This window comes from Inquilinus sp. Marseille-Q2685 (assembly GCF_916619195.1).
Taxonomy (GTDB): Bacteria; Pseudomonadota; Alphaproteobacteria; order DSM-16000; family Inquilinaceae; genus Inquilinus.
The window spans coordinates 113,007-221,842 of the sequence record NZ_CAKAKL010000002.1 but is presented as its reverse complement, the minus strand read 5'-3'; the positions used below and the strand labels follow the sequence as shown (position 1 = coordinate 221,842).

Genomic DNA, 108,836 nt, shown 5'->3' with positions numbered 1-108,836 from the left:
CGATGCGCGCGGCCTGTCGGACGGCGAGATGCAGTCTCTGGCCGCCGAGTTCAACCTGAGCGAGACGACCTTCGTGCTGCCGCCGGAGGACCCGGCGCACACGGCGCGGGTGCGGATCTTCAACCGGACCTACGAGATGCCCTTCGCGGGCCATCCCAATGTCGGCACCGGCTGCGTCCTGGCCCGGCACGGGCTGGACCGCGACGGCGTGCTGCTGTTCGAGGAGCTGTCCGGACTGGTCGAGGTGCGGGTCGAGCGCGACGCGGCCGGGGCCGTGACCGGCGCGGTGATCGCCGCGCCGCAGCCGCTGTCGACGCTGATGGAGCTGCCGGCCGAGGCGATCGCCGCCTGTGCCGGCCTGGCGCCGTCCGACGTGATCACCAGGGCGCACCAGCCGGTGCTGGCCTCGGTCGGCATCCCCTTCGTGCTGGTGGAGGTGAACGGCGAGGCGCTGACCCGCGCCACCCCGGACGTCGCCGCCTTCCGCCGCACCCAGGAGCAGTTCCCGAAGGTGGAGCGGCGCCTGTCGCTGCATCTCTACGCCCGCGACCCGGCCGCGCCGGACATCGCCGCGCCGGGCGGGGCCAGGATCCGCGCCCGGATGTTCGCGCCCTTGTCCGGCACCTATGAGGACCCGGCGACCGGCAGCGCCAACGCCACGCTGGGTGCCCTGCTGCTGTCGCTGTCCGGTGCCGAGGCCGGGCAGGCCGAGATCGTCCAGGGCGTCGAGATGGGCCGCCCGAGCCTGCTGCGCGTCGCCGCCCGCCGCGCCACGGACGGCATTCGCTCCACCGTCGGCGGCGGCTGCATCCCTGTGTTGAAGGGCGAGGCGGAGGTTTAGGGGCGTTAACCTTTCCCCTCCTTCGTCATTCCCGCGAAAGCGGGAATGACGACGAAAAGTGAAGGCTCCGCCGCCCCCTACCGCCGCGCCCGGAAGAACGCTCGCAGCAGCTCGCCTGCTTCCTCCGCACCCGGCGCCTGCTCCACCTGGGGGCGGTGGTGGCAGGTCTTCTGCTCGAAGAAGCGCGGGCCGTGCAGCACCGCGCCGCCCTTCGGGTCGAGGGCGGCGAACACCACCCGGCGGATGCGGGCGAAGGAGATGGCGCCGGCGCAGAGCGCGCAGGGCTCGAGCGTGACGTAGAGGTCGCAATCCGGCAGCCGCGGCCGGCCGCGCCGCCGCCCGGCCTCGCGGATCGCCAGCACCTCCGCGTGGGCGGTCGGGTCCGCCAGCTCCTCCACCCTATTGCCGGCCTTCGCCAGCACCGCGCCGGTCGCGGCCTCGACCAGCACCGCGCCGACCGGCACCTCGCCCCGCGCGGCCGCAGCTGCCGCCTCGTCCAGCGCCAGGCGCATATACGCCTCGGCCGGGTCGGCGGCGGGGTCGAGGGGGGACAGAATTGGCGGGTCGACGGGCACGGGTCAGATCCTCGAGTTTCGCGCTAACCCTGGCCGGGCGCTTCGCGCTAGACAAGGGCGATGAGCAAGAGTGACCCCAAGACCACCGTCGGGAAGACGGCGGGCGCCCCGGCCGCGACAGGCGCCGCGATGCCCGCCGGGAAACCGAAAGCCACCTTCAAGGACGGCGGCGAGAAGGACGGCGAGCGCGTCGCCAAGGTGCTGGCCCGGGCCGGGATGTGCTCCCGCCGCGAGGCCGAGCGCTGGATCGCCGAGGGCCGCGTGGCGCTGGACGGCAAGGTGCTGGAGACGCCGGCTGTGGTGGTGCCGCCCGGATCCGTCCTGACCGTCGACGGCCAGCCGGTGCCGGAGCCCGAGCGCACCCGGCTGTGGCGCTACCACAAGCCGGCCGGGCTGGTGACCACCCGGTCCGACCCGCAGGGCCGGCAGACCGTGTTCGACAACCTGCCGGAGGGGCTGCCGCGCGTGGTCTCGATCGGCCGGCTGGACCTGAACAGCGAAGGCCTGCTGCTGCTGACCAATGACGGCGAGCTGTCGCGCCGGCTGGAGCTGCCGTCGACCGGCTGGCCGCGCCGTTACCGCGTGCGGGTGCACGGCACCCCCGATCCCGTGAAGCTGGCGGGCCTCGCCAAGGGCATCACCGTCTCCGGCGTCCATTACGGCCCGATCGAGGCGGCGCTGGACAAGGTGCAGGGCGCCAATGCCTGGCTGACCGTCACCCTGCGCGAGGGCAAGAACCGCGAGGTGCGCAAGGTGATGGAGGCGATCGGCCTCAACGTGAACCGGCTGATCCGCGTCGCCTACGGCCCGTTCCAGCTGGGCACGCTGGAGAAGGGTGAGGCCGAGGAGATCAAGGCGTCGGTGCTGCGCGACCAGCTGGGCCGCTGGCTGGAGACCCATGAGGAGGAGCGGCCGACCCGCAAGCCGGCGCCCGCCAAACCGTCCCCGACCAAGCCGACAGGCTCCAGGCCCGCGACGGGCCCCGCCCCCCGCCATGCCCCTGCGCCTCGTCGCCGGCCGTCATAGGGGCCGTGCCCTCGCCGCCCCGCCGGACCGCGCCACCCGGCCAACGAGCGACCGGGTGCGCGAGGCGGTGTTCAACATCCTGGCCCATGCCGGCTACGGCCCCGACGGCGGCGACGCGGTGGCCGGCGCCGTGGTGCTGGACGCCTTCGCCGGCACCGGGGCGCTGGCCTTCGAGGCGCTGTCGCGCGGCGCCGCCGAGGCCTGGCTGTTCGACAGCTCGGCCGCGGCGCTGGGCTTCGCCCGCAAGAACGCCGAAGCACTGGGTGAGACGACCCGCGCGCATCTGCTGCGCGCCGACGCGTTGAAGCCACCGCCGGCGCGGGCGCAGGCGACGCTGCTGTTCCTCGACCCGCCCTACCGCCAGGCGCTGGTCGGCCCGGCGATCAAGGCGCTGTCCGCCGCCGGCTGGCTGGCGCCCGGCTGCCTGGTGGTGGCCGAGACCGCCGCCGACGAGCCGCCGGTGGAGGGCCTCACCCTGCTGGACGAACGCCGCTACGGCATCGCCCGCATCGGCTTCGGCCGGGTGGCGGGGTAGCGGACGGCTGCACAGATCGGGTCGCAACAAGCGAGCCCGATCTGTGCAGCGTGTCGCTCAGGCCGCCGCCCGCAGCCCCTGTCCGCGCAGCTTCGCCACCGCGGCGATGGTCTTGAGCGCGGCCTCCGCCGCCTCCTTGCCCTTGACCAGGAAATGCTCGCGGAAGAAGGCGGCGTGGGCCTCGTGCTCGTGGAAGCGCTGCGGCGTCAGCACCGCGGAGAGCACCGGCACCTCGGTGTCGAGCTGCACCCGCATCAGCGCGTCGATCACTGCGGTCGACACGAATTCGTGCCGGTAGATGCCGCCGTCGACGATGAAGCCGGTGGCGACGATGGCGTCGTAGCGGCCGGACTTGGCCAGCAGCTGGGCGTGCAGCGGGATCTCGAACACGCCCGGCACTTCGAACAGGTCGACCTCCGGCGCCGAGGCGCCCGCCTGGGCGATCTCCGCCAGGAAGGCGGTCTTGCACTGGTCGACGATGTCGCGGTGCCAGCACGCCTGGATGAAGGCGATGCGGGGCGCGTCGGTGCGGGAAGAAGACTGGGGCTGATTCATGGTCATCCTCATGCAACGGACCAGAATCAGGGCATACGGGACCGACCACCGGGATTCGCGCCCGGCCTGCCGTCCCCGTTCTCTTTCATCCGGACTGTGACCGTCGGCTTCGGAATCGCACCGAATCTGCTGACCCTGCCGGTCGCCCGGCAGGCGCTCGCGGGCTCGTGCACGGCCCTTGGGCCATGCCATCACCGCCGGTGGGGACTTCCACCCCGCCCTGAGAACGTCCGCCGCCCGGGGGATCCGGACGGCTGCGTCGAATATCGGAAGGCCGCGGAGGCTTGGCAAGGCCGGACGCGACATGGCGGTGGCGCGCCTGCGACATCGCCGGACGGGTCCGGCACAGTCGCTCCGCCCCGTCCGCCGCATCCTGGCGGCCTGGCGATCGGGGGAGGCAAGCGATGACGGACCGGACCGGCGGCTGCCTGTGCGGCGGGGTGCGCTATCGGGTGACGGGGCCGCTGCGCCAAGTGGTGGCCTGCCATTGCGGCCAGTGCCGCCGCACTTCCGGCCATTTCGCCGCCTTCACCGCCTGCGCCGCCGGCGACCTGGTGCTGGAGAGCGACCGTACGCTGCGCTGGTACCGCTCCTCGCCCGAGGCCGAGCGCGGCTTCTGCGGCGACTGCGGCAGCAGCCTGTTCTGGCGGCGGCTGGCGGCCCGCACCAGCCGGATCAGCATCTGCGCCGGCACGCTGGACGGCGCCACCGGGCTGTCGCTGATGGCGCATGCGTTTACGGCCGACAAGGGCGCCTACTACCGGATCGCCGATGACCTGCCGCGCTGGCCGGAGTCGATTCCAGGCTTGTCCGCCGGCCCGACCGACTGACCGGTGACGCCGCGCCGGGAACATCGCGGGGCGGGGTTAGGACAGAGGGCCCATCAGGCGCCCGGTATCGTCCGTCAGGTTGACCCGGGGCCCGCATAGATAAGCGCAGCGATACAGCATCCGGGACGCCTCATTTCAGGCGCAAGACAACACAGCCCGCGCAACAAGCGGGCCACGGAGGCATACGATGCACGATCACGCGGAGGTGACTGCCGTGACCAGCCGGGCTGCAGGCCTGGGGCGGCACGTATTGGCCGAATTCTGGGGTTGCAGCCGGATCGACGATCCGGGCGAGGTCGAAACCGCGCTGATCGATGCCGCCCGCGCGGCCGGGGCGACGGTCCTCAAAGCCAACCTGCATCATTTCGGCGAAGGCATGGGAGTCACCGGGATCCTGATGCTGGCCGAATCCCATATCAGCATCCATTCCTGGCCGGAGCTGAGCTACGCCGCCGTCGACGTCTTCGTCTGCGGCAAGGCGGACCCGCATCGCGCCATCGCGTCGCTGAAGCAGTCCTTCCTGCCGACCGACACGCATGTCACCGAACATGCCAGGGGAGTGCGCAGCCATGGCTGAGCGGTCGGTCTCCATCCTCAAGGAGCGGCGGAGCGGCGAGAAGCGCGTGATCCTGCTGCCGGATGCGGTGGGCGAGTTCACGCGGCGCGGCTACCGCGTCCTGGTCGAGGCCGAGGCCGGCGTCGCCGCCGGCTTCCCCGACCAGGCCTATGCGGCGGCTGGCGCGAGCATCGTCGACGGCGCCACGGCCTGGTCGGGCTCGGACGTCGTGTTCAAGTACAAGCCCCCGGGGCCGGAGGAATACCGTCATTTCCGGCCGGGCCTGCACCTGGCCAGCTTCATGCACGCCGAGGGCAACCTGGCGCTGGTCGAGGCGATGCGCGGCAGCGGCATGTCGGGCTATGCGCTGGAATTCTTCCGGACCGAACGCGGCGACTTTCCCGTGCCGGTGTCCGACAACGAGATCTCCGGCAAGCTGGCGATCCTGCTGGCCGCCTATCATCTGCAGGCGCATATGGGCGGCAGCGGCGTGCTGCTGTCGGATGTGCCGGGGGCGCCGCGGCCCAAGGTCGTGGTCATAGGCTACGGCAATGCCGGCGGCGGCGCGGCGCGGCTGGCGGCGTCGATGGGGGCGGAGGTGACGGTCTTCGGCACCCGCTGGGAGGGGCTGCGCCGGTTCACGGCGGGGATGCCGGCCAGTGTCCGTTGCCTCCTCAACGAACGCGAGGCCTTCGAGCGTGCGGTGCTGGAGGCGGATGTCGTGGTCGGCGCCATCCTGATCTCGACTTACGACACCCCGCCGATGCTGGACGAGGAGCTGGTGCGGCGGATGAAGCCGGGATCGGTGATCGTCGACGTCACCTGCGGCTACGGCAGCGGCTACATGCCCAGCTTCAGCCACCTGACCACCTATGACGCCCCGTTCTACGTCCGGCACGGCGTCCTGCACTGCAAGATCGACGCGATGCCGGCCTCGGTGCCGCTGACCGCCGCCCGGGCCACCAGCGCCAATGTCTGGCGCTACCTGATGGACCTGGCGCGGGACGTCCATGACGGCGTGGCCGACCCGGTGTCGCGCAACGGCTGCGTCGTCGCCGGCGGCGTGGTCGTCCATCCGGAGGTGCGGCGGCACATCGAGATGGTCGAAGGCGGGCTGGCGGATGCCGTATAGCCGGCGCGCGGCGGTCTACGACGTCGAATACACGGAGGAGCGCGACGTCGGCTTCATCCTCGGCCTGGTCGGCCAAGCGGCCCCGAGCGTGCTCGAGGTGCCCTGCGGCGCCGGCCGCCTGTCGCTGCGGATCGCCCCATATGCCGGGCGGCTGACCGTGGTCGACCTCGAGCCGGAGATGGTGGCGCGGACCGTTGCGGCGCTGGAGCGCGAGGGCCATGGCGGCCGGATCCGTGGCCGGGTCGCCGACATGCGGGAGCTGCGGCTGGAGGAGCGCTTCGACCTGGCGCTGATCCCGCGCGAGGCGCTGCAACTGCTGCCGCCGGAGGAAGGCCGCCAAGCCCTGGCCGCGGCCGCGGCGCATGTCGCGCCCGGCGGCCGGCTGGCCGTCGACCTCGCCACCTTCCTACCGGTGCCAGGCGGGGCGCCGGACCCGGACTATTACGACCCGGCCCGGACCGACGGGGTCTGGGCCACCGACTGGATCCGGACGCTGTCGGACGGGTCGCAGCTGGTCCGGCAATCGGCGCAGCACCATGACGGGATGTCGATCCGGTTCGACCTGCAGTACCGGGTGTTGCAGGGCGGCCGCGTCGCCGAGGACTGGGCGGCCGGCATGCGCCTGCATCGCTATAGCCGCGGCTGGATCGACGACGCCCGGCCCGACGGCATGGCGGTCGAGGCCGTCCATGGCGACTACGACGGATCGGATTTCACCGGCGATTCGCCCCGGCTGATCGCCCTCTATCGACGCGGTCCGGCCGCCGGCCGGTAGGAGGAAGGCCATGTCTTCCGCGGGGCGGAAACGAAGCATCGAGGCGGTCGTCCTGTTCACCGCCTTCATCGCCTCGACCTACGGTTTCGGGATGTACTTGTTCCCGGCCATCGTCGAGGCCATCCGGCGCGACCTGCCGTTCACCTATGACGCGATGGGCGTGATCTCGGGCTTCGTCCAGGCCGGCTTCATGCTGTGCGCGCTGCTCAGCGGTCTGCTGACCGTCCGCTTCGGTGCCCTGCCGATGATCCTGGGGTCGATCGCCGTGTGCGCCGCCTGCCTGTGCGGGCTGGCCCTGGTGACGGATGTCGTCGCCATGGGTGTGCTGCTGGCGGTGCTGGGCGGATGCGCCGCAGCGATCTGGGTGCCGATGGTCGAGGTGTCGAGCGAGATCGTGCCCCGGTCGCACCAGGGCAAGGCCCTGGGGTTGATGTCGTCCGGCACCAGCTACGGCGTCTTCGTCAACGGCCTGCTGATCACCGGCTTCCTGGCGACCGAAGGCTGGCGCTTCCTGTGGGCCACCACCGGCGCGATCGTCGCTGCGCTGGCGCTGGCCGGGTTCCTGCGCCTGCGCCGGCCGGCCGGTGAGAGACCGGTGGCGGAGGCGGCCGTGCCCCGGGCCTCGATCGGCGGGCGGCTGCGGACGCTGCCGCCCGGCCTGACCGCGGCTGTGCTGCTGATGATGTTCCTGAACGGCCTGTCCTGCATGCCCTACCAGACCTATCTGTCGACCTTCCTGCAGGGCGAGGTCGGGCTGTCGCAGGGCGCGGCGGCGATGGCCTGGAGCGTGATCGGCGTCGTCGGCATGGTCGGCGGCTTTGCCATCGGCGCCCTGGCCGACCGCATCACCGTGCGCTGGGCGATGGTGCTGACCTATCTGATCCTGGCCGGATCCTGCCTGCTGCTGCTGCAGGCCGCTCTGGCGGGCGGGAACCTGCCGGTCCTGTACCTGGCGGTGGTCGCCTTCGGCCTCGCCTTCTATGCCATCTTCGGCCTGGTCCCGGCCTATATCGGCCATGTCTTCGGCACCGGCAAATCGGCCCTGGTCTTCGCCTTCGGCAACATCGCCCTGGGCTTCGGCGGCATCGTCGGCAACATGGCCGGCGGCTGGCTGAAGGTCTCGACCGGATCGTTCCAGGCGATCTATCTGGCGATGCTGGCGGCGGCGCTGTGCTCCGCCCTGCTGGCCGCGGTGATGCCGAGCGAGCGGCGCTTCGCCATGGCGGCCGGAGGCGCCAGTGCCTGAGATCGAAGCGATCGGCGGGTGGGTCAAGGATGCCGATGCAAGCCTGGACCGGTCGTATCGGCGGCTGGAGCAGATCGGCCGCCTGGACCCGGAGCGGCTGCGCTATTTCGAGGACTACCGCAGCCGCTACTTCAACGACCGGCTGATGCCCGGCCAGGGGGCGGAGGAGATCCTGTCCGCCTTGCGCGACCATGGCGGCCGGCCGGCGCATTGGATCGACCTGGGCGCCGGCGTGACCACGCTGTTCTGGTCGATCGGCCTGGCGGCAGCGCCGGACGAGGTGTCGGTCTGCGACCTGGTGCCGGAAGCCCTGCATGTCCTGGAGGCGTTCAAGGACGGCGATGAGACACCCCCCTGCTATCGCGAGGCGATGGCCCTGGCCGGCCGGTCCGAGGCCGATTTCGAGGCCCTCCGCCGCCGGCCTTGGACCTATCATGTGTTCGACTGCCTGCGGCCCTGGCCCGCCGGGCCGGAACAGCCCGGCGGCTACGGCCTGATCAGCGCGATCGGCTGCTTCGGCCTGTCGCCGGATGCCGAGCGCTACGCCGAGGCGTTCGCGGCCGCGGCCGCGAATCTGGCACCGGGCGGGCGCTTCATCGGCGCCGACTGGGTGCGCAGCGACCTGCTGATCGACCGCGAGGGCCACGACAACCGCTACGTGTCGCCGGCGCTGACCGCGGCCTGCGCCGAACAGGCGGGGCTGCCGACCTTGGCCCTGGCCCGGATTCCGATCGCCGGCGACCCCTATTACGACTCCGTCATGGTCTGGGCGTTCGGCCATGCCGGTTGAGCCGCTGGATGCCCTGCCGGGCCGCTTCACCGTGTTCGACGACGCCGCGCTGGACCGGATCGAGGCCGGCGCCGACCGCGTTCTGGCCGAGACCGGCCTGCGCTTCGAGGACGATCCCGAGACCCTGGCGCTGTGGCGGCAGGCCGGGGCGGCGGTCGACGGCGACCGGGTGCGCCTGGACGGCCCGCGGCTGCGCGAGATCATCCGGGCGACGGCGCCCGCGCATTTTGTGCTGCACGGCCGCAACCCGGCCCGCAGCACCCGGATCGGGGCCGGGGAGCCCCCGGTCCTCGCGCCGGTCTACGGGCCGCCGAACGTCCTGCGGGAGGACGGCAGCGGCGGCTTCGGCACCCGCGCCGACTATCACCGCCTGGTGGCCATGGCCCATGCCGCGCCGGGCCTGGCCAACACCGGCCACATGCTCTGCGTCATCGCCGACGTGCCGGATGCCGCCCGGCCGCTGGAAATGGCGATCGCCCATCTGACCCTGTCGGACAAGCCGTTCATGGGCACGATCGCCTCCCCCGCGGCGATGCGGCAGGTGATCGACGCCGCGGCGACCGCGATCGGCCCGCTCGACGGCAAGCCGGCCGGCTGCCATCTGCTGCACCTGATCAACGCGACCCCGCCCCTGTCCTACAAGGGCAATCCGCTGAAATGCCTGCGTCTGGCCGCCGAGAGCCGGCAGGGCTGCCTGATCACCTCCTACATGATGATGGGCGCGACCGGGCCGGTCACGGTCGCCGGCGCCCTGATCCAGGGCTATGCAGAGGTTCTGGCCGGGCTGGCGCTGGCCCAGCTGTGGCGCCCCGGCACGCCGATGATCATGGGCATCTTCGCCATGCCGTTTTCGATGCGCGGCATGGTGCCGGTGTTCGGCGACCCGGCCTTGCACCTGGTGCAGTACGGCGCCATGGCGCTGGCCCGCCGGCTCGGCATTCCCGGCCGCGGCGACGGCGGCGTCACCTCCTCCCGGCTGGACGACGCCCAGGCCGGATCCGACGGCGGCCGCGCCACCGCCGCCGCCCTGGCCTGCGGCGCCGATTTCATTCTCCACGCCGCCGGCTGGCTGGGCAGCGGCCGCTGCACCGGCATCGCCAAGTTCCGGCGCGAGGCGGAAGCCTTGACAGTGGCCACCGGCGCCGCATTGGCCGGCCTGGAGCCGCCCTTGCCGCTGGACCCAGCACTGGCGGCGGAGCTGCGCCGCCAGGCCGACCTCGCCGCGAAGTGACCGGGCGCCGCGATCAGAACGGCGAATCGGCCGGCGCCTGCTCGCGCCGCCCGACCATGTCGTAGTCGCGCAGCACCGCGGCGATGCGCAGGCGGTAGCCGCTGAAGATGCCGGCGCGACCGGCGGCCTGAGCGGCGCGGTGCTCGGCCCGGTTGCGCCAGCGTGCCACCGCGTCTTCGTCCTCCCAGAAGGACAGCGACAGCAGCTTCTCCGGGTTCGTCAGGCTGCGGAAACGCTCGACCGAGATGAAGCCGGGCATCTGCTCCAGCACCGGGCGCAGCCGGGCGGCGTGGTCGAGATAGTCGTCGAGCCGGCCTTCCGCCGGCTCGACCTCGAAGATCACGGCGATCATGCGCGGGTGCCGCCGACGGTCAGCCCGTCGATCCGGAGGGTCGGCTGGCCGACGCCGACCGGCACGCCCTGGCCCTCCTTGCCGCAGGTGCCGATGCCGGGGTCGAGCGCCATGTCGTCGCCGACCATCGACACCTTGGTCAGCGCGTCCGGCCCGTTGCCGATCAGGGTCGCACCCTTCACCGCCGGTCCGATCTTGCCGTCCTCGATCAGATAGGCCTCGGAGGCGGAGAACACGAACTTGCCGTTGGTGATGTCGACCTGGCCGCCGGCGAAGTTGACGGCGTAGAGGCCGTGCTTGACCGAAGCCAGGATCTCGGCCGGCGAGGTGCCGCCGCCGAGCATGATGGTGTTGGTCATCCGCGGCATCGGGTGGTGGGCGTGGCTCTGCCGCCGGCCGTTGCCGGTGGGCGCCATGCCCATCAGCCGGGCGTTCATCCGGTCCTGCATGTAGCCGACCAGGATGCCGTCCTCGATCAGCGTGGTGCTGCGGGTCGGCGTGCCCTCGTCGTCCACCGTCAGGCTGCCGCGCCGGTCCGGCAGGGTGCCGTCGTCGATCACGGTGACGCCCGGCGCCGCCACGCGCTGGCCCATCAGGCCGGAGAAGGCGGAGGTCTTCTTGCGGTTGAAGTCGCCCTCGAGGCCGTGCCCGATCGCCTCGTGCAGCAGGATGCCGGGCCAGCCGGGGCCGAGCACCACGGTCATCTCGCCGGCCGGCGCCTCGACCGCGTCCAGCCGCACCAGGGCCTGGCGCAGCGCCTCGTCCACCGCCGCCTGCCACTGCCCCGGCTCGAGATGGAAATCATAGCCGGTGCGCCCGCCGGCGCCGTGGCTGCCGCTCTCCATCCGGTCGCCGTCGCCGACCACGACCGAGACGTTGACCCGCACCAGCGGTCGGATGTCGGCGGCGTGGCGGCCGTCGGCACGAATGATCCGCACCGCCTGCCAGTTGCCGCTGATCGAGGCGCTGACCTGGCGCACCCGCGGATCGCGCGATCGGGCATAGGCGTCGATCTCGGCCAGCACCTTGACCTTGGCCTCGAACGGTACGGCCGAGAGCGGGTTGGCGTCGGTGTAGAGCTGGCGGTTGGTGCCCTGCGGCGGCTCGGCCAGGCTGCCGCCATGGCCGGCGCGGACCGCGCGCACCGTCTCCGCCGCCCGCTTCACTGCGTCCTCGCTCAGGGTCGAGGCATGGCTGTAGCCGGTGGTCTCGCCCGCCACCGCGCGCAGGCCGAAGCCCTGCGAGGTGTCGAAGCTGGCGCTCTTCAGCTTGCCGTCGTCCCAGCTCAGCCCTTCAGACTGGACGTATTCCAGGAACAGCTCGCCGTCGTCGGCACCCTGCAGGGCCTCGCCGACCAGCCGCTCGAGCCGGCCGCGGTCGAGCCCGGCCTGGGTGAAGAACAGGTCGTCGGTCTGGTCGAGGACACTCATGGCGGGAGTCCGGTCAGCGGAGTCTGGACTCCAGAGATAGTGCCACCCGCCGGCCGGGGCCAGCCCCGATCGCCGGCATCGGCCGAATCGGGCTGCCAAGGGGATGCGACCATTTGCGTGATGGGCGCGGCAGTACGGGCTGTTGTTGCCCCCCGGAACGCCCTGTATTTTCGCCCTTGCCAGGATTGGCCCGGCTTCGTGCGGCGCCCGATGTCGTGGGGGCTTCAACCCTCGCGGTTCCGTCGGTATAAGGCCGAATGGAGTCCGGTGCCGGCGAAGGCCGGCACGGGCCATGGGTGGGAACGACAACGATAACGAAAGAGCGGCACCGCATGCGATCGGGCAGACTGCGTGAACTCTTGGCAGGCGCATCGGTCCTGCTTCTCCTCGGCACGGGCGCGGCCTTCGCCGACGGCCCGCCGCACAACTGGCAGCTCGGGTTCCAGGAAGCGGCCTCGCCGATCAAGGAGCAGATGGAGAGCTTCCACAACCTGCTCCTGGTCATCATCGTCGCGCTCAGCGTGTTCGTGCTGGGGCTTCTGGTCTATGTGATGTGGCGCTTCAGCGCCAACCGCAACCCGGTGCCGTCGAAGACCGCGCACAACACCCTGATCGAGGTGATCTGGACGGTCGCGCCGGTCCTGATCCTGCTGGTCATCGTGGTGCCGTCCTTCCGCCTGCTCTATGCCGGCGACCGGACGCCGAATCCCGAGATGACCCTGATCGCGCATGGCTACCAGTGGTACTGGGGCTACGAGTATCCGGACCAGAAGATCGCCGAATACACCAGCTACATGGTGAAGGACGAGGATCTGAAGCCGGACCAGGTGCGGATGCTGTCGGTCGACAACCCGGTGGTGCTGCCGGTCGACACCGACATCCAGATCCTGACCACGGCCGGCGACGTCATCCACTCCTGGGCGGTGCCCGCCTTCGGCCTGAAGAAGGACGCGATCCCGGGCCGGACCAATGAGACCTGGGTCCGGATCGACAAGCCGGGCGTCTATTACGGCCAGTGCTCGCAGCTCTGCGGCACCGACCACGCCTACATGCCGATCGAGGTGCACGCGGTCAGCCGCGCGGATTTCGACAAGTGGGTCATCGAGAAGGTCGGGCCCAACCCGGCCGAGAAGCCGAAGCTTCTGACCATGACCTGGGACGAGGCGCAGGCGCGCACCAAGCTGGCCCAGGCCGGCCAATAACCCCTAAGACACGAATCCCCAGCGGGGAGTGATCCCACTCGGGGCCGGCGGCCCCGACAGGCAACCCCGGACGGGGAAGAGGTTGACAACGATGGCTCACGCCGCAGCGCACGCACACGGTCACGACGACCACCACCACGACCACAAGCCGGGCTTCTTCAAGCGCTGGCTGTTCTCGACCAACCACAAGGACATCGGCACGCTGTACCTGGTCTTCGCGATCTGCGCGGGCCTGATCGGCGGCGTGTTCTCGCTGATCATGCGGCTCGAACTGCAGAATCCGGGGATGCAGTTCCTGGCCGGCGGGCAGGAGTGGAACGTCGTGGTCACCGCCCACGGCCTGATCATGATCTTCTTCACGGTCATGCCCGCGATGATCGGCGGCTTCGGCAACTGGTTCGTGCCGATCATGATCGGCGCGCCGGACATGGCCTTCCCGCGGCTGAACAACATCTCGTTCTGGCTGCTGGTCCCGTCCTTCGCGCTCCTGATCGGCTCGGCCTTCGTCGGCCAGGGCGCCGGCACCGGCTGGACCATCTACCCGCCGCTGTCCGAGGCCGGGCAGCCGGGCATGTCGGTCGACATGGCGATCTTCTCGCTGCACCTGGCCGGCGCGTCCTCGATCCTCGGCGCGGTGAACTTCATCACCACGATCTTCAACATGCGCGCCCCGGGCATGACGCTGCACAAGATGCCGCTGTTCGTCTGGGCGATGCTGGTGACCGCCTTCCTGCTGCTGCTGGCCGTGCCGGTGCTGGGCGGCGCCATCACCATGCTGCTGACCGACCGCAACTTCGGCACCAGCTTCTTCAAGCCCGAGGGCGGCGGCGACCCGCTGCTGTTCCAGCACCTGTTCTGGTTCTTCGGGCACCCCGAGGTGTACATCATGATCCTGCCGGGCTTCGGCATGATCAGCCACATCGTGTCGACCTTCTCGAAGAAGCCGGTGTTCGGCTATCTCGGCATGGCCTACGCCATGGTCGCGATCGGCGTCGTCGGCTTCGTCGTGTGGGCGCACCACATGTTCACCACCGGCATCGATGTCGACACCCGCGCCTACTTCACCGCCGCCACCCTGATCATCGCGGTGCCGACCGGCATCAAGATCTTCTCCTGGATCGCGACGATGTGGGGCGGGTCGATCGAGTTCAAGACGCCGATGCTGTGGGCGATCGGCTTCATCTTCCTGTTCACCATCGGCGGCGTCACCGGCGTGGTGCTGGCCAATGCCGGCATCGACACCGCCCTGCACGACACCTACTACGTGATCGCGCACTTCCACTACGTGCTGTCGCTGGGCGCGGTGTTCTCGATCTTCGGCGGCTTCTACTACTGGATCGGCAAGATGTCCGGCCGGCAGTACCCGGAAACCTGGGGCAAGATCCACTTCTGGATGACCTTTATCGGCGTCAACCTGACCTTCTTCCCCCAGCACTTCCTGGGCCTGGCCGGCATGCCGCGGCGCCAGCCGGACTATCCGGACGCGTTCCACGGCTGGAACATGGTGTCGTCCTTCGGCGCCTACATCTCGGTCGCGGCGGCCTTCCTGTTCGTCGGCATCGCCTTCTACACGGTCAGATATGGCCGCCGGGTGGAGAGCAACTACTGGGGCGAAGGCGCCACCACGCTGGAGTGGACGCTGCCGTCGCCCCCGCCCTTCCACCAGTTCGAGCAGCTGCCCCGGGTCAAGTGACCCGAGGCTGAGAAAAAAGAGGAGACCGGGCCGGGCCGCGCGGATCCCCCGTGCGGCCCGGTCCGCTTGAGGTTTATGATGTCGGACGTGACCCTGGACCGGACAGCCCGAACCGCCGCGGCCGAGGCCGAAGGCGGCGCCACCTGGCAGGACTATCTCGCGCTTCTGAAGCCGCGGGTGATGACGCTCGTCGTCTTCACCGGCATCGCCGGGCTGATCGCGGCGCCGGGCCATCTGCATCCGGTCCTGGCCGCCACCGCCGTGCTGTGCATCGCCGTCGGCGCCGGCGCGGCCGGGGCCATCAACATGTGGTACGACCGCGACATCGACGCGGTGATGAGCCGGACCTGCGGCCGGCCGATCGTGCGCGGCCGCATCGCGCCGTCCGAGGCGCTGGCCTTCGGCGTGTTCCTGTCGGTCGCCTCCGTTCTGGTGATGGGGCTGGCGGTCAACTGGGTCGCCGCCCTGGTCCTGGCTGCCGCCTCGGCCTTCTACGTCTTCGTCTACACCATGTGGCTGAAGCGGCGGACGCCGCAGAACATCGTGATCGGCGGCGCTGCGGGGTCGTTCCCGCCGATGATCGGCTGGGCCGCCGTGACCGGCGATGTCAGCGTGCCGTCGATGCTGCTGTTCGCCCTGATCTTCATGTGGACCCCGCCGCATTTCTGGGCGCTGGCGCTGTTCCGCAGCGAGGAATACGCCAAGGCCGGGGTGCCGATGCTGCCGGTGGTGTCCGGCGCGCGCGAGACCAAGCGCCAGATGCTGGCCTACACGCTCGCCCTGTTCCCGCTCGGCCTCGGCCCCTGGCTGGTGGGCACCGCCGGGCTGACCTACGGCATCGGCGCCGGCGTGCTCGGCGCGCTGTTCATCCTCTGCGCCGTGCGGGTGCTGCGCGAGGACGGTGCGACCACGAACCACCGCGCCGCCAAGCAGATGTTCGGCTATTCCATCTTCTACCTGTTCGCGATCTTCGGCCTGCTGATCGTCGACCACACCGCGGTGCATTTCTGAGATGGCTGTCCGCTCGACCGCCAGACCGACGGAGACCCCGGCGCCCGACGCGCGGCGCCGGCTGCGCGGCCGCAACAAGGCCCTGGCGTTCGGCCTGATCGCCTGGGTCGTGCTGATCTTCGTGATCACCATCGTCAAGATGAAGGGGGGCTAGATGGCCGAGCTCGACCCGAAGGTCCGGCGCCGCAACCGCCTCATCATGACCTCGCTGTGCGGCGTCGCCTTCTCGATGGGCGTCCTGGCCTTCGCCTCGGCGCCGCTGTACCGGCTGTTCTGCCAGGTCACCGGCTATGGCGGCACCACCCAGGTCGCCGATTCGGTCTCCGACAGGGTGCTGGACCGCAAGGTGCGGGTCCGCTTCGTCGCCAACACCGATGCCGGCCTGCCCTGGACCTTCAAGGCCGAGCAGACCGAGGTCGAGGTCCGGCTCGGCGAGCCGGCGCTGATCTATTTCCAGGCCACCAACAACGCCACGGAACCGACCGCCGGCCAGGCGGTCTACAACGTGACGCCGGACAAGGTCGGCCTCTACTTCTCGAAGGTGCAGTGCTTCTGCTTCACCGAGCAGATCATCCAGCCGGGCGAGACGGTGGAGTTCCCGGTCTACTTCTATGTCGACGCGGCGATGGATGCGCAGCCGAACCTGAGCGACGTGCGCACCGTCACCCTGTCCTACACCTTCTACAGCCAGCGGTCGAAGGCGCTGGAGAATGCAGTCGCCGCCTACTATCGTGCGGCCAAGAACGACGGCTGACGGCCTGCCGGCAGCCGGACCGATTAGGGCGGAACACCGAAGCGAAGATCGGACGAGAGACCGAGAGGGGCACGAGGATGAGCACGACCGACGTCCATGCCGACAGGCACGAGACGAGCTACGAACTGAATGCGGTTCCGCATCCCTATCATCTGGTCGACCCCAGCCCGTGGCCTCTGCTCGGCTCGCTCGCGGCCGGCGTGATGGCGATCGGCGGCGTCCTGTTCATGCATGACGAGGGGCCGGTCCTGCTGATCGCGGGCTTCCTCGGCGTCCTGGCCGTGATGTTCGGCTGGTGGCGCGACGTGATCAAGGAAGCAACCTTCCGCAAGCTGCACACCCCGGTGGTGAAGCTGGGCCTGCGCTACGGCATGATGCTGTTCATCGCCTCGGAGGTGATGTTCTTCGTCGCCTTCTTCTGGGCCTATTTCGACTCCAGCCTGTTCGTCAACGAGGCGGCGCAATACGCGCGGGTCGAGGCGACCGGCGGCATCTGGCCGCCCAAGGGCATCACCCCGGTCGACGCCTTCCACTTCCCGCTGCTGATGACGCTGGTGCTGCTGCTGTCGGGCTGCACCGTCACCTGGGCGCATCACGAGATCGTCGAAGGCAACATGAAGGAGGCCTCGAAGGCGCTCGGCATCACCGTGCTCCTCGGCGCCATCTTCACCTGCATCCAGCTCTACGAATACACGCATGCGGAGTTCGGCTTCCGCGACGGCGTCTTCGCCTCGACCTTCTACATGGCCACCGGCTTCCACGGCTTCCATGTGCTGGTCGGCACCATCTTCCTGGCGGTGTGCTGGTTCCGCACCGCGCGCGGCGACTTCACCAAGGACAGCCATTTCGGCTTCGAGGCGGCGGCCTGGTACTGGCACTTCGTCGACGCGGTCTGGCTGTTCCTGTTCGTCGCGATCTACTGGTGGGGCGGCCACGGCGGCGCTGTCGCGGCGCACTAGCCTGTGCCTGCCGGAGCGGTCTCTCCCCTGGCCGCGGCGCTGGGCTGCAAATGCCCGCGCTGCGGCCGGGGCGCCCTGTTCAAAGGCTTCCTGACGGTCGCGGAGCGCTGCGCGGTCTGCGACCTCGACCTCTCTGAGGTCGATTCCGGCGACGGCCCGGCCGTCTTCCTGATCTTCATCCTGGGCTTCACCGTGGTGCCGCTGACGCTCTGGCTCGGCTTCGCCTTCGATCTGCCCGACTGGGCGCCGATCGCCATCGGCGCCGTCCTGCTGGTCGTCCTCACCGGCATCCTGATCCGCCCCGCCAAGGCCTATGTCGTGGCGCTGCAGTACCGGCACCGCCGCACCGGCGGGTGAGAGCCCCGCCATGGCTTCCCGTTTCCGGCCGGACTTCTGGCCGACCGTCTTCCTGGTTCCCGCCCTCGCCCTGATGATCGGGCTCGGCGTCTGGCAGCTCGAGCGCCTGGCCTGGAAGACCGACCTGATCGAGCGGATCGAACACGGCCTGGCCGCCCCGCCGGTGCCGCTGCCCGCCGATCTCGGCGACGACCCCGGCTTCGACTACCGTCACGTCACCGTCACCGGCCGCTTCGACGCCGTCCACGCCTTCCGGCTGCTGGCCCGGGTGCATGACGGCGTCGCCGGCATCCAGGTGGTCGCGCCGCTGATCCGCGACGACGGCGGCCCGGCCGTCATGGTCAACCGCGGCTGGGTGCCGCTGGGGCCCGACGGCAGGCCTGCCCCCTACGCCCCGCCGCCCGAGGGCACAGTGACGGTCGAGGGCGTGGCCCGCCGGCCTTTGCCCCAGGGCTGGATGCAGCCCGACAACAGCCCGGCCACCAATGAGTGGTTCTGGGTCGACCTGCCGGCCATGGCCGCCGCGGCCGGGCGGGACCGGGCGGCGCCGGTGGTGGTCGAGCAGTCGGCCGGTCCGGACCGTACGCGGTATCCGCTGGGCGGCCAGACCAAGGTCGATCTGCCGAACGATCACCTGCAATATGCGATCACCTGGTTCGGCTTCGCCGCCATCCTGGTCGCGATCTACCTGCTGCATCATCTGCGGCGCGGCCGCGCCGCCCGGAAAGGACCCGACGCATGACCGCCTATGCCGAGATCGCCGCCCACTTCGGCCGCATCGCCGCGCTGTCCAACGCCATCGGCATCCTCGACTGGGACAACGCCACGATGATGCCGAAGGGCGCCGCCGAGACCCGGGCCGAGAGCCTGGCGCTGCTGCAGGTGCTGCGCCACGGCATGGTCACCGATCCGCGCCTGTCCGACTGGCTGCCCGAGGCCGAGGCCGACAACAGCCTGGGCGAGTGGGAGCGCGCCAATCTGCGCGAGATCCGGCGGCTGTGGACGGTGCAGACCGTGGTGCCGGCCGATCTGGTCGAGGCGTCCAGCAAGGCCATCTCGGCCTGCGAAATGACCTGGCGCCAGGCTCGCGCCGATTCGGACTTCGCCTCGCTGCTGCCGAAGCTGCAGGAGGTGCTGCGGCTGCAGCGCGAGATCGGCCGCGCCAAGGGCGAGGCGCTGGGCCTGTCGGCCTATGACGCCCTGCTGAACGACTACGAGCCCGGCGGCCGGTCGGAGAAGATCGACGCGCTGTTCGACGACCTCGCCGAGTTCCTGCCCGGCTTCACAGAGGAGGTGCTGGCGATCCAGGCGCGCCGGCCGGCGACGCCGCGGCCGGAGGGCGTGTTCCCGATCGAGGCGCAGCGGGCGCTGGGCGTCGCCATGATGGGCGTGCTGGGCTACGACTTCGAGCGCGGGCGCCTTGACGTCTCGACCCACCCGTTCTGCGGCGGCGCCGACAACGATGTCCGCATCACCACCCGCTACGACGAGGCCGACTTCACCCGGGCCCTGATGGGCGTGCTGCACGAGACCGGCCATGCCCTCTACGAACAGGGCCGGCCGCAGGCTTGGATGAACCAGCCGGTCGGCCAGGCCCGCGGCATGAGCCTGCATGAGAGCCAGTCGCTGCTGATGGAGATGCAGGCCTGCCGCAGCCGCGAGTTCATCGCCTTCGCCGCGCCGCGGATGCGGGACGCCTTCGGCGGGTCCGGACCGGCCTGGGAGGCCGAGGCGCTGTGGCGCCACTACACCAGGGTCGAGCGCGGCTTCATCCGGGTGGACGCCGACGAGGTGACCTACCCGGCCCATGTCATCCTGCGCTATCGCCTGGAGAAGGCGATGATCGCCGGCGAGCTGCCGCTGGCCGACCTGCCGGCGGCCTGGAACGACGGCATGAAGGCGCTGCTGGGCGTGGTGCCGCCGGACGACCGGCTGGGCTGCCTGCAGGACATCCACTGGCCGAGCGGCGGCTGGGGCTATTTCCCGACCTACACGCTGGGCGCGATGACCGCGGCGCAGATCTTCGACGCCGCCAACCGGGCCGAGCCGGACATCCTGCCGGCGATCGGCCGCGGCGACTTCGCGCCGCTGGTCGGCTGGCTGCGCGCCAACATCCATGGCCAGGGCTCGCGCTGGGAGACCGACGAGCTCTTGACCCGGGCCACCGGCCGGCCGCTCGACGCCGCCGTGTTCAAGGCGCATCTGCGCCGTCGCTATGGCGGAGAGGGCTGAGTCGGCATTCGCGTGGGTCGGCGCATGGGGGCCTGACGCCCGAAACTTGCATGCCTCCAATGCGGCTTTGGCGCGCAGGATTCCGGCTTGTCAGACGAGTTGAGTCGGACTCCGAACGCCCGAGGGGGCCGCGCCGACGCGCGGCCTTGAGACATGACGACCCGCCTTCCGCGCCAGGTGCTGATCCCGCTGATCATCGCCTGCGCGCTGTTCATGGAGAATCTCGATTCCACGGTGATCGCCACGGCGCTGCCGAACATCGCCCATTCCTTCGGCACCGACCCGCTGCACCTCAGCCTCGCCATCACCTCCTACCTGCTCAGCCTCGCCGTCTTCATCCCGGCCAGCGGCTGGATCGCCGACCGGTTCGGCGCCAAGACCGTGTTCCGGGCAGCGATCGTCGTGTTCACCGTCGGCTCGGTGCTGTGCGGCCTGTCGAACTCGACCGCCGAGCTGGTCGGCGCGCGGGTGATCCAGGGCATCGGCGGGGCGATGATGGTGCCGGTCGGCCGGCTGGTGCTGCTGCGCAGCGTGTCGAAATCGGAGCTGGTGCGGGCGATGGCCTATTTCACCACACCGGCCCTGCTGGGCCCGGTGCTGGGCCCGCCGCTGGGCGGCTTCATCGCCACCTACAGCTCCTGGCGGCTGATCTTCTTCATCAACGTGCCGATCGGGATCATCGGCGTGATCCTGGTCACCTTGTTCATCGACGACGTGCGGGAGGAGGAGAAGCCGCCGCTGGACGGCTGGGGCCTGTTGATGACCGGTACGGCGTTGGCCTGCCTGGTGTTCGGCTTCGAGACGCTCGGTCGGGCGATCGTGCCGCTGCCCGTGACCTTCGGCCTACTCGTCTTCGGCGCCGCGCTGATCTGGCTCTATGTCCGCCACGCCCACCGGGTGCCGGCGCCGATCATCGACCTGAAGCTGCTGCATGTCCGCACCTTCCGCATCTCGCTGGTCGGCGGCACCGTCTTCCGCATCGGCATCGGCGCCATCCCGTTCCTGCTGCCGCTGATGCTGCAGCTCGGCTTCGGCATGACCCCGTTCGAATCCGGCCTGCTGACCTTCGTCAGCGCCGCCGGCGCGCTGTGCATGAAGATGACGGCGTCGCACATCATCCGGCGGTTCGGCTTCCGCCCGGTGCTGGTGTGGAACGCGGCGATCAGCTCGGTCTTCCTGATGAGCTATGCCCTGTTCCGGGCCGACACGCCGCACCTGCTGATCCTGATGCTGCTGCTGGCCGGCGGCTATTTCCGGTCGCTGCAGTTCACCAGCCTGAACACCCTGGCCTTCGCCGACATCCCGCCGCAGAAGATGAGCCGCGCGTCCAGCTTCTCGAGCACGGCGCAGCAGCTGTCGGCCAGCCTGGGCGTCGCCACCGGGGCGGTGCTGCTGAACCTGGCGCTGCTGCTGCGCAGCGGCGCCGAACTTCAGGCCGCCGACTTCTCCTGGGCCTTCGCCGTGGTCGGACTGCTGTCGCTGTCCTCGGTGCTGATGTTCCTGCGCCTCGCCCCCGATGCCGGGGCCGAGGTCTCCGGCCACGCCGTCGCCCCGGTGCCGCCACCGGAAGGCTCTCCCCGGGTCGCGCCGGGGGAGTAGGCTTCAGGTCCCCAGCAGCCGATCGCGGGCCGCGTTGAGCCTGGCCGCCATGTCGGCCGAGCCGCCGCGGTCCGGATGGTGCCGCTTCATCATCCGCCGATGCGCCGCCTTCACCGCCGCGGGCGAGGCGCCGGCGGCGAGGCCGAGCAGGGCGCAGGCCTCGGCCTCCGACATCTCCGCCGCACGCGGGCCGGCGCCGTCCTGCTTTGCCCAGTCCGGACCGAAGCGGCGGTCGAGATAGGTCTCCAGCACCCGGGCCGAATCGGGGTCGTCGGCGCGGCATTCGGCCAGAAGGCGCAGCAGCGCCGTCAGCGGCAGCGAGGCCAGGCTGCGGCCCTCCATCGGGCCCGGGCGCAGAACATAGCCGTCCATGGCACCGCTGGCGTGGTCGAGCTGCATGTCGAGGCTGCGCGTCTTCAGCCGCGAGGCGCCGCCGGGCGTCGGGCCGGCCGCGGTCTGCCGGGCGCGGCGCCAGCGCAGGAACCAGGGCAGCCCCTGGATCAGGAGCGGCGACAGGCGCTGCAGCCACAAGAGGATCGCGCCGATCACGGCGAGGAGGCCGGACAGCCGGCCGGTCAGCAGCAGGAACAGCCCGAGGCCGGCCAGGAGCAGGATGCCGCCCCAGCGCGCGCCGCGCAGCACTCGCTTCGGCTCGGTGTTCGCGAACCAGCGGGCGAGCAGCGGCACCCCGATGCCGAGCGCCAGGACCAGGATGAGAAGCTGCAGCACGGTGGTCGCCTAACCTCCCATCCGCCCGATCAGCGCCATGACCGCGGCGCCGCGGCGGCGGCCGAGATCTTCCAGCGCCGGGCGGCCGCCGGCGGCATAGACCGCGACGGCTGCCAGCAGGTCGCGCAGCTGGCCCGGGCTCGAGGCATCGAACGGGCAGTAGGCGCCGCGGGTCAGGCGCGCGATCTCGCGGAAGGCGCGGGCGGCGAGCGGGTCGGGGCCTTCGTGGAACAGGAACACGGGCACGCCGCGCAGGGCCAGCCGGCCGGCCTGGGCGCAGACCCGGTCGAGCGATTCCTCGAAGGCGTCGCCGACGAAGACCAGGGCGTCGACCTTGCCGCGCCCGGCCTCCGCCTCGGCATGGCTCAGCACCCGGCCGATCTGGGTCTCGCCGGCGCGGCAGCGCACCTTGCTCATCAGCCGCGCCAGCTCGACGCCGTCGGAGACCCAGGCGGTGGCCTTGCATTCGCCGAAGCCGCGATAGAAGACCAGCTGCAGGTCGAGACCGCCCAGCGCCGCCGTCTCGGTGAACATCTCGCCCTGCAGGCGGCAGGCGCGGTCCCAGGTGTCCTCGCGGCTCTGCGTCGCGTCGAGCGCGAAGATCAGACGGCCGCGCCGCCCGTCCCGGCGCGGCGCCGGCGTCGCCGCCGCCCGGCGCAGGAAAGCGTCCACCTCCGACCGGTTCTGGCCGGCCGGCAGTTTTTCGTCAGGGCCCGTCATCGGTTCGTGTCCATCACGGATAATGATGGGGACCGGCGGGCGGAAATCCAATCGGAACGGGACGCGAACCCGTCAGCGGCGGCCGGCCAAGCCCTTTTCCGCCAAGCCGACATCGCGGCGCAGCGAGTCCGGCAGCGTCTCGACCGAGCGCGCCGCCGGGCGCCATGCCAGCAGCCGGCGCAGCAGGCCGCGGCGGAAGGGGCGGCGGGAATTCCGGGTCAGGGCGAAGGTCATGGCCGTGCTCCGAGGCTTGCCGGGATCGCCGATCCATGAGACAGAATCATCGTGATCCCGATGGACCTGATCCTATGCAGCCACATAGGCCACGGCGAATGATGCTTTCTCGTTTCGGCATGAACGGAACTAATGGCTGACGCGAGCCCCCACCTGCCGCTGGCGGCGCTGCGCACCTTCGACAGCGTGGCCCGGCATCTCAGCTTCACCAAGGCGGCGGCCGAGCTGGCGGTGACCCAGAGCGCGGTCAGCCACCAGATCCGCTCGCTGGAATCCGACATGTGCGTGCGGCTGTTCAAGCGGCTGAACCCCGGCATCGCCCTGACCGAGGCCGGGGCGCAGCTGGCGCCGGAGGTGCGGGCGGCGCTGGAGCGGCTGAGCGCCGCCGTGGCCTACACCAAGCGCTGCGGCCGCGGCGGCGTGCTGCGGGTCGGGGCCGGCGGCGCCTTCGCCACCGGCTGGCTGGTGCCGCGCCTGGGCCGCTTCGCCGCCGCGCATCCCGAGATCGAGGTGCGGCTGTCGATGGCGATGCGCAACCCGGACCTGGAGGAGGACGAGCTGGACCTGGCCGTGCTGAGCCGGGAGGCGGAGCGGCCGCTGCAGCCGGACGGCGAGGCGGTGCTGTTCGAGGAGCGGATCTACCCGGTCTGCAGCCCGACGCTGCTGCCACTGTTGCGCAGCCCGGCCGACCTGGCCCGGGTGACCCTGCTGCACGAGGAATGCGACGAGGCGCCGTCGCCGCGTTCGGCGCTGAGCTGGGAGGCATGGCTGGAGCGGCTGGGCGTGGCGGACCAGCCGCGCCGCAGCGGCATCCGCCTGAGCCACTTCACCCTGGTGCTGGCGGCGGCGCTGGGCGGCGTCGGGGTGGCGCTCGGCCGCGAGCAGCTGATCCAGACGGCGCTGGCCGAGGGACGGCTGGTCCGCCCCTTCGGCCCGGAGCTGGAGCTGCGCAGCCGCCGCCAGGTGATCCGCTGGCGCAGCGCACCCGGCAACGAGTCCCGCATCGCGGCGTTCCGGAGCTGGCTTCTGGCGGAAAGCGCGGCGGATCGCTAGCCTCTGGCCGGTGCTCCACACTTCCGGATCGATGATGCCTTCCTCGCGCGCCTCTCTCCTCACCGGCCTGGCCGTCGCCCTCCTCCTCGGCCTTGCCGCTCCCGGCGCCTGGGCACAGGACAGCGCTCCCCAAGCGGTGCCGCCGCGCGAGATCATCGTCGCCACCGCCCCGGTCAACTCCCCGCTCGGCCGCTGGGGCAACGCCTTCGTCGAGCGGCTGAAGACGGAGGCCGGCCAGCCGGTGTCGGAGGCGATCACCGCCGGGCCCCTCCCGAACAGCGCGCTGCTGCAGAGCGGCCGGGTGGCGATCGGCCTCGTCTCGCTCGACGTCGCCGCTGCGGCCTGGGCCGGCACCAGCCCGATGGCGCCGGGGCTGAAGTTCGAGCATCTGCGCGCCCTGGCGCCGGTGGCGCCCGCCGCGGTGCTGCGCTTCGTGGTGCCGGTGGGCAGCGGCATCACCAGCGCCTCCGGCCTTGCCGGCAAGCGGGTGGCGCTGGCCACCGATGACGCGCTGACCGAGCCGATGCTGAAGGCGCTGGACGTCAAGGCGACGCTGCGGCGCCTGCCGCTGACAGAGGTCGCGAAGCAGTTCGCCGACGCCAAGATCGACGCCGTCGCGGTCACCGGCCTCGAGCCCTTCGCCCTGCCGCCGGAACAGCCTGCCGTCACCTTTGGCCTGACCGTGGCCGAGATCGCCAAGGTCGCCGCCGCCATCCCCGGCGTGGCCGCCGCCGCAGTGCCGCTGCCGCCTGCGCCCGCCGTTCCTCCGGCCGATCCCGCCGCGACCGACCCGGCCGCCGCAGCCCCGGCCCCGGCCGCCCTGCCGCCGCAGCCATTGCCGCCCAGCGCCGGCATGTGGACTTGGCTGGTCGCGAGCGACGCCCTGCCCGAGGAGGTCGCCCGCCGCGCCACCGAGATCGCGGTCGGCCAGGCGGCGCCGCTGGCCGAGGCCGCCGGCCTCGAGCTCTCGCCGGCGCTCGACCCGCTGACCAACCGCGCCCTGCCCTTCCACCGCGGCGCCGCCGCAGCCTGGGCCACGCAGGGCGTCACCGTGCCGGCGGATCAGGTGCGGTGAAGACGACGTAGATCGGGTTCGCGGTCGCGAACCCGACTCGCTCACCCCGCCTTCAGCTGGGTCTCGACCAGGGTCGCGAGCAGCGAGGCGCCGATCGGCAGGACCTCGTCGTTGAAGTCGTAATGCGGATTGTGGACCATCGTGTCCCCCGCCGCGCGGGCCTGGCCGAGGAACAGATAGGCCCCTGGCCGGGCGTTCAGCAGATAGGCGAAGTCCTCGCCGCCCAGCGACGGCTCGACGTCACGCTGGACATTGCCCTCGCCGACCACCTTCTCCGCCACCTGCGCCGCGGTCTCGGCCTGGCCGGCATGGTTCACCGTCGCCGGGTAGCCGTACTGGTAGTCGACGTCGATCGACACGCCGAAGGCGGCGGCGATGCCGTCGGCGATCCGCCGGATGCCGGCGACGATCATCTCCTGCACCTCCGGCCGGAAGGTCCGCACCGTGCCGTTCAGATAGGCCTCGTCCGGGATCACGTTGTGGGTGGTGCCGGTGTGGATCTGGGTGATCGACAGCACCGCCGAATCCATCGGGTTGGTGTTGCGGCTGACCAGGGTCTGCAGCGCACCGACCAGTTGGGCCGCGATCACCACCGGGTCCTTCGCGGTCTGCGGGATCGCGGCATGGCCGCCGACGCCGCGGATCCGGATGTCGAACATGTCGGCCGCCGCCATCATCGGGCCGGGGCGCACGCCCACGATGCCGGCGGGCAGCAGCGGCCAGTTGTGCAGGCCATAGACCTCGTCGCAGGGGAAGCGGTCGAACAGCCCCTCGCGGACCATCACGTCGCCGCCGCCGCCGCCCTCCTCGGCCGGCTGGAAGATGAAGTGCACGGTGCCGTCGAAGTTCCGCGTCTCCGCCAGGTACTGGGCGGCGCCGAGCAGCATGGTGGTGTGGCCGTCATGGCCGCAGGCATGCATCTTGCCGGGCATCGTCGACTTGTGGGCGAAGTCGTTGAGCTCCTCCATCGGCAGGCAGTCCATGTCGGCGCGCAGGCCGATGGTGCGGCCGCTGTCGGTGCGCCCCTTGAGCACGCCGACCACGCCGGTCTTGGCCAGGCCGCGATGCACCTCGATGCCCCAGGAGGCCAGCTTCTCCGCCACGATGCCCGAGGTCCGCACCTCCTCGAAGCCGAGCTCGGGATGGGCGTGGAGGTCGCGCCGCCAGGCGGTCATCTCCTCCTTGCGGGCGGCGATCGAATTGATGACGGGCATCGGTCGGTCTCGTCTTGCGCTGGCTGGGATGGCGAAACCCCGATACTGGTCCCTCCGCGCCGCCGGGGCAACCCGGCGCAGCCGCGCAGGGGTCATTCGCGCGGCATCGGGCCGCTGCCCGGGGCGGTGGACGGGCACCGCCGGCCGTGACAAGCTGCGGCCGCACGCTTCCGCTGCCGTCATCAGGACCGGCCCGCCGATGAGTGACACGACGATCAAGCCCCGCAACGAGGTCAAGCCGAAGACGGAGCGGCCGCGCCTGCACAAGGTGATCCTGGTCAACGACGACTACACGCCGCGCGAATTCGTGGTCACCGTGCTGCGGGCCGAGTTCCGCATGAGCGACGAGCAGGCCTACCGGGTGATGATGACGGCGCATCGCCGCGGCGTCTGCGTCGTCGCCGTCTATCCCAAGGAGGTGGCCGAGACCAAGGCGACGAGCGCCACCGAGGCCGCCCGCCGCAGGGGCTACCCGCTGCTGTTCACGACCGAACCGGAAGAGACGTAGGCCCGCCGCTAGCGGATCGCGGTTGTCGGGCCCAGCCGCGGCAGGGCGGCGTCGATCGCCGCGGCGGTCGGCATGCTCTCCTGCGCGCCGAGAGCGAGGCAGGCCAGGGCGGCGCCGGTCGAGGCGCGGCGCAGCGCCTGGTCGAGCGGCAGCCCGGCATCGAGCCCCGCCGCCAGCACGCCGGTGAAGGTGTCGCCGGCGCCGGTGGTGTCGACCGGCTGGGTCGGCAGCGCCGGCACGGCGAAGCCGGCGTCCGGACCGACCGCGATCGCGCCTTCGCCGCCGAGGGTGACGACGCAGGTCAGGCTCATCCGGCCGCTGAGCGCCTGCGCCGCGGCGCGGGGATTCGCGGCGGCGAGGCCGGGCCCGCCGGCGATCGCCAGCGCCTCGTGCTCGTTCACCACCAGCAGGTCGAGGTCGCGCAGCGCCGCCTCCGGCACCGCAGCGGCCGGGGCGACGTTGAGGATGGCGCGGCAGCCGCGGGCCCGGGCGCGCTTGAGGAGTGCCCAGTTCTGCTCCGGCGGCAGCTCCATCTGCAGCACCAGCAGCGTGTCCGGGGTCAGCCGGTCGTCCGGCACCTGGTCGGCCCGGACCGCCAGGTTGGCGCCGCTGCCGACGGCGATGAAGTTCTCGGCCCTGGCGTCGACGCAGATATAGGCGACGCCGGTCGGCCGGTCGCTGGTGGCCAGCAGGGCGGTGTCGATGCCCTCTTTCGCCAGGGTCGCGCGCATCACCTGGCCAAAGCCGTCGTCGCCGACCGCGCCGGCCATCGCCACCTTCGCCCCGGCCCGCGCCGCCGCCACCGCCTGGTTCGAGCCCTTGCCGCCGGGCTTGGTGACGTAGCCGTCGCACAGCACGGTCTCGCCCGGCCGCGGCAGCGCCGTGACGGCCATCACCAGGTCCATGTTGATCGAGCCGAAATCCAGGATCACGCGGCCATCTTTCCGTTAAAGCGGGGCCTCCCCGACGAAGGGCGCGATCCTGGCGCGGCGCGCGGCGGAACGCAACCGATCCGCGCGAATGCTGCCCGCCCCCTCTGGGCGCAGGATGAAAAACCTGCAAATGTCCTACGTACCCGACAAGCCGCAACCGAAGGGGAACGACCGTGACCGCCGAGCCGAAGGACATCCTGGCCGAGATCAAGGGCTATGAAGACGAGCTGATCGCCATCCGCCGCGACATCCACGCCCATCCGGAGACCGGATTCGAGGAGGTGCGGACCGCGGCGCTGGTGGCGAAGACGCTGCGCGGCTGGGGGATCGAGACGCATGAGGGCATCGCCAAGACCGGGGTGGTCGGCACGCTGAAGGGCACCCGGCCCGGCAACCGGGCGGTGGCGCTGCGCGCCGACATGGACGCGCTGTTCATCGAGGAGAAGACCGGCCTGCCCTATGCCTCGACCGTGCCCGGCAAGATGCATGCCTGCGGCCATGACGGCCACACAGCCATGCTGCTGGGCGCCGCCCGCTACCTGTCGGAGAACCGAGACTTCGCCGGCACGGTGCACTTCATCTTCCAGCCGGCCGAGGAAGGCCAAGGCGGCGGCCGGCTGATGGTCGAGGAAGGGCTGTTCGACCGGTTCCCGGCCGATGCGGTCTACGGCATGCACAACAACCCCGGCCGGGCGGTCGGCGAGTTCGGCATCCGCCCCGGACCGATGATGGCGGCGGCCGACACCTGGACCGTCACCTTCGGCGGGACGGGCGGCCATGGCGGATCCGCCCCGCATCTGGCGACCGACCCGACCGTGGTGCTGGCGCATTTCATCCTGGCGGTGCAGACCATCGTCGGCCGCAACATCCCGTCGGTCGAGCCGGCGGTGATCAGCGTCGGCCACGTCTCCGGCGGCTCGGCCGGGTCGCCCAACATCATCCCGCCCCAGGTGGTGGTGAGCGGCACGGCGCGCAGCTATTCGCCCCAGGTGCGCGACACCATCGAGCGCCGGCTGCGCGAGACCGCCGAAGGCTTGGCGGCGACCTATGGCTGCACCGCCGCGGTCGACTACAACCGCCGCTATCCGACACTGGTGAACCATCCGGAGCAGACCGACATCGCCGCCGGCGTCGCGGCCCGGATCGTCGGCGAGGACAAGGTCGCGACGCACATCCCGCTGATCACCGGGGCGGAGGACTTCTCCTTCATGCTGGAGAAGAGGCCCGGCGCCTTCATCATGATCGGCAACGGCGTGAATCCGGACGGCAGCTACCACTACGTCCACACGCCGCACTACGACTTCAACGACGAGATCCTGGCGCTGGGCTCCACCTACTGGGTCACGCTGGTGAAGCAGGAGCTGGGAGTGGAGGCATAAACCCTTACGCCAACACCGTCCCGTCCGGCGCCAGCCGGACGGTGAAGGGGTCGGCGACCTCGCCGGCGACGCTGAGATGCGACACCCAGCCGCTGACCTCGATCGACCCGTCGGGCAGGGTGCGGGCGGCGGCGGGGCTGATCGCTCCCTCCGGCGCGGGCGGCACCAGGTCGGCGCCGCTCTTCAGCACCTCGCCGGCCATCACGATCTCCTCGACCCAGCGCACGGCGATCGCCTCGCGCGTCGCCTCGTCCGCCGCGGCCCAGCCGGTGTCGGGCAGCAGCAGCGGGGCTAGGTCGTCCGCCGTCACGGCCGGCTGCCAGACGCCGTCGATCGCGACGCCGCGCCAGGACGGCACCGCATCCGGCGCGACATGGCCGATGAAGGTGACCCGGCTGAAGCTGTCGGGGCGATAGAGGTAGAGCGGGGCCCGGGCGGTGTCGTCATTGGCCGCGCGGGCCGAGCCGAGATAGGCGGCCAGGGCCTCCCCATAGAGCGGCCTTTCCGTGGCCACGGCGAGGTCCGCCTGGCCCAGGCTGAGGAGAACCGACACGCCCCAATAGCGGAACTTCGCCATCTGCTTCCTCCGTCGGTGGTGCCCCTCGATCCCGGAGGTAAGTGGGAATTGCGGCAAAACAAGGGTCCGAAACAAGACCTTAACGTGTTGTATAGGCGCGCAAAAACACCGCAACGGCCCGTTCGGCGATACCGCGCAGCTCCGCCGGCTCGGGCGCCGGCTCGACCCCGAACAGCGTGCGTTGCCGCCGGCCGCCCTGCAGCAGCGCGATCAGGTCGTCCGCCACCATCACCGGATCGGCGCGAAGCAGCACCCCGGCCTCGATCTTGCCCCGCAGGAACTCCACCAGCCCGGCGCGGACCCGGCCCGGGCCGGCCGCGTAGACGATCCGCGCCAGGTCCGGGAAGGCGGCGGCCTGGGCGATCATCAGCCGCTGCACGCCGAGGATCTCGGGGTCGAAGATCCGGCGCAGCATGTGCTCGCCGAAGGTGGCGAGTTCGGCCGCCAGGTCGCCTTCGGGGTCCAGCCCGCCCAGCGACTGCTGCTTGTACCGGTCGAAGAGGGCATGGAACAGGCCCTCCTTGCTGCCGAAATGGCTGTACAGGGTCTGCTTGGCGACGCCGGCCTCCGCCGCCACCCGGTCCATGCTGGCGGCGTAGCCCTCGGCCATGAAGACCTTGACCCCCGCATCGAGGATCGCCTCGCGCTTCTTCCGGCCGCGCGGGGTCATCGCCACCCGGGCCGCCGCATCCTGCACCGTCATCGAACCCAACCTGTCCTGCGTCCCCACGCCCGGGGATCATGGCGCCGAAGCCGGCGGGCGCAAAGCCCGCCGGGCACACTTCGTCGCATGGCGGGGCCGGGTTGCTCCGGCGCGGAATGGCGACGCCGGGTGCGGTCCGCCCCGGTCGCGGCGGTCAGGCCTCTCCGCGATAGGCCCGCTCGATGGCGGCGATGTCGATCTTGGTCATCTGCAGCATCGCCTGGAACGCCCGGGTCGCCTTCACCGGGTCGGGGTCGTGGGTCCGCTCGAGCAGGATCCTGGGCGTGATCTGCCAGAACAGGCCGAACCGATCCTTCAGCCAACCGCACTGGCTGTGCTCTCCGCCGCCCTCGACCAGGCGATCCCAGTATCGGTCGACCTCCTCCTGGGTTTCGCACAGCACCATGAAGGACACCGCCCAGGAGAACTTGAAGTCGCCGCCGCCGTTGATGGCGGCGAAATCCTGGCCCTCGAGCTGGAAGCCGACGGTCAGCGGCGTACCGTTCGGCCCCGACATGGCGTCGCCGTTGCGCAGGACGGAGGTGATCCGGGAATTGTCGAAGACCGAGACATAGAACTCGGCCGCCTCCTCGGCCTTGCCGTCGAGGAACCACAGGAACGGCGTGATCTTCTGGGTGATCTGGGCCAAAGCGGCCTCCTCCGTTGATGATGCCCCGAAGGACGGATGGGCCAGACGCATACCGACAGGGCTTCCGGAAATTTTTTCGCCTTGTGCGGCGGATCGCCGCCGCGGGCCTCACCTCTTGGCACGGTTCGACTATGGTGCCATTTCACGCGGCGGCAACAGATGCGCTACACTTTCCGCCCGGGCCCCGGCCCGTGGCACGGCGAGACGGTGGAATGGACTACGAGACCATATTCCGGACGGCGATCGAGACCCTGAAGGCCGAAGGCCGCTACCGGATCTTCGCCGAGCTCGAGCGCCATGCCGGTGCCTTCCCGCGCGCCGCCCATCACGGCCTGGACGGCGCGCCGGACGTCACCGTCTGGTGCTCGAACGACTATCTCGGCATGGGCCAGCACCCGGCGGTGCTGGCGGCGATGCACGAGGCGCTGGACCGCTGCGGCGCCGGCGCCGGCGGCACCCGCAACATCTCCGGCACCCACATCTACCACCGGGCGCTGGAGGCGGAGCTGGCCGACCTGCACGGCAAGGAGGCGGCGCTCCTCTTCACCTCCGGCTTCGTCTCCAACGACGCCTCGCTGTCGACTCTGGCGAAGCTGATCCCCGGCTGCGTCGTCTTCTCCGACGCGCTGAACCACGCCTCGATGATCGCCGGCATCCGCCATTCCGGCTGCGAGAAGCGGATCTTCCGCCACAACGACCCGGCCGACCTGGACCGGCTGATGTCGGAATACCCGGCGACCAAGCCGAAGCTGGTGGCGTTCGAGAGCGTCTATTCGATGGACGGCGACATCTCGCCGATCGCCGAGATCTGCGACGTCGCCGACAAGCACGGCGCCATGACCTATCTCGACGAGGTCCATGCCGTCGGCATGTACGGCCCGCGCGGCGGCGGCATCGCCGAGCGCGACGGGCTGACCCGCCGGCTGACCGTGATCGAGGGCACGCTGGGCAAGGCCTTCGGCGTGATGGGCGGCTATGTCGCCGGATCGGCCATGCTGGTCGACGCGCTGCGCAGCCACGCGCCGGGCTTCATCTTCACCACCTCGCTGCCGCCGGTGGTCGCGGCCGGGGCGCTGGCCGCGATCCGGCACCTCAAGGCCAGCAATGCCGAACGCGAGCGGCACCAGGAGCGGGCAGCGACGCTGAAGCGCCTGCTGCGCGCCGCCGGCCTGCCAGTGATGCCGTCGGTCAGCCACATCGTGCCGGTCTTCGTCGGCGACGCCCGGCTGTGCAAGGCGGCCAGCGACCTGCTGCTGGACCGGCACCGGATCTATGTCCAGCCGATCAACTTCCCGACCGTGCCGCGCGGCGCGGAACGGCTGCGCATCACCCCGACGCCGCTGCATGACGACCTGCAGATGGCGCGGCTGGTCGAGGCGCTGCGCGATGTCTGGTCGACGCTCTCGATCCCCGTCGCAGCCGCGGCAGCCTGACCTGCCGCGCAAGCCGCCTGCGCCGCCCCCGGCGCGGGACCGCCGGCCGGTGAAGGCGCCGGTCGGACCGCCGCAGAAGCGCGACAAACTGCCGTCGGGACCGCCGAAGCGACCGTAAGGCGCCTCGCTCTAGCGGGGGCGGTTCTCGAGCCAATATTGCAGCAGGGCGAGGCCGAGCCCGACTATGTCCGATGGCGGTGGTGATGATGGTGGAGTCGAGCTGCTCCATCAGGAAAGCGACGACGACGATCATCGGGATGATCACGCGCAGCCGCGGATCCCGCTCCGTCACGAATTGGGGCTGGTCGGGGACTCGGTCCGTGCCGTCATGGGTCGGGTTTAGACCCGCCACAGACCGCTTGCACCACGCCTCCAAGCGCCGCAGGGTTGCGGCCGCGGCATGCGCCGTGCCCCCGCTCCTGAGGAGTCGGTCAGGCTTTCGCCCAGTTCTCCACCGTCAGGCCGGGATAGAAATTGAAGTCGGCCTCGTTGTTGGTAACCAGCGTGACCCCGAGGCTGAGGGCGTGAGCCGCGATCAGGCGGTCCAGCACGTCGCGCCGGCGGTCGCGGATGGCTGCGGCCAGGACGCCGTAACGGATCGCCGCCTCCGAGTCGAAGGGCTGGGCCGGAATGAAGTCGAGCAACCGATCCAAGGCCTGTTCGGCCTGCGGCTTGGTCGGCGGGTTGCGCTCGACCCCATGGCGCAGTTCGGCCAGCGTGACCACCGACATCACCACATCCCCCTGGGACAGGACCGCAAAGCGGTTGAGCACCTGCGGCGGATGACGTTGGATCAGGTGGATGCAGATGTTGGTGTCGAGCATGTAGCGCATGGCTCAGACGCCGCCCTGATCCCAGTCCCGCTCCTTCTGCTCGTGATGCTCGCGGCCCTCGGCCATGAAGCCGGGCGGGAAGGACGCAAAGGCCTGCGCCACCCCGGCCAGCGAGCGGGACGCCACAGGCCGGATGACAAGGCTGTCGCCCCGGCGCTCGATCTCGACATCCTGCGCCCCGTCGGCGAAGGCAAGCTCCTTGGGAATGCGAACGGCCAGGGAGTTGCCGCTTCTGAACAGGCGGGTCAGCATCGCTCATCTCCGTTTTGTATATACAGTATATACGGAATAGCGATCCGGATTCAATGCTGGTGGGGGCCGACATCTCGGCCCTCGCCGTGCTCCCGCAGATGCCGGCCGATCGCGATCAGCGTGTCGAAGATCACCGCGGTGGACCAGCCGGCCAGCAGGATGCCATTCAGCGTCGTCATCGGGCCCAGGAGGCGCCAGCGCGGGGCCGGCACCACGTCGCCATAGCCCAGCGTGGTGTAGTTGACGAAGGCGAAGTAGAAGCCGTCCCCCGGCGCCCGCCACTCGATCACGCCGAGCACGTCGTAGACCAGCGCCCAGATGCCGATCTCGGCCAGATGGGCCAGCATCAGCACCGCCACGGTGGCGATCATGGCCGGGACCAGGATCCAGGCCGGCGCGCGGCGGTGCGCCGTCAGCGCCCAGCGTCGCGGCGCCTGCATGGCCTGCATCGCCGCGGCGTGCACTGCGATGTTGACCAGACTGACCGCCAGCCCGACCAGAAGCTGTCCCAGCATCGCCCCCTCCCGGCCGTCCTGCCGCATCATCCGGGAGCGAACGGCCAAGCGCCAGCGGTCAGAAGGTCGACGCCCCCAGCCGGGCCTCGTAATGCGCCTTCTGGCGGCGGGTGGCGACCACGGTGTTGCGCATCAGCACCGCCACGGTCACCGGCCCGACGCCGCCCGGCACCGGGGTGATCCAGCCGGCCACCGGGGCGACGCTGTCATAGTCGACATCGCCGACCACCCGGCTCTTGCCGTCGTCGTCCAGCACCTCGTTGATGCCGATGTCGATCACCGCCGCGCCCGGCTTGATCATGTCGCCCGTCACCAGCTTCGGCTTGCCGACGGCGACGAACACCGCATCGGCCCGGCGCGAATGCACCGACAGCGAGCGGGTCATGTGGTGGCAGACCGTGACCGTCGCGCCCTCGGACATCAGCAGGAAGGCGATCGGCTTGCCGACGATCTCGGAATGGCCGATCACCACCGCCTCCAGCCCCTGCAGCTGCAGGCCGGTGCGCTTCAGCATCTCCACCGCCGCCAGCGCGGTGCAGGGCGCCAGCTCCAGCTCGTTGTAGACGATGTTGCCGATCGAGGCCGGATTCATGCCCTCGACGTCCTTCAGCGGATGGATCGTCGTCTGCATCGCCTTGATCGAGATGTGCTTCGGCACCGGGCGCTGCAGGATGATGCCGCTGACCTGCGGGTCGACGTTCAGCGCGGTGATGGCGGCGCGCAGCTCCTCCTGCGTGATCCGCTCCGGCAGACGCCTTGTCTCGAAGGCGATGCCGACGCCCTCGGCCGTGCGCCGCTGGTTGCGGACATAGACGTCGACCGCGCTTTCGTCGCCGACCGTGATCGACACCAGCTTCGGCGGCCAATGCGCCTCGCCCAGCGCCTGCACCTCCGCCGCCACCTCGGCCAGGATGGCATCCGCCACCGCCCTGCCGGTCAGGTCCCGCTCGCCCATCGCCCGCTCCGTCGTACCCGGGATGCGCGGCTTGTGGCCCGATGGGGCCGCAGCGTCAACCCATGGCCGCGGATGGCACCTTTGCCTTTGTCATTTGGCCTGGTGGGCGAAGCCGCGCAGCAGGTGCTTCTGGATGGCGCCCGCGACCAGCAGCACCGGCAGCGAGGAGAGGAGGCCGATCGCCATCAGCCGGCCCCACAGCGTCTCGTCCTCGGTGATGAAGGTGGCGACGTAGAGCGGCAGGGTGAAGCGGCTGGGGCGCTGCAGGTAGAGCAGCGCGAACAGGAACTCGTTCCAGCACAGGATCAGGGCGAAGATCAGCGTCGCCACCAGCCCGGGCAGGGCCAGCGGCAGCACGATGTGCCACAGGCGGCGGCCCAGCCCGGCGCCGTCGATCGCCGCCGCGGCCTCGATCTCGACCGGCACCTCCCGCACGAAGCCCAGCAGCATCCACAGGCAGAAGGGCAGCGTGTAGAGCTGATAGACCAGCACCAGCCCGGACAGGGTGCCGAGCAGGCCGAGATCGAGCAGCAGGGCGTGCAGCGGCAGCGCCACCACGATCGGCGGCATCAGCTTGACCACCAGCACCAGCAGCAGGAACAGCACGTCCAGCCGCTTCGGGAAGCGGAACCGGGCCAGGGCGTAGGCGGCCAGGAAGCCGGCGGCGAGCGACAGCAGCGTGGCGCCGAAGGCGACGACGGCGGTGTTCTTCAGCCGCACCAGGAAGCCGTCGGCCAGCACGGCGCGGATGTTGTCCAGCGTCGGGGCGGTGGGCAGGAAGCCCTGGCCGGCGCGGGCCGGGTCTTCGAAGGCGGCGCCGACCATCCAGACGATCGGCAGAGCGAAGACCAAGACAAACAGGGCGATGCCGAGATACGGCAAGGTGCGGCGCAGGCGGATCACTTAGCCGAGCCCCGCATCGCCTGGGCGGCATAGACGGCGCAGAGCGCGCAGGCGATCGCCATCATCACCACCGAGGCGGCGGCGGCGAGGCCGACATCGAAGAACTTGAAGCCCTTCTGGTAGACATACATCGACATCGTCTCGGTGGCGTTGCCAGGGCCGCCGCCGGTCAGGGCGTAGACCTTGTCGAACAGCTTGAAGGTGTCGATCAGGCGCAGCAGCAGGGCCAGGAAGATCTGGCCGCGCACCAGCGGCAGCACGATCCGGGTCAAGAGCACCCAGGGCCGGGCGCCGTCGGTCCGCGCCGCCTCCACGATCTCGGGCGGGATCGACTGCAGCCCGGCCAGGACGATCAGCGTCGTCATCGGCGTCCATTGCCAGGTGTCGACCAGCATCACCGACCAGAGGGCCAGGCCTGGATCGGACAGCCAGGCCACCGGCGGCAGGCCGAGCCAGCCGAGCGCGCCGTTCAGCACCCCGACATCATGGTGGAACCAGGACCGCCAGATCGCCGAGCAGACCAGCGTCGACAGCATCATCGGGTAGACCACGACCGACAGCACCGCTCCGCGGCCGCGGAACTCGCGGTTCAGCAGCAGGGCCAGGGCCGTGCCCAGCGCGACCTGGACCAGCGAAGCCACGACCGCGAACTTGACCGTGTTGCCGATATCGACCCGGAAGAACCAGTCGCCGAACAGGGTGGCGTAGTTGGCGAAGCCGACCCAGCGCGAGGTGTCGGCGGCGTAGTCGATCGCCTGGAAGGAATAGAGCGCGACCTGGATCACGGGCGCGACCGCGAACACGACCAGCAGCAGCGCGGCGGGAAGCAGGAGCAGGACGAGCTGCCGGCGGTCGGTGAAGAGCATCAGGGTCCGGGAACAGGAATCGGGCGAAACGGAGGGGCCGGTGCCGCCCCCTCACCCGGACATCCTGGCGGATGTCCGACCTCTCCCCAAGGGAGAGGCGAAAAACCCTCTCCTCGGGGAGAGGGAGGGGCCCGGCCCGCGAGGGCCGGGAGGGTGAGGGGGCGGGTCGCCGCCGTTACTTCTTCGCCAGCGCCGCGTCGATGTCGGCCGAGGCCTTCTTCAGGGCCTCTTCCGGGGCGACCTGGCCGACCAGGGCCAGCTGCAGATAGTCGCCGAGGATCGATTCGACTTGCGGCCACTGCTTGATCCGCGGCCGCGACACGCCGGCCTCCAGCGCCTTCAGCTGGTCCGGGTACCAGCGGTACTTGGCGACCAGGTCCTTGTCGGCGTAGAGCGCGGTCAGCGTCGGCGGCAGGCCAAAGCGCAGCGCCAGCTCCTTCTGCATCTCCGGACCGTTCAGGAAGGCCAGGAACTTCTGCGCGCCCTCGGCGTTCGGCGCGCCCGACGGCACCGCCACCTGCCAGATGCCCAGCATCGGCGCCGGGCCCTTGGTCTCGCCCGGGGCCGGGCCGATCGCGACCTTGCCGACCACCTTCGACTTGGCGGCGTCGTCCAGCGCCGGCACCCAGGCCGGCCAGACCTCGATCGCCATGGCAGCGCGGCCCTGCTGCAGCGCGTCGCGCACCTCGGTGGCGTTGTAGGTCTCAACCCCGGTCGGGGCATAGGCCTTCAGCGACAGGAACTGCTGCAGCGCCTTGACCCCGGCCGGCGACGCCAGCGCCGCCTTGCCCGAGCCGTCGATGATCTCGCCGCCATGCGCCCAGAAGATCGGCAGGAAGCCGGTGACGATCGGGTTGCCCTTGGTGCCGCGGAAGACCACGCCGGCGACGTTCGGGTCCTTGGCCTTCAGCGTCTCGGCCGCCTTGACCACGTCGCTCCAGCTCTTCGGCGCGGCCAGGCCGGCGGCCTGGAACAAGTCGGTGCGCCAGGCGAACATCTCGACATTGCCGGCGAAGGGCAGCGCCACCACCTTGCCGTCCGTGCCCTTGGACAGGGCGGTCAGGCTGGGGATCACGCCCGACAGGTCGGCGGTCACCGGCTTCAGCCAGCCATTGGCGGTGAATTCCGGCATCCAGGTGTCGTCGGCGACGATCACGTCATAGGCATCGGCGCCGCCGCGCAGCGACACCACCAGCTTCTCGTACAGGCTGGCATAGGGCAGCTTCAGCAGCTCGATCTCGGTGTCCGGCGACACCGTCTTATAGGCGTCGACCGCATAGGCCAGGGCGTCGCCATAGACGCCGTCGCGCCCGGCGATCACCAGCTCGTCCGCCTGTGCCGCCCCGGCCAGCAGCAGTGCCGCCAGGCCCGCCACCCGGCCGATCATCGTCCCGTTCATCTCGATCCCTCCCAGTCCGCAGGATGGTCGGCGGCGCTCCGGACGGCAAAATCATGAACACGTGTTCACAACTCATCAAATCCGATCGTTCGGCCGCACCGCTCTCCGGTGGCGGTTCTATCATGGTCCTGGACACCGCACGCTTTCAAGGAAATGAATGTTTCGTGACGGTCCGGTGACATCGCTTCGGGGCAAACGATTTCCGCTTTACGATGCCTCGCGTTCGTGAACACGTGTGCGCTAACCTGGGTCCGCGGGGATGGGAGCGCCGGTTGGGACGACGACAGCAGGACAGCGGCATGCGGCCGGTGACGGCGCAGGCGGTGGCGGACCGGGCCGGGGTGTCGCGCGCCACGGTCTCGCGCATCATGTCGGGCCAGGCCCGGGTGGCGGCCGAGACCCGCGAGCGGGTGCTGGAGGCGGCCTCGGCCCTGGGCTACCAGGTCAACATGCTGGGCCGCGGCATGAACCGCCAGCGTTCCGACCTGGTCGGCATCGTGGTGCGCGGCGCCACCGACCCCTACCGCGCCGCGCTGTTCGAGGCGCTGCTGCGCGAGATCGATGCCCATGGCCTGCAGTCGCTGGTCAGTGAGGTCGGCGACGAGGCGGCGCTGGACCGCACCATCGCCCGCTTCCTGCAGTACCGTGTCAGCGGCGTGCTGGTGACCTCCGGCGCGCCGCCGATCGCGCTGGCCGAGCAATGCGCCCGGCTGGGCATCCCCGTGGTGGCGCTGAACCGGGCCGTGTCGATCCCCGGGGTCGATGCCGTGCTGTCGGACAACGAGACCGGCGGCCGGCTGGCGGCGGAGGCGCTGCTGGATGCGGGCTGCCGGCATCTGGGCTTCCTCGGGGTCGAGGGCGGCACCTATAGCGGACTGGCCCGCAGCGCCGCCTTCGTCGCCGCCCTGGCGCCGGCCCTGGCCGCCGGCCGCGTCACCTTCCGCCCGATCGTCGCCGCCGGGCCCGACCATGATGCGGGCGCCGCGGCCGCGGCAGCGGCCTGGGACGCGCCGCTGGACGGGCTGTTCTGCGCCAGCGACGTGCTGGCCTGCGGCTTCCTGGACGGGGCCCGGGCTGCCGGCCGCGGCACCCCACGCGATTTCTCGATCATCGGCTTCGACGACGTGACGCCGGCCGGCCTCGCCCCGTATCGCCTGACCACGATCCGCCAGGATGCCGGCCGCATCGCCACCCGCGCCGTGGCGCTGATGCTGGAGCGTGCCGTGGATCCCGCCCGGCCGGCGGTGGTGGAGACGGTGCCGGTCACCCTGGTGCGGCGGGCGACGGTCGTGGAGCGCTGACGTCAGGAGACGCGCCGCTGCACACCGTCGATCGGCGACAGATGCGAGATCAGCCGCTTGCCGGTCCAGTACAGCAGCCGGACCAGCGGCGGCTCGATGCCGACCGTCAGCTCCGCCCCCTGCTCCAGGTTGAACCCGACCGCATGCGACGGGCTGGGCCCGATCGAGGCCGGGATGCCGGCGAAGGTGGTGTCGACCGCGCGATGGACGTGGCCGCACAGCAGATGCACGACTTGGCGGTGCCGGACCAGCACCCGGGCCAGCCCGTCGCCGTTGCCGCAGCGCCAGCCGTCCATCCGGGTCATGCCGGTCTCGAAGGGCGGGTGATGCATGAACACCAGCGCCGGCTGCTGCGGCGCCTCCGACAGGCGGGCGTCGAGCCACTCGAGCCGCTCGTCGCACAGCAGCCCCTCGATCCGGCCCGGGATGGTGGTGTCGAGCCCGATCAGGCGGAGGCCGCCGGTCTCGCCGGCGATGTTGAGGAACGGGCCGTCGGTGCCGATGCCGGCATGGCCGGCGAAGGCCTCGCGCATCGCCTCGCGCGAATCATGGTTGCCGGGGATCGCCAGCATCGGCAGGCCCAGCGGCGCCAGGGCCTTCTGGAACAGCCGGTACGATTCGACGTCGCCGCGGTCGACCAGGTCGCCGGTGACGAGCAGCAGGTCCGGCCGCGGCGACAACGCGGCGAGATGCTCGGCGCAGCGGCGCAGCGCGCCGAGCGCGTCGATCCCCGTCTCGACCGCGACCTCCGGCGTGGTCACGTGGGTGTCGGTGATCTGGGCGATCAGCATGAACGTCCGGTCCCTCGGCGCCGCGGAGCGAGACAGGGTCGGCATGGTCGCGCGGGCCGTGCCGGCCAGATTTCGGTCCCAGACCGTTACACCGGGGGCGAGGCCCGGCGCCAGCGCCGGATGCGACGCCCGGCGCTCGGCCTCCGACGTCGACCGGTTATTGCGCGCCGAGCGCGACCGGCAGGCTGAGCGTTTCCTTGCCGCGGACCACGGTCAGCAGCACCGAGGTCTGCGGCCGCATCAGGCCGACGGCGTTGCGCAGCGCGGTGGCGCCGTCGATCGGGTGCCCGTCCAGCCCCGTGACCACGTCGCCGACCCGGAGGCCGGCGGATGCCGCGACGGTGCCGGGGACGATGCCGGTAATCAGCGCGCCGCGGTTGACGGAGATGCCGCGCGACGCCGCCTTGGCCGGGGTCAGGTCCTCGATCGCGACGCCGAGCCGGGCGCGGGACACCGAGCCGTACTGCTCGATCTGGTCGATCGAATTCTTGACCATGTGCATCGGGATGGCGAAGCCGATGCCGGCATTGGCGCCGGACGGGCTGATGATCGCGGTGTTGATGCCGACGAGATGACCGTCGAGGTTGATCAGCGCGCCGCCGGAGCTGCCGGGGTTGATCGCCGCGTCGGTCTGGATGAAGTCCTCATAGCCCTCGATGCCCAGGCCGCTGCGGCCGGTGGCGCTGACGATGCCGAGCGAGGCGGTCTGGCCCAGGCCGAAGGGGTTGCCGATCGCGACCACGAAGTCGCCGACCTTGGGCATGTCGGTGTCGTCCACCGGCAGCTCGGTCTTCAGCCCGTTGGCCGGGATGCGCAGCACCGCGATGTCGATGTCGGCGGCCGAGCCCACCACCTGGGCCGGCACCTCGTTGCCGTCGCCCAGCGTCACGCCGATCTCGGTGGCGTTCTCGACGACATGGGCGCTGGTGATGACCAGGCCCTTGGCGGCGTTGACGATGACGCCGGAGCCGACGCTGCGGAACGGCTTCTCCTTCTCGCCGCCGAAATAGCGGCGGATGTCGGGGTCGCGCAGCATCTCGGCGCTGGGACGCACGGTGCCACGGACCTGGACGTTCACCACCGCCGGCATGGCCTCGGTCAGCAGCGGGTTGAGCGACGGCAGCGAGCCGCTCGCGGCGGACCCGGCCGGGCCGCCGGAATTGCAGGCCGCCAGCGCCAGCATCGCAGGAACCAGCAACAGCGTCAGGATGCGGCGCATCGAGTTTCTCCTTCCGATCCGCTGGAAGATGTGCGCCGGTTTGCGCCAAGCGTCCAGGTTTGGGTGCAGCCCCGCCCCACCGAACCCGCGAGGGCGGCGAAAGTTCACGGGCGGCGTGGCCCGCGTCGTGCCAGGGTGGCGGCAGCCGCCGGCCGGGGGCAAGGGTTTTACGATCGGAGCGTCGCCGCCCCTCCCATCCCGCCGGCGGCCGGGCTATAGTCTGACATGACGACTGTGTGACATCGGCGTCGGCGACAGGCGTCGAGCCGCGATCCGCTCAGATCCGGAGGGAGTTTCATGACCGCGAGCGACCATGCCGACAGCGCGGATATCGAGGCTTTGGCGAAATTTTTGTCCGAATCCGACGCGACCGCGGTGGCGCCCTACGCCCTGGTGCGCCGCGGCAGGATCAAGTGCTTCTTCGACAACCCGTCGACCGCGACAGAGAGCGGCATCCAGGCTTATGCCGACCGCGCCTTCACCGTGATCGACGTCCGCGCCCGGAAGGTCGTGCGGAGGCGCTGAGGGGGCGGCCCAGGGGAATAGCAACCGAAGCGCGTTCGTCTTCGAATCCACTCTACCTCATTGTCATCCTCGGGCTTGACCCGAGGATCCAGGGGCTTTCAGGAGCCGCTCTCGGTGGCCCCTGGATTGCCGGGTCAAGCCCGGCAATGACAAAAGGGGTGGGGCCGCCTCAACCTTCGATCACCCGCTGCCGCAGCAGGTGGTCGGCCAGGACGCAGGCCATCATCGCTTCGCCCACCGGCACGGCGCGGATGCCGACGCAGGGGTCGTGCCGGCCCTTGGTCAGGATCTCGGTGTTGTGGCCTTCGATGTCGACCGTGCGCCGCGGCGTCAGGATCGAGCTGGTCGGCTTGACCGCGAAGCGCACCACCACCGGCTGGCCCGTCGAGATGCCGCCGAGGATGCCGCCGGCGTTGTTCGCGGTGAAACGGACCTCGCCGTCATTGCCCATCAGCATCTCGTCGGCGTTCTCCTCGCCGGACAGCGCCGCCGCCTCGAAACCGGCGCCGATCTCGACGCCCTTCACCGCGTTGATCGTCATCATCGCCCGGGCTAAGTCGCCGTCGAGCTTGTCGTAGATCGGCTCGCCCCAGCCGGGCGGCACGCCCTCGGCCACCACCTCGACCACGGCGCCGGTGGAGGACCCGGCCTTGCGCACGCCGTCGAGATAGTCGGCCCAGCGCGCGGCGGCCTCGGCGTCTGGGCAGAAGAACGGGTTGCGGTCGACCTCGTCCCAGTCCCAGCGGTCGCGGTCGATCCTGTGCGGGCCGATCTGAACCAGCGCGCCGCGGATGGTGACGCCGGCCAGGATCTTGCGGGCCACGGCGCCGGCGGCGACGCGGCAGGCGGTCTCGCGTGCACTGGACCGGCCGCCGCCGCGCGGGTCGCGGATGCCGTACTTCTTCCAGTAGGTGTAGTCGGCATGGCCGGGCCGGAACTTGGCCGCGATCTCGGAATAGTCCTTGCTGCGCTGGTCGGTGTTCTCGATCAGGAGCGAGATCGGCGTGCCGGTGGTCCGGCCCTCATAGACGCCGGACAGGATCTTCACCTCGTCGGCCTCGCGCCGCTGGGTGACGAAGCGCGACTGGCCGGGCTTGCGCTTGTCCATCCAGGGCTGGATGTCGGCCTCGGTCAGCGGGATGCGCGGCGGCGTGCCGTCGACCACCACACCGATCGCGGGCCCGTGGCTTTCGCCCCAGGTGGTGAAGCGGAACAGGGTTCCGAAGCTGTTGCCGGCCATATCCGAAATCCGGGCTCAGCCCTCTCGGGCCACGCGGTCGAGGGCGTCGCCCTCGAGCCGATAATAGATCTTCTGCGGCAGGCGCGCCGCGCCGATCCGGTCGTAGAGGCGCTGCGCCCCCTCGTTCCAGGTCTCGGTGGTCCAGTCGAGCCGGGTGCAGCCGCGGTCCTGCGCCAGCCGCGCCAGGAAGCGCAGCAGCGCCTCGCCGGCGCCGAGGCCGCGGGCGCCGTCGCGGACGTAGAGGTCCTTGAGCTGCAGATGGCCGGTCAGGGCCCGCCCCGGGAACAGCATGCCGAAGCTGGCGACGCCAACCGCCCGGCCATCGATCTCCGCCAGGGCGATCTCGGTCGGATGCTCGCCATAGACATAGCGCCCGACCCGCTCGGCCGTCACCGCCTCGGGGTCGAGCGCGCGGCCCTCGGCATAGTGCCGGTCGAGGTCCTGGAACATCTCCGTCACGGCCGCGCGATCGGCATCCGTGGCCAGCCGGACCGTGACGGCCGCGCTCATGGCTTCGGCGCCAGGCTCTGCAGCAGATCGGCCGTCGCGGCCGCGTTGTCGACCGCGACCATGCCGACCGTGTGATAGCCGCAGTCGACGTGGTGCACCTCGCCCGTCACGCCGGAGCCGAGGTCGGAGAGGAGGTAGAGCCCGGCGCCGCCGACCTGCTCGATGGTGACGTTGCGCTTCAGGGGCGCGTTCAGCTCGTTCCACTTCAGGATGTAGCGGAAATCGCCGATGCCGCTGGCGGCCAGGGTCTTGATCGGGCCGGCCGAGATGGCGTTGACCCGGATGTTGCGGCCGCCCAGGTCGACCGCGAGGTAGCGCACGCTGGCCTCCAGCGCCGCCTTGGCCACGCCCATCACGTTGTAGTGCGGCATCACCCGCTCCGCCCCGTAATAGGTCAGGGTCAGCAGGCTGCCGCCTTCGGTCATCAGCGGCACCGCCCGCTGCGCCACGGCGGTGAAGCTGTAGCAGGAGATGTCCATGGTGCGCAGGAAGTTGTCCCGCGTCGTGTTGAGGTACAGGCCGTCGAGCTCGTTCTTGTCGGAGAAGGCGATGCCGTGCACCAGGAAGTCGAGCCGGCCCCAGTCGCGCTCCAGCGTCTCGAACACCCCGTCGATGCTGGCATGGTCGGTGACGTCGCAGGGCAGCACATGGGTCGAGCCGACGCTCTCCGCCAGCGGCTTGACACGCTTGTAGAGGGCGTCACCCTGGTAGGTGAAGGCGAGCTCCGCACCCTGCGCCGCACAGGCCGAGGCGATCCCCCAGGCGATCGACCGGTCGTTGGCGACGCCCATGATCAAGCCGCGCTTGCCTTGAAGGAGCGGAGAGGGAACCGTCATTGCAAAGCCTCAGTTGGGGTCAGGAAGCCCGAACGGGGCGCGCCGCGGGTCCTCGGGAAGGTGCGGGGATCGTACACGAACGCCCTATCGGGTCAAATGTGGGCTGATGAATGGCATCGGGACCGGGTGATCGGCAAGAGCGGAGCTGGAGCGTCAGCCACAAGATCCGCAGCTGGGCGAAGGCGTTCTACACCTTCGGCCGCTACGCCGTGCTGCGCTTCTGGAACGACCGCGGGGCGCAGGCGGCCTCGGCCCTGACCTATTCCTCGCTGCTGGCGCTGGTGCCGATGGCGACCATCGCCTTCTCGATCCTGTCCGCCTTCCCCGCCTTCGGCGTGATCAAGGGCGCGGCCCAGGCCTGGCTGGTCGAGATGCTGGTGCCCGAGGTCGGGCACACGGTGCTGAACTATCTCGAAGGCTTCAGCCAGAACACCGGCCGGCTGACCGCCTTCTCGATCGTCGGCCTGGTGGTCAGTTCGGTCCTGCTGCTGGCCACCATCGAGGACGCCTTCAACGGCATCTGGCGGGTGAAGGAGCAGCGCGCCTGGGTGGTGCGGATCGTCACCTTCTGGGCGATCCTGACCCTGACCCCGATCCTGGTGGTCGCCAGCTTCTCCTTCACCATCAGCTTCTTCGGCAGCCACAGCGGCGGCGTCGCCCAGCAGCTGTGGGCGCCCTTCATCGGCTTCGTGCCGCTGGTGCTGCAGTTCATCGGCTTCACGCTTCTGTACCAGTTGATCCCGAACCGTTCGGTGCGCTGGACCGACGCCGTCATCGGCGGGCTGATCGCGTCGGTGCTGTTCGACATCTCCAAGCGCCTGTTCGCCTGGTACCTGCGCGCCTTCCCGGCGTACGAGACGATCTACGGCGCCCTGGCCACGATCCCGATCTTCCTGCTGTGGCTGTATCTCGCCTGGTCGATCGTGCTGATCGGCGCGGTGATCGCCGCGGCGCTGCCGGACTGGCGCTCCGGCCGCCTTTTGGGCGGCGAGATCGACAGCCTGCTGCCCGGGCCGCGCCTGACCATCGCCGTCGCCATCCTGCGCGAGCTGGCGGCGGCCAGCCGCCTCGGCGTCGGCATGCACCGCCCGACCCTGCTCGACCGCGTGCCGGTCGGCATCTCCGCCCTCGACGGCATGCTGGAGCAGTTGCGCCACGCCCGCTTCGTCGAACGCTCCGCCTCCGACACCTGGCTGATCTCGCGCGATCTGCGGGTGACGACCCTGGCCGACCTGATGCGCGGCCTGGGCATCGGCATGCGCGGCAAGATCGGCGAGGTGCCGGGGCTGGAGGGCGCCTGGCTGCAGGCGCTGGCCGACCGCATCCACGCCGCAGAGGAGGCGCATCACGACAGCCTGGGCGTGCCGCTGGCGACGGTGCTGGTCGACGAACCGCCGGCCGAGCGCCTGCCCGGCCGGGCGGAGAACCCGCCGATCCCGCTGCACCGCCCCTCCACGAATGCCGAAGGCCCGCCGTGAGCGGCACGGCGGGCCTTCGTCGGACGGTTCGGATCGGGGGTCTTAGCCGTTGACGATCCGCCAAGTTCCATCGCCTTCGCGGCAGGCGGTGCCGGTGCCGGGCTGGGCCCGGCCCTGGACGTAGATGGTCTGGGTGAATTCGCGGCAGTCACGCCCGTAGTCCCGATAGGTGCGGGTCGGGGTGACCGTGCCGTAATTGCCGGAATCCGGGTTGCGCCAGGAGCTGGAGGTGCCGGTCGGGGCGCTCTCGAAGGCCTGGTTGTAGGTGCGCTCGGCATAGAGCTGGTCCGACCGGTCGAGCGAGGCGCCGACCGAGTTGCCGAGCCAGCCGCCGATCAGCACACCGGCGGCCGTCGCGGCCAGCTTGCCGGTGCCGCTGCCGAACTGCGAGCCGAGCAGGCCGCCGCCGGCGGCGCCGATCAGGGTGCCGGCGCCCTGCTTCGGGCCATAGTCCTGGCACCCGGCCAGGGCGACCGCGCCCACGAGCACGGCGGCGATGGTGAACTTCCTCATTCTCTCCGATCCTCCTGCGATGCCCGCAGCGGGCATCGGACCTGTCCTGGCCGCCATGGACTTCACGGCGTCGATCCCTAATGTAGCCGGAATTCGACCGAATGAAGGCCGTGCGCCATGACGACGCCCCCCTCCACCACCCCGAATCCCGGCAGTGCCGCAACCGAACCCGCCAACCTTGATTTCGTTCCGCCGGCGGACCCGTTCGCGCTGTTCGAAACCTGGTTCGCCCTGGCCTCGGCGCATGAGATCAACGACCCCAACGCCATGGCACTGGCGACCGCGACGGCGGACGGCGTGCCCTCGGTCCGGACGGTGCTGCTGAAGGGCATCGACGACGCCGCGACGGAAGCGCGCGGCTTCGTCTTCTACACCAATCTGGAGAGCCGCAAGGGCGAGGAGCTGGCCCGCAACCCGCGGGCGGCGCTGTGCTTCTACTGGAAGAGCCTGCGCCGGCAGATCCGGATCGAGGGGCCGGTGACGCCGGTCGAGCCGGCGGAGGCCGACGCCTATTTCGCCAGCCGCCCGCGCGGCAGCCGGATCGGCGCCTGGGCCTCGGCCCAGTCGCGGCCGCTGGCCGACCGGGCGACGCTGGAGCAGGCGGTGGACGAGGCGACCCGCCGCTTCGGGCCGGAGGAGACGGACGGGCCGGTGCCGCGGCCGCCGCACTGGTCCGGCTTCCGCCTGGTGCCGTGGCGGATCGAGTTCTGGCAGGAGCGGCCGTACCGGCTGCACGACCGCATCGCGTACGAGCCGGGACGGGACGGCTGGCGCCACCATCGGCTGTATCCGTGACGGACGCCGTCCAGAACGGCGGCGAACAGGCCAGACGCGACCGGCTGCTGCGGCTGGCGACGGCGGTCAGCGTCTCGGTGGCCTCGACCCTGGCCGTCCTGAAGCTGGCCGCTTGGCTGGTGACCGGGTCGGCCGCGATCCTGTCCTCGCTGCTCGACAGCCTGGTCGACGTCGCCGCCTCCGGCATCCTGATGATCAGCGTGCGCCACGCGCTGCGGCCGCCGGACCGGTCGCACCGCTTCGGCCACGGCAAGGCCGAACCGCTGGGCGCCATCGCCCAGGCCGCCTTCGTCGGCGGCTCGGCCCTGCTGCTGATCTTCGAATCGGCCGGCCGCTTCATCAATCCCGAGCCGGTGGCCGAGGTGCCGCTCGGCATCGCCGTGATGGCGATCTCCCTGGCGGCAACGATCCTGCTGGTGCTGTTCCAGCGCAGCGTCGCCCGCCGCACCGATTCGACCGCGATCGACGCCGACCGGCTGAACTATGTCGGCGACACCGCCACCAGCGTGGTGGTGCTGGCGGTGCTGGTGATCGGCCAGCGGCCGGGCTGGCAGTGGCTCGACCCCGCCGCCGCCATCGGCGTGGCGCTGTGGCTTCTGGTCAGCGCCGCCCGCATCGCCCGCCGCGCCGTCGACCACCTGATGGACCGCGAGCTGCCGCGCGAGGACCGGGACAGGATCGCCGCCATCGTCCGCGCCGATCCGGAGGTGGCCGGCCTGCACGACATGCGCACCCGCAGCGCCGGCGGCACCCGCTTCATCGAGCTGCATGTCGAGATGGACGGTAGCCTGACCCTGTGGCAGGCCCACACCGTCTGCGACCGGCTGGAGGCGGCGCTGTCCGACGCCTTTCCCGACGCCGAGGTGATCCTGCACCAGGAGCCGGCCGGGCTGGACGACGAGCGGTTGGACCACCGCATCTACAAGCGCGGGGGTTAGCTCCTCCGCCCAGGCACCTCTCTCCGACTCTCGGTCCCCTTCCCCGTCATGGCGAGCGAAGCGTGGCCATCCAGTCGCGCAGCCGGAACAGATCCCCGCCATCCTGGATGGCCACGCCCCTCCTGGGCTCGCCATGACGGTGAGGGACATGGGTCATCGTCAATGAGGGTCGATATGGAGCCATCGTCATAGATATCGCCGAGAGCCGGTTCGACCCGGCCCTCGCCGCCTGCTAGGCTGCGCCGGCGACCAGAGAGGATTCCTGCCGTGCCGCAGCCCGACCACGTCATGGCCTTCCCGATCCCGGACGAGGCTGCGCTCGACGACGATCTCAAGGCCTATTACGCCAAGTGCATGGAGAAGCTGGGGCTGGTGCCGAACGTGATCCGCGCCTACAGCCTGCGGCCGAAGAAGCTGCGCAACTTCATCGCCACCTACAACGAGCTGATGCTGGGCGACAGCGGCCTGTCGAAGCTGGAGCGGGAGATGATCGCCGTCACCGTCTCCTCGGCCAACCGATGCTACTACTGCCTGGTCGCCCACGGCCAGGCGGTGCGGCGCCTGGCGGAGGATCCGGAGCTCGGCGAGATGCTGGCCTTCAATTACCGCGTCGCCCGGCTGCCGCCGCGCCACCGCGCCATGCTGGACTTCGCCTGGCTGCTGACCACCGAGCCGCACCGGGTCGGCGACCCCGAGCGCACGGCGCTGCGCGGGCACGGCTTCTCCGACGAGGACATCTTCGACATCTGCGACGTGGTCGGGTTCTTCAACATGTCGAACCGCGTCGCCACGGGCGTCGACATGATGCCGAACCGCGACTATCACGCGATGAACCGCTGATTCCCGGGCAGGACGCATCATGGGCCGTTTCATCCGCGCCATCCTCATCATCTTCGGCGTGCTGTTCCTGCTGCTGCTCGCCGTGGTCGGCGGGACGGCCTGGTACCTGGCGACGCGGTCGCCCTCGCTGCCGAAGGGCGACCTCGCCCTGGTGCTCGACCTGCGCCGCGGCGCGCCGGACCAGGTGCCGGGCGGCTTCAGCCTGACCCGCAGCCCGCTGACGCTGCACCAGACCATCGACGCGATCGACCGTGCCGCCGCCGACCCGCGGGTCGGCGCCATCGTCGCCCGGCTGGCGCCCGACGCGGTGCCGCTGGCCTCGGCGCAGGAGCTGCGCGACGCCGTCGACCGGGCGCGACGGGCCGGCAAGCTGACGGTGGCCCATGCCGACGACCTCGGCAGCGCCGGGCCCGGCAATGTCGCGATCTATCTCGCCGCCGGCTTCGACCAGACCCTGATGATGCCGCAGGGCGGCGTCGGCCTGACCGGCATCTCGGTCGAGGTGCCGTTCGTGCGCGACCTGCTGGACACCGTCGGCATCCAGCCCGAGGTGAGCAAGCGCGGCCAGTACAAATCGGCGCCCGAGACCTTCACCGAGCGCGACTTCACCCCGGCCAGCCGGGCGATGAACGAGGCCATGGCCCAGGGGCTGTACGACCAGCTGGTCGCCGGCATCGCCCAGGGCCGCGCCATGCCGCCGGACCAGGTCAAGCGGCTGATCGACGGCGGGCCCTACACCGCCAGGGAGGCGGTCGATGCCAAGCTGGTCGACAGGCTGGCCTATTGGGACGAGGTCGACGGGCTGGTCGACGCCCGGGCCGGCCGCAAGCTGGCCGAGGTCGGGGCCGGCGACTATCTGGCCGCGACCGAGCCGGAGACGAAGGGCGACCAGCCGCGGATCGCGGTGATCTACGCCACCGGCCCGATCGTCGACGAGGCCTCGGACAGCCGGCTGGATCGCGAGATCGTCGGCCGCGAGCTGGCCGAGACCATCGACGACGCGGTCGAGAACGAGAAGATCAAGGCGATCGTGCTGCGCATCGACAGCCCCGGCGGCTCGGTCGTCGCCTCGGCCCTGATCGGCCGGTCGGTCGGACGGGCGCGCGACGCCGGCAAGCCGATCGTGGTGTCGATGGGCGAGGCCGCGGCCTCCGGCGGCTACTGGATCGCCGCCCAGGCCAAGGCGATCGTGGCCGAACCCTCGACCCTGACGGGGTCGATCGGCATCTTCGCCGGCAAGCCGGTGCTGCAGGCGCTGTGGAAGAAGGTCGGCGTCAGCTGGGGCACCGTGCAGCGTGGCCGCAACGCCGGGATCTGGACCCTGAACGAGCCGCTCGACGCCACCGAGAAGGGCCGGTTCGAAGCCGGCATCGATGCCGGCTACGACGCCTTCCTGCAGCTGGTGGCCAAAGGCCGCGGCATGGACCCGAAGGCGGTCGACGCCGTCGCCCAGGGCCGGGTCTGGCTGGGCAGCGAAGCGGTCAAGAACGGGCTGGTCGACCGGCTGGGCGGGCTCGACGCCGCCATGGTCATCGCCCGCCAGGCGATCGGCCTGAGCCCCGACGCCAAGGTGGCGGTGGTGCGCCTGCCGCGCCCGCGCTCGGCGCTGGATACGCTGCGCCGGCTGATCTCGGGCAGCCCGTTCGGCGGCGCGGCGCTGCTGGAGCAGGCCGGGCTGGGCCCCCTGGGCCCGGTCGCGGAACGCTTCGGCGCCCTCGCCGCCGCGGCGGACGGCCCGGTCGCGGCCATGCAGCCGCTGCTGCTGGGCCGGTAGGAAATCCCGGAGCCCGAGCTGACACCACCCCGAGCGGTGTCAGCTCGGAGAGCGCTGTCCTTCACACCGCTTACAGGGGCAGCTCCCGGCCGGCCTGTTCGCGGACGATGTATTCGGCGTACCAGTCCGGCCAGTTCGCGTCGTGCTGGCCGCCGTTCCGCTTCTCGTGCTCGCCATGGGCGGCCGCCGCGCGCCGCAGCGTGGCGGCAAGTTCCTTCGCGGAGCTGAAGATGGTGTCGCCCGCCTCCACCCGTCCCGGCAGGCGGTGGGTGACCTCCTGGATCAGCCATTCGTTGCCGTCCGGGTCCCTGAACGAGGCCCAGGAGGCATAACTGCGCCGGGTCGGCTCCGGCCCGCTGCGGCGCTGCCCGGCCTCGTCGTGATGGTACACCTCGCTCACATCGACGCCGCGGGCGGCGAGCTCGGCGCGCGTCGCCACGATGTCGGAGACGATGAAGTAGGGGGCCACGGTGTTGCCCTGGCCGAAGATCACCGAGGCCGGTGAGCCCGGAGGGGTGACCTGGATAACCCGGAAGTTGTCGCCGGAGATGTCGGCATCCAGCCGCCAGCCCAGGCCGGTGTAGAAGCTCTTGGCGCGGTCGACATCCGAGACCGGGATGGTGACGACCTCGAGCTTCAGCTCGGGATTGCTGTTCACATCGGTGTTGCTCATGTCCTGCTCCTCCGGTTGCGGGAGTTCGCGAACTGGGCGATTCTCCCGGAATATAAATCGCGTCCGTTTCAATCGGACGCAATTTATTTAGGCCGAGCGATTCCCGGTGTCAACCTCTTCCGATTTAATCGGATGCGATCTATATAAGAATAACACCATATGAAGCGAGGCCCCTGTGACCCAATCCCGAGACCGAACGCTGCCGAAGCTGGCCGATTTCCTGTGCTTCGCGGTCTATTCGGCGAATCTCGCCTTCGGCCGAGCGTACAAGCCGATCCTGGAGGAGCTCGGCATCACCTATACCCAGTGGATCACCATCGTCGCCCTGTGGGACGACGACAACCAGACCGTGAAGAGCCTGGGTGAGAAGCTGTTCCTCGAATCCAACACGCTGACCCCGATCCTCAAGCGGCTGGAGGAGCTCGGTTATCTCCGCCGCCGGCGCGACCCCGCCGACGAGCGGCAGGTAATCGTCAGCCTGACCGAGGCCGGGCGTCGCCTGCGGGAGCAGGGCGGGCAGCGGGACCTAGTCGACGCGACGGGCCTGAACGCTGAGGAGTTCGCGGCGCTGCAGAAGGCGATCGTCAAGATGCGCGACAGCCTGCTCAGCCACGCGGAGGCCCAGGCCGACGCTCGCTCGGCAGAGCCGAGGCGCAGCGCCGCGGCGCGATAAACCGGCTCAGCCCTCGAACCGACCGCCGATCAGGAACTCGACATTGCCTTCGGGGCCGGTGATCGGGCTTTCGGCGACGCCCAGCACCTGCCAGCCCGGGCGGGCGGCGAGCCAGGCGGAAATGCGGTCGCAGACCTCGCGGTGCAGCTCCGGGTCGCGCACCACGCCGCCCTTGCCGACCCGGTCGGGCCCGACCTCGAATTGCGGCTTGATCAGCGCCACCAGCCAGGCGCCCGGCGCGGCCAGGGCCAGCGCCGCCGGCAACACCGTCTCGAGCCCGATGAAGCTGGCGTCGCAGACGACAATGCCGACCCGATCCGGGATCAGCGCCCGGTCGAGATGCCGGGCATTGGTCCGCTCCAGCACCACCACGCGCGGGTCCTGGCGCAGCGACCAGGCCAGCTGGCCGTGCCCGACATCGACGGCGTAGACCTTCGCCGCACCGCGGCTCAGCAGCACGTCGGTGAAGCCGCCGGTCGAGGCGCCGACGTCGAGCCCCACCAGCCCGGCCGGGTCGATGCCGAAATGGTCGAGGCCCTTGACCAGCTTCAGCCCACCGCGGCTGACCCAGGGATGGTCGCGACCGCGCACCGACAGCGCCTCGGGCTGGGCGATGCCGTCGCCCGGCTTCTCGACCCGCTTCGTGCCCTCATAGACCAGCCCGGCCAGGATCAGCGCCTGGGCCCGCGCCCGGCTTTCCGCCAGGCCGCGCTCGACCAGCACCAGATCCGCCCGCGGCCGCTTCGCCATCGCTTCCCTCCGTCCACCCGTCGGATGCGGTTTACACCCTTTGCCGTTCCGGGGTGAGATTCCTCCTCCGGCCCCGAGTCCCGAGGATCCGCACGTGCCCCGCTGCAACTTCGCCATCGTCGGCCCCGGCTGGCGCACCGAGTTCTTCCTGCGCGTCGCCCGGGCGCTGCCGGAGCGCTTCCGCGTCGACGGCGTGGTGGTGCGCGACCCGGCCCGCGGCGCCGCCTTCGAGGCGCAATGGGGGCTGCCGACCTTCCGCACGACCGAGGCGCTGCTGCGCCTGACCCGGCCGCGCTTCACCGTCGTGTCCGTCTCGCAGCCGGCCGCGCCCGGCGTGATCGCCGAGCTGGCGGCGGCCGGCCAGCCGGTGCTGACCGAGACGCCGCCGGCGCCCGACCTCGACGGGCTGCTGCGGCTCAATGCGCTGGTCCGCGGCGGCGCCCGCGTCCAGGTGGCGGAGCAGTACTTCCTGCAGCCGACCCACGCCGCCCGCCTCGCGCTGATCGCCGCCGGCCGGATCGGCACGCCGAGCCACGCCCATGTCGCGGTGGCGCACGGCTATCACGGCACCAGCCTGATCCGGAAGCATCTCGGCCTGGGCTTCGAGAACGCCACCATCCGGGCCCAGGGCTTCACCAGCCCGATCATCGCCGGCCCGACCCGCGCCGGCCCGCCGGCCGAACACCGCATCGCCCAGTCCGAGCAGACCATCGCCACGCTGGATTTCGGCGACCGGTCGGCGGTGTTCGACTTCACCAGCGACCAGTACCATCACTGGATCCGGTCGCCGCGCGTGCTGGTACGGGGCGAGCGCGGCGAGATCAAGGATGACGAGCTGCGCTTCCTGCAGGACCACCGCACCCCGGTGACGCTGCGCCTGCTGCGCCAGGATGCTGGGCAATACGCCGACATCCAGGGCCATCACCTGGTGGGCATCCTGGCCGGGACCGACTGGGTCTACCGCAACCCCTTCGCCGGGACCCGGCTGAACGACGACGAGATCGCCGTCGGCGCCTGCCTGGCCGGCATGGCCCGCTATGTCGAGACTGGGGAGGAGATCTACGGCTTCGCCGAGGCGGCGCAGGACCAGTATCTGGCGCTGTCGATCGCCGCGGCGAAGGCGTCAGGTCAGGCGGTGCGGACGGAGACGCAGCCCTGGGCGGCCTGACGTCGGGCCGTCAGTGGATGCTGGCGTCGCCTGGGCGGACGCTGAAGATCGACTGCACCAGCCCGGAGAAGCGGCGCGGGTCATAGGGCTTTGGCAGGATCGGCAGGTTGCGGTAGGGCGCGGGCAGGCTTTCCCGCGGATAGCTGGTGGCCAGGATCACCGGCACGCCGCGCTGCAGCAGGATGTCGACGGCCGGGAAGGCCGCGGCGCCGGCGAGGTTGAGGTCGACCATGGCGCCGTCGATCGGCTGGCTGCGCGCCATCTCCACGGCGCGCGAGACCGTCGTCGCCGGGCCGACCACGGTGCCGCCCCAGGTCCGCAGGGTCAGCTCCAGGTCGAGCGCCACGATCTGCTCGTCCTCGACGATCAGGATGCGTCGGCCGTGCAGGTCGACCGCATCCTCCGCTTCGCTGTAGAGCAATCCCATTCCGCTTGTCCCCGCGGCCGGCGCGTCGGGCCGTCCATCGGGTCCCTTCCAGTGCCGCTGCTGGACGCAGCGTGGATTCGTCATATCGCTGCCATAAACACCGGATTCGGTATGCTGTTCCCGACCGCGATATTGCTGCGACGGAATCTCCCCCCTGTGCCGTGAAAGACACAGGCGGCATCAACCAAGAAGAAACCGGCCGTTGATAGTAGAGTACGCCGCTGGACCGGCGCGGCGACGGAAGGGGGCTTGCGGACGCATGCGTGCGTGGAAACAACTTGTGGCCATCGGCCTGCTCGCTGCCGTCGCGGCGGGCGTGTGGCGCTATGCGCCGTGGCAGGCCGACGGCGCGGTGGCGCCACGTGGCGGTCCGATCGCAACCCCGGTGACGCTCGCGCCCGTCCATATCGGCACGGTGACGGAGGTGATGGACGCCGTCGGCACCACGCGGGCGCGCGAGGCGGTCACCATCACCGCCAAGACCAGCGGCATCGTCGACCGGATCGAGTTCGAGGACGGCCAGGCCGTCGCCGCCGGCGCCCCGATCATCCGGCTGGACAGCGCCGAGCTGGAGGCGACCGTCGCCTCGGCCGAGGCCGAGCTGCGCAACGCCCGCCTGGCGCTCGACCGGGCCGAGACCCTGTCGAAGTCGCGCAACGTCCCGCAGGCCCAGGTGGACACGCTGCGCGCCGACCTCGAGGTCAAGACCGCGGCGGTGGCGGCGCAGAAGGCCCGGCTGGCGGAGCGGGTGATCACCGCCCCCTTCGCCGGCACGCTGGGCATCCGCAAGGTCAGCCAGGGCGCCCTGGTGTCGCCCGGCACCGCGATCGTCACGCTGGACGCCCTCAGCCGGGTCAAGGTCGACTTCAACCTGCCCGAGATGCTGCTGTCGCGCCTGGCCCCGGGCCTGACTCTCGAGGTCCACAGCGACGCCTATCCCGACCGCGCCTTCACCGCCACCGTCACCTCGGTCGACACCCGCGTCGACCCGGCCACCCGGTCGGTCACCACGGTGGCGGAGATCGACAACCGCGACGGGCTGCTGCGCCCCGGCATGTTCATGACCGTGCGGGTGCAGCTGTCGACCGACCCGTCCGCCCTCCTGGTGCCGGAACAGGCGCTTGTGCCGCAGGGCACCCGCCAGTTCGTCTATCTGGTCGTCGACGGGAAGGCGGTGCGGCGCGAGGTGACGCTGGGCACCCGGCTGCGCGGCCAGGTGCAGATCCGGTCCGGCCTGACCGCCGGAGAGTCGGTGGTGATCGAGGGCATGCAGCGGCTGCGCGACGGCGTGCCGGTCCAGGTGCAGCCGGCCGGCGCCGCATCGGCGGGGACCTGACATGGTCCTGTCCGACACCGCCATCAAGCGCCCGGTCTTCGCGATCGTCGTCAGCCTGCTGCTGGTGGTGCTGGGCGTCTTCGCCTTCCAGCGGCTGACCGTCCGCGAATACCCCAACATCGACCCGCCGGTGGTGTCGATCACCACCACCTATGAAGGCGCCTCGGCCCAGGTGATCGAGAGCCAGATCACCCAGATCATCGAAGAGGGCGTGGCCGGCGTCGCCGGCATCCGCACCATGCGGTCGACCAGCCAGGAGGGGCGGTCCAGCGTCCGGCTGGAATTCGACATCGAGCGCGATGTCGAGAGCGCCACCAACGACGTGCGCGATTCGGTCGGCCGGGTGATCGCCCGGCTGCCGGACAACGCCGACACCCCGATCATCCGCAAGGTCGACGCGGACGCCAGCCCGATCATCTATGCCACCCTGACCAGCGACGGCCGTTCGGCGATCGAGCTGAGCGACATGGCCAAGCGCTATGTCGTCGATCCGCTTTCGGCCGTGGACGGCGTCGCCCAGGTGACGATCGGCGGCGAGCGCCAGCCGTCGATGCGGGTCTGGCTGGACCGCAACGCCATGGCGGCGCGGCTGGTCACGGCGCAGGACGTCAGCGACGCGCTCGAGGCCCAGAATGTCGAGCTGCCGTCGGGCCGGGTCGAATCGAACGACCGCGAGCTGACGGTGCGCACCAACACCCGGCTGTCGACGCCGGAGGAGTTCGCCCGCATCGTGCTGCGCCGCGAGGGCGACACCCTGGTGCGGCTCGGCGACGTGGCCAGGGTCGAGGTCGGTGCCCGCGACGACCGCAGCGGCTTCCGGGCCGACGGCAAGCCCGCGGTCGGCATCGGCGTGGTCAAGCAGTCGACCGCCAACACGCTGGACGTGGCCGAGGGCGTGCGCCACGCGATGGACACGCTGCGCCAGTCGCTGCCGCCGGATGTGCGGATCGAGATCTCCTCCGACGACAGCGTTTTCATCGACAAGTCGATCGAGGAGGTGTTCCTGGCGCTGGCCATCGCGCTGGCGCTGGTGGTCGGCATCGTCTTCGTGTTCCTGCGCAGCATCCGCGCCACGCTGATCCCGGCGGTCGCCGTGCCGGTCTCGATCATCGCCTCCTTCATCGTCCTGGCGGCGCTGGGCTATTCGATCAACGTGCTGACCCTGCTGGCAATGGTGCTGGCGATCGGCCTGGTGGTCGACGACGCGATCATCGTGCTGGAGAACATCAGCCGCCGGATCGAGCATGGCGAGCCGCCGCTGGTCGCGGCCTATCTCGGCGCGCGCCAGATCGGCTTCGCCGTGGTCGCCACCACCGCGGTGCTGACCGCGGTGTTCGTCCCGATCTCCTTCCTGCAGGGCAATGTCGGGCGGCTGTTCAGCGAATTCGGCATCACCGTCGCCTCCTCGGTGCTGTTCTCGGCGCTGATCGCCCTGACCCTGACGCCGGCGATGTGCAGCCGGCTGCTGCGCCCGGCCAATGAGGAGACCTGGCTGCACAAGGTGACGGAGCACGGCTTCGAGCTGCTGAACCGCGGCTACAAGGCGACGCTCGGCTTCGCCCTCGGCGCGCCCTTGCTGGTCTGCGCCATCGCCGTCGCGCTCAGCGTCGGCGCGGTGGCGCTGCTGCAGAACCTGCCGCAGGAATTCGTGCCGACCGAGGATCGCGGCCGGGTGGTGATCAGCGCCACCGGGCCGGAAGGCTCGAGCATGGAGTACACCGGCGCCCAGTTGGCCCGGATCGAGGCCACCCTGACGCCCTATGTCGAGGCGCAGGACGTCACCCGCCTGCTCGCCATCCTGGCGCCGTCCTGGGGCCCGACCGGGGTGAACCGGGTCACCGTCATCGGCCAGATGAAGCCCTGGGACGAGCGCAGCCGGTCGCAGCAGCAGGTGGTGCGCGAGCTGTCGGCCAAGCTGGCCGACATCCCCGGCATCCGTGCCGTCGCCATCAACCCGAGCGGCCTCGCCCGCGGCTCCGGCGCCCCGGTGCGCTTCGTCATCGGCGGCAACACCTATGAGCAGCTGGCCGAGTGGCGCGACCGGCTGGAGGACCGGCTGCGCAACTCCCGCGTGCTGCGCAACCTGCAGGCCGATTACGACGAGACCAAGCCGGAGCTGCGCGTCGCCATCGACCGCAATCGCGCCGCCGATCTCGGCATCTCGATCCGCGCCATCGGCGAGACGCTGGAGACCATGTTCGGATCGGTCGCCGTCACCCGCTACGAGGATGACGGCGAGGAATACGACGTGGTGCTGCAGGCGAGGGCCGAGGACCGGCAGACGCCGCGCGACCTGTCCAATATCTTCGTCCGGGCGTCCGGCGGCACGCTGGTGCCGCTGACCAGCCTGGTGAAGCTGCAGGACGTCGCCGGCCCGGCCAGCCTGGGCCGCTTCGACCGGGTCCGCGCCATCACCTTCACCGCCAGCCTGGCCGACAGCGCCACGCTGGGCGATGCGGTCACCGAGATTCGCGCCGCCGTCGCCGAGGTTCTGCCGACCGAGGCCCGCCTGTCCTGGGACGGCGACACCCGCGAGTTCCTGGAAAGCAGCGCCTCGCTCTACATCACCTTCGGTACCGCCCTTTTGATCGTCTTCCTGGTGCTGGCGGCGCAGTTCGAAAGCTTCGTCCACCCGGTCACCATCCTGCTGACCGTGCCGCTGGCGATCTTCGGCGCGCTCGGCTCGGTCGCGCTGCTCGGCATGACCGTGAACATCTACACCCAGATCGGCATGGTCATGCTGATCGGGCTGACGGCGAAGAACGCGATCCTGATCGTCGAATTCGCCAACCAGCTGCGCGACGAGGGGCTGGGGGTGCTGGAGGCGGTGCGCGAGGCCGCCGCCACCCGGCTGCGGCCGATCCTGATGACCTCGATCGCCACCGCGCTGGGCGCCCTGCCGCTGGCGATCGCGACCGGGGCGGGCGCCGAATCGCGCCAGGCGATCGGCGTCGTCATCTTCGGCGGCGTCATGGTCTCGACCCTCTTGTCGCTGTACCTGGTGCCGGTGCTGTACCGGGCCCTGGCCCGCTTCACCGCCCCGGCCAGCCGCACCGCCAAGGAGCTGGAGCGCCAGCTGCTGATCCATCGCAGCGAGGGCTCGCCGGCGGAATAGGAGAATCCGCGCCCTTCGGCGAATTTTTCGCCGTGACCGCCGGGATCCTGCAGACGGATCGCAGGGCCGCGGCCCCGGGGCGTCCTGGCACAGCGGTTGCACGGCGCTGCCCGCGCCCGGGCCGGGCGGTGCTGCGTCGGGGGACGCCCATGAAGAAGCGATGGAAACTTTTGGCCGGGATCGCCGCCGTCCTGCTGGCCGTGCCGGCCGTGGCCTATGTGGCCGCGGTGCGGCCCAACTATCCGCCCGTCCCGGTGCTGGAGGCCGCGCCGCCACAGAGCCAGGCCGAGGCGGACCGCCAGGATCTGGAGCTGCTGCGCCGGCTGCCGGAGGTCGACCGCAGCTTCTCGGCCGACGCCCGCGACCGGTTCGACCTGCGGATCGAAGGCCTGCTGGCGGAGGTGTCGGCGGCGGGGCCCGCGGGGATGGACCGGGCCCGCTTCGAGATGGCGATCACCCGCGCCGTGGCGCTGGCCGGCAACGGCCACACCTATGTCCGCGGCATCGCCATGGGCCGGTCGCTGAATTCACTGCCGCTGCGGCTGGTCTGGTTCGACGACGGCCTCCATGTGGTCGCCGCCCGGGCGGCGCTGGCCGAGCTTCTGGGCGCGCGCGTGACCGCTCTGGGCGGCCGGACGCCCGAGGACCTGGCCGACGCGCTGCGTCCCTATGCCGGCGGCAACGACAGCCGGGCCCGGCCGCTGTCGGTCAACCTCCTGTCCTCGCCCGCCGCGCTGCACGCCATCGGGCTGCTGCCCGCGCCGGACGCCGCCGTCCTGGCGTTCGACCTGCCGGACGGCCGGCGCGTCGAGCGGCGGATCGAGGCCGATCCGCGGCCGGCGATCCGGCCGGAGGGCGAGGTGCGGCGGCCGGCGTCCGACCTGCTGCCGACCGCGCTGCCGGCGGATGACGGCCCATGGCTTCACGTGCTGTCGGGGGCGGCCGCGCTGCCGCTGTACCTGCAGCATGGCGACCGCGCCCATTGGCATGCCTATCCGGCGCCGGACACGCTGTTCATCGAGCTGCGGCAGATTCGCGACATGCCCGGCGACGGGCTGGAGGCGTTCCTGGACCGGGTGCTGGCGGAGGCGGCGGAGCGCCGGCCGAAGACCGTGATCGTCGATCTGCGCGCCAATCCCGGCGGCGACTACATGCTGGCCGCCGCCTTCAGCCGCCGGCTGCCCCAGGTTCTGGGGCCGGATGCGCGGATCCACGTGCTGACCGGCCCCGACACTTTCTCCGCCGCGATCTCCATCCTGGCCCGGCTGAAGCATTTCGGCGGCGACCGGGTCGAGGTCGTCGGCCGGCCCGCAGGCGACTTCGCCGCCTTCTGGGCCGAGGGCGGGCGGTTGACCCTGCCGAATTCGGGCATCGCCATCCGCTACTCCACCGCCTTCCACGACTGGGGCCGGGGCTGCGGGCCGGCGCAGATCGGGCGCTGCTTCTGGCTGAACTACCTGTACGGCGTGGCCGGCGGCGATTTGTCGCCGACCGTGCCGGTGCCCTTCACCTTCGCCGATTATCGCGCCGGCCGGGATCCCGACCTTGAGGCCGTCACGGCGCGGCGGGCCGCCGTCGCGGCCGGGGGCTGACCCGGCGGCCGGAACCTCCGGGGCCGGCGGCCGTTCAGGATCGGTCCCGCCGTCCCGGCGGGACTTTCCAAATCCGCCCGCTTCGTTCACAAGCGAGGCGGCCTCGATTCACCCCGGAGCACTGACTTGGACTATCTGAGCGCGATCATCCTCGGGGTGATCGAAGGCATCACCGAGTTCCTGCCGATCTCCTCGACCGGCCACCTGATCATCGCCGAGCACTGGCTGGGCGAACGCTCGGACACCTTCAACATCGTCATCCAGGCCGGCGCCATCCTGGCCGTGACCATCATCTACTGGCGCCGGATCTTCGACCTGGTGCTGGGCTGGCGCCGGCCGGAGAACCGGCACTACGGCATCCGGCTGCTGCTCGCCTTCGTGATCACCGGGGTGCTGGGCTTCGCCGCCAAGAAGATGGGCTTCACCCTGCCCGAGAACCTGCTGCCGATCGCGATCGCGCTGGTGGTCGGGGGCTTCTGGATGATCTGGGCCGAGCAGCAGGCGGCGAAGCTGCCCGACAGCCACAAGATCACCTGGCTGGTCGCCATCGTGGTCGGCCTGGCCCAGTTCGTGGCCGGCATCTTCCCCGGCACCTCGCGTTCGGCCGCCACCATCTTCGCCGCCATGCTGGCCGGCGCCAGCAACCGGGCCGCGGCGACCGAATTCGCCTTCCTGGTCGGCATCCCGACCATGTACGCGGCCAGCGCCTACGAGCTGTACGGCCAGATCAGGGAGGGCGGCGCGCATGAGGACTGGGGCGCGCTGGGTGTCGCCTTCCTGGTCTCGACCGTCACCGCCTTCGTCGCCGTGAAGTGGCTTCTGGGCTACATCCAGACGCACCGCTTCACAGCCTTCGCGATCTACCGGATCATCTTCGGCGTGCTGCTGCTGGGCGCCGTGGCGCTGGGCTGGATCGCCTGATCAGGCCGATCCGCGGCTACCGCCGGTTGCCCCGGTCGTCGTCCCAGTAGCCATAGCGATAGCCGTAGCGCGGATAGGCGTAACCGTAGCGCGGATAGCCATAGTAGCGGGGATAGCCGTAGGCCCTCGGGTAACGGTAGTACTGCGGATAGCTGTAGCTGTAGTTGTAGTACGCGGGATAGCCGTAGTACCGTGTATACCCGTAAGCCCGTGGCGGGGCGTAGGCGTAGTCGTCGTAGCCGTAGGTGCTGTAGCCGGCATAGCCCACCGGATAGGCATAGCAACCGCCGAGACCGGCCGCGGCTGCGGCCAGGGCACCGGCCAGAAGCAGCCGGCGCGGACGGGTCCAAGACATGACCTGACACTCCATCAGGCCGCGGGCTGGCGCCGCGATGGCGTCGCGGCGTCCCCCCGCGGCGTGACGAATCAACGCCGCCACGCCCGTCCGGTTCCGCCCGGCCTGTCCGTCACGCCGGGTGGCGCATCCACAGGTTGGGCTCGACATACCGGCCGGCATCGGCCTCGCGGTCGATCCGGACCGGCGCCAGGGCGCCCGGCACGATGTAGTCGCCGCTGTCCGGGAACGCCATGCCGGTCCAGCCCTCCCAGTCGGCGACCGTGCCGGTGATGGTCATCGACCGCGGCGCCGGCTTCACCGCCCGGGCACCGAGCCGCCAATGGGTGCGGACCCAGGGATCGAAGGGCGCGCCGTCCGCCCTTTGCCAGGCGGCGTAACGTTTGATCGGCGTCAGCGGATAGCGGGCCTTCAATGTCGGCCGCACCGGCGCCACCAGCGCGGCGAGGTCGTGCGCCGCGGCCGCTGACCTCATCGCCCCGATCAGCCGCTCGGCCAGGCCCTGGCCCCGCCGCTCCGGCGCCAGGGTGATCGACAGCGCCGACAGAGCGGTCGGCACGCGGCCGGCATCGCGGTCGGCGACGCCCTGTTCGAGCACCGCGTCCCAACCGGCCTCCGGCAGGTCCTCGTCGCGCAGCGACCAGCGGAACGGAATGGCGTTGCCGGCGCCGATCAGGGCGCCGTCCTCGGCCAGAAGGAAGTGCTGGAAGGCGGCGAAATCGGCATCGAGCCGCGGCCAGAGCCGGCCGGCAACCGGATCCTCGTGCATGAAGCGCGGCCACAGCGCATCGACCAGCAGATTGCGCTGTTCCACCAGTTCCGGCCGGTCGGCCGCGGTGACGATGATCATCCGTCCTACCCCCGGATCCGGCGCTGCAGCCGGCGCCAGCTCTCCTTCGGCAGCGGCGCGTCGGCGCGCTTGTCCCAGGCGACGAGACCGGCGGGCGGCGCGGCACCGTCGTCCAGCACCGGGCCGAGGAACAGCGCCACGAGCGGCACGCCCGCGGGCCGGGCGGCCTCGGCCGCCTCCAGATTCGCCTCCAGCCGCTCGATCCTCAAGCCGTCCTCGATCCGCCCTTCGCGCAGCGGCGGATCCTCGGCCGCGACCCGCAGCGTCAGATGGATCGGCCGCTTCGGCCAGGCCCCGGCCAGGCGATCGAGAGCCCGGCGCAGCGAGTCGGGGCCGGCGTGTTCCGGCACATGGCCGCGCGGCCGGTCGCTCAGCTCCACCCCGCCCGGAGCCCCAGCCTCCATCCGGGCCCAGAGCGCCCCGGCATGGTCGAGCAGCAGCAGATCGACCGGGCCGCGGCAGCGCGCCGCGTCGCCCTCCTCCACCAGCCGGCCCAGCCGCTCGGCCGCCAGCTCCGGAATGCGCCCGTCGCGCAGGGTCGCGACCGACGCCTCCCAGCCCAGCGCCTCGGCGATCACCACGGCGTCGGACGAGGCCAGCGTGTCGTCCCAGGGCTCGGGCGGCGGCCCGGCCAAGGCGGCGCCCAGGCGCCAGCGCCCGCTCTCCTGCCGCAGCGCCGACAGCGCCAGGCCGCGGCCGAGCAGCAGATGGTGCAGCGCGGCGCGGAAGGCGGCGTCCTCGGCCATGCCGACCGGCCGGTCGCGCCAAGCGGTCTCGTCGCGGGCAAAGCCGGGGGCGCCGGCATCGACGACGAGCGCCGCCATGCGGTCGCCGATCCGGTCGGCGACGCGGCAGGCGAATTCGGCGAAGCGCCAGGCCGTGTCGCGCGCGGTCCAGCCGCCGCGGATGCGGATGTCGCGCGGCAGCCTGGCTGGTGCGAGCAGCGGCCAGGGGGCGAGCCCGGCCTCGCCCAGCGCGTCGATCCGGCGGTCGAGCCCGGCCAGCGCCGCGGGATCGAGCCGGCCGCGCCCCTCCGGCTGCAGCGCCGCCCAGTCGAGCGCCAGGCGGCCGGCGGCGGCGCCCATCTCCACGGCCAGGCGCAGCGCCTCGGCGTCCTGCCGCGGCGTCGCCGGCGCGCCGAGATCGGCGCCCCAGACCGGCGCCGCCGGCGCCGGCTCTAGCTCGTCTCCCCGCCCTCCGGGCCCCAGAAGATCACCCATGTCGCAAAATCATCGCTGAAGTCCTCGAACCGATGCTCCATATGGGCCGGAACGAAGATCACGTCACCCGGTCCGAACGGTTTCCGCTCGCCGTCGCGGAAGAAGACCCCGGTGCCGCGCCACACGACATAGAGCTCGTCGCGCTTGTGTGGGCCCTGCGGATCGGTGCCGCGCGGGGCGTAGAGGCCGAGCTTCATGGTGCCGTGCTGCAGCCGGTACATGAACTGCTCGGCCGGCGGCGCGGGGAAGAGGGCCGCGGTCTCGGCCACCGTGATCAGCCAATTCTCCTGCTCGGCGCTCATGGCGCTTCTCCGTCTGTCCCTGGTCCGGAAACGGTAGGCCCGCCCGCCCCGGCAGGCGACCGGAACCTTGTCTCGCGACAACCCGCGGCTTTCCTCCACGCCTGATTCAAGGCTATGTCGCGGACAAGCCCGACCGGAGAGCGCGATGACCGATTTCGACCCGACCGACCCCGCCGCCTATCCGCATTGGGCGGAGGAGCGCGTGCGCTACTCCGACACCGACGCGCTGGGCCATGTGAACAACAACGCCTACGGCGTCTATTTCGAGACGGCGCGGCTGCACTTCTTCCGCGACGCCGGCATCCATCTGGGCAAGACCCGCGGCGCCGTGGTGGTGCGCATCACCATGAACTTCCTGCGCGAGCTGACCTGGCCGAACGACGTCCGCATCGGCACGCGGATGGTGAAGCTGGGCGGCAAGTCCTTCACCTACGCCCAGGCGCTGTTCGTCGGCGACCGCTGCCATGCGACGGCGGAGACGGTGAGCGCGATGTTCGACCTGGAGACGCGGCAATCCTTCCCGATCCCGGAGGAGCTGCGCGCCCGCTTCGCGCCGGAGACCTGAGTCAGGCGGTCTCCGCCGCCGGCCGCGTCTCCGGCATCGTCAGCGTGATCAGCACCAGGCCGGCGCCGGCGACCGCCGCCAGGGTGGTGAAGGCGGCGTAGCTGCCGAAATTGTCGGCCATGAAGCCGGCCAGGATGGTGCTGACCGCGGCGCCGATGCCCATGGCGCAGCCGACCAGCCCCTGGGCCAGGTTGAAATGGCCGCTGCCACGGGCGAGATCGGCGACGGTCAGCGGCACCAGGACGCCGAGCACCGCGGCCGACACCCCGTCCAGGATCTGGAACAGCACCAGCAGCTGCGGCTCGCCGGTCAGCGAGAACAGGAAGGCGCGGATCGCCAGCGCCAGGAAGCCGAGGATCAGGAACGGCCGCCGGCCCCAGCGCTGCGCCGCCCGGCCCATCCAGGGCGACAGGACGGTGACGGTGAGCTGCGGCACGATCACCGCGGCCGCGACCATCAGCGTCGCCGCCTGGCTGGACCGCAGGGTGACCATGCTGGCGGCGAGCGGCAGCATGGCCGCATTCGCCAGGTGGAACATGGCGATGCAGCCGGCGAAGACCACCAGCGTGCGGTTGCGCGCCAGCACGGCGAGCCCGGCCGCCGACGCCTTCAGCCCCTTGCCCTCCCGCCGCGGCGCGGCCGGGGCCAGGCGGATCTCCCCCGGCCGGATGCGGGTCAGGGCGAACAGGGCCGGCGCCACCAGCGCCGCGGCCAGGAAGAACACCGCCTGGCTCGACAGGTACTGGCCGCACAGCCCCATCACCGCGGCGGCGATGCCGGTGCCGGCCGAGGCGAAGGCGGCGTTGCGGCCCAGCCGCTCGCTCATCCCGGCGCTGCCGGCCAGGCCGAGGCTGAGCGAGACGATGGCGAAGCTGACGATGCAGCTGGCCGCCGCGTGCAGCACGCGCGAGGCCAGCACGATCGGGAAGATCGGCCAGGCGGCGAAAGCGAAGGCGCTGACGCCGATCGCCGCCAGCGCCGCGGCGGCCGTCGCCCGCACCGACCGGACCGAATCGACGAAGGCCCCGAGCGGCACCTGCCCGACCAGGCCGACCAGGCCGCTGACGGTGAGCACCAGGCCGATATCGACCTGGGTCCATTGCCGCGTCGTCAGGAACACCGCGACGAAGGCGCCGAAGCCGGTCTGCACGTCGGCGACGAAGAACACGAACCAGTCGAGCCCGCGCCGGCTGCCGCGGGAGGGCTGCGGCGCGCCCGCATCGGCCGGGGCCTCGGCCCCCGCGGCGTCCGCCCTGTCGAATCCGCCGTTTTCCGCCATCGGCCCGGCTAGGGCTTGGGCGCCGGTGCGTTGGCCTCCGGCGTGGCTGCGGGAGCGGGAGCGGAGGCCGGGGGAGCTGGAGGGGTCGGGGCCGGCTGGGGGTCTGGGACGGAGAGCCCGGCGCGTCCGGGGCGGCCGGGGCCGGCGCCGTGTCCGCCCGGCCGACCACGACCACGGGCTCGCCCCGCTTATAGGCCGGCGCGCCGCGCAGCTGCGCCTCCGTCAGGTCGGTGACGATGGCGTCCATGCTGCCGTCCTTGGGGAAGTGCAGCACCCGCCAGTCGACCGCGATCTGGCGCGAGCCGACGCCGAGGAAGCCGCCGAAATCGACGATGGCGGCCCGCGTCATCCCGGCGCGGTCGACCACGACGTCGACGACCCGCCCCAGATCCTCGCCCGAGGTGCTGCGCACCGACTTGCCGAGCAGCGTGCCGGCCGCGTCGCCGTCGATCACGACCGCCGGGGTCTCCGAGGCCTGCCGCTGGTCGGCGGCCGGGGGCGCAGGGGTCGCCGGAGCCTCGGCCGGCGGCGCCTCGGGCTGCGCCGGCGGCGCGTCCTGGGCGCGGGAGACGCCGGCCGCCGCGAAGACGGCGAGCACGGCCGGAAGGAGAATGCGCATCGCGGAACCTGCCTCTGTTGTGGACCTGATCTGGGGCGCCTGCCGCCGATGACAACCGCTTCGCCCGGATCAACCCGCGACGGGCCGGCCCGTTCTTGCCGCACCCGCGAAATCGCGCTAGGACGGGGCCCGACTTCAGCCCCTCACAAGGATGGCATGATATGGCGCGCAACAAGATCGCCCTCGTCGGCGCCGGGCAAATCGGCGGCACCCTCGCCCTTCTCGCCGGCCTCAAGGAGCTCGGCGACATCGTCCTGTTCGACGTGGTCGACGGCGTGCCGCAGGGCAAGGCGCTCGACATCGCCGAGGCCTCGCCGGTCGAGGGCTTCGACGCCGTGCTGAAGGGCGGCAGCGACTATTCCGCGATCGAGGGCGCCGACGTCGTCATCGTCACCGCCGGCGTGCCGCGCAAGCCGGGCATGAGCCGCGACGACCTGATCGGCGTCAACACCAAGGTCATGCAGGCGGTCGGCGCCGGCATCAAGCAGTACGCCCCGAACGCCTTCGTCATCTGCATCACCAACCCGCTGGACGCCATGGTCGGCGTGCTGCGCGAGGTCTCCGGCCTGAAGCCGGAGAAGGTGGTCGGCATGGCCGGCGTGCTCGACTCCGCGCGCTTCCGCTACTTCCTGGCCGAGGAGTTCAAGGTCTCGGTCGAGGACGTCACCGCCTTCGTGCTGGGCGGCCACGGCGACACCATGGTGCCGCTGGCCCGCTACTCCACCGTCGCCGGCATCCCGCTGCCGGACCTGGTGAAGATGGGCTGGACCACGCAGGAGCGGCTGGACCAGATCATCCAGCGCACCCGCGACGGCGGCGCCGAGATCGTCGGCCTCCTGAAGACCGGCAGCGCCTTCTATGCTCCCGCCTCCTCCGCCATCGCCATGGCCGAGAGCTATCTGCGCGACAAGAAGCGCGTGCTGCCCTGCGCCGCCTATCTGACCGGCCAGTACGGCGTCAGCGGCTTCTACATCGGCGTGCCGGTGGTGATCGGCGCCGAGGGCGTGGAGCGGATCGTCGAGGTCCAGTTCGACGCCGACGAGAAGGCCGCCTTCGACAAGTCGGTCGCCGCGGTCAAGGGCCTGGTCGAGACCACCAAGAAGCTGATGGACTCGGCGGCCTGAGCCGGACGTCCGCGAGAGGGAACGGCCGGCGCCTCGCCGGCCGTTTTCGTTTCAGCCCATGAAGGCAAGGTGCAAAGCGGCGCCGACGGCGCCACGCTTGGACCATTCTTGCCGATTTCTGCCGCATTCGCGCGGCAGCTTCGACGGCGGCGCCGCTCCCCGGCCCCGTCCGGGGACTTGGCGCGGCAGTGCGCCCCTCGCCTCCGCTGTCCCGGATGGCTAGAGTGCGCGCCCCATGGAACGATCGAGGGAGTGCTATGACCCGTCTGATCCTGGCCGCCGCCGGCCTGTCCGTCCTGACCCTCGCCGCCTGCGGCAGCGACAACACGGTGCCGATCGACCGGCCGATCATGCAGGGCGAACCGGCGCCGCCGGCGGTCCCGGCCGAGACGATCCAGCGCCGGCCGCTGTCGGCCCCGCCCTCCTCGCTGACCGGCCAGCAGGACCCGTCGCAGACGCAGCAGCCGGCCGCGCAGTAAGGCGGCGGCCCGGTCCTCTTCGCGTCTCCGACCTCTCCCGCAAGCGGGACCTTTTCACAACGCCCGGTCCTCGTCGTCATTGCGAGGAGGCGAAGCCGACGAAGCAATCCAGGGGCCGGCACGAGCGGCCCCTGGATTGCTTCGCTGCGCTCGCAATGACGGTGTTGGGAAGCGGGAAAAGTCTCGCAAGCGGGAGAGGCAATACCTGATGCGATCCGCCAGCGTGACCTAAGGCACCGGCAGGTTGTCGAGCAATCGCGTGGCGCCGAGCCGGACCGCGGCGATCAGCCGTTGCGGCCGGCCGAGCGCCGGCTCGGCCAGGGTCTCGGCGTCGCGCAGCACCAGATAATCGACCGCGTCGAAGCCGGCGTCGCGCAGCCGGTCCGGCCCCGCGGGCAGCAGCGACGGGTCGGCCGCGATCTCGGCCAGGATCCGGTTCAGCCGCCGCGCCACCGCCAGCTGCGCCTCGCCGAGATAGGCGTTGCGCGACGACAGGGCGAGGCCGTCGCGGTCGCGCACCGTCGGCACCCCCAGGATCTCGCAGGGCAGGTCCAGGTCGCGCACCAGCCGGCGCACCAGCAGCAGCTGCTGATAGTCCTTCTCGCCGAAGGCGGCGAGGTCCGGCGCCGCCTGGATCAGGAGCTTCGCCACCACCGTCGCCACCCCGGCGAAATGGCCGGGCCGCACCGCCGCCTCGAGATCGGCGACGATCGGGCCTGAGGGCACGATCGAGAAGGCGAAGCCCTCCGGGTAGATCTCGCCGACCGTCGGCAGATAGGCCAGGTCGGCGCCGATCAACCCCAGCCTGGCCAGGTCCTCGGCCTCGCGCCGCGGATAGCGGCTGAAATCCTCCTTCGGCCCGAACTGGGTCGGGTTGACGAAGATGCTGAACAGCACCCGGTCCGCCCCTGCCTTCCGCAGGGCCGCGGCCAGGGCCAGGTGCCCCTCATGCAGTGCGCCCATGGTCGGCACCAGGCCGATCCGGTCGCCGGCGCGGCGCCAGCCGGCGACGGCGGCGCGCAGCTCGGCCACGCTTCGGGCGATGGTGAGATCGGTCATGACGGCTTCTTCTCGGCGAAGACATGCTCGGGGCCCGGGAAGCGCCGGGCGCGGACATCGGCGGCGAAGCCCGTCGCCGCCTCGGTGATCGCCGCCTCCAGGTCGGCATAGCGGCGGACGAAGCGCGGCGTGCCGGCGCCGGTCAGGCCCAGCATGTCGTCGGTCACCAGCACCTGGCCGTCGCAGGCGACCGAGGCGCCGATGCCGATGGTCGGGACCGCCACCTCCTCGGTGATCCGGCGGGCCAGCGGCTCGACCGTGCCCTCGATCACCAGCGAGAAGGCGCCGGCGGCGGCCAGCGCCTTGGCCGCGGCGAGGATGCGCGCCGCCTCCTCCGCCGAGCGGCCGCGGGCGTTGTAGCCACCCAGCACGTTGACCGATTGCGGCAGCAGGCCGACATGGCCCATCACCGGGATGCCGCGGGCAACCAGGAAGGCGACCGTCTCCGCCATCTCCTCGCCGCCCTCCAGCTTCACGGCCGAGGCGCCTTCGGCCATCAGCCGGGCGGAGGCGGCGAAGGCATCGCGCGGCGAGGCCTGGTAGCTGCCGAAGGGCAGGTCGGCGATGATCGCGGCCCGGGCCGAGCCGCGGCGGACGGCGGCGGTGTGCAGCGCCATCATCTCCAGCGTGACGCCGACCGTGCTGTCCAGCCCGTGCACCACCATGCCCAGGCTGTCGCCGACCAGCAGCGCGTCGACATGCGGGTCCAAGAGCCGGGCCACCGGCGTGGTGTAGGCGGTCAGCACCACGATCGGCTCCTGCCCCTTGCGGGCGCGGAGCTGCGGGATCGTGATGCGCCGGATCGCGGCGGAAACGCTCACCTCAGGGCACTCCCCGATTCGTTCGGGATCTGTCGTCCCGGACCGGGATGCTGCAGTGCAAAATCCGTCGAGGCAAGCCGGTTGTCACGAGGTGAAAAAGCGACGGGCGGCCGAAGCCGCCCGCCACAGCCCGCAGATCGCCCGAAACGTCAGGCGGCGGCCGCCCGCACGCTCTCCGCATCCGGCTTCGGCACGACGGCGAAACCGACATTCAGCCGGTTCCAGGCATTGATCGAGCATACGGCCAGGGTCAGGTCGACCAGCTCGCGGTCGCTGAACTGCGCCTTCGCCGCCTCGTAGACCGAGTCCGGCACCTGGCGGGTGTCGGCGACCAGGGTCAGCGCCTCGGCCCAGGCCAGCGCCGCCTGCTCGCGCGGGCTGAACAGGCCCTGCGCCTCGCGCCAGCCGGCCACGCAATCCAGCCGCTGCTGGCCCTCGCCGGCCGCGCGCAGCGCCTTGGCGTGCATGTCGAGGCAGTAGACGCAGCCGTTGATCTGCGACACGCGCAGGAACACCAGCTCCTGCAGGGTCGTGGGCAGGCCGCAGCCTTCGAGATAGGCGTGCACGCCCAGCTGGGCCTTCATGGCACCGGGCGAGGCGGCGGCCCAGTTGATTCGCTTGGACATTCGGAAGCTCCCGTCTTGAGGTCGGATCCACCCATCGGGCGGTCTCGACATCAAGACGAGGCAGCGTTCGCGGATGTGACAGGCCCTGCCAAAAATCGTCAGGCGACGTTCGGCACCGCGCGGCCGAAGCCGTTCCGCCCGGCCCAGGCCTCGATCGCCCGGGCGGCGGACAGCACTGCATGATCGCCGCGGCGGCGGCCGATGATCTGCAGGCCGAAAGGCAGGCCGGATTCGTCGCGGCCGAAGGGCAGCGCCACCGAGGGCAGGCCCGCCAGCGTCGGGCCATAGGCCAGCGCGAGCCAGTGGAAGTAGCTGGACAGGGCGGCGCCGTCGATCGCGGCCGGATACCAGTCCTGCCACGGGAAGGGCGGGTGGCCGGCGACCGGGCAGATCACCACGTCGACCCCGGAGAGGAAGGCGTCGGCGTCGCGGACGACGCGGGTCTGCACCGTCAGCGCGTCGGCCACGTCGGCGAGGCCGAGCTTCAGCCCGGCGGCGACATTGGCGGTGACGTTCGGCCCGACCTTGTCCGGCGTCGCCTCGACCTTCTCGCGATGCGCCGCGACGAAGCCGACGGCGCGCAGCGTGGCGAAGGCCTCGTCCACCCCGCTCATGTCGACGGCGAAATCGACGCTGCGGCCGACTGCCGGCTCCAGCGCCCGGCGGGCGGCGCGGAAGCTGCGGCGGACGCGGCTGTCGACCGGGGCGAAGCCGAGATCCTCGGTGAAGGCGACGGTCAGGCCGCCAAGATCGACCGTGTCGAGCGCCCGGAAGGCCGCGCCGTCGACGCCGAGCGACAGCGGGTCGCGCGGATCGTGGCCGACCATGGCGGACAGCAGCAGCGCCGCATCCGTCACCGTCCGCGCCATCGGCCCGTCGACCGACAGCGGCGACCAGCCATGGCCGCGGGTCTCGGTCGGGATCAGCCCCGGCGTCGGGCGGAAGCCGACGATGCCGCAATAGGCGGCGGGGGTGCGCAGGCTGCCGGCGAGGTCGGAGCCTGTGGCCAGCGGGACCATGCCGCAGGCCAGCGCCACCGCCGAGCCGCCGGAGGAGCCGGCGCAGGTCAGCTCGTGGTCGAAGGGGTTGCGGGTCGGACCGAACACCTCGTTGCGGGTGTTGGCGCCGGCGCCGAATTCCGGCGTGTTGGTCTTGGCCAGCACGATGGCGCCGGCCTGGCGCAGCACCGCCACCACCCGCTCGTCCGCCGCCGGCACGTTGTCGGCGAAGAGCGGCGAGCCATAGGCGGTCAGCAGCCCTTCGGTGTCGCTGAGGTCCTTGACCCCGATCGGCAGCCCGTGCAGCGGGCCGAGGGCGTCGCCGCGGCGCACCGCGGCCTCGGCCGCCCGCGCCTCGGCCCGGGCCCGGTCATAGGCCTTGGCAGTGATGGCGTTGACCGCCGGGTCCGCCGCCTCGATCCGGGCGATGCAGCTCTCGACCAGATCGACCGGCGAGACCTCCCCCGCCCCGATCAGGCGCCGCAGCTCCACCGCCTCGAGATCGCACAGCTCCGCCATTTTCGCCTCGCAGGTTTCTTGTCCGGCAAATCTGCGGGGCGGCGGCGGACAGCGTCAACCGCGATCGGCGGCGACCAGATCGGCGTCATCCGGGTGGCGCTCGATGAAGGCGGCGATGAACGGGCACAGCGGCCGGACCTTCAGGCCGGCGGCGCGGATCCGGTCCAGCGTGCCGCGCGCCAGGGCAGTGCCGACGCCGCGGCCCGACAGCACCTTCGGCACCTCGGTGTGAGTCAGCTCGACCACATCGCCGGCGCGGCGATAGGCGACGAAGGCGGTAACGCCGTCGATCGCCATCTCGTAGCGGCTCAGCGCCGGGTTGTCGGTGACCTCGGCCATGGATCTCTCCCCTGGATTCGCGATGGACAGTCTAGCGCGGCAACACGGCCGTTGACTCTCCACGCAATTAGAACAAATTAGCAACATGAGCCGAGCGATGACCCCCGAGGCCAAGCTGGAGATCCTGGCGGACGCCGCGAAATACGACGTGTCCTGCGCCTCCTCCGGCGCCGCCACCCGCGATTCGCGGGATGGCAAGGGGCTGGGCTCCACCAACGGCCGCGGCATCTGCCATTCCTACACGCCGGACGGGCGCTGCGTGTCGCTGCTGAAGATCCTGCTGACCAATTTCTGCCAGTACGACTGCGCCTACTGCATCAACCGGCGCAGCAGCAACGTCCGCCGCGCCCGATTCACGGTGGATGAGGTGGTCCGGCTGACCCTCGGCTTCTACCGGCGCAACTATATCGAGGGGCTGTTCCTGTCCTCCGGCATCATCCGCTCCGCCGACCACACGATGGAGCAGCTGGTCGAGGTGGCGCGCCGGCTGCGCGAGGAGCACGGCTTCCGCGGCTACATCCATCTGAAGACGATCCCGGAGGCGAGCCCGGAGCTGCTGGAAGTGGCCGGCCGCCACGCCGACCGGCTGTCGATCAACATCGAGCTGCCGACCGAGGACGGGCTGATCCGGCTGGCGCCGGAGAAGCGCAGCCGCACCATCCGCGGCGCCATGGGCCGGCTGCGGCTCGGGATCGAGGAGGCGGAGGCGGAGCCGAAGGCGCCCCGCTTCGCCCCCGCCGGGCAGAGCACGCAGCTGATCGTCGGCGCCGACGGGGCCGACGACAACGCCATCCTGGGAACCGTCGCCGGCCTCTATGCCGGCTACCGGCTGAAGCGGGTCTATTACTCCGCCTTCAGCCCGATCCCGGAGGCCAGCCAGAGCCTGCCGGCCAAGGCGCCGCCGCTGCAGCGCGAGCACCGGCTGTACCAGGCGGACTGGCTGATGCGCTTCTACGGCTTCGCGGCGGAGGAGATCCTGGCCGGCGCGCCGGACGGCATGCTGGATCTGGCGGTCGACCCCAAGCTGGCCTGGGCGCTGCGCCACCGCGACCGCTTCCCGGTCGACGTCAACCGGGCCGAGCGCGGCCTGCTGCTGCGCGTGCCCGGCCTGGGCGCGCGGACGGTGGACCGGATCATCGAGGCGCGCCGGATCCACCCGCTGCGGCTGGCCGATCTGGCCCGGCTGACCGGCGGGCTGAAGCGGGCCCTGCCCTTCATCGTCACGGCCGACCATCGCCCGACCCGGCTGCTGGACCGCGCCGACCTGCGCGCTCGGCTGGCGCCGAAGCCGGCCCAACTGTCGCTGTTCGCCTGATGCGCACGGTCCGGATCGCCCGTCCCGACGACCTCGACGCCTTCCGCCAGGCCGCCCGCGGCCTGATCGCCGCCGGCGCGGCGCCGGAGACCGTGTCCTGGCAGGAGGGCGAGGAAAATGCCCTGCCCTTCGGCGATCCGGCGCCGGAGGACGCGGCGGCCCCGCCGCTGGCCGTGCCGAAGCGGTTCCATGAGCTGGCGGAGCCGGTGATTTGCCACCGCGACCCGGAGCGCTTCGCCCTGCTCTACACCGCGCTGTGGCGGCTGGGGCATGGCGAGCCCCGCCTGCTGCAGGACCTCACCCATCCGCTGGCCCGGCGGCTGGAGCGGATGGCCGGCGCGGTCGACCGGGACGAGCACCGGATGACCGCCTTCCTGCGCTTCCGCCGGATCGAGGCGGAGGGCGGCGAGCGCTTCGTCGCCTGGTTCGAGCCGGAGCACCACATCCTGCGCCGGGCCGCGCCGTTCTTCATCGGCCGGTTCGCGGCGATGCGCTGGTCGATCCTGACGCCGGACGGGTCGCTGCACTGGGACGGAAGCGGACTGGCGATCGGCCCGGCGATGCGGCGCGAGGATGCGCCGGACGAGGACGGGCTGGAGGAGGCCTGGGGCCGCTACTACGCCGCCACCTTCAACCCGGCGCGCGCCAACCCGGCGATGCTGCGGGCGGAGATGCCGAAGCGCTACTGGCGCAACCTGCCCGAGGCCGCGTTGATTCCCGGGCTGCTGGACGGCGCCGCGGCCCGCACCCGGGCGATGATCGCGGCGCTGCCGGAGCCGCCGCGCAAGGCGATCCCGGCGCCGGACCTGCACGCCCCCGGCCCCGCCGGCACCCTGGCCGGGCTGGCGTCGGAGATCGCCGCCTGCCGCCGTTGCCCGCTGCACGGCCCGGCGACCCAGCCCGTTCTGGGCGAGGGGCCGCCGGACGCGCCGGTCGTCTTCGTCGGCGAGCAGCCGGGCGACCAGGAGGACTTGGCCGGCCGCGTCTTCGTCGGCCCGGCGGGGCAGCTGCTGGACCGGGCGCTGGCCGAGGCCGGGATCGACCGCGGCCGCATCTACGTCACCAACGCGGTGAAGCACTTCAAGTACCAGCTGCGCGGCAGGCGCCGCATCCACCAGCGCCCGGACAGCGGCGAGGTCGAGGCCTGCCGCTGGTGGGTGCAGCAGGAGCTGGGCCTGATCCGCCCGCGCCTGGCCGTGGCGCTGGGCGCGACCGCGGCGCGGGCGCTGTCCGACCATGCCGGGCCGCTGTCGGCGCTGCGCGGCCGGCCGCTGCGCTTCGGCGACGACCTGCCGGGGCTGGTCACGGTCCACCCATCCTACCTGCTGCGCCTGCCCGACGCGGCGGCGCGGGAGGCGGAGCATCGCCGCTTCGTGGCGGAGCTGGGCCAGGCGGCGGCGCTGGTGCCGGAGATCCGCCGCGGCTGATCGGCGGGATTCGACAAAAAGGGTACACAAATGTTCCCAGGCATGATCCAACTTTGCCCTTGGACAGGGGAATCGCCCCGGCATCCGGGTTCTCGGCCATGCCCGACCCGCGCCAGGCGGCGACGGATCAAACGAGAGATTTGGGCAGGATGTTCATCGCACTTCTGAAATCGATCGTCCGGGACGGCAGCCTGCGGGTGATCGACGCCGCCGGCGTCGCGCACAAGATCGGCGACGACTCGCCGCCCCGCGCCGTGATCCGGCTGAAGTCGCCGCGCCTGGCCTATACGCTGGCCCTGAACCCCGGCCTGGCGCTGGGCGAGGCCTATATGGACGGCCAGCTGACGGTCGAGGAGGGCTCGCTCTACGACTTCCTGGCGCTGGTGGCGCGGAACCTGAAGGTCGACCGCCATGGCTGGCTGGCGCTGATCGAGCGGGTGACCCGCGGGCTGAAGCAGCACAACCCGATCGGCAAGGCGCAGCGGAACGTCGCCCATCACTACGATCTGTCGGCCGAGCTGTACGACCTGTTCCTGGACGCAGACCGCCAGTATTCCTGCGCCTATTTCGCCACCCCCGAGGACAGCCTGGAGACGGCGCAGCTGAACAAGAAGCGGCACATCGCCGCCAAGCTGCTGTTCGACAAGCCGGGGCTGAAGACGCTGGACATCGGCTCCGGCTGGGGCGGGCTCGGCCTCTATCTCGCCCGCGAGGCCGGGGCGGACGTGACCGGCGTGACGCTGAGCACCGAGCAGCACAAGCTGAGCACGGCACGAGCGGCGGCGGCCGGGCTGGCCGACCGGGCGAAGTTCCACCTGCGCGACTATCGCCAGGAGCCCGGCCCCTACGACCGCATCGTCTCGGTCGGCATGTTCGAGCATGTCGGCAAGCGCAACTACGCCGAGTTCTTCGCCAAGCTGCACGACCTGCTGGCGGATGACGGCGTCGCGCTGATCCACACCATCGGCTATTCCGACACGCCGGGCCCGATCAACCCCTTCATCCGCAAATACATCTTCCCGGGTGCCGACCTGCCGACCCTGTCGGAGCTGGCGACGATGGCGGAGCGCAGCGGCCTGTTCATCACCGATGTCGAGGTGCTGCGCATCCACTATGCCGAGACGCTGCGGCACTGGCGCGAGCGCTTCATGGCCCGCTGGGCCGATGCGGCGAAGCTGTATGACGAGCGCTTCTGCCGGATGTGGGAGTTCTACCTGGCGCTGTGCGAGGTCGGCTTCCGCTACCGCACCACCGTGGTGTTCCAGCTGCAATTCGCCAAGCGCATCGACACCGTGCCGATCACCCGCGACTACATGGTCGACCGCGAGCGGCAGATGGCGCTGACCGACAGCATCGTGCCGCAGCGGGCCACAGCCTAGCTGCGCCGGTCAGGCGAAGCCGCGGCGCAGCGCCGCTGCGGCTTCGCGCAGCCCATCCTCCGCCGCATCGACCGCGCCCTGCATCAGCAGGAAATCATGCAGCTGGCCGGGCCAGCGCCGCAGCGCCACCGGCACCCCGGCGGCCTGCAGCGCCACGGCATAGGCCTCGCCCTCGTCGCGCAGCAGGTCGTATTCGGCGGTGAAGATGGTGGCAGGCGGCAGGCCGAAGAGGTCGGGCCGGCGCAGCGGCGACACGCGGGGGTCGGAAGCCAGGGCCGGATCCGGCAGGTACAGCCGCCAGAACCAGCGCATCATCGGTGCGGTCAGGATGAGCCCTTCCCCATGCAGGCGCCAGGACTCGGCTTCGGCGGCGGCGTCGAGCGCGGGGAACAGCAGCAACTGGTGGCATAGTGCCGGTCCTTCCGACCGGGATCGCTGCGCCAGAACGGCGGCGAAATTGCCGCCGGAGCTGTTGCCCGCCACCGCGATCCGTCCGGCGTCGCCGCCGATTTTCGCCGCGTTCCCGTGCACCCAGTCGAGCGCCGCTTCGGCGTCCCGCAGCCCGGCCGGGAAGGGCGCCTCCGGCGCCAGCCGGTAGTCGACCGAAACCACGAGGCTGCCGGCCCCGGCAGCCAAGGCGCGGCAGATGCCGTCGGTGGCATCCGGGCTGCCGATGGTGAAGCCGCCGCCATGCAGGAACAACGTGACCGGATACGGCCCGGCCCCATCCGGCCGGTAGAGCCGGAGGCCGAGCGGCCCGCCGGGACCGTCGATCGCCCGGTCCTCGACCCGAAGCCCGCCGGCCGGCGGGCCGGACGGCGCCGGGATGGCGAAGGCGGCGCGGAACTCCGCCGCCGTGACGGTATCGTAGTCGAAGGCCTGTGCGTCCCGGCGGGCGTCGAGCACGGCCTGGGCCTGGGGGTCGAGCGGCATCGGAAGCTCCAACGATTTCGGCAAGAGAAGACGCCCGCCCGGGGTCCGCGGGCCGTCTCGCATGAACAGTTCCGTGCGGATCAGGAGGCGCAGTCCGCGGCCGGGACCAGCGCGGGGGCGCGGCGGTCGAGCCGCAGGCTGACCATGGCCACCGCGACGCCGACCAGGGGCACCAGCGCCGCCACCCAGGGCACCGCGCCGAGACCGGGGCCGTGCTCGATCACCTGGCCGCCGAGCCAGGCGCCGATCGCGTTGCCGAGGTTGAAGGCGGCGATGTTGAAGCTGGACGCCAGGCTCTGGCCGGCGCCCTGCGCCTTCTCCATCACCCACATCTGCAGCGGCGCCACGGTGGCGAAGCCGGCGGCGCCGAGCAGGCCGACGAAGATCACCGCCAGGACGGTGCTGTGCACGGCGAAGGTCATCAGCCCCAGCACCGCGGCCAGGACCAGCATGCTGCCCAGCACGGTCGGCACCAGCCAGCGGTCGGCGAACCTGCCGCCCAGCAGGTTGCCGACCACGAGGCCGCCGCCGAACACCAGCAGGATCGGGGACACCGCCCGCTCCGACACGCCGGTGATCTGCGTCAGGATCGGCGCGATATAGGTGAAGACGGCGAAGACCGCGGCGAAGCCCAGCACGGTGGTCAGCAGGCCCAGCAGCACCGGACGGCGCGCCAGCACCTTCAGGTCCTGCCGCCAGTCGGAGTCCTCGGCCGGCGCTTCGTCCTTCGGCACGGCGAGGGCGATGATGGCCAGAGCGACGATGCCGACCGCGGTCACGGCCCAGAAGGTGGCGCGCCAGCCGAAGCCCTGGCCCAGCCAGGTGCCGAAGGGTACGCCCAGGATGTTGGCGACCGTCAGGCCGGTGAACATGATGGCGATGGCCGAGGCGCGCTTCTGCACCGGCACCAGGCCGGTGGCGACCACCGAGCCGACGCCGAAGAAGGTGCCGTGGGCGAAGGCGGTCAGCACCCGCGCCGCCATCAGCGTGGCGTAGTCGGGCGCCACCGCGCAGGCCAGGTTGCCGAGGGTGAAGATCACCATCAGCCCCAGCAGCACGGATTTCCGCGACATCCGGCCGGTCAGGGCGGTGAGGATCGGCGCGCCGGCGACGACGCCGAGCGCGTAGCCGCTGATCAGGAGGCCGGCGGTGGAGATCGAGACGCCGAGATCGGTCCCGACCTCCAGCAGCAGGCCCATGATGACGAATTCGGTGATGCCGATGCCGAAGGCACCGACCGCGAGGGCATAGAGGGCAACGGGCATGACGGCCACCTTGCAATGAGAACTCACCGCAAGATGGTCGCCGGGCCTGTCTTGGACTATGCTTCGGAAAATCCAATCAGCTGTGACGCAGGTTCAAAGACCGCGGCAAACATGGAGACGCCAGCCCTACTCCGCCGCGATCGCCGGGCCGGCGGCAGCGCGGCGCACAGCGATCCGCTGCTGCCGACGCTCCTCGCGGATCTTCGCCCGCTCCAGCTCGCGCCTCCGCTTCGCCAGCGCGACCCTGGCCGCCTTGCGCTCATCCGCCGTCTCGGCCTCCTCCAGCGCCACCGCGGCGTGGCCGAGCTGGCCGATCAGCCGGTCCTGGCGCTGGGCGTAGCGGAAGGAGGCCAGCAGCCCCTCGTCATCCAGCGCGGTCCGGCAGTAGTAGCGCTCGAACACCTTCATGTTGAAGTCGAGCACATGCGAATAGACGTGCCGCCGGTCGTCCCGCCACTGGTGGCTGAAGCCGTGCATGACGATGTCGTAGCTCGGGAAGTAGAACAGCCGCGGATCGTTCGGCGCGTTGCGGCGGAAGAACTCGTCCATCGCCGAGCGCAGGATCGCCTTCGACACCGCATTGGCCGACAGGCAGGTCACCGGCCGGAAGGTCGCGGTCAGCGGGATCGGCGACACCGTGAACAGCACCGCCGCATCCGGCCGGAAGGCGCGGATCAGCGCATGGATCGCCTGCAGGTTCTCCAGGGTCTCGGCATGGCTGGCAACCCGGAACTTGTGCCGCGACGGGTCGTATCTGTCCTTCGGCACCGCCCGCCAGAACACCTCGCCGGTCGGCTCGTCGTACCACACCTCCGACAGGCCGAGGGTGATGACGAACAGCTCCGCCTCGTCGAACAGCGCCTTGGTGCGCAGCCGGACGGCTTCGTCATAGCCGAATTCGGCGGCATCGTAGCCGTGCCACAGCTCGGCCTGCGGCGTCTTGCCCAGCCAGGCCCATTCGAACTGCTGGCGGATGGCGAAGGTGTTGACCATGCCGTCGCCCATCTTCGAGACATAGGCGAGGTTGTCGCGCTTGGTCAGCACGTTGAAGCCGGCCTTGTGCAGGTACCGGCTGATGTTCTCGGCGAAGCAGGAGCCGAAGGCGACGATCGGCGTCTCCTTGGTGACGAACCGATCCGCCGGCATCCAGCCCTTGGCAAGGTATTCGGAGACGACACTGCTGCGCTCGAGCGACTTGTCGCTGGGATAGAAATTCGTCGTCTCGCCACGGAAGAACGACGCGCTCGCCTTGCGTCGAACGCCGTCCTGTTCGATCACGATCGTCGACATCCTCTCCCCCGTTGTATCGGATCAGGCCCCGTCGCGCACGAAGCCGCCCACACTTCGGACTCTGCTTTGATGCAGTGCAGCATGGCACGCCCTGATCGCGAAATCTACCGTCGACTCGACATAAATTCATCGAAACCAGATTTCGAAGATTACGAAGAACAAATGTTAAGAATTCCCGCGAGAAAGCCATGAACATCAACCGGTCCGGCGAGATGGAAGTCTTCGCGCGGGTGGTGGAGGAGGGCAGCTTCTCCGCCGCCGCCCGGCGCCTCGGGCTGACTCCCTCCGCCGTCGCCAAGCTGATCGGGCGGCTGGAGGACCGGCTGGGGGTGCGCCTGCTGGCCCGTTCGACCCGCAGCCTGCGGCCGACGCCCGAGGGCGACCTGTTCTACGAGCAGGCCAGCCGCATCCTGGCCGACATCGCCGAGGCGGAGGCCGGCGTCTCCGGCTCGGCCGCGCCGCGGGGGCGGCTCAGGATCAGCGCCTCGATCCCCTTCGGCACGCATTGCGTGGTGCCGCTACTGCCGGAGTTCCGCGCCCGCTTCCCGGCGGTGACGCTGGATGTCAGCCTGACCGACGAGGTGGTCGACATCCTGGCCGAGCGCACCGACGTCGCCATCCGCCACGGGCCGCTGCGCGACAGCAGCCTGCAGGCCCGCAAGCTGGGCGCCAGCCGGCGCCTTCTGATCGCGGCGCCGTCCTATCTCGAGCGGCGGGGCACGCCGCGGACGCCCGCCGACCTGGCGGCGCATGACTGCCTGACCTTCAACTACCGGCGCAGCTTCACTGACTGGATCCTGGCCGGGCCGGAGGGGCCGCGGCCGATGCAGGTGACCGGGCCCCTGGTGGTCAACAACGGCGAGACGCTGCGCCAGGCGGTGCTGGCCGGGATGGGGATCGGCCGCACCGCCCTCTATCACATCAGGGACGACCTGGCCGCCGGCCGGCTGGTCGAGCTGCTGCCGGATTACGACCCGCGCGAGATGGAGGAGATCCACGCCCTGTTCCTGGGCCGCGGCACCATGCCGGCCCGGGTGCGCGCCTTCATCGACTTCCTGGTCGAGCGGCTGCGGTTCGACTGAGCCTACCCCCGCGCGGCCAGGGCCGCGAGGTCCTCCCAGGCGTAGAGCAGGTTGTGCGAGCGCCAGAGCGGGCCGGGGTCGGTGTAGGCGCCGATCCGGCGGCCGCCCTGCGCCTCGTAGAAGGCGATCGCCGGGTCGTTGCCGGCCACCACGCCGAGGCCGAGCGCCGCATAGCCCCGCTCGGCCAGCGCGGCGGCCAGGGCGGCGAGCAGCCGGCGGCCAATGCCGCGGCGGGCGAAGCTGCGCCCGACATAGAGATACTTCACCTCGCCCCGGTCGCCGAAGGCCGGGTCGCCGGGCGGCCCGGCCAGGCCGAAGCCGGCCAGCGCGCCGTCGATCTCCGCCACCAGGGCGATCTGCGCCGGATCGGCCAGGATCGCCTCCCACCGCGCCTGGCGGCGGGCGACGTCGAGCGCGGCCGCAGCCTCGGGCGGCGCCAGGTCGCGGTAGGTGTCGCGCCAGACCGCGACATGCAGCGCCGCCAGGGCCGGCGCGTCGGCAGGAACGGCGGGGCGCAGGATCATGCCGCCGCCGGCGCCGCGTCCTGGGCCTGGGCGCGCTGCAGCGCCGGACGCGCGGCCAGCGTGGCGAGATAGGCGGAGAGCGTCGGCGTCTCCGGCAGCTTGCCCCAGCCGTGCAGCCACTGCAGCAGCGACCCGATCAGCACGTCGGCGGCGCTGAACCGCTCGCCGAGCAGATAGGGGCCGCCGGCCTGCAGCGCCGACTCGACCCGCCGCAGCGCCTCGGGGAAGGGGCACCAGCCGATGGTGCTGGCCGGCGGCTCCTCCCGCCGCGGGAACACCGAATCGGACAGGGCAGGCTCGAGCACCGAGGGGCAGTAGCCGATCCAGGTGGCATAGGCAGCGCGCTCGCGCGAGCCGACCGGCGGGGCGAGGCCGGCCTCGGGCACGGCGTCGGCGACATAGGCGCAGATCGCGGCGCTTTCGGTCACCACCGCCGGCGGCGACCAGTCCCCGGCCGGGCCGCGGTCGATCAGCGCCGGCACCTTGCCGGCCGGGTTGATGGCGAGATAGGCGGGGTCCTTGTGCGTCGCCTTGGCGAAATCGTGCAGCGCGATGTCGAAGGGCACCCCGGTCTCCTCCAGCAGCCACAGGATGCGGGCGGAGCGGGAGCGCGGCGCATGGTGCAGGGTGAAGCGCGGCGTGGTCGTCATGGCCGAAGGTCCTCCCCGAGGATGTCGTCAGGCGCGGCAGTGAACCACAGATGCCGCATGTGAAGCGAGAGGGCTCAGCCGGGCTCGCCCGGCGCCTCCCCGGCCTCGCGCACCTCCTCGGCAAGCCAGGCGCGGAAGGCGGCCAGCTTCGGCGTCCGCCATGCCGCGGGGCGGGCGGCGACGTAATAGGCGAAGCGCGTCGGCCAGGGCCGGTCGAGCGCCAGGACCAGGCGGCCGGCGGCGATCTCCTCCTCGACATAGAGGTCGCGGATCAGCGCCAGCCCCTGGCCGGCGATCGCCGCCCGCACCAGCAGCAGGTCGCTGTCGAAGGCGGGGCCACGCTCGGCCCGCGGGTCCTCGATCCCCTGCGCCGCCAGCCACAGCCGCCAGTCGGCCCGGTCGCCGTCCTGCAGCAGCGGATAGGCCAGGCAGTCCGCCGGCCCGGCGATTGGCGGGCCGCAGCGCAGCAGCCCGGGGCTGGCGACCGGCAGCAGGCGCGGGGCCAGGAGGGGCTCGGAGACGAGACCCGGCCACTGGCCGAGGCCGTGGCGCAGCACCACGTCGACCCGGCCGAGGTCGGACAGCGCGGTCGTCGCCTCGACCCGCACCTCGATGCCGGGATGGCGGGCGGTGAAGCGGCCCAGCCGCGGCACCAGCCAGGAGGCGGCGAAGGCCGGCGCGGTGCTGACCGTCAGCGTCTCCCGCCGCCCCTCCGCCGCCAGCAGGTCGAGCGCCTCGGCCAGCTGGTCGAAGCCGCGCTGGACCAGTGGATGCGCCCGGGCGCCGGCTTCGGTCAGGCGGATGCCGCGACGATCGCGCACGAACAGCGCCAGCCCCAGCCGTTCTTCCAGCAGCTTGAGCTGCTGGCTGACCGCGCCCGGGGTCACGCCCACGGCCTCAGCGGCCGCCTTGACGCTGCCGCGTCGGCCGATCTCGGCATAGGCCCGGAGGCCGAGGAGGGGGAGCGGTCCCGTCATGCCTCCGGTTTAGCCCTTCTAAACCCGAACCGCACGGAATCTCGTTTGCCTGGCTGCTGCCGGCCCGGCGAGACTTCAGCCGATCTGTGCAGGGAGCAACATCATGCGGGAACGGGCGCCGGGCGGCCGCTGGGTCCTGGTCGGCATCGGCTTCGCGGCGCTGGCGCTGTCCTTCTCGGTCCGCGCCGTGCTGGGGTTGTCGATGCCGGCGATCGAGGCGGAGCTGGGCTGGGACCGCAGCTTCCTGTCCGGCGCCAGCGCGCTGGCGCTGTGCGTGATGGCGGCGATGGCGCCGCTGATGGGCGCCGCGGTCGACCGCCACGGCCCGCGCCGCCTGCTGGCCGGCGGCCTGCTGCTGATCGCCGCCGGCGCCGCGATCGTCGCCACGGGACGCTCCACCGTCCTGTTCCTGATCGGCTTCGGCCTCGTCGCCGCGATCGGCTTCACCGCGGTCGGCACCAACATCGTCGCCGCGGCGGTGGCCCGGCGCTTCAGCGAGGGCCGCGGCCTGGCCACCGGCATCGCCACCGCCGGCGCCACGGCGGGACAGCTGGTGCTGGTGCCGCTGGTGGCGCTGCTGGCGGCGGGCGCGGCGTGGCGCGGCGGCTTCGCCGCCATGGCCGCCGCGTGCCTGGCGCTGGGCCTCGCCGCCTGGGCGGCGCTGCGCGGCGAGCCGAAGCCGGCGGCGCCGTCGCGGCAGGAGGCCGATGCCGGCGGGCCGGCGGCGCTGCTGCGCAGCCCGGTGTTCCACCTGCTGTTCTGGAGCTTCGCCATCTGCGGCTTCACCACCACCGGGGTGATCGAGACGCATCTGCTGCCCTTCGCCGCCCTGTGCGGCTTCCCGCCCCTGCCCAGCGCCACCGCCTACGGCGTGCTGTCGGCGGTGAACCTGGCCGGGATGGTGCTGGCCGGATGGCTGACCGACCGGATCGACCGGCCGCTGCTGCTCGGCGTGATCTACCTGGCCCGGGCCGCCAGCTTCGTCCTGCTGATCGGCCTCGGCCCCGACATCCGCTGGCTCTACGTCTTCGCGGTGGTGTTCGGCTTGTTCGACTATTCGACCGTGCCGGTCACGGTCAGCCTGGCGGCGAGCCATCTCGGCACCGCGCGACTAGGCCTGGCGATGGGGCTGATCTCGGCCGGCCACGCCACGGGCGGGGCGCTCGGCGCGTTCCTGGGCGGGGTGGTGTTCGACCGCTTCGCCGACTATGCGCCGCTCTGGGCCGGCTCGATCGGCCTCGCCGTCCTGGCCGGCCTCCTGGCCCTGGCGTTGCCCCGCCGGGCGCCACAGCCGGCGGCGGCGTGAAGGGTTTGGGCGGAAGGTGAAGACTACTTATGACAGACAGGCATTGGCAGTTCGTCTTCAGTGCCCCAACTGGCAAGCCATTCCTGAACCTCCTCCGCAGTGAGGTGAAGCCCGGTCGCCTGGAACTCCGCCCAGGCTTCAAGCGCGTCCTGACGAAACGACTCGCGCCTCTTCTCCCGGTCGTCCCTCTGCGTCATCTCGGTCATGCAGGCTGGCTCCTCCGCCTCATCGCGTTTGTCACCTGATCATCGATCGGCAAGACCAGCGTCGCCGGCCTCGCACCCTCCAGCTCCAGCAGCGCCGCCTTGCGGTGCAGGCCGCCGCCATAGGCGGTCAGGGTGCCGTCGCTGCCGACCAGGCGGTGGCAGGGCACCACCACCGAGATCGGGTTGGCGCCGTTGGCGGCGCCGACCGCACGTGCCGCCTGTGGCCGGCCGAGCTGCAGCGCCAGGTCGCGATAGGTCAGGGCCGTGCCGCAGGGGATGGCGCAGAGCGCCGCCCAGACCCGGCGCTGGAACGGCGTGCCGAAGGGCGCCAGGGGCAGGTCGAACACCCGGCGGCGGCCGGCGAAGTATTCGGCCAGTTGGTCCGCGATCGGACGCAGCGCGGCGGGGTCGGCCGGACCGGTCTGCAGCCCCTCCCGGGCCAGGCGGCGCTGGCTGAAGGTCGGGGTGCCGTCGGTGTCCTCGAAATCGAGGCCGACCAGGGCGCCGGCGGCATCGACCAGGGCCAGCATCGGGCCGAGCGGCGTGTCGACCGGCCCGGCGGTGATCGGCGGAACGGGATCGGCGAAGGTCATGGCCGCATCCCAGCCGGCAACGGCAGCGCCGGCAACCCGGATCTTGCGGCGCTCATGCCCCGGCGGGCCGGCCGTAGCGCCGCCGCTCCCCGCCCCGCACCAGCTCCACCGCCAGGTCCGGATGGCCGGATGGCAGCAGCGGGTCGAGGATCCGCTCGCCGAAGCTGCGGCGCAGCCCGAAGACGTGGCGCAGCATCAGGTTGGTGGTCAGACCCGGCCCGCTGGAATAGACCCGCCAGCCGCCATCCGCGGCGATCGCCCCCTGCTTCACCAGCGCCCAGTCGGCGCCGGCGGCGTAGCGGTCGGCGAAGGCGGCGTCGCTGGAGCTGAAATAGGCGTTGCGCTGGCGCGGCGTCGCATTCGGCCCCCCCTCGGTCGACGCCCCCGGGCTGGCCTGCAGCAGGATCCGCCACACCGCGTCCGCCTCGCCATGCGCCGCCATCGCCTCGCCGGCGCGGAGATGGGCATGGGTGTACATCAGCCCGATCTCGCGGCCGAAGAAGGCGGCGGATTCGGCCCGGCGGAACAGGGTCTCGCCCCCGCCGCGATAGGTCACCGGCCGGTCCATCAGCCGGATGCCGTCCGGGAAGGTCAGGTGCTCGCGGATCAGCCCGAGATGGCGCTCGACCGCCTCGCCCGCGAACAGCCCGGCGATCAGCGCCCGCTTCATCGGCAGCAGCGAATAGTGCAGCCCGGTGCGGGTGTCGTCCGGATGCAGCAGCAGCTCGGCCACGGTCCCGTCGGGGTTGAACACGGCATAGCCGGCCAGGACGCCGTCGCGCACCAGGTGGCGCTGCAGGTCCCAGTGCATCGCCCCGGCCAGCGCCTCGATCTCGCGCGCCTTGGCCGACCGGCCCGCATGGTCCAGCACCCCGGCCCAGCGGCCGAGCTGCTGGATCAGCAGGGCGACGGTCCAGGCGCTGACCATCCAATCGCGCAGATGCGGGTCGACCGGCTGCAGCGAATCGTTCCAATCGCCCTCGCCGTAACGCAGCAGGCAGGTGCCGGGGATGAACCGCTCCTGCACCACCGCGACGATGCGATCGATATGGGCCGAGACCGGGTCGCGGCGTTCGGTGCGGGTGAAGTCCTGCTCGTTGCGCCAGGCCACGGGCTCGTCCAGGAAGGCCATGTCACCGGTGGCTTCGACGTAGTCGCACAGCGCCTTCAGCGGCCAGACGATGACGTCGCCATGGGCATGCCGGTCCTGGATCGGCGAATACGGCTCCAGCATGAACCATTGCGGCCAGTCGCCCCGGCCTTCGTATTGCTGGGCGAAGACCGTGCGCAGCACCTCCTTGGCCGCGGCGTCGTGCTCCAGCGCCAGCAGGAACTCGACCGAGCCCTGGCAGACGTCGCGCGTGCCCCAGGCGCCGCCGGTGTACTGCTCCAGCCCGTGCGGCACGGTCAGGTGGATCATCGCGTCATGGGCCAGCCAGGGGAAGGCGGCGTCCAGCGCCGCGCCTTCCGACCCGCCGCCGATGACCCGCAGGCCCCGCGTGACTTCGCCCCAGTGGGCGTTGGCCGAGCCCAGCATCTCGTCGAAGGACACGCCGGCGGCATAGCGGTCGGCCAGGGCTGCCGCCGCGGCGGGGTCAGTCAATGAGCCGGTGACGGCGAAGCCGAAGCCGGTCACGGCACCGGTGCGCAGCGCGACATATCCGCCGCCGCGCCCCTGCCCGTCGGCATAGAGCAGCTCGTCGCCGCCGACCGCCTCGATCGCCTCGGGAGTCGGCGTCACCAGGTGGTAGACCGAGTCGGGATAGCGCTGGCCCCACAGCCAGTCGGGGTCGGGGCGGAAGGCGATGCGCCTGGCAGCGGCGTCGATCGACACCCGACCGGCCTGCTCCAGCTCGCGCTCGCCGAGCACGAGATGGCCGAGGACCAGGAAGCGGCAGGGCGCGCCCTCGACCTCCACCCGCCACTGCATCGCCGTATCGGCGCCGGAGACGGCGGCACGGACGGTCACGGTGCGGCCGCCGAAGCGGTAGATCCAGCGGACCTCCGCCAGCCCCATCTCGAAGGCCGACGGCACGGAGAGCAGGCGCCAGCCTCCCCCGGCGTCGACCAGGATGCGCAGGCCGGAGGCGCGGGTGATGTTGTAGGGTTCGCGCGAGACCGAGAACAGCTTGTGGAACGAGGTGTTGCCGACGGTCAGCTGGGCGGCGAAGACGCCATGCGCCCAGACCGTGGCGCAGAGCAGGTCGTCGGCCGGCAGCAGCGCCGCGCCCGACCGCAGCAGCGCGCCGTGGCGGCGGCGCAGCCCCAGCTCCTTCACCCGCAGCGCGACGTGACGGTTCAGGTCGCCCTCCTCCACGAAGAAGGATTGCAGCGCGCCGCCCCGCGTCTCCTCCAGCCGCCGGGCCGGCCAGAGGCGGTCGAGCGCGGCGGCATCGAGATCCTCGGCCACCAGCGGCGGCGCGTCCTGCAGCAGGCCGCGCACCGGGGTCTCCAGCGCCACCTCGGCCGGGCGGAAGGCTTCCGCGGCCTGCAGCGCCCGGTCGACCACGGCCAGGTCGGCGTCCGCGGACGCAGCCTTGTGGTCGGGCACGAACAGGCCGAAGAAGCTCCAGGCCGCCTTCGCGCCCGGCGCCAGTGCGACGGGGGCGGAGGCGATGGCCGGGCAGGCAACCTCGTGCTGCAGCCGCTCGCCCGGCAGCGCGCCGGCCACCTCGGCCCGGTCGCGGAAGCCGGGGCCGAAGCTCTGCGCCGCGTCGGTGGCGAAGCCGGCCGCGCCCTGCAGGCAGCCATGCGCCACCCAGGGGATCCGGCCGCTTTGGGCCAGGGCCTGGCGGCTCATCACCACCGGCCCGAGGCGCGGATGCCGGGCGATGTGGTGGTCGATGTATTGCGAGGCATAGGCCTCGTTGTTCATCAGGAAGCCGCGGCTGCCGAGGCCGATATCCTGCAGCAGCACCGCCGAGACCCCGGCCGCGGCCGTCCCCTTGTTCTCGACCTCGACCCGCCACAGCCAGAGATCGGCGTCCGGCGCCAGCCACAGGGTGACGCGATGCGCCAGGCCTTCGGCCTCTCCGGCCCAGACGAATCGGTCCGGCCCTATTCCCACCCGCAGCCACGCCGCCGGTCCGACCGCCTCGACCGCGCGGCCTTCGCCGAGCCGCAGCAGCAGCCGGCCGATGCCGCCGGCGATCGGCGATCCCAGGACCTGGTTGACCAGCACCGGGTCGCTCTTGTCGTCCGCCCGGTGCGACAAGGTAAAGAGCGTGCCGTTCGGCAGCAGGGCGGCGGCGAGGCCGGTGCGGTTGGCGATCCGCCGCAGCCCGAGATCGGCGTCGCGCGGCAGGATGAAGTCGGCCGTCATGTTCGTTCCCTCCGTCCGGGAATCCCTTCTACCCCGGCCCGGAGCCGCTGCCTATGGGACCCGATGCCTGCCTTGGCCTCGTCGCAATTCGCCCCTCTACTGCGCCTCAACCGCAACCCTTTCGGGATTCGACCATGACCCGATTCCGTTCCAGCCTGCTCGCCGCCGCCCTGCTCGCCGCCGTGGCGGTGCCGGCCACGATCGCCGCCACGGCGCCGGCCCTGGCCGCCGAGGCCGCCGCCCAGACCCTGTCCCTGGCCGGCGAGGGCAGCGCCAGCGCTGTGCCGGACCAGGCCACCGTCACCAGCGGCGTCACCAGCGAGGGCAAGACCGCGCGCGAGGCCGTGGACGCCAACAGCAAGGCCATGGGCGCGCTGATCGACGCCTTCAAGAAGGCCGGCATCCAGCCCGCCGACCTGCAGACCAGCGGCTTCTCGGTGCAGCCGCGCTACACCAATTCCGGCGGCGGGCTGTCCTCGTCCGGCGGCTCGGACGAGCCGCCGCGGATCGACGGCTACGAGGTGCGCAACCAGGTGTCGGTCCGGATCCGCGACCTGACCAAGCTGGGCGCGATCCTGGACACCGCGGTCGAGGCCGGATCGAACCAGATCGACGGCGTCAACTTCGGCCTGGCCGACCCGACGCCGGTGCTGGACAAGGCGCGCGAGGCCGCGGTGGCGGACGCCAGGCGCAAGGCCGAGCTGATCGCCAAGGCCGCCGGCGTGAAACTGGGCCGCATCGTGACGATCGTCGAATCCGGGGCCGACCAGGGCCCACGCCCGATGATCGCCGCCTATGCCATGGAGAAGGCGGCCGCCGTGCCGATCCAGGCCGGCGAGAGCGAGTTCACCGCCCGCGTGACCGTGACCTGGGAGATCGCGCAGTAGGCGTCGAACCACACTCAAGATCGTCATGGCGAGCCCCGAAGGGGCGTGGCCATCCAGGGCCGCTCGCATCGGCCCCTGGTGGCCACGGCGCTGCGCGCCTCGCCATGACGAATTGAGCGTTGTCCTTCACTGCCCCTGGATGACGTGGATCGCCTCGTACACGCGGCGGACCTGGTCGGCATAGGGGCGGCCCGCCGCCAGGTTGTCCGGCCCGGCATTGTAGGCGGCGACGGCGGACCAGATGTCGTCGCCGCCGGTGGCGGCGCGCATCTCGCGCAGGATCTCGCCGCCGACCAGGAGGCAGACGCAGCGGTCGGCCAGCAGCGCGTCGCGGGTGACGCCGAGCGCGGCCAGGCGGGGATAATGGATCGAGTTGATCTGCATCATGCAGACATCCTCGCTGCCGTTGCTGTTCGACGCGTTCACCGCCTGCTGGCGCCAGCGCGTCTCAACATAGGACATGGCCAGGATCAGCTCGGTCGGCACCCCGGCCTGCAGGGCCGCGCGGGCCATGCAGTCGCCGGCCGAGGCCGGCCCCGGCAGCAGCGCCAGCGCCGCGACTGCCGCGGCGGCCACCCGTCCGTTCCATCGTCCCCCGTGAGCCATCGGACCCCGCCTGCTGCGCCGTCGGAAGGCCCCGAAGCCTATACCATCCGGCTTGCGGATCAATGACATCGCCTATACCGAAGGGATGCCGATGTGATCCGCCGACGGGGGAGGACCGATGGAGAAGGTGCGCAGCACGGTCGAGGACGGCATCGCCGTCGTCACCATCGCCAGCCCGCCGGTGAACGCGCTGGACGCCGGCGTCCGCGCCGGGCTGGCCGAGGCGGTGCGCCGCGCCGATGCCGACCCGGCGGTCCGCGCCATCGTCATCGCCGCCGAGGGCCGCACCTTCATCGCCGGCGCAGATATCGGCGAGTTCGGCAAGCCGCCCGTGCCGCCCTCCCTGCCTGACGTGATCGACGCCCTCGATTCGGTCGGCAAGCCGGTGGTCGCCGCGATCGGCGGCGCGGCCTTGGGCGGCGGGCTGGAGGTGGCGCTGGGCTGCCACGCCCGCATCGCCGGCCCGGCGGCCAAGCTGGGCCTGCCCGAGGTCAAGCTGGGGCTGATCCCCGGCGCCGGCGGCACCCAAAGGCTGCCGCGGCTGATCGGCGCCGCCCCGGCCTTCAGGCTGATGGCGGAGGGCAACCCGGTCCCGGCGGCCGAGGCGCTGGCGCTGGGCATCGTCGACGCGGTGGCCGAGGGCGACCTGCTGGCGGCCGCCAGGACCAAGGCGCTGGAGCTGGCCGGGGCCGACGCGAAGCGGCGGACCCGCGACCTGGACCGGCAGTTGCAGCCGGGCGGCCGCGAGGCCTTCGAGCAGGCGGCGGCCGAGGCGCTGAAGCGCAGCCCGGACCTGCCGAACATCGCCACCCTGGCCGAGTCGGTGCGCGCCACCTTCACCGAACCCTTCGAGGCCGGGCAGGCGCTGGAGCGCGCCCGCTTCACGGCCCTGGTCGCCGACGATCGGTCCAAGGCCCTGCGCTACGCCTTCTTCGCCGAGCGCGAGACCGCCCGCGTGCCGGGGCTGGCCAAGGACACGGCGCGCCGGCCGGTCGACCGGGCCGCGGTGATCGGCGCCGGCACCATGGGCGCCGGCATCGCCCTGTGCTTCGCCAATGCCGGCATCCCGGTGACGGTGATCGAGACCGGGGACGAGTTGCTGGCCCGCGGCCTGGACCGAATCGCCAAGACCTATGCCGCGTCGGTCCAGCGCGGCAGCCTGTCGGCGGAGGAGCGGGACCGGCGGATGGCGCTGGTGACCGGCAAGGTCGGGCTGGAGGCCGCTGCCGACGCCGATGTGGTGGTCGAAGCCGCCTTCGAGGACATGGATCTGAAGCGGCAGATCTTCGGCACGCTGGACCGCGTCGCCAGGCCCGGCGCGGTGCTGGCCACCAACACCTCCTATCTCGACGTGAATGAGATCGCCGCCGCCACGTCCCGGCCGGGCGACGTGCTGGGGTTGCATTTCTTCAGCCCGGCCAATGTCATGCGCCTTCTGGAAGTTGTGCGCGGCCGCGCGACGGCGCCGGAGGTGCTGGCGACGGCGCTGGATCTCGGCAAGCGGCTGGGCAAGGTGCCGGTGGTGGTCGGCGTCTGCCGCGGCTTCGTCGGCAACCGCATGCTGGCCCGCCGTACCCAGGAGGCCGAGCGCCTGCTGATCGAGGGCGCGCTGCCGCACGAGGTCGACGCCGCCCTGACCGGCTTCGGCTTCCGCATGGGCCCTTTTGCCGTGAGTGACCTGGCGGGGCTGGACATCGCCTGGCGCAACCGCAAGTCGCTGGGCCAGACGGCGCCGGTGGCCGACGCGCTGTGCGAGGCCGGGCGCCTGGGCCAGAAGGCGGGCCGCGGCTACTACCTCTATCCCGAGGGTGCCCGCAGCGGCGTGCGCGACCCGGAGGTGGAGGCGCTGCTGCAGCAGGTCTCCGCCCGGCTGGGCGTCACGCGCCGCCCGATCCCGGCCGAGGAGATCGTCGAGCGGCTGGTCCATCCGATGGTCAATGAGGGCGCCCGGATCCTGGAGGAGGGCATCGCCGCCCGTCCCGGCGACATCGACGTCATCTGGATCAACGGCTATGGCTGGCCGGCCTGGCGCGGCGGCCCGATGTACCACGCCGACCAGGTCGGGCTGAAGACCGTGGCGGCCCGGCTGGAGGCCTTCGCCGCCGCCCGCGGCGAACCGGCCCTGGCCCCGGCGCCGCTGCTGCGCCGCCTGGCCGAAGAGGGACGAGGGTTCGCCGGCTGGACCGCGCCGGCGCGTTGAGCGGGCGTTCCCGCAGGGATGGCTTCGGCGGCTTGGTCTTCTTGCCTTGACGGCGTTTTGAAAAGGTCTCGCAAGCGGGACCTTTCCAGAATTCGATCACCCGAACTGACCTGTGTTTTCCGCTCTCCCCCTACCCTTGCGGGAGGGGGAGTGTGGAAAGCAGAGGTCGAGTCGAACGGCAGACGGGCGGGGGCGGCCGGGGGCGGCCATCAAAGTCAGGGGCGCACCCCCGGCGTCTCGACCGGCAGGCCTTCGGCGCGCGAGCGCAGATAGAGCTCGAGCGCCGTGAATTCCGGCGCGCCCCAGGCGTAGGGCTCGGCCCGCACGCCGATCATGCAGTTGCGCATCCGCCGCTGCAGCGACCCGACCGACTGCCATTCGAGGCGATAGATCGGATAGCCGGTCGGATGGGCCTGCGGGATCATGCTGCCGCCCAGCTTCTGTCCCCAGCGCTCGTCATGGCAGGCGGCGCAGGACAGATCGAGCTGGCCGATCCGCCGTTCGAACAGGCGGCGTCCCTCCTCGACGAAAGGCGCGAGTTTCGGGTCCGTGACCGGCTCCACCGGCATCCCGCGCGACTGGTGGGCGACATAGGTCGTCAGCGCCAGCAGCTCCTGGCTTTCCGCGGCAAAAGGTTCGGCCCCCTGGCGCGACCGGCGGCACTGGTTGATCCGGCCCTGCAGGTCGATCGGCCGGCCGGTCGCAGCATCGAAGGCGGGGCTGCGGGCGGCGACGCCGCGCATGCTTTCGGCCGCGTCGCCATGGCAGCCGGAGCAGGAGACGCCGGCGGCCCCTGCGGGCTGCTGCCACAGCGCCTCGCCCTCCATCACCCACAGCATGCCGGGATTGGCGGTGTCGTCGCGCTGCAGCGCCTGCGTCTCCGGCGCCATGAAGTCGAAGCCCGAGCGACGGTCGGCCACCGGGGCCTGGCCGCCGACCGCGAGCGCTACGCCGAGCAGCAGCAGCGCCCGACACGACCGTGTCCGCATCAGGTGACGGTGATCTCGACCGCCGCCCGCTCGACCGTGCCGTCATCGGCGGTCCAGGCGAAGTCGATCGTCCCCGACTCCGTGGCCACGGTGGTGAAGGCGATGAAGGGGTTGGCGGACATGGCCGGGAACAGCTCGGCCGAGAACACCTCGACGCCGTTATAAAGGCAGGTGAAGCGGTGGATGATGTCGCGCGGGATCGGCTGGCCGTTCGGGCCGAGGCGATACCCCGTCTCCATCTTGTGCGCGATCATCGCCTTGATCTCGATGACCTCGCCGCGCCGTGCGGTCTTCGGGGCGTTGATCAGGGCGCGGGTCACGACAGGTCCTCAATGCAGGCGGCGAGCGTCACGATCACGTCGGCCTCGGCCGACCAGACGCTGCCGTCGCTCATCTCCGCCAGGGCGACGACGGTCTGCGAGGTGGCGAGGCGGACCCGGGTCGAGACGCTGGCGCGGCCCGAGCGCGGGCCGAGATGGAACACCGCCATGTCTCCTTGAGGGTTCTTCTCGTTGAACAGGCCGATGCGGCGGACGTGGTCGGCCTCGGTCATCGGGCTGTCCACCGCCACCGTGACGCCGACGGCATTGCCGTTCTCGACCAGGGGCGGGATGTCGAAGCGCACCCGGCCCGGATGAATCTCCGCCTCGCCGGCGAAGCCGCGGATCACCTCCTCCAGCGACGGCCGGGCCCGGGCCGGCGAGGGGACCAGCGCCAGGGCGAGGAGGCCCGCGCCGGCCGCCAGCACGCCGCGGCGGGGGAGCAAGAACTGCCCGGAGATTCCAACACCGTCATTGCGAGCGCAGCGAAGCAATCCAGGGGCCGCTCGCACCGGCCCCTGGATTGCTTCGTCGGCTTCGCCTCCTCGCAATGACGGTGTTGGGGGACGGGTGCTTCGCTGGACCTCGGCCATCCCTCACTCCCTCAACGTCGCGAGATAGGCGATCACGTCCTCGATCTCCGCCGCCGTCAGCACCGGCTTGCCCTGCCAGGCCGCGGCGACGCGGGCGAAGCCTTCGGTCCGGACATAGGACGGCATGATCGACTCCGGGACCAGACGCTTCATGTCGACCACCCTGAGGCGCAGTTGCCCTTCGTTCAGGCGCGCGCCGATGCCCTGCAGGTCCGGCGCCAGGGTACCCTGCTGGTGCGGCGGGGCGAAGGGGCCGGCATGGCAGAGCGAGCACAGGCTGCGCTGCCGGTCGGCCATCAGCGCCTGGCCGCGGGCCGGATCGCCGGGCCGCCCGGTCAGCGATCGCGGGATGGCGTCGCCTTCGACCGCGTAAGGCTCCGCGGCCGCCGGCGCCGCGGCGGCGAGCACGGCCAGGACCAGAGAGGCCACCCCTCTCATCCGAACACCGATCCGGTGATGGTCTGGAACCAGGCCTCGGCGTAGCGGGCCTCCAGCTCCCGGACCTCCGGCGGCGCGTCGAGCGGGCTGGTGCCGCCGGCGCCCTCGACCTCGCGCAGCAGCCCGTCTGCCGGCCGGTACACCCCGGCGACCGAGATGCCGTAGCCCGGCGCGACCAGGCTGTAGCAGGTGTTGACCAGCTTCTGCTCCCCCGGCGTTTCGCCGCGCAGCAGGCCGGCGACGGCGGCGGCGCAGACCTGGGCCTGGGCGTTGGCGGCGAAGGCGGATTTCGGCATGGCGCCGGCGATGGCGGCGTCGCCGATCACATGGATGCCGGGCTGCAGCCGCGATTCGAAGGTGACCGGATCGATCGGGCACCAACCGGTCTGGTCGGCGACGCCGGCGGCCCGGGCGATGGCGCCGGCCCGCTGCGGCGGGATGACGTTGGCGACGTCGGCGCGGTGGCTGCCGAATTCGGTGACCAGCGTCTTCGCCGCGACGTCGACCTCGGTCACCTTTCCGCCGGAGGACAGCGGCACCCATTCCAGGAGGCCCGGATACAGGGCGTCCCAGGCGACCTGGAACAGCCGCTGCTTGGAGAAGGCGTCCTTGGCGTCGAGCACGATCAGCTTCGAGCGCGGCTTGCGGGTCTTGAGGTAATGCGCGATCAGGCTGGCCCGCTCATAGGGCCCGGGCGGGCAGCGGAACGGGTTGGCCGGGGCGGCGATGGCGACCACGCCGCCATCCGGCATCGCCTCCAGCTGCCGGCGCAGCAGCAGCGTCTGGCCGCCCGCCTTCCAGGCATGCGGCATCGCCTCGGCGGCGGCCCGGTCGTAGCCGGGCAAGGCGTCGAAGCGCAGCTCGATGCCGGGCGCCAGGACCAGCCGGTCATAGGCGAGCTCCGACCCGTCGTCGAGCCGCACCCGCCGGTACCGGGCATCGATCGCGGTCGCGCTGCGGTGCACGACCTCGACGCCGTCGCGCCGCAGCCCGTCATAGCCGAAGCGCTGGGCGTCGAGGTCGCGCAGTCCCGCGATCACCTCGTTGCTGAAGGGGCAGGCAGTGAAGCGCTCTTCCGGCTCGACCAGCGTCACCGCCACGTCATGGCGGCGCAGGGCGCGGGCGCAGCCGGCGCCGCCGAAGCCGCCGCCGACCACGACCACCCGCGCCGTGCCCTGCCCCAGCACGGACGGCGCCCAGAGCACCGCCCCGCCGGCGGCCATGCCCCGGAGGATGGCCCTACGGCCGGGCCGCATGGTCCCGGTGAGTCCCGGCGGCGAGCCATTCCGCGATCGCACGCGTTTCGTCATCCGTGAAGCCCCTGGCGATCCGATCCATCACCGTCGCCGGCCGCTCGCCGCTGCGGAACGCCGCCATGGCCGCGGCGATCTCCGCGGCCGGGCGGCCCTCAAGGCTGGGCACCGGCCCCGACCCGCCCGGCGCGTGGCAGCCGGCGCAGGAGGCCGCGCCGGAGGGCTGCGCCGCGGCCGGAGCCGCGGCCAGCACCCACAGTGCGGCCAGGATCAGGCGCGTCGTCATGCGCTCTTCAGGTCGTGGTTCACCAGCGGCAGGGTGCGGATGCGCTTGCCGGTGGCGGCGAAGACCGCGTTCAGCACCGCCGGGGCCGCGACCGCGATGGTCGGTTCCCCGACCCCGCCCCAGAAGCCGCCGGACGGCATGATGATCGTCTCCACCGCCGGCATCTCGTCCATGCGCAGCACGGTGTAGGTGTCGAAGTTCTCCTGCTCCATGCGGCCGCCGTTCACGGTGCATTCGCCGTAGAGGCAGGCCGACAGCCCGTAGACGAAGGAACCTTCGACCTGCCGCTCGATCTGCGCCGGGTTGACGGCATGGCCGGGATCGGTCGCGGCGACGATGCGGTGGATGCGGAGGCGCCCGTCGGTGACCGAGACCTCCGCCGCGGCGGCGACATAGCTGCCGAAGCCCATGATCTGGGCCAGGCCGCGATGCCGGCCCTCCGGCGGCGGGCTGTCCCAGCCGATCCCCTGCGCCACCGCCTCCAGCACCGCGAGATGCTTCGGATGGTTCGCCATCAGCTTGCGGCGGAAGGCGAGCGGGTCCTGCCCTGCGGCATGGGCCAGCTCGTCGATGAAGCACTCCAGGTAGACGGCGTTCTGGTTCAGGTTGACGCCGCGCCAGAAGCCCGGCGGCACCGGCGGGTTGCGCATGGCGTGGTCGACCAGCAGGTTGGGGACGGTGTAGCCGATCACCCCTTCCGCCCCGCTGCCGACCAGGCCCTGGAACACCACCGGGTCCATGCCGTTCTGCATGCCCTCCGGCCGCACCGCCGCCAGGATCGACTGGCCGGAGATCCGCATGTGCAGCCCCACCAGGTTGCCGTCCGCATCGAGCGCCCCGGTCAGCTTGCACTGGGTGGTCGGGTGATAGGCGCCGTGCAGCATGTCTTCCTCGCGCGACCACAGCAGCTTCACCGGCGTGCCGGGAATCTGCCTGGCGATGCGCACCACCTGCCGCACATAGTCCTGGAAGTTGCCGCGCCGGCCGAAGCCGCCGCCGAGATGCATCTTGTACACCTCGCACTGCCGCACCGGCAGCTCCGCCGCCTCGGCCGCCGCCGCCAGGCTGGCCTCGCCGTTCTGGGTCGGCGTCCAGACCTCGCAGCGCTCCGGCGTCCACACCGCCGTCGCGTTCATCGGCTCCATGGTGGCGTGGTTCTGGAACGGGAAGGCATAGACCGCCGTCACCGTCTTCGCCGCGCCGGCGATCGCCTGGCGCGCGTCGCCCGCCTGGTTGCCGATGAAGGCATCGTCCGCATCGAGCCCGGCGGCCAGCATCTCGGCGATCGAGGCGCTGGAGACGCCGGTGTTCGGCCCCTCGTCCCAGACCACCGGCAGGGCGTCCAGCGCGGTCTTGGCCCGCCACCAGGTGTCGGCCACCACGGCGACCGCCGTGTCGTCGACCTGCACCACCTTGCGCACGCCGGGCATGCCGGCGACGGCGGCGGCGTCGAAGCTCTTCAGCTTGCCGCCGAACACCGGGCAGGCCTTGATCGCGGCGTTCAGCATGCCGGGCCGCACGATGTCGGCGCCGTAGACCTGCTTGCCGGTCAGCTTGTCCGCCGTATCCAGCCGCGGCAGCGGCTTGCCGGCGATGGTCCAGTCCTTCGGGTCCTTCAGCCGGACCTCGGCCGGCGGCGTCAACTGCGCGGCGGCGGCCGCCACCTTGCCGAAGGTGGTGCTGCGGCCGCTGCCGGCATGGGTGATCACGCCCTTGTCGACGGTGCACTCCGCCGGCGGCACCTGCCATTCCGCCGCCGCGGCCGCGACCAGCATCTCGCGCGCCGCCGCCCCGCCCTTGCGGACATAGTCCTGGGATTCGCGGATGCCGCGGCTGCCGCCGGTGGAGAAGTTGCCCCAGATCCGGTCGCGGGCGACGTTCTCGCCCGGGGTCGGGTATTCGGTGGTGACGCGGGACCAGTCGCAGCCCAGCTCCTCGGCCACCAGCTGGGCCAGGCCGGTCAGCGTGCCCTGGCCCATCTCGGAGCGGGCGATGCGGATCACCACGGTCTCGTCCGGCCGGATCACCACCCAGGCGTTGACCTCGGGCACCGCCTCGGCCGCCAGGGCCTCGCCGGCGAAGGGCACGCGGAAGCCCAGCGACAGCCCGCCGATCGCGGCGGCGCCGCTGACGATGAAGCCGCGGCGCGAAATGCTCTGCACGATCGTCATCGTCGCCTCCCTCAACCGCTCTGGACCGTGCCGCCGTCGGCGGCGGCCTGCTTGATCGCCGCACGCACCCGGTTATAGGTGCCGCAGCGGCAGATGTTGGTGATCTCCGCCGAGATGTCGTCGTCGGTCGGGCTCTTGTTCTGCTGCAGCAGGGCGGCCGCGGCCATGATCATGCCGGCCTGGCAGTAGCCGCATTGCGGCACGTCGAGGGCGAGCCAGGCCTTCTGCACCGGGTGCGACCCGTCGGGCGACAGCCCCTCGATGGTGGTGATCTGCTGCTCCGGCGCGATCGCGCTGACCGGCATCGAGCAGGAGCGGGTGGCGACGCCGTCGATATGCACGGTGCAGGCGCCGCATTGCGCGATGCCGCAGCCGTATTTGGTGCCGGTCAGGCCGATCTGCTCCCGCAGCACCCACAGGAGGGGCGTATCGGGCTCGACATCGACGCTGCGCTCGGTTCCGTTGATCCTGAGAGTGAAGGCCATGGCTGCCTCGCGGTTGAGCTGGGTGGGGCCGGAACGCCGTCACGCGGCTGGCGGGCACCGGCCGGACGCCGATGCCCGCTGCGCCTCAGCTCTGGCGCGCGTCGGACGCCGGGGCCGGCGCCGTCGTCGTGGTGGCCGGGGTGCTCTGCGCCCCGGCGGTGGTGTTGCGCTTGATGCAGCCGTCGCCCTGGGCCAGGGCGGTGCCGATGGTGGCCAGCAGGGCGAGGCCGGCCAGGACCGGAACAGGGATTCTGGTGAGCACGACACGTCTCCTGTGGTGGTTGCACGGGGGAAGCCTGGGCGCCGGCTGTCGCAGAACCTTGTCCGGCGGCCCCGGCCTTTGTCGCGAGCCGTCTCGAAACGGCCCGCTGACACGGTTTGATACAAATTCCCGGCTCAGCGGCCGGACAGGTAGGCGATGACGGCTTCGCGCTGCGCGGCGTCGGCGAGGCGGACCGTCATGCTGGTGCCGGGCACCGCCTTGCGCGGATCGGCCAGGAATCCGTCGAGCGACCGGGCGTCCCAGGTGATGCCGGAGTCCTGCAGGGCCTTGGAATAGCGGGCGCCCTCGACGCTGCCGGCCTTGCGGCCGATCACGCCGGCCAGGCTGGGGCCGGCCCGGTTCTGCCCGGGGTCGAGGCTGTGGCAGGAGGCGCAGCGCTGGCGGAAGGCGCGCTCGCCCGTCGCGGCATCCTGCGCGACGGCGGGCAAGGGGGCGCCGAGCAGCGCCGCGAAGGCCAGCAGCATGGCCGGACGGGCCGAAGTCATCACGAAACAAGTCTCCATCGGTCGGGGATCGGTCGGCGGTCAGGCATGGCCCCGCGGCCGCGGGGCCAGGATGAAGGGCGCGGTGCCCTGGACGGTGGACGCCCGGCAGTCCTGCGCGCCGGCGGTCAGGCCGATGCCGGGCAGGCCGGCCGAGAGATAGACCGGCTCGCCCACCGGCTCGCGGCCGATGATCGCGGCGACGCCCAGGATCGCCAGCAGCCCGCAGGCCGCCAGCCAGCTGGCCGCCACCTCGTCCCAGCTCAGGGCCAGCCGGTCGACCGGCGGGCTCCAGCCGGGCTCGATGCGCTCGGGATCGATCGCCGGGCCGGCCGCGAGAGCGGCGCCGGGCCCGGCAGGCCGGATCTGTGTCGCGTCATGCATGGGGGTCATCCCTTTCGCTGAGAGCGTGACCCGGAATTCGCCCCGGCGGCCGTCTGACGCGGCTTTCTGCGCTTCCGGTGTTCACGGACCTTCATGTCCGCTGCGCTCCGGTTCTCGAAAGCCACGCCAGCCGCCTCACCGGAACGAATTCCAGGCCACGCTCTAATGCTCACGCACCATGCCGGCCGCTTGTCGCAGAACTTTGCCCGGGGGCCGGCGGGTTTGTCGCGGAATGTCGCGGCCCGGACCGGGCCGGACAGTTTGATACGATCGGCTCAGGCGAGACTCGCGGCCCGGATCGCGACGCCTTCCGCCCGGCCGGGGATGTCGGCGCGGCCGGCGGCGGGGAACCAGGCCAGCCGGCCCTCCGCCGGGTCGTGCACGGCCACGGCCCGGAACAGCTCCTCCGAGACGATGATGTCGCTGCGGTGGGTCCGGGTCATCCGCTCCAGCCGGTGGGCGACATTCACCGTGTCGCCGAAGGCGCCGAGCTTGTCGTGCCCGGCGGCGCCGACCCGGCCGATCATCACCGGGCCGGCATGCAGGCCGACGCCAATGCGCAGCGGCAGGCCGTCGCGCCGCGCCAGGTTCCATGCCTCGATCTCCTCCAGCATGGCGAAGCCGCAGCGCAGGGCGGAACAGGCGGCGACCGGCGCCGGGCTGCACCACACCGCCATGATCCCGTCGCCGATCGGGTCGCCGATGGCGGCGCCGTGATCCGCCACCGCCTGCGCCATGCGTTGGTGGAAGCCGGACAGGAGGGCGAAGGTGCCCGCCGGCTCCAGCGTCTCGCACAGCCGGGTGAAGCCGACAATGTCGGCGAACAGCACCGCCGCGAAGGCGGAGCGCGGTGCCGCGGCCCGGTCGGGCCCGAGGCCGGCCGCGCGGAGCACCGGCATCCGCGCGCCGAGGCCGTCCCATCCGAATCCCAGCATTGCCCTCGACCATCGCTGTTGCGCTGACCGGGGCACTATGGCCGGCAAGTGTCGCAGGGATCTGTCGCCGGACCGGGTTTTCGGTCACCGACTGTCGCAAACCCAGGATCCGAGACAATCTGATACAATTTCCTGCGCGGGGTCTGGCGCCGTTTTCGGTATGTTCGGCCGTGGAGCGCAGCATGGAATCCGTACCGCACATCGCCGTCGTCGACGACCACCGGGACATCCGCGACCTCGTCGGCAAATACCTGTCCCAGCACGGCTACAGGGTCAGCGTCGCCGAAAGCGCGGCGGCGCTGCGCCGCCTGCTGGAGCGCAGCGCGCCCGACCTGATCGTGCTCGATGTCATGATGCCGGGCGAGGACGGGCTGTCGCTGTGCCGCTACCTGCGCGGCACCGGCGACGTGCCGGTGATCCTTCTGACCGCGATGGCGGAGGACACCGACCGCATCATCGGCCTCGAGATCGGCGCCGACGACTACGTCACCAAGCCGTTCAACCCGCGCGAGCTCTTGGCCCGCATCAAGGCCGTGCTGCGCCGGGTGAACAGCCTGCCGCCGCAGCGCGGCCGGCTGAAGGCCAAGGCGCTGCGCTTCGACCGCTGGCTGCTGGATGTCGGCCGGCGCGAGCTGGTCGGCAACGACGGGGTCGCGGTGCCGCTGAGCACCGCGGAGTTCCGGCTGCTGAACGCCTTCCTGGACCATGCCGGCCTGGTGCTCAGCCGCGACCAGCTCCTGGACCTGACCGTCGGCCGCGCCGCCGACAGCTTCGACCGCAGCATCGACAACCAGGTCAGCCGCCTGCGCAAGAAGATCGAGGCCGACCCCAAGACGCCGGCCCTGATCAAGACCCATTGGGGCGGCGGCTACAGCTTCGTGGCGGAGGTCGAGCCGGCATGAGGCGGTGGTGGACGCACAGCCTGGCGGCCCAGTTCATCGGGCTGATGCTGCTGGCCCTTGCCTTGTCGCAGGGCATCGGCTTCCTGATCTCCTGGGACGAGCGCGGCCAGGCGCTGAAGGCCGCGGCCAAGAGCGAGTTCTTCAGCCGCACCGCGTCGCTGGCCCGTCTCTTGGAGGCGACGCCGCCGGCGCTGCAGGACGACATCCTGAGCGCCAGCGGCACCACCTACAGCCGCTTCTGGGTGTCGGCCGACGGCCCGGGCGACGCCATGGCCTGGCGGCGCGAGGCCTGGACCCAGCTGGCCAAGCCGCTGCCGAACCTCACGCCCTGGGGGCCGAAAGCCCCGAAACACGACAAGGACAAGCCCCAGGATCGGCAGGAGACGGCGCAGATCCTCGGGATCGGCACGGCCACGGCGGCCGTCACCACGCCCTGGGCGGACGTGCCGGCCCATGCCTGGCCACTGTCGGGCCCGGCGAAGTTCCTGTATCTCGACGCGGCCTATGGCATGGGCCTGTCGGTGGAGCTGGGCAACGGCGCGTGGCTGAACAGCGCCTACGCCAAGCCGAACGGCAATTCGTTCTGGACCAACCAGTCTGTGGTGTCGGTCGCGGTCACGGCGATCGTGCTGTCGGTGTTCGGCATCGTCGTCGCCCGCGGCATCGCCCGGCCGATGCGGCGCCTGGCCGTCGCCGCCGAGGCGCTGGGCCGCGGCGAATCCGTGGCGCCGCTGCCTGAGGCCGGCCCCGACGACATCCGCAACACCGCCGAGGCCTTCAACCGGATGCAGGAGCGGCTGCAGCGCTTCGTCGAGGACCGCACCCGGATGCTGGCGGCGATCGGCCACGACCTGCGCACGCCGCTGACCTCGCTGCGCCTGCGCGCCGAGTTCGTCGCCGATGCGGAGGAGCGGGAGAAGATGCTGGCGACGATCGCCGAGGTCCAGAAGATGACCGAGGCGACGCTGGCCTTCGCCCGCGAGGAGGCGACGGCCGAGGGCACCCGGACGGTCGACCTGCCGGCGCTGGTCGAGAGCCTGTGCGACGACCTGGCCGAGCTGGGCCAGGACGTCACCTTCCGGGAGGGGCCGAAGATCAGCTACCGCTGCCGGCCCGATGCGCTGCGCCGCGCCATCCGCAACCTGGTGGAGAACGCGGTCCGCTACGGCGAGCGGGCCCGGGTCCACTTGGCGCGCACCGACGACGCCGTCGAGATCGTGATCGAGGATGACGGGCCGGGGATCCCGGACGGCGTCGGCGAGCAGGTGTTCGCCCCGTTCTTCCGGATCGAGAACTCCCGCAACCCGGAGACCGGCGGCGTCGGCCTCGGCCTGTCGATCGCCCGCACCATCGTGCGCCACCATGGCGGCGACATCGTCCTGGCCAACCAGGCGAAGGGGCTGCGCGCCACCATCAGCCTGCCGCGCGTGGATTAGGCCTGGAGCATGCTCAGGCGCGGGGTCATCGGTAGGTCTCCCTCAGGAAAGGGCTGGTGGAGCGGTCGTCCGCGATCGCCCAGAGGGTCAGCAGCGCCCCGAGGGCGGCCGGGAGCGTGACGGCCGGGAAGTCGCGGATCAGCACCGACGGCCCGCAGATGCCGACGGCGACCTCCCAGTAGTGGAACAGGGCATGGCCGCCGAGCCACAGGGTGGGGGCCGCCCAGGAGATCACGCGGTATCGCGGCTCCACGACGCCGAACAGGTAGGCGGCGCCGACGAACAGGAAGATCAGGCCGATGTCGCGGATGAAGTGCTGGTTGAACGGGCCGGTCGTGGTCACGCCGGGCACCGCGACGTACCAGGCCTCGGGCGAGACGAGCATGAAGACGCCGTTCGCCAGGGCCAAGATCCCCATGAGCACGGCCGCGCCGATGCAGAGAGGCTTCAGCATCGCTGGGTCCTTTCCTGCTGATGGTGCCGCCGGCTACTTCTTCGGCGGCGGGGGAACGTTGGCGAGCCACCAGTCGAAGCTGGTGGTGCCGAGGCGAGCGTCCGGGCCGGGCATCAGCGACCTGTCGTCCACCTGGACGCCGGAATAGGTCGCCGCCGGATCGGTGATCACCCGGCGCGGATCCTTGTCGAATTCGAGGACCCTGGCGACCAGCTCGTCAAGATGGAACGGGGCGGGCCCGGCCACCTCCCGCATCCCGTTCACCGGCGCGGCCAGCGCCGCCTCGGCGACCGCGGCCGCGACGTCCTGCGCCGCCATCGGCTGGAACAGCGTGTGCGGCAAGCGCACGGCGCCATCCGTCGTGGAGAGGTCCGCGATGCCGCGGATGAACTCGAAGAACTGGGTGGCGCGAAGCAGGGTGTAGGGGATCGGCGATGCCTTGATCAGGCTCTCCTGCGCCAGCTTGGCGCGGAAATAGCCGTTGTCCTGCAGCCGCTCGGTCCCGACCACCGAGAGCGCGACGTGATGCCGGACGCCGGCCTTCACCTCCGCCGTGACGATGGTCCGGCCGGCGGTCCGGAAGAACTCCATGGCCGGCCCGTCCTCGAAGGACGGCGAGTTGGCGACGTCGACGACGACGTCGGCGCCCGTCAGCGCCTCGTCCAGCCCCCGGCCGGTGACGGTGTCGACGCCCGTGGCCGGCGCGGCGGCGAGGGCCTGGTGGCCCTTCCGGCTCAGCATGGCGACGACCTTCGAACCGATCAGGCCGGTCCCGCCTATGACGACGATCTTCATGGTTCACCTCTCGAACGGGCCGGGCTCGGCACCAGGAAACGAGAGGAGGATCGTGGATTCCGGGCCCCCTCCACCATTGTGCCGACCGGTCATCCGGCACGCCGAAGGATGGGTCATCCTGTCCCTTGGCACAGGTCAGGCCCCGGCCGTCCCCTGCTGGCCCTGCCCCCTCGCGGGCTCGGCGGGAAGCCAGAGCCGGAAGCATGCGCCGCCCTCGGGGCGGTTCGAGGCGGCGATGCCGCCGCCATGCGCCGTCATGATCGACCGGCAGATGGCGAGGCCGAGGCCCATGCCTTCATCCCTGGTGGTGAAGAAGCCTTCGAAGATGCGGTCGAGATCTTCCTCCGGGATGCCGGGCCCGTCGTCCCGGACCGTGCAGACGACCTCGCCCGCGGGGCCGAGACCGGTGCCCAGCTCAATATGGCCGTCCTGGGCGCCGGCCTGGCCGATGGCCTGGACGCCGTTGACCAGCAGGTTGACGATCGCCTGCTGCAGTTGGACCCGGTCGCCGATCACGCGGGGCAGGCCGAGGCCGAGCTTCGTCGACAGCCGGATCGCGCGGCTTTCTATGTCGTGGCGAAGGAACGGCAGCGCCTCTTCGACCACCTCGTTCAGGTCCAGGGGGCGCCATTCCGGCGCGTGCCTGGCCGTCATGGCCCGGATCCGCTGGACGATCTCATTGGCATGGCGGGCGCTGGCGACGATGCGGGTCGTCAGCTGGGCCACCTTCGCCAGGTTCGGCTCGTCGCGCGAAAGCCAGCGCAGGCTGGTCTCCGCGTTGGTGAAGATGGCGGCGAGCGGCTGGTTCACCTCATGCGCGATCGAGGTGGCGAGCTCGCCCAGGGTCGAGATCCGGGCGGCGCGTGCGAAGTCGGCCTGGAGCTGGCGCAGCTGCGCCTCGGTGCGGAGCCGGTCGGTGACGTCGTCGAGGCTGACGACCGTGACGTCCCGCAGCTCCGGCGGCGCGGGATAGGTCACCGCGAACTGCACGTCGCGCAGCCGGCCGTCGAGCCTGCGGAGCTTGATCAGCTCGGCATGGCTGCGGCGGCCTTCGAAATGCGCGACCATGATCCGCCGGGGCGTGTCCGGGGACGCTTCGAACAGGTAGTCCACCGGTCCGAGGAGATCCGCTGCCCTGGCCGCCCCGAACAGCGCGGCCGCGCTGGGATTGATCTCGGTGACGCGCACGCTTCGCTTCGCCAGATCCAGCAGCTCCGGATGGCTATCCAGGTACGAGTCGAGGTCGTAGACGCCCTCGGCCTTCAGCCGCGCGAAGACCGGCACCATCGCCGTCGCGTCGATCCGCAGCAGCGGGTTGGGCATGTGGCGGATGAGGTTGCGGTACCGCTCCTCGCTGGCCCGCACCGCCCAGTAGGATCGAGGGTCGCGCACCGGGCCCGTCACCGTCACCCGCACGATGCCGGCGCCGTCCTCATGCAGGCGCGAGACCGTGACCACCGGATCGCGCAGCAGCAGGGAGCCGATCCCGCGCGTCCGCTTCGCGCCGGGAGACCGGTCGGTCGCGACCTCGGCGATCATCTCGGCCAAGTCGGCCCTGCTCTCGGGCGGCCAGAAATCGGCGATGGGCCGCCCGATCATCTCGTCGCGGCCGCCGAAGCCGCCCAGCAGGTGCACGCCCCGCTCATCGAGATCCACGACGAGGGCGCGCCCCAGCACGCCCCCGACCCAATCCGCCCGGCACAGCTCGCCACCGGCCATCCGGGACGTCATGAACCGACGGACGCCTGCCGTGTCGAGCGTCCAGAGCGCCGCCGCCAGGCGCGGGGCATCCGCGAAGGCCTCCGCGTCAGGGTCATCGTCGAAAGGGAGCGTCTCGTCCATGTGAACCACCGGGGGCTTGTCTCCCGCGCCCTGATCACCGGGCCCGCCGCCCTGGCCCAAGGCCACCGCCCTGAGGTGATCGAGAAGCACGCCGTCATCATCGACGATTGCGATCACGGGCACCTTGGACAAGCGGCCCTCGTTGAGGCGGCTGGACCACCATGTCGCGCCATCCGCAATCTCTGCGTAACTATCCCGTGGTTTAGGTGGGTTCTTCCTCACGACGCGGATTGTCACCGCCGTTACTTTGGGGGACCGCCCTCATTGCAATACATGGATTTCCATGATGTGCGGCCGGATCCCGGCGGGAGTAGGGTGTGGTGAGATTTCCGCCAACCCCGATATCGAGGGCAGGTGCTATAGGACGCGCTGATCCCAGGCTTCCTTGTTGCAGGAGCAGCCGATGATGCGTGTCTGGTCGCACCGTCCCCAATTCCTGCACCTGGGACTGTTTGTTGCGGCCTATATACTGGCCGCCGGATTCGCCCAGTCGCTGGCCATCGTCCCCGGGACGGGCATCTCCATCTGGCCGCCGGGCGGGCTGTTCATCGCCACGCTCATGCTCTCCTCCGGCCACAGCTGGCCGTGGTGGGTGCTGGCGGGCTGCCTGGCCGAGCTGTTCGCCAATATCGTGTGGTTCCACAGCCCGCTGCCGGCGGCCCTGCTGATCTATGCCGGCAACGCCCTCGAAGCGGCGGCCGGCGCATGGATGGTGAACCGGGCCTGCGGGCGGCCGGTCCGGCTGGAAACCCTGCGCGAGGTCCTCGCGCTGATCGTGCTGGGCGCCGGGCTGGCGCCGGTCATCAGCGCGACAGTGGGGAGCGCGACACTGGCGTGGTTCGGCATCCAGTCGCAATCCTTCGCGGCGGCCTGGCCGCTCTGGTGGATCGGGGACGCCACCGGGATCCTGATCGTGGCGCCGCTGGCGCTGGTCGTGTTCGAGAGCTGGCGCAGCAAGGCCCGGATCTCGGCCGCGCAGTGGGCGGAAGCCTGCGTCCTGGGGCTGATCTTCCTGGGTGTCGCCGTGCTGTCCCTGAGCGGCTATCTGGCCTTCGCCTACATCATCATGCCGCCCCTGCTCTGGGCCGCCGTGCGCTTCGAGTTCAAAGGCGCCGTCGTCACCCTGATGCTCCTGGCCCTGATCACGGCGGGCTTCACGATATCCGGCGCCAGCCAGTTCGCCGGCGATCCCGAGTCCCAGAGGCACAAGCAGGTCATGCTGCAGCTGTTCCTGGCGATCTCGGCATTGTCGGCCCTCATCGTGGCCGCGATATCCCGGCAGCACCAGCTGGCGGTGCTCGGGCTGCGCCGGAGCGTGGACGCCCTGCGCGACCGGGAGCGGGAGCTGTCGCAGCTCGTGGACATGGTGCCGAGCCATGCCTGGCGGCTGACGCCCGACGGCGAGCCGACCTTCTTCAACAAGCGCATGGTCGATTTCCTCGGCCTGGACGTGCCGGACACGGACCGGCCGGGAATGACCCGGCTGGCCGCGATGATCGAGGCCTCCGTCCATCCGGACGACGCGGCGGCGTTCGGGGATGCGCTCCGCCGCTGCCTCGCCACCGGCGAGGTCTTCGCCATGCGATACCGCCTGCGCCGCCACGACGGCGTCCACCGCTGGATGTCGAGCCGCGCCGAGCCGCTGC

General features: G+C 71.3%; 114 protein-coding genes, 1 pseudogene and 1 riboswitch (2 of these 116 cut by a window edge). Of the genes and pseudogenes, 51 read left to right on the top strand and 64 right to left on the bottom strand.

The genetic code is table 11. The annotated features are described in order from the left end of the window. Positions 1-841, top strand: partial view of a PhzF family phenazine biosynthesis protein gene (locus LG391_RS10005; protein WP_225767867.1) — the 3' portion only. It extends 77 nt beyond the left edge of the window; only the last 841 of its 918 coding nucleotides appear in the window; its start codon lies off the left edge, out of view; its stop codon occupies positions 839-841. A 77-nt stretch (positions 842-918) separates the two neighbouring features. On the opposite strand, the gene LG391_RS10000 is transcribed toward LG391_RS10005, so the two are convergent. Next, the gene (locus LG391_RS10000; protein ID WP_225769333.1) at positions 919-1,353 is read right to left on the bottom strand and encodes a nucleoside deaminase; all 435 of its coding nucleotides are present in this window, start codon (positions 1,351-1,353) and stop codon (positions 919-921) included. Between the two features lie 123 nt (positions 1,354-1,476). Between LG391_RS10000 and LG391_RS09995 the strand changes: the two genes are divergently transcribed. Together LG391_RS09995 and rsmD are read left to right on the top strand one after the other, a co-directional pair. After that, entirely contained in the window at positions 1,477-2,442 is a 966-nt protein-coding gene (locus LG391_RS09995) for a pseudouridine synthase (RefSeq protein ID WP_374200738.1), read from the top strand. Next, entirely contained in the window at positions 2,411-2,977 is a 567-nt protein-coding gene (rsmD, locus tag LG391_RS09990; RefSeq protein WP_308013040.1) for a 16S rRNA (guanine(966)-N(2))-methyltransferase RsmD, read from the top strand. Before LG391_RS09995 ends, rsmD begins: the two co-directional genes overlap by 32 nt. A gap of 57 nt (positions 2,978-3,034) precedes the next feature. Here rsmD and LG391_RS09985 read toward each other — a convergent pair whose 3' ends face one another. Next, positions 3,035-3,538, bottom strand: coding sequence for a 6,7-dimethyl-8-ribityllumazine synthase (locus tag LG391_RS09985; protein ID WP_374200737.1), 504 nt, complete (start codon positions 3,536-3,538; stop codon positions 3,035-3,037). Positions 3,539-3,605: 67 nt separating this feature from the next. Then, a riboswitch (FMN riboswitch) is annotated at positions 3,606-3,764 on the bottom strand. Positions 3,765-3,936: 172 nt separating this feature from the next. Between LG391_RS09985 and LG391_RS09980 the strand changes: the two genes are divergently transcribed. The 7 genes from LG391_RS09980 (at position 3,937) to LG391_RS09950 (ending at position 10,092) form a co-directional block, all read left to right on the top strand. Next, positions 3,937-4,362, top strand: a complete 426-nt coding sequence (locus tag LG391_RS09980) for a GFA family protein (protein ID WP_225767865.1) — start codon at positions 3,937-3,939, stop codon at positions 4,360-4,362. A 187-nt stretch (positions 4,363-4,549) separates the two neighbouring features. Beyond that, on the top strand, positions 4,550-4,939 hold the full coding sequence (speD, locus tag LG391_RS09975; RefSeq protein WP_225767864.1) for an adenosylmethionine decarboxylase: 390 nt from the start codon (positions 4,550-4,552) through the stop codon (positions 4,937-4,939). Next, a complete protein-coding gene (locus tag LG391_RS09970; protein ID WP_225767863.1) occupies positions 4,932-6,050 on the top strand; it encodes an NAD(P)-dependent oxidoreductase in 1,119 nt (372 codons plus the stop codon). The genes speD and LG391_RS09970 overlap by 8 nt, the downstream gene beginning before the upstream one ends. Next, positions 6,040-6,825, top strand: coding sequence for a class I SAM-dependent methyltransferase (locus tag LG391_RS09965; RefSeq protein WP_225767862.1), 786 nt, complete (start codon positions 6,040-6,042; stop codon positions 6,823-6,825). Before LG391_RS09970 ends, LG391_RS09965 begins: the two co-directional genes overlap by 11 nt. 10 nt (positions 6,826-6,835) lie before the next feature. After that, the gene (locus LG391_RS09960) at positions 6,836-8,071 is read left to right on the top strand and encodes a nitrate/nitrite transporter (protein ID WP_225767861.1); all 1,236 of its coding nucleotides are present in this window, start codon (positions 6,836-6,838) and stop codon (positions 8,069-8,071) included. Beyond that, positions 8,064-8,861 (top strand): hypothetical protein, encoded by a 798-nt coding sequence (locus LG391_RS09955; RefSeq protein ID WP_225767860.1) that lies wholly within the window; start codon positions 8,064-8,066, stop codon positions 8,859-8,861. Before LG391_RS09960 ends, LG391_RS09955 begins: the two co-directional genes overlap by 8 nt. After that, positions 8,851-10,092, top strand: coding sequence for a trimethylamine methyltransferase family protein (locus tag LG391_RS09950; protein ID WP_225767859.1), 1,242 nt, complete (start codon positions 8,851-8,853; stop codon positions 10,090-10,092). Before LG391_RS09955 ends, LG391_RS09950 begins: the two co-directional genes overlap by 11 nt. Positions 10,093-10,105: 13 nt before the next feature. Here the strand turns inward: LG391_RS09950 and LG391_RS09945 are convergent, their stop codons facing one another. Then, positions 10,106-10,444 (bottom strand): antibiotic biosynthesis monooxygenase, encoded by a 339-nt coding sequence (locus LG391_RS09945; RefSeq protein ID WP_225767858.1) that lies wholly within the window; start codon positions 10,442-10,444, stop codon positions 10,106-10,108. Next, on the bottom strand, positions 10,441-11,874 hold the full coding sequence (gene tldD / locus LG391_RS09940) for a metalloprotease TldD (protein WP_225767857.1): 1,434 nt from the start codon (positions 11,872-11,874) through the stop codon (positions 10,441-10,443). Before tldD ends, LG391_RS09945 begins: the two co-directional genes overlap by 4 nt. A gap of 332 nt (positions 11,875-12,206) precedes the next feature. Here tldD and coxB point away from each other — a divergent pair, with 332 nt between their 5' ends. The 10 genes from coxB to LG391_RS09890 all read left to right on the top strand — a co-directional run bounded on the left by coxB (position 12,207) and on the right by LG391_RS09890 (position 21,681). Beyond that, positions 12,207-13,076, top strand: a complete 870-nt coding sequence (gene coxB / locus LG391_RS09935; protein WP_225767856.1) for a cytochrome c oxidase subunit II — start codon at positions 12,207-12,209, stop codon at positions 13,074-13,076. A gap of 91 nt (positions 13,077-13,167) precedes the next feature. Next, positions 13,168-14,769 (top strand): cytochrome c oxidase subunit I, encoded by a 1,602-nt coding sequence (gene ctaD / locus LG391_RS09930; protein WP_225767855.1) that lies wholly within the window; start codon positions 13,168-13,170, stop codon positions 14,767-14,769. Positions 14,770-14,847: 78 nt separating this feature from the next. Then, positions 14,848-15,780 carry a heme o synthase gene (locus LG391_RS09925; RefSeq protein WP_225767854.1) on the top strand — a complete coding sequence of 311 codons (933 nt, stop codon included), beginning with the start codon at positions 14,848-14,850 and terminating at the stop codon, positions 15,778-15,780. A 1-nt stretch (position 15,781) separates the two neighbouring features. Then, positions 15,782-15,934, top strand: a complete 153-nt coding sequence (locus tag LG391_RS09920) for a hypothetical protein (RefSeq protein WP_225767853.1) — start codon at positions 15,782-15,784, stop codon at positions 15,932-15,934. Continuing rightward, complete coding sequence (locus LG391_RS09915) at positions 15,935-16,534, top strand: cytochrome c oxidase assembly protein (protein ID WP_225767852.1); 600 nt, start codon at positions 15,935-15,937, stop codon at positions 16,532-16,534. A 77-nt stretch (positions 16,535-16,611) separates the two neighbouring features. Beyond that, positions 16,612-17,493: a cytochrome c oxidase subunit 3 gene (locus tag LG391_RS09910; protein WP_225767851.1), complete on the top strand. Its 882-nt coding sequence runs from the start codon at positions 16,612-16,614 to the stop codon at positions 17,491-17,493. A 3-nt stretch (positions 17,494-17,496) separates the two neighbouring features. Further along, on the top strand, positions 17,497-17,850 hold the full coding sequence (locus LG391_RS09905) for a DUF983 domain-containing protein (protein WP_225767850.1): 354 nt from the start codon (positions 17,497-17,499) through the stop codon (positions 17,848-17,850). 10 nt (positions 17,851-17,860) lie between these two features. Then, positions 17,861-18,592, top strand: coding sequence for an SURF1 family protein (locus LG391_RS09900; protein ID WP_225767849.1), 732 nt, complete (start codon positions 17,861-17,863; stop codon positions 18,590-18,592). Further along, positions 18,589-20,082: a carboxypeptidase M32 gene (locus tag LG391_RS09895; protein WP_225767848.1), complete on the top strand. Its 1,494-nt coding sequence runs from the start codon at positions 18,589-18,591 to the stop codon at positions 20,080-20,082. Before LG391_RS09900 ends, LG391_RS09895 begins: the two co-directional genes overlap by 4 nt. 153 nt (positions 20,083-20,235) lie before the next feature. Further along, positions 20,236-21,681, top strand: a complete 1,446-nt coding sequence (locus tag LG391_RS09890) for a DHA2 family efflux MFS transporter permease subunit (protein WP_225767847.1) — start codon at positions 20,236-20,238, stop codon at positions 21,679-21,681. A gap of 3 nt (positions 21,682-21,684) precedes the next feature. Here the strand turns inward: LG391_RS09890 and LG391_RS09885 are convergent, their stop codons facing one another. The 3 genes from LG391_RS09885 to LG391_RS09875 form a co-directional block, all read right to left on the bottom strand. Next, a complete protein-coding gene (locus LG391_RS09885) occupies positions 21,685-22,410 on the bottom strand; it encodes a hypothetical protein (protein WP_225767846.1) in 726 nt (241 codons plus the stop codon). Between the two features lie 9 nt (positions 22,411-22,419). Beyond that, positions 22,420-23,130 (bottom strand): VWA domain-containing protein, encoded by a 711-nt coding sequence (locus LG391_RS09880; RefSeq protein WP_225767845.1) that lies wholly within the window; start codon positions 23,128-23,130, stop codon positions 22,420-22,422. A gap of 72 nt (positions 23,131-23,202) precedes the next feature. After that, positions 23,203-23,364: a hypothetical protein gene (locus tag LG391_RS09875; RefSeq protein ID WP_225767844.1), complete on the bottom strand. Its 162-nt coding sequence runs from the start codon at positions 23,362-23,364 to the stop codon at positions 23,203-23,205. 132 nt (positions 23,365-23,496) lie between these two features. Here LG391_RS09875 and LG391_RS09870 point away from each other — a divergent pair, with 132 nt between their 5' ends. Both LG391_RS09870 and LG391_RS09865 read left to right on the top strand, forming a co-directional pair. After that, positions 23,497-24,417 carry a LysR substrate-binding domain-containing protein gene (locus tag LG391_RS09870; RefSeq protein ID WP_225767843.1) on the top strand — a complete coding sequence of 307 codons (921 nt, stop codon included), beginning with the start codon at positions 23,497-23,499 and terminating at the stop codon, positions 24,415-24,417. 34 nt (positions 24,418-24,451) lie between these two features. Then, positions 24,452-25,492 (top strand): TAXI family TRAP transporter solute-binding subunit, encoded by a 1,041-nt coding sequence (locus LG391_RS09865; protein ID WP_225767842.1) that lies wholly within the window; start codon positions 24,452-24,454, stop codon positions 25,490-25,492. A 41-nt stretch (positions 25,493-25,533) separates the two neighbouring features. Here LG391_RS09865 and LG391_RS09860 read toward each other — a convergent pair whose 3' ends face one another. Continuing rightward, entirely contained in the window at positions 25,534-26,706 is a 1,173-nt protein-coding gene (locus LG391_RS09860; RefSeq protein WP_225767841.1) for a M20 aminoacylase family protein, read from the bottom strand. A 199-nt stretch (positions 26,707-26,905) separates the two neighbouring features. Here LG391_RS09860 and clpS point away from each other — a divergent pair, with 199 nt between their 5' ends. Continuing rightward, positions 26,906-27,214: an ATP-dependent Clp protease adapter ClpS gene (gene clpS / locus LG391_RS09855; RefSeq protein ID WP_225767840.1), complete on the top strand. Its 309-nt coding sequence runs from the start codon at positions 26,906-26,908 to the stop codon at positions 27,212-27,214. 8 nt (positions 27,215-27,222) lie between these two features. Here clpS and LG391_RS09850 read toward each other — a convergent pair whose 3' ends face one another. Then, entirely contained in the window at positions 27,223-28,146 is a 924-nt protein-coding gene (locus tag LG391_RS09850) for a ribokinase (RefSeq protein ID WP_225767839.1), read from the bottom strand. A 173-nt stretch (positions 28,147-28,319) separates the two neighbouring features. Here LG391_RS09850 and LG391_RS09845 point away from each other — a divergent pair, with 173 nt between their 5' ends. Continuing rightward, entirely contained in the window at positions 28,320-29,525 is a 1,206-nt protein-coding gene (locus LG391_RS09845; protein WP_225767838.1) for a M20 aminoacylase family protein, read from the top strand. A gap of 4 nt (positions 29,526-29,529) precedes the next feature. Here the strand turns inward: LG391_RS09845 and LG391_RS09840 are convergent, their stop codons facing one another. The 3 genes from LG391_RS09840 to LG391_RS09830 form a co-directional block, all read right to left on the bottom strand. Then, positions 29,530-30,102 (bottom strand): hypothetical protein, encoded by a 573-nt coding sequence (locus tag LG391_RS09840; protein WP_225767837.1) that lies wholly within the window; start codon positions 30,100-30,102, stop codon positions 29,530-29,532. Positions 30,103-30,181: 79 nt separating this feature from the next. Continuing rightward, positions 30,182-30,805 carry a TetR/AcrR family transcriptional regulator gene (locus tag LG391_RS09835; RefSeq protein ID WP_225767836.1) on the bottom strand — a complete coding sequence of 208 codons (624 nt, stop codon included), beginning with the start codon at positions 30,803-30,805 and terminating at the stop codon, positions 30,182-30,184. A 154-nt stretch (positions 30,806-30,959) separates the two neighbouring features. Next, positions 30,960-31,454, bottom strand: a complete 495-nt coding sequence (locus LG391_RS09830) for a VOC family protein (RefSeq protein ID WP_225767835.1) — start codon at positions 31,452-31,454, stop codon at positions 30,960-30,962. Positions 31,455-31,666: 212 nt separating this feature from the next. Between LG391_RS09830 and hemA the strand changes: the two genes are divergently transcribed. Beyond that, on the top strand, positions 31,667-32,887 hold the full coding sequence (hemA, locus tag LG391_RS09825) for a 5-aminolevulinate synthase (RefSeq protein WP_225767834.1): 1,221 nt from the start codon (positions 31,667-31,669) through the stop codon (positions 32,885-32,887). A gap of 431 nt (positions 32,888-33,318) precedes the next feature. On the opposite strand, the gene LG391_RS09820 is transcribed toward hemA, so the two are convergent. The 7 genes from LG391_RS09820 to LG391_RS09790 form a co-directional block, all read right to left on the bottom strand. Then, positions 33,319-33,720 carry a type II toxin-antitoxin system VapC family toxin gene (locus LG391_RS09820; protein ID WP_225767833.1) on the bottom strand — a complete coding sequence of 134 codons (402 nt, stop codon included), beginning with the start codon at positions 33,718-33,720 and terminating at the stop codon, positions 33,319-33,321. Positions 33,721-33,723: 3 nt separating this feature from the next. Continuing rightward, entirely contained in the window at positions 33,724-33,972 is a 249-nt protein-coding gene (locus tag LG391_RS09815; RefSeq protein WP_225767832.1) for an antitoxin, read from the bottom strand. 50 nt (positions 33,973-34,022) lie between these two features. Further along, complete coding sequence (locus LG391_RS09810) at positions 34,023-34,487, bottom strand: potassium channel family protein (RefSeq protein ID WP_225767831.1); 465 nt, start codon at positions 34,485-34,487, stop codon at positions 34,023-34,025. A 58-nt stretch (positions 34,488-34,545) separates the two neighbouring features. Beyond that, positions 34,546-35,442 (bottom strand): bifunctional 5,10-methylenetetrahydrofolate dehydrogenase/5,10-methenyltetrahydrofolate cyclohydrolase, encoded by an 897-nt coding sequence (locus LG391_RS09805; protein WP_225767830.1) that lies wholly within the window; start codon positions 35,440-35,442, stop codon positions 34,546-34,548. 90 nt (positions 35,443-35,532) lie between these two features. Next, positions 35,533-36,345: a carbohydrate ABC transporter permease gene (locus LG391_RS09800; RefSeq protein WP_225767829.1), complete on the bottom strand. Its 813-nt coding sequence runs from the start codon at positions 36,343-36,345 to the stop codon at positions 35,533-35,535. Then, positions 36,342-37,211, bottom strand: coding sequence for a carbohydrate ABC transporter permease (locus LG391_RS09795; protein WP_225767828.1), 870 nt, complete (start codon positions 37,209-37,211; stop codon positions 36,342-36,344). The genes LG391_RS09800 and LG391_RS09795 overlap by 4 nt, the downstream gene beginning before the upstream one ends. A gap of 175 nt (positions 37,212-37,386) precedes the next feature. Beyond that, entirely contained in the window at positions 37,387-38,610 is a 1,224-nt protein-coding gene (locus tag LG391_RS09790) for an ABC transporter substrate-binding protein (protein WP_225767827.1), read from the bottom strand. Positions 38,611-38,882: 272 nt separating this feature from the next. Here LG391_RS09790 and LG391_RS09785 point away from each other — a divergent pair, with 272 nt between their 5' ends. Beyond that, the gene (locus LG391_RS09785; protein WP_225767826.1) at positions 38,883-39,911 is read left to right on the top strand and encodes a LacI family DNA-binding transcriptional regulator; all 1,029 of its coding nucleotides are present in this window, start codon (positions 38,883-38,885) and stop codon (positions 39,909-39,911) included. A gap of 2 nt (positions 39,912-39,913) precedes the next feature. On the opposite strand, the gene LG391_RS09780 is transcribed toward LG391_RS09785, so the two are convergent. Continuing rightward, positions 39,914-40,702, bottom strand: coding sequence for a phosphodiesterase (locus LG391_RS09780; protein WP_225767825.1), 789 nt, complete (start codon positions 40,700-40,702; stop codon positions 39,914-39,916). 157 nt (positions 40,703-40,859) lie between these two features. Then, positions 40,860-41,921: a trypsin-like peptidase domain-containing protein gene (locus LG391_RS09775; RefSeq protein WP_225767824.1), complete on the bottom strand. Its 1,062-nt coding sequence runs from the start codon at positions 41,919-41,921 to the stop codon at positions 40,860-40,862. Between the two features lie 297 nt (positions 41,922-42,218). Here LG391_RS09775 and LG391_RS09770 point away from each other — a divergent pair, with 297 nt between their 5' ends. Continuing rightward, complete coding sequence (locus LG391_RS09770; protein ID WP_225767823.1) at positions 42,219-42,446, top strand: hypothetical protein; 228 nt, start codon at positions 42,219-42,221, stop codon at positions 42,444-42,446. Positions 42,447-42,615: 169 nt separating this feature from the next. Here LG391_RS09770 and aroC read toward each other — a convergent pair whose 3' ends face one another. Genes aroC through fabI form a run of 3 tightly spaced genes read right to left on the bottom strand, consistent with a single transcriptional unit; the run spans position 42,616 to position 45,032 of the window. After that, complete coding sequence (aroC, locus tag LG391_RS09765; protein WP_225767822.1) at positions 42,616-43,686, bottom strand: chorismate synthase; 1,071 nt, start codon at positions 43,684-43,686, stop codon at positions 42,616-42,618. Positions 43,687-43,701: 15 nt separating this feature from the next. Continuing rightward, entirely contained in the window at positions 43,702-44,196 is a 495-nt protein-coding gene (locus LG391_RS09760; RefSeq protein ID WP_225767821.1) for a GNAT family N-acetyltransferase, read from the bottom strand. Then, positions 44,193-45,032, bottom strand: coding sequence for an enoyl-ACP reductase FabI (gene fabI, locus LG391_RS09755; protein ID WP_225767820.1), 840 nt, complete (start codon positions 45,030-45,032; stop codon positions 44,193-44,195). The genes LG391_RS09760 and fabI overlap by 4 nt, the downstream gene beginning before the upstream one ends. A 110-nt stretch (positions 45,033-45,142) precedes the next feature. On the opposite strand from fabI, the gene LG391_RS09750 reads away from it, so the two are divergent. Continuing rightward, the gene (locus LG391_RS09750) at positions 45,143-46,510 is read left to right on the top strand and encodes a YihY family inner membrane protein (RefSeq protein WP_225767819.1); all 1,368 of its coding nucleotides are present in this window, start codon (positions 45,143-45,145) and stop codon (positions 46,508-46,510) included. A gap of 42 nt (positions 46,511-46,552) precedes the next feature. On the opposite strand, the gene LG391_RS09745 is transcribed toward LG391_RS09750, so the two are convergent. After that, positions 46,553-47,023, bottom strand: a complete 471-nt coding sequence (locus LG391_RS09745; RefSeq protein ID WP_225767818.1) for an RT0821/Lpp0805 family surface protein — start codon at positions 47,021-47,023, stop codon at positions 46,553-46,555. A gap of 117 nt (positions 47,024-47,140) precedes the next feature. On the opposite strand from LG391_RS09745, the gene pdxH reads away from it, so the two are divergent. From pdxH to sppA, 4 genes are all read left to right on the top strand, one after another. Beyond that, on the top strand, positions 47,141-47,818 hold the full coding sequence (pdxH, locus tag LG391_RS09740) for a pyridoxamine 5'-phosphate oxidase (protein ID WP_225767817.1): 678 nt from the start codon (positions 47,141-47,143) through the stop codon (positions 47,816-47,818). After that, complete coding sequence (locus tag LG391_RS09735) at positions 47,815-48,756, top strand: cation diffusion facilitator family transporter (RefSeq protein ID WP_225767816.1); 942 nt, start codon at positions 47,815-47,817, stop codon at positions 48,754-48,756. Before pdxH ends, LG391_RS09735 begins: the two co-directional genes overlap by 4 nt. Before the next feature lie 267 nt (positions 48,757-49,023). Continuing rightward, positions 49,024-49,596: a peroxidase-related enzyme gene (locus LG391_RS09730; RefSeq protein ID WP_225767815.1), complete on the top strand. Its 573-nt coding sequence runs from the start codon at positions 49,024-49,026 to the stop codon at positions 49,594-49,596. A gap of 19 nt (positions 49,597-49,615) precedes the next feature. Further along, positions 49,616-51,370, top strand: coding sequence for a signal peptide peptidase SppA (sppA, locus tag LG391_RS09725; RefSeq protein WP_225767814.1), 1,755 nt, complete (start codon positions 49,616-49,618; stop codon positions 51,368-51,370). A 70-nt stretch (positions 51,371-51,440) separates the two neighbouring features. Here the strand turns inward: sppA and LG391_RS09720 are convergent, their stop codons facing one another. Beyond that, positions 51,441-52,043, bottom strand: a complete 603-nt coding sequence (locus LG391_RS09720) for a VOC family protein (RefSeq protein WP_225767813.1) — start codon at positions 52,041-52,043, stop codon at positions 51,441-51,443. Between the two features lie 175 nt (positions 52,044-52,218). Here LG391_RS09720 and LG391_RS09715 point away from each other — a divergent pair, with 175 nt between their 5' ends. Then, positions 52,219-52,716, top strand: a complete 498-nt coding sequence (locus tag LG391_RS09715; protein ID WP_225767812.1) for a MarR family winged helix-turn-helix transcriptional regulator — start codon at positions 52,219-52,221, stop codon at positions 52,714-52,716. Between the two features lie 6 nt (positions 52,717-52,722). Here LG391_RS09715 and LG391_RS09710 read toward each other — a convergent pair whose 3' ends face one another. Continuing rightward, entirely contained in the window at positions 52,723-53,466 is a 744-nt protein-coding gene (locus LG391_RS09710; RefSeq protein ID WP_225767811.1) for a TlyA family RNA methyltransferase, read from the bottom strand. A 94-nt stretch (positions 53,467-53,560) separates the two neighbouring features. Here LG391_RS09710 and LG391_RS09705 point away from each other — a divergent pair, with 94 nt between their 5' ends. After that, positions 53,561-54,634 carry a Gfo/Idh/MocA family protein gene (locus LG391_RS09705; protein ID WP_225767810.1) on the top strand — a complete coding sequence of 358 codons (1,074 nt, stop codon included), beginning with the start codon at positions 53,561-53,563 and terminating at the stop codon, positions 54,632-54,634. A 10-nt stretch (positions 54,635-54,644) separates the two neighbouring features. Here LG391_RS09705 and LG391_RS09700 read toward each other — a convergent pair whose 3' ends face one another. After that, positions 54,645-55,061: a response regulator gene (locus LG391_RS09700; RefSeq protein WP_225767809.1), complete on the bottom strand. Its 417-nt coding sequence runs from the start codon at positions 55,059-55,061 to the stop codon at positions 54,645-54,647. Between the two features lie 280 nt (positions 55,062-55,341). Between LG391_RS09700 and LG391_RS09695 the strand changes: the two genes are divergently transcribed. The 4 genes from LG391_RS09695 to LG391_RS09680 all read left to right on the top strand — a co-directional run bounded on the left by LG391_RS09695 (position 55,342) and on the right by LG391_RS09680 (position 62,025). After that, positions 55,342-56,397 (top strand): efflux RND transporter periplasmic adaptor subunit, encoded by a 1,056-nt coding sequence (locus LG391_RS09695; protein ID WP_225767808.1) that lies wholly within the window; start codon positions 55,342-55,344, stop codon positions 56,395-56,397. A gap of 1 nt (position 56,398) precedes the next feature. Continuing rightward, a complete protein-coding gene (locus tag LG391_RS09690) occupies positions 56,399-59,512 on the top strand; it encodes an efflux RND transporter permease subunit (RefSeq protein ID WP_225767807.1) in 3,114 nt (1,037 codons plus the stop codon). Positions 59,513-59,661: 149 nt separating this feature from the next. Continuing rightward, positions 59,662-61,104, top strand: coding sequence for a hypothetical protein (locus LG391_RS09685; RefSeq protein ID WP_225767806.1), 1,443 nt, complete (start codon positions 59,662-59,664; stop codon positions 61,102-61,104). Positions 61,105-61,230: 126 nt separating this feature from the next. Next, positions 61,231-62,025 carry an undecaprenyl-diphosphate phosphatase gene (locus tag LG391_RS09680; protein WP_225767805.1) on the top strand — a complete coding sequence of 265 codons (795 nt, stop codon included), beginning with the start codon at positions 61,231-61,233 and terminating at the stop codon, positions 62,023-62,025. A gap of 16 nt (positions 62,026-62,041) precedes the next feature. On the opposite strand, the gene LG391_RS09675 is transcribed toward LG391_RS09680, so the two are convergent. From LG391_RS09675 to LG391_RS09660, 4 genes are all read right to left on the bottom strand, one after another. Beyond that, on the bottom strand, positions 62,042-62,380 hold the full coding sequence (locus LG391_RS09675; protein ID WP_225767804.1) for a hypothetical protein: 339 nt from the start codon (positions 62,378-62,380) through the stop codon (positions 62,042-62,044). 112 nt (positions 62,381-62,492) lie between these two features. Next, entirely contained in the window at positions 62,493-63,230 is a 738-nt protein-coding gene (locus LG391_RS09670) for a hypothetical protein (RefSeq protein WP_225767803.1), read from the bottom strand. 5 nt (positions 63,231-63,235) lie between these two features. Next, positions 63,236-64,450, bottom strand: a complete 1,215-nt coding sequence (locus LG391_RS09665; protein ID WP_225767802.1) for a family 1 glycosylhydrolase — start codon at positions 64,448-64,450, stop codon at positions 63,236-63,238. Then, a complete protein-coding gene (locus LG391_RS09660) occupies positions 64,408-64,752 on the bottom strand; it encodes a cupin domain-containing protein (RefSeq protein WP_225767801.1) in 345 nt (114 codons plus the stop codon). Before LG391_RS09660 ends, LG391_RS09665 begins: the two co-directional genes overlap by 43 nt. A gap of 145 nt (positions 64,753-64,897) precedes the next feature. On the opposite strand from LG391_RS09660, the gene LG391_RS09655 reads away from it, so the two are divergent. After that, complete coding sequence (locus tag LG391_RS09655; RefSeq protein ID WP_225767800.1) at positions 64,898-65,317, top strand: thioesterase family protein; 420 nt, start codon at positions 64,898-64,900, stop codon at positions 65,315-65,317. A gap of 1 nt (position 65,318) precedes the next feature. Here the strand turns inward: LG391_RS09655 and LG391_RS09650 are convergent, their stop codons facing one another. Both LG391_RS09650 and LG391_RS35020 read right to left on the bottom strand, forming a co-directional pair. Further along, positions 65,319-66,596: an MFS transporter gene (locus LG391_RS09650; protein ID WP_225767799.1), complete on the bottom strand. Its 1,278-nt coding sequence runs from the start codon at positions 66,594-66,596 to the stop codon at positions 65,319-65,321. Between the two features lie 310 nt (positions 66,597-66,906). After that, positions 66,907-67,215: pseudogene (locus tag LG391_RS35020) on the bottom strand (PRC-barrel domain-containing protein); the annotation flags it as partial. A gap of 161 nt (positions 67,216-67,376) precedes the next feature. Here LG391_RS35020 and mdh point away from each other — a divergent pair. Both mdh and LG391_RS09635 read left to right on the top strand, forming a co-directional pair. Continuing rightward, positions 67,377-68,339 carry a malate dehydrogenase gene (mdh, locus tag LG391_RS09640; RefSeq protein WP_225767798.1) on the top strand — a complete coding sequence of 321 codons (963 nt, stop codon included), beginning with the start codon at positions 67,377-67,379 and terminating at the stop codon, positions 68,337-68,339. A 257-nt stretch (positions 68,340-68,596) separates the two neighbouring features. Next, on the top strand, positions 68,597-68,818 hold the full coding sequence (locus LG391_RS09635; protein ID WP_225767797.1) for a hypothetical protein: 222 nt from the start codon (positions 68,597-68,599) through the stop codon (positions 68,816-68,818). A gap of 228 nt (positions 68,819-69,046) precedes the next feature. On the opposite strand, the gene panC is transcribed toward LG391_RS09635, so the two are convergent. The 5 genes from panC to LG391_RS09610 all read right to left on the bottom strand — a co-directional run bounded on the left by panC (position 69,047) and on the right by LG391_RS09610 (position 73,180). Further along, positions 69,047-69,877, bottom strand: a complete 831-nt coding sequence (gene panC / locus LG391_RS09630; protein ID WP_225767796.1) for a pantoate--beta-alanine ligase — start codon at positions 69,875-69,877, stop codon at positions 69,047-69,049. Further along, entirely contained in the window at positions 69,874-70,698 is an 825-nt protein-coding gene (gene panB / locus LG391_RS09625; protein ID WP_225767795.1) for a 3-methyl-2-oxobutanoate hydroxymethyltransferase, read from the bottom strand. The genes panC and panB overlap by 4 nt, the downstream gene beginning before the upstream one ends. 149 nt (positions 70,699-70,847) lie before the next feature. Further along, complete coding sequence (locus LG391_RS09620; RefSeq protein ID WP_225767794.1) at positions 70,848-71,324, bottom strand: carboxymuconolactone decarboxylase family protein; 477 nt, start codon at positions 71,322-71,324, stop codon at positions 70,848-70,850. Positions 71,325-71,422: 98 nt separating this feature from the next. Further along, the gene (locus LG391_RS09615) at positions 71,423-72,841 is read right to left on the bottom strand and encodes an amidase (protein WP_225767793.1); all 1,419 of its coding nucleotides are present in this window, start codon (positions 72,839-72,841) and stop codon (positions 71,423-71,425) included. A gap of 54 nt (positions 72,842-72,895) precedes the next feature. After that, positions 72,896-73,180: a GNAT family N-acetyltransferase gene (locus LG391_RS09610; RefSeq protein WP_225767792.1), complete on the bottom strand. Its 285-nt coding sequence runs from the start codon at positions 73,178-73,180 to the stop codon at positions 72,896-72,898. Positions 73,181-73,277: 97 nt separating this feature from the next. Here LG391_RS09610 and LG391_RS09605 point away from each other — a divergent pair, with 97 nt between their 5' ends. The 3 genes from LG391_RS09605 to LG391_RS09595 all read left to right on the top strand — a co-directional run bounded on the left by LG391_RS09605 (position 73,278) and on the right by LG391_RS09595 (position 77,301). Continuing rightward, positions 73,278-74,495, top strand: coding sequence for a putative DNA modification/repair radical SAM protein (locus tag LG391_RS09605; RefSeq protein WP_374200736.1), 1,218 nt, complete (start codon positions 73,278-73,280; stop codon positions 74,493-74,495). Then, on the top strand, positions 74,495-75,922 hold the full coding sequence (locus tag LG391_RS09600; RefSeq protein ID WP_225767790.1) for a UdgX family uracil-DNA binding protein: 1,428 nt from the start codon (positions 74,495-74,497) through the stop codon (positions 75,920-75,922). Before LG391_RS09605 ends, LG391_RS09600 begins: the two co-directional genes overlap by 1 nt. Before the next feature lie 149 nt (positions 75,923-76,071). Further along, positions 76,072-77,301 carry a cyclopropane-fatty-acyl-phospholipid synthase family protein gene (locus LG391_RS09595; RefSeq protein WP_225767789.1) on the top strand — a complete coding sequence of 410 codons (1,230 nt, stop codon included), beginning with the start codon at positions 76,072-76,074 and terminating at the stop codon, positions 77,299-77,301. A 9-nt stretch (positions 77,302-77,310) separates the two neighbouring features. Here LG391_RS09595 and LG391_RS09590 read toward each other — a convergent pair whose 3' ends face one another. The 3 genes from LG391_RS09590 to LG391_RS09580 all read right to left on the bottom strand — a co-directional run bounded on the left by LG391_RS09590 (position 77,311) and on the right by LG391_RS09580 (position 80,789). Then, complete coding sequence (locus LG391_RS09590) at positions 77,311-78,234, bottom strand: alpha/beta hydrolase (protein ID WP_225767788.1); 924 nt, start codon at positions 78,232-78,234, stop codon at positions 77,311-77,313. 80 nt (positions 78,235-78,314) lie between these two features. Next, positions 78,315-79,499: an MFS transporter gene (locus LG391_RS09585; protein ID WP_225767787.1), complete on the bottom strand. Its 1,185-nt coding sequence runs from the start codon at positions 79,497-79,499 to the stop codon at positions 78,315-78,317. Positions 79,500-79,625: 126 nt separating this feature from the next. Next, positions 79,626-80,789 carry a GSCFA domain-containing protein gene (locus LG391_RS09580; protein ID WP_225767786.1) on the bottom strand — a complete coding sequence of 388 codons (1,164 nt, stop codon included), beginning with the start codon at positions 80,787-80,789 and terminating at the stop codon, positions 79,626-79,628. A gap of 188 nt (positions 80,790-80,977) precedes the next feature. Between LG391_RS09580 and LG391_RS09575 the strand changes: the two genes are divergently transcribed. Next, on the top strand, positions 80,978-81,871 hold the full coding sequence (locus LG391_RS09575) for a LysR family transcriptional regulator (protein ID WP_225767785.1): 894 nt from the start codon (positions 80,978-80,980) through the stop codon (positions 81,869-81,871). A gap of 2 nt (positions 81,872-81,873) precedes the next feature. Here LG391_RS09575 and LG391_RS09570 read toward each other — a convergent pair whose 3' ends face one another. The 3 genes from LG391_RS09570 to LG391_RS09560 form a co-directional block, all read right to left on the bottom strand. Continuing rightward, entirely contained in the window at positions 81,874-82,395 is a 522-nt protein-coding gene (locus LG391_RS09570; protein ID WP_225767784.1) for a GNAT family N-acetyltransferase, read from the bottom strand. Then, a complete protein-coding gene (locus LG391_RS09565; RefSeq protein WP_225767783.1) occupies positions 82,392-83,045 on the bottom strand; it encodes a glutathione S-transferase family protein in 654 nt (217 codons plus the stop codon). Before LG391_RS09565 ends, LG391_RS09570 begins: the two co-directional genes overlap by 4 nt. 74 nt (positions 83,046-83,119) lie before the next feature. Further along, complete coding sequence (locus LG391_RS09560) at positions 83,120-84,022, bottom strand: LysR substrate-binding domain-containing protein (RefSeq protein ID WP_225767782.1); 903 nt, start codon at positions 84,020-84,022, stop codon at positions 83,120-83,122. Positions 84,023-84,125: 103 nt separating this feature from the next. Here LG391_RS09560 and LG391_RS09555 point away from each other — a divergent pair, with 103 nt between their 5' ends. Beyond that, a complete protein-coding gene (locus LG391_RS09555; RefSeq protein WP_225767781.1) occupies positions 84,126-85,328 on the top strand; it encodes an MFS transporter in 1,203 nt (400 codons plus the stop codon). 23 nt (positions 85,329-85,351) lie between these two features. Here the strand turns inward: LG391_RS09555 and LG391_RS09550 are convergent, their stop codons facing one another. Genes LG391_RS09550 through LG391_RS09540 form a run of 3 tightly spaced genes read right to left on the bottom strand, consistent with a single transcriptional unit; the run spans position 85,352 to position 89,449 of the window. Then, positions 85,352-85,534, bottom strand: a complete 183-nt coding sequence (locus LG391_RS09550; RefSeq protein WP_225767780.1) for a hypothetical protein — start codon at positions 85,532-85,534, stop codon at positions 85,352-85,354. Next, positions 85,531-86,127 (bottom strand): methylated-DNA--[protein]-cysteine S-methyltransferase, encoded by a 597-nt coding sequence (locus LG391_RS09545; protein WP_225767779.1) that lies wholly within the window; start codon positions 86,125-86,127, stop codon positions 85,531-85,533. The genes LG391_RS09550 and LG391_RS09545 overlap by 4 nt, the downstream gene beginning before the upstream one ends. 52 nt (positions 86,128-86,179) lie before the next feature. After that, positions 86,180-89,449, bottom strand: coding sequence for a hypothetical protein (locus tag LG391_RS09540; RefSeq protein WP_225767778.1), 3,270 nt, complete (start codon positions 89,447-89,449; stop codon positions 86,180-86,182). Positions 89,450-89,583: 134 nt separating this feature from the next. Between LG391_RS09540 and LG391_RS09535 the strand changes: the two genes are divergently transcribed. Then, complete coding sequence (locus tag LG391_RS09535) at positions 89,584-90,336, top strand: SIMPL domain-containing protein (RefSeq protein WP_225767777.1); 753 nt, start codon at positions 89,584-89,586, stop codon at positions 90,334-90,336. Between the two features lie 126 nt (positions 90,337-90,462). On the opposite strand, the gene LG391_RS09530 is transcribed toward LG391_RS09535, so the two are convergent. Beyond that, positions 90,463-90,912, bottom strand: a complete 450-nt coding sequence (locus LG391_RS09530; RefSeq protein WP_225767776.1) for a lytic transglycosylase domain-containing protein — start codon at positions 90,910-90,912, stop codon at positions 90,463-90,465. A 148-nt stretch (positions 90,913-91,060) separates the two neighbouring features. On the opposite strand from LG391_RS09530, the gene LG391_RS09525 reads away from it, so the two are divergent. After that, positions 91,061-93,142 (top strand): 3-hydroxyacyl-CoA dehydrogenase NAD-binding domain-containing protein, encoded by a 2,082-nt coding sequence (locus LG391_RS09525; RefSeq protein ID WP_225767775.1) that lies wholly within the window; start codon positions 91,061-91,063, stop codon positions 93,140-93,142. 215 nt (positions 93,143-93,357) lie between these two features. Here LG391_RS09525 and soxA read toward each other — a convergent pair whose 3' ends face one another. The 12 genes from soxA to LG391_RS09465 all read right to left on the bottom strand — a co-directional run bounded on the left by soxA (position 93,358) and on the right by LG391_RS09465 (position 101,761). Next, a complete protein-coding gene (gene soxA / locus LG391_RS09520) occupies positions 93,358-94,131 on the bottom strand; it encodes a sulfur oxidation c-type cytochrome SoxA (RefSeq protein ID WP_225767774.1) in 774 nt (257 codons plus the stop codon). After that, entirely contained in the window at positions 94,131-94,451 is a 321-nt protein-coding gene (gene soxZ, locus LG391_RS09515) for a thiosulfate oxidation carrier complex protein SoxZ (protein ID WP_225767773.1), read from the bottom strand. The genes soxA and soxZ overlap by 1 nt, the downstream gene beginning before the upstream one ends. Next, entirely contained in the window at positions 94,448-94,897 is a 450-nt protein-coding gene (locus tag LG391_RS09510) for a SoxY-related AACIE arm protein (protein ID WP_225767772.1), read from the bottom strand. Before LG391_RS09510 ends, soxZ begins: the two co-directional genes overlap by 4 nt. A gap of 150 nt (positions 94,898-95,047) precedes the next feature. Further along, the gene (soxX, locus tag LG391_RS09505) at positions 95,048-95,473 is read right to left on the bottom strand and encodes a sulfur oxidation c-type cytochrome SoxX (protein WP_225767771.1); all 426 of its coding nucleotides are present in this window, start codon (positions 95,471-95,473) and stop codon (positions 95,048-95,050) included. A gap of 5 nt (positions 95,474-95,478) precedes the next feature. Next, the gene (locus LG391_RS09500; RefSeq protein WP_225767770.1) at positions 95,479-96,705 is read right to left on the bottom strand and encodes an NAD(P)/FAD-dependent oxidoreductase; all 1,227 of its coding nucleotides are present in this window, start codon (positions 96,703-96,705) and stop codon (positions 95,479-95,481) included. 16 nt (positions 96,706-96,721) lie between these two features. After that, the gene (locus LG391_RS09495) at positions 96,722-97,021 is read right to left on the bottom strand and encodes a c-type cytochrome (RefSeq protein ID WP_225767769.1); all 300 of its coding nucleotides are present in this window, start codon (positions 97,019-97,021) and stop codon (positions 96,722-96,724) included. Then, complete coding sequence (locus LG391_RS09490; protein WP_225767768.1) at positions 97,018-99,192, bottom strand: molybdopterin cofactor-binding domain-containing protein; 2,175 nt, start codon at positions 99,190-99,192, stop codon at positions 97,018-97,020. The genes LG391_RS09495 and LG391_RS09490 overlap by 4 nt, the downstream gene beginning before the upstream one ends. An 11-nt stretch (positions 99,193-99,203) precedes the next feature. Beyond that, positions 99,204-99,677 carry a (2Fe-2S)-binding protein gene (locus LG391_RS09485; RefSeq protein ID WP_225767767.1) on the bottom strand — a complete coding sequence of 158 codons (474 nt, stop codon included), beginning with the start codon at positions 99,675-99,677 and terminating at the stop codon, positions 99,204-99,206. Positions 99,678-99,762: 85 nt separating this feature from the next. Beyond that, a complete protein-coding gene (locus LG391_RS09480; protein WP_225767766.1) occupies positions 99,763-99,939 on the bottom strand; it encodes a hypothetical protein in 177 nt (58 codons plus the stop codon). A gap of 134 nt (positions 99,940-100,073) precedes the next feature. After that, complete coding sequence (locus LG391_RS09475) at positions 100,074-100,445, bottom strand: cytochrome c family protein (protein ID WP_225767765.1); 372 nt, start codon at positions 100,443-100,445, stop codon at positions 100,074-100,076. A 39-nt stretch (positions 100,446-100,484) separates the two neighbouring features. Continuing rightward, positions 100,485-100,826, bottom strand: coding sequence for a hypothetical protein (locus tag LG391_RS09470; RefSeq protein ID WP_225767764.1), 342 nt, complete (start codon positions 100,824-100,826; stop codon positions 100,485-100,487). A gap of 275 nt (positions 100,827-101,101) precedes the next feature. Further along, entirely contained in the window at positions 101,102-101,761 is a 660-nt protein-coding gene (locus tag LG391_RS09465; protein ID WP_225767763.1) for an adenylate/guanylate cyclase domain-containing protein, read from the bottom strand. 182 nt (positions 101,762-101,943) lie between these two features. On the opposite strand from LG391_RS09465, the gene LG391_RS09460 reads away from it, so the two are divergent. Both LG391_RS09460 and LG391_RS09455 read left to right on the top strand, forming a co-directional pair. Next, the gene (locus LG391_RS09460; protein WP_225767762.1) at positions 101,944-102,663 is read left to right on the top strand and encodes a response regulator; all 720 of its coding nucleotides are present in this window, start codon (positions 101,944-101,946) and stop codon (positions 102,661-102,663) included. After that, complete coding sequence (locus tag LG391_RS09455; protein ID WP_225767761.1) at positions 102,660-104,099, top strand: HAMP domain-containing sensor histidine kinase; 1,440 nt, start codon at positions 102,660-102,662, stop codon at positions 104,097-104,099. Before LG391_RS09460 ends, LG391_RS09455 begins: the two co-directional genes overlap by 4 nt. A gap of 25 nt (positions 104,100-104,124) precedes the next feature. On the opposite strand, the gene LG391_RS09450 is transcribed toward LG391_RS09455, so the two are convergent. The 3 genes from LG391_RS09450 to LG391_RS09440 form a co-directional block, all read right to left on the bottom strand. Beyond that, the gene (locus tag LG391_RS09450) at positions 104,125-104,553 is read right to left on the bottom strand and encodes a hypothetical protein (RefSeq protein ID WP_225767760.1); all 429 of its coding nucleotides are present in this window, start codon (positions 104,551-104,553) and stop codon (positions 104,125-104,127) included. Positions 104,554-104,586: 33 nt separating this feature from the next. Continuing rightward, complete coding sequence (locus tag LG391_RS09445) at positions 104,587-105,348, bottom strand: SDR family oxidoreductase (protein ID WP_225767759.1); 762 nt, start codon at positions 105,346-105,348, stop codon at positions 104,587-104,589. Between the two features lie 135 nt (positions 105,349-105,483). After that, the gene (locus tag LG391_RS09440) at positions 105,484-107,427 is read right to left on the bottom strand and encodes an ATP-binding protein (protein ID WP_225767758.1); all 1,944 of its coding nucleotides are present in this window, start codon (positions 107,425-107,427) and stop codon (positions 105,484-105,486) included. Between the two features lie 166 nt (positions 107,428-107,593). Between LG391_RS09440 and LG391_RS09435 the strand changes: the two genes are divergently transcribed. Next, a protein-coding gene (locus LG391_RS09435) for a PAS domain-containing protein (protein WP_225767757.1) crosses the window boundary here: on the top strand, positions 107,594-108,836 show its start. It continues 2,381 nt past the right edge of the window; only the first 1,243 of its 3,624 coding nucleotides appear in the window; it begins with the start codon at positions 107,594-107,596; its stop codon lies beyond the right edge, outside the window.

What these genes read in the sequence shown, in the direction of transcription:
- LG391_RS09795 (WP_225767828.1), bottom strand. Translation starts at nt 37,211, where the DNA reads ATGCTCTTCACCGACCGCCGGCAGCTCGTCCTGCTCCTGCTTCCCGCC.
- LG391_RS09880 (WP_225767845.1), bottom strand. Translation starts at nt 23,130, where the DNA reads ATGACGGGCCCTGACGAAAAACTGCCGGCCGGCCAGAACCGGTCGGAG.
- LG391_RS09490 (WP_225767768.1), bottom strand. Translation starts at nt 99,192, where the DNA reads ATGACGATCGTGCAGAGCATTTCGCGCCGCGGCTTCATCGTCAGCGGC.
- LG391_RS09915 (WP_225767852.1), top strand. Translation starts at nt 15,935, where the DNA reads ATGGCCGAGCTCGACCCGAAGGTCCGGCGCCGCAACCGCCTCATCATG.
- LG391_RS09595 (WP_225767789.1), top strand. Translation starts at nt 76,072, where the DNA reads ATGTTCATCGCACTTCTGAAATCGATCGTCCGGGACGGCAGCCTGCGG.
- LG391_RS09445 (WP_225767759.1), bottom strand. Translation starts at nt 105,348, where the DNA reads ATGAAGATCGTCGTCATAGGCGGGACCGGCCTGATCGGTTCGAAGGTC.
- LG391_RS09570 (WP_225767784.1), bottom strand. Translation starts at nt 82,395, where the DNA reads ATGATCCTGCGCCCCGCCGTTCCTGCCGACGCGCCGGCCCTGGCGGCG.
- LG391_RS09775 (WP_225767824.1), bottom strand. Translation starts at nt 41,921, where the DNA reads ATGCGCCGCATCCTGACGCTGTTGCTGGTTCCTGCGATGCTGGCGCTG.
- LG391_RS09950 (WP_225767859.1), top strand. Translation starts at nt 8,851, where the DNA reads ATGCCGGTTGAGCCGCTGGATGCCCTGCCGGGCCGCTTCACCGTGTTC.
- LG391_RS09495 (WP_225767769.1), bottom strand. Translation starts at nt 97,021, where the DNA reads ATGACGACGCGCCTGATCCTGGCCGCACTGTGGGTGCTGGCCGCGGCT.
- LG391_RS09720 (WP_225767813.1), bottom strand. Translation starts at nt 52,043, where the DNA reads ATGAGCAACACCGATGTGAACAGCAATCCCGAGCTGAAGCTCGAGGTC.
- LG391_RS09620 (WP_225767794.1), bottom strand. Translation starts at nt 71,324, where the DNA reads ATGTCCAAGCGAATCAACTGGGCCGCCGCCTCGCCCGGTGCCATGAAG.
- LG391_RS09610 (WP_225767792.1), bottom strand. Translation starts at nt 73,180, where the DNA reads ATGGCCGAGGTCACCGACAACCCGGCGCTGAGCCGCTACGAGATGGCG.
- LG391_RS09790 (WP_225767827.1), bottom strand. Translation starts at nt 38,610, where the DNA reads ATGAACGGGACGATGATCGGCCGGGTGGCGGGCCTGGCGGCACTGCTG.
- LG391_RS09450 (WP_225767760.1), bottom strand. Translation starts at nt 104,553, where the DNA reads ATGCTGAAGCCTCTCTGCATCGGCGCGGCCGTGCTCATGGGGATCTTG.
- LG391_RS09585 (WP_225767787.1), bottom strand. Translation starts at nt 79,499, where the DNA reads ATGCCCGTTGCCCTCTATGCCCTCGCGGTCGGTGCCTTCGGCATCGGC.
- coxB (WP_225767856.1), top strand. Translation starts at nt 12,207, where the DNA reads ATGCGATCGGGCAGACTGCGTGAACTCTTGGCAGGCGCATCGGTCCTG.
- LG391_RS09535 (WP_225767777.1), top strand. Translation starts at nt 89,584, where the DNA reads ATGACCCGATTCCGTTCCAGCCTGCTCGCCGCCGCCCTGCTCGCCGCC.
- fabI (WP_225767820.1), bottom strand. Translation starts at nt 45,032, where the DNA reads ATGACGGTTCCCTCTCCGCTCCTTCAAGGCAAGCGCGGCTTGATCATG.
- LG391_RS09970 (WP_225767863.1), top strand. Translation starts at nt 4,932, where the DNA reads ATGGCTGAGCGGTCGGTCTCCATCCTCAAGGAGCGGCGGAGCGGCGAG.
- LG391_RS09750 (WP_225767819.1), top strand. Translation starts at nt 45,143, where the DNA reads ATGGCATCGGGACCGGGTGATCGGCAAGAGCGGAGCTGGAGCGTCAGC.
- LG391_RS09575 (WP_225767785.1), top strand. Translation starts at nt 80,978, where the DNA reads ATGAACATCAACCGGTCCGGCGAGATGGAAGTCTTCGCGCGGGTGGTG.
- LG391_RS09780 (WP_225767825.1), bottom strand. Translation starts at nt 40,702, where the DNA reads ATGCTGATCGCCCAGATCACCGACACCCACGTGACCACGCCGGAGGTC.
- mdh (WP_225767798.1), top strand. Translation starts at nt 67,377, where the DNA reads ATGGCGCGCAACAAGATCGCCCTCGTCGGCGCCGGGCAAATCGGCGGC.
- clpS (WP_225767840.1), top strand. Translation starts at nt 26,906, where the DNA reads ATGAGTGACACGACGATCAAGCCCCGCAACGAGGTCAAGCCGAAGACG.
- LG391_RS09545 (WP_225767779.1), bottom strand. Translation starts at nt 86,127, where the DNA reads ATGACCTTCGCCGATCCCGTTCCGCCGATCACCGCCGGGCCGGTCGAC.
- LG391_RS09455 (WP_225767761.1), top strand. Translation starts at nt 102,660, where the DNA reads ATGAGGCGGTGGTGGACGCACAGCCTGGCGGCCCAGTTCATCGGGCTG.
- LG391_RS09985 (WP_374200737.1), bottom strand. Translation starts at nt 3,538, where the DNA reads ATGACCATGAATCAGCCCCAGTCTTCTTCCCGCACCGACGCGCCCCGC.
- LG391_RS09590 (WP_225767788.1), bottom strand. Translation starts at nt 78,234, where the DNA reads ATGCCGCTCGACCCCCAGGCCCAGGCCGTGCTCGACGCCCGCCGGGAC.
- LG391_RS09910 (WP_225767851.1), top strand. Translation starts at nt 16,612, where the DNA reads ATGAGCACGACCGACGTCCATGCCGACAGGCACGAGACGAGCTACGAA.
- LG391_RS09805 (WP_225767830.1), bottom strand. Translation starts at nt 35,442, where the DNA reads ATGGGCGAGCGGGACCTGACCGGCAGGGCGGTGGCGGATGCCATCCTG.
- LG391_RS09820 (WP_225767833.1), bottom strand. Translation starts at nt 33,720, where the DNA reads ATGCGCTACATGCTCGACACCAACATCTGCATCCACCTGATCCAACGT.
- LG391_RS09895 (WP_225767848.1), top strand. Translation starts at nt 18,589, where the DNA reads ATGACCGCCTATGCCGAGATCGCCGCCCACTTCGGCCGCATCGCCGCG.
- LG391_RS09565 (WP_225767783.1), bottom strand. Translation starts at nt 83,045, where the DNA reads ATGACGACCACGCCGCGCTTCACCCTGCACCATGCGCCGCGCTCCCGC.
- LG391_RS09615 (WP_225767793.1), bottom strand. Translation starts at nt 72,841, where the DNA reads ATGGCGGAGCTGTGCGATCTCGAGGCGGTGGAGCTGCGGCGCCTGATC.
- LG391_RS09710 (WP_225767811.1), bottom strand. Translation starts at nt 53,466, where the DNA reads ATGGCGAAGCGGCCGCGGGCGGATCTGGTGCTGGTCGAGCGCGGCCTG.
- LG391_RS09560 (WP_225767782.1), bottom strand. Translation starts at nt 84,022, where the DNA reads ATGACGGGACCGCTCCCCCTCCTCGGCCTCCGGGCCTATGCCGAGATC.
- LG391_RS09690 (WP_225767807.1), top strand. Translation starts at nt 56,399, where the DNA reads ATGGTCCTGTCCGACACCGCCATCAAGCGCCCGGTCTTCGCGATCGTC.
- LG391_RS09860 (WP_225767841.1), bottom strand. Translation starts at nt 26,706, where the DNA reads ATGCCCGTCATCAATTCGATCGCCGCCCGCAAGGAGGAGATGACCGCC.
- LG391_RS09945 (WP_225767858.1), bottom strand. Translation starts at nt 10,444, where the DNA reads ATGATCGCCGTGATCTTCGAGGTCGAGCCGGCGGAAGGCCGGCTCGAC.
- LG391_RS09685 (WP_225767806.1), top strand. Translation starts at nt 59,662, where the DNA reads ATGAAGAAGCGATGGAAACTTTTGGCCGGGATCGCCGCCGTCCTGCTG.
- LG391_RS09485 (WP_225767767.1), bottom strand. Translation starts at nt 99,677, where the DNA reads ATGGCCTTCACTCTCAGGATCAACGGAACCGAGCGCAGCGTCGATGTC.
- LG391_RS09650 (WP_225767799.1), bottom strand. Translation starts at nt 66,596, where the DNA reads ATGGCGGAAAACGGCGGATTCGACAGGGCGGACGCCGCGGGGGCCGAG.
- LG391_RS09870 (WP_225767843.1), top strand. Translation starts at nt 23,497, where the DNA reads ATGGCTGACGCGAGCCCCCACCTGCCGCTGGCGGCGCTGCGCACCTTC.
- speD (WP_225767864.1), top strand. Translation starts at nt 4,550, where the DNA reads ATGCACGATCACGCGGAGGTGACTGCCGTGACCAGCCGGGCTGCAGGC.
- LG391_RS09925 (WP_225767854.1), top strand. Translation starts at nt 14,848, where the DNA reads ATGTCGGACGTGACCCTGGACCGGACAGCCCGAACCGCCGCGGCCGAG.
- sppA (WP_225767814.1), top strand. Translation starts at nt 49,616, where the DNA reads ATGGGCCGTTTCATCCGCGCCATCCTCATCATCTTCGGCGTGCTGTTC.
- LG391_RS09815 (WP_225767832.1), bottom strand. Translation starts at nt 33,972, where the DNA reads ATGCTGACCCGCCTGTTCAGAAGCGGCAACTCCCTGGCCGTTCGCATT.
- LG391_RS09500 (WP_225767770.1), bottom strand. Translation starts at nt 96,705, where the DNA reads ATGGCCGCCGGCGGGGCGGTGCTCTGGGCGCCGTCCGTGCTGGGGCAG.
- aroC (WP_225767822.1), bottom strand. Translation starts at nt 43,686, where the DNA reads ATGGCCGGCAACAGCTTCGGAACCCTGTTCCGCTTCACCACCTGGGGC.
- tldD (WP_225767857.1), bottom strand. Translation starts at nt 11,874, where the DNA reads ATGAGTGTCCTCGACCAGACCGACGACCTGTTCTTCACCCAGGCCGGG.
- LG391_RS09760 (WP_225767821.1), bottom strand. Translation starts at nt 44,196, where the DNA reads ATGAGCGCGGCCGTCACGGTCCGGCTGGCCACGGATGCCGATCGCGCG.
- LG391_RS09670 (WP_225767803.1), bottom strand. Translation starts at nt 63,230, where the DNA reads ATGATCATCGTCACCGCGGCCGACCGGCCGGAACTGGTGGAACAGCGC.
- LG391_RS09665 (WP_225767802.1), bottom strand. Translation starts at nt 64,450, where the DNA reads ATGGGTGATCTTCTGGGGCCCGGAGGGCGGGGAGACGAGCTAGAGCCG.
- LG391_RS09660 (WP_225767801.1), bottom strand. Translation starts at nt 64,752, where the DNA reads ATGAGCGCCGAGCAGGAGAATTGGCTGATCACGGTGGCCGAGACCGCG.
- LG391_RS09605 (WP_374200736.1), top strand. Translation starts at nt 73,278, where the DNA reads ATGACCCCCGAGGCCAAGCTGGAGATCCTGGCGGACGCCGCGAAATAC.
- LG391_RS09700 (WP_225767809.1), bottom strand. Translation starts at nt 55,061, where the DNA reads ATGGGATTGCTCTACAGCGAAGCGGAGGATGCGGTCGACCTGCACGGC.
- LG391_RS09960 (WP_225767861.1), top strand. Translation starts at nt 6,836, where the DNA reads ATGTCTTCCGCGGGGCGGAAACGAAGCATCGAGGCGGTCGTCCTGTTC.
- rsmD (WP_308013040.1), top strand. Translation starts at nt 2,411, where the DNA reads ATGCCCCTGCGCCTCGTCGCCGGCCGTCATAGGGGCCGTGCCCTCGCC.
- LG391_RS09965 (WP_225767862.1), top strand. Translation starts at nt 6,040, where the DNA reads ATGCCGTATAGCCGGCGCGCGGCGGTCTACGACGTCGAATACACGGAG.
- LG391_RS09525 (WP_225767775.1), top strand. Translation starts at nt 91,061, where the DNA reads ATGGAGAAGGTGCGCAGCACGGTCGAGGACGGCATCGCCGTCGTCACC.
- LG391_RS09980 (WP_225767865.1), top strand. Translation starts at nt 3,937, where the DNA reads ATGACGGACCGGACCGGCGGCTGCCTGTGCGGCGGGGTGCGCTATCGG.
- LG391_RS09900 (WP_225767849.1), top strand. Translation starts at nt 17,861, where the DNA reads ATGGCTTCCCGTTTCCGGCCGGACTTCTGGCCGACCGTCTTCCTGGTT.
- panC (WP_225767796.1), bottom strand. Translation starts at nt 69,877, where the DNA reads ATGACCGATCTCACCATCGCCCGAAGCGTGGCCGAGCTGCGCGCCGCC.
- LG391_RS09865 (WP_225767842.1), top strand. Translation starts at nt 24,452, where the DNA reads ATGCCTTCCTCGCGCGCCTCTCTCCTCACCGGCCTGGCCGTCGCCCTC.
- LG391_RS09745 (WP_225767818.1), bottom strand. Translation starts at nt 47,023, where the DNA reads ATGAGGAAGTTCACCATCGCCGCCGTGCTCGTGGGCGCGGTCGCCCTG.
- LG391_RS09890 (WP_225767847.1), top strand. Translation starts at nt 20,236, where the DNA reads ATGACGACCCGCCTTCCGCGCCAGGTGCTGATCCCGCTGATCATCGCC.
- LG391_RS10000 (WP_225769333.1), bottom strand. Translation starts at nt 1,353, where the DNA reads ATGCGCCTGGCGCTGGACGAGGCGGCAGCTGCGGCCGCGCGGGGCGAG.
- LG391_RS09875 (WP_225767844.1), bottom strand. Translation starts at nt 23,364, where the DNA reads ATGACCTTCGCCCTGACCCGGAATTCCCGCCGCCCCTTCCGCCGCGGC.
- LG391_RS09810 (WP_225767831.1), bottom strand. Translation starts at nt 34,487, where the DNA reads ATGCTGGGACAGCTTCTGGTCGGGCTGGCGGTCAGTCTGGTCAACATC.
- ctaD (WP_225767855.1), top strand. Translation starts at nt 13,168, where the DNA reads ATGGCTCACGCCGCAGCGCACGCACACGGTCACGACGACCACCACCAC.
- LG391_RS09475 (WP_225767765.1), bottom strand. Translation starts at nt 100,445, where the DNA reads ATGACTTCGGCCCGTCCGGCCATGCTGCTGGCCTTCGCGGCGCTGCTC.
- LG391_RS09470 (WP_225767764.1), bottom strand. Translation starts at nt 100,826, where the DNA reads ATGCATGACGCGACACAGATCCGGCCTGCCGGGCCCGGCGCCGCTCTC.
- LG391_RS09675 (WP_225767804.1), bottom strand. Translation starts at nt 62,380, where the DNA reads ATGTCTTGGACCCGTCCGCGCCGGCTGCTTCTGGCCGGTGCCCTGGCC.
- LG391_RS09635 (WP_225767797.1), top strand. Translation starts at nt 68,597, where the DNA reads ATGACCCGTCTGATCCTGGCCGCCGCCGGCCTGTCCGTCCTGACCCTC.
- LG391_RS09770 (WP_225767823.1), top strand. Translation starts at nt 42,219, where the DNA reads ATGACCGCGAGCGACCATGCCGACAGCGCGGATATCGAGGCTTTGGCG.
- LG391_RS09580 (WP_225767786.1), bottom strand. Translation starts at nt 80,789, where the DNA reads ATGTCGACGATCGTGATCGAACAGGACGGCGTTCGACGCAAGGCGAGC.
- LG391_RS09460 (WP_225767762.1), top strand. Translation starts at nt 101,944, where the DNA reads ATGGAATCCGTACCGCACATCGCCGTCGTCGACGACCACCGGGACATC.
- pdxH (WP_225767817.1), top strand. Translation starts at nt 47,141, where the DNA reads ATGACGACGCCCCCCTCCACCACCCCGAATCCCGGCAGTGCCGCAACC.
- LG391_RS09655 (WP_225767800.1), top strand. Translation starts at nt 64,898, where the DNA reads ATGACCGATTTCGACCCGACCGACCCCGCCGCCTATCCGCATTGGGCG.
- LG391_RS09835 (WP_225767836.1), bottom strand. Translation starts at nt 30,805, where the DNA reads ATGACGGTGCAGGATGCGGCGGCCCGGGTGGCGATGACCCCGCGCGGC.
- hemA (WP_225767834.1), top strand. Translation starts at nt 31,667, where the DNA reads ATGGACTACGAGACCATATTCCGGACGGCGATCGAGACCCTGAAGGCC.
- LG391_RS09995 (WP_374200738.1), top strand. Translation starts at nt 1,477, where the DNA reads ATGAGCAAGAGTGACCCCAAGACCACCGTCGGGAAGACGGCGGGCGCC.
- LG391_RS09600 (WP_225767790.1), top strand. Translation starts at nt 74,495, where the DNA reads ATGCGCACGGTCCGGATCGCCCGTCCCGACGACCTCGACGCCTTCCGC.
- LG391_RS09550 (WP_225767780.1), bottom strand. Translation starts at nt 85,534, where the DNA reads ATGACCGAGATGACGCAGAGGGACGACCGGGAGAAGAGGCGCGAGTCG.
- LG391_RS09920 (WP_225767853.1), top strand. Translation starts at nt 15,782, where the DNA reads ATGGCTGTCCGCTCGACCGCCAGACCGACGGAGACCCCGGCGCCCGAC.
- LG391_RS09465 (WP_225767763.1), bottom strand. Translation starts at nt 101,761, where the DNA reads ATGCTGGGATTCGGATGGGACGGCCTCGGCGCGCGGATGCCGGTGCTC.
- soxA (WP_225767774.1), bottom strand. Translation starts at nt 94,131, where the DNA reads ATGCGGACACGGTCGTGTCGGGCGCTGCTGCTGCTCGGCGTAGCGCTC.
- LG391_RS09540 (WP_225767778.1), bottom strand. Translation starts at nt 89,449, where the DNA reads ATGACGGCCGACTTCATCCTGCCGCGCGACGCCGATCTCGGGCTGCGG.
- LG391_RS09555 (WP_225767781.1), top strand. Translation starts at nt 84,126, where the DNA reads ATGCGGGAACGGGCGCCGGGCGGCCGCTGGGTCCTGGTCGGCATCGGC.
- LG391_RS09840 (WP_225767837.1), bottom strand. Translation starts at nt 30,102, where the DNA reads ATGGCGAAGTTCCGCTATTGGGGCGTGTCGGTTCTCCTCAGCCTGGGC.